Genomic DNA, 111,356 nt, shown 5'->3' with positions numbered 1-111,356 from the left:
GCAGGATGATGCCGTTGACCCGCTCCATCACATAAAACTCGGCGCCGATCACCGATTCGTCGGTGCAGTGCACGTAGGCCTTGGGGCAGTACGGGAAGCCGTCCTTGAGTTGATTAAGGATGCGAAATTCGCGGCCCATGTCGTGAGCGGACTTGGCCTTGTGGCCAAACGGCGGACGACGCAGGACGAATTCCTGCTCGGGGTATTCCAGCAAGTAGGTCAGGTTCGACGCACCGCCCGGAAACTGGCTGATCGCAGGTATGCCGCTTAAACCCGGAATATGGGCCTTGAGGTACGGATCGATCAGGCTGGCATCGAGTTCTTCGCCGGAGCGGATACGGGTGGACTGGTCAGTAAGCGCCATGCTTATCCCTTCTGCTTATTTTGGAGGCCAGACATCATTGGCTAATCTAATGGTGAGACGGGCGTGCCACAAGCACGGCTCGGTCTTATAGGTTAGCGTGTTGCTGGATAATCAGCGTTTCGAATAGGCACAAGACACCGTTCATGCAGGAGCTGCCGCAGCCTGCGATCTTTTGATTCTGCTTTTATAAGATCAAAAGATCGCAGCCTGCGGCAGCTCCTACGCGTCAGTGCACCCTCTGGCTGCTGAGTCTTGGCGGGAGGGCGATCGGGGTGAGGACCGGTCGCCCGGAGAAAAACGCCACCAGGTTTTTACCCACCAATTCCACGGTGCCTTGGGTTGCTTCCGGCGATAGCCCGGCGACATGCGGCGTCAGGACCACGTTAGTCAAGGCCTTGAGGGCATCGGGTACCTTAGGCTCGTGGTCGTAAACGTCGAGTGCCGCGCCGCCGATCCTGCGTTGTTCCAGTGCATTGATCAGGTCTGCCGTGACCACGACGCTGGCCCGGGCAATGTTGACCAGGAAACCTTTCGGCCCCAGCGCGTCCAGCACCTGTCGATTGATCAGGTGTTGGGTGCCGAGCCCGCCGGGGGTGGCGACGACCAGGAAGTCCGACGCCCGCGCCAGTTCTGTCGGCGTCGAGCAGTAGCTGTAGGGCACGTCGCTGCGGTGCTGGCGGTTGTGGTAACTCACGCTCATGTCGAAACCATTGGCGGCACGCTTGGCGATGGCCATGCCGACCGCGCCGAGCCCGAGAATGCCCAGGCGTTTATCGGCAAGGGACGGGCGCATGATTTTCGGCCATTCGCCACGGCGCACGGCGGCATCGGCTCGGGGAATATCGCGCACCAGCGACAACAGCAACGCCATGGCGTGGTCAGCCACCGAAGAGGCGTTGACCCCGGCACCGTTGGTGACGGTGAGGCCACGGTCGCTGGCGGCTTGCAGGTCGACGTGTTCGTAACCGGCGCCGATCACGCAGATGATTTTCAGGGCGGGCAGGGCGGCGATTTCTTCGGCGTACAGACCCAACGGGCCACGCGTCAGCACGGCATCGATACGGGCGCCGTGAGTGGCGATGGCTTGGGCGCGCTCGGCAGGCGTCGGCGCCAGGATCAGGTGAAAGCCCTGATGCTCGAGAATCGGCAGGTAGTCATTGATGGTTTCAACCAATACCAGAACGGTTGCGGTCATGCTGGGCTCCTGTGGGCATCGGAATGTCGGGGGCTCGAATATGGGTGCAGATTGCTGATTCCAGAGCGGTTTGGCAATGGCCGAGCGTTGCCCCGTTTCAGCCAGTGTAGGAGCTGAAACGGGGAGCGCGCGGGCGCTTCGTCAGAAGGTCACGTCGGCGCTGTTGATCAATCGGGCGAACGCGCCGCCGAGGGTCGCGTTATGGTGCTCGATGATTGCCCGGGCCGGCAGCGCAGGCGTGTCCATGCAAGTATGGGCATCGGCCACCAGCACCGGATTGAACCCCAGATCAGCTGCCGCTCGGCAGGTGCTGTCGATGCAGTACTGGGTTTTCATGCCGACGATGAACAGCTCGTCGATTCCGCCAGCCCGCAACTGCTGCGCAAGCGATGTGGCGAAAAAGGCATTGGGTTTGCCCTTGTCGAACAAGATATCAGTGCTGGCATTCAGCTCCAGATCGGGCAGCAACTGCCAAAAAGGACTGCCAGCCTCGATCGGTGAACCTTGAGGGCCGGTGTGGCGCACGGCATAGATCGGCACCTTGCGCGCCCTGGCCTGGCGAATGAGCTGCTGGATGTTGGCCAGTAAGCGCTCGCCGTCGTGGGGCTTGTCCGGGCCGTTGAACAGCCCGACCTGCATATCAATGATCAAAAGTGCCGATGACATAGGTGTTTCTCCGTGAAGTGCCGAACGGACGGGAGAAACAACAAGGCCCCGTCCATTGCTGGCGGGGCCTTGGGTTTACTGCGCTGGGATTATCTCAGCCAGCCACCCCACGACCCGCCGGAAGCGGTCGTGGTGGTACGGGTGAGGTTCAGCGCAGAAAGGTTCATGAGGCCGATCATGCTGGCGGCGTCCACGGGCTGTCAACTGGCGTACTGGGCAATCCCGTTTCCAAACGACCAGTTCTCTTTCTTCACTTCCACCAGATTAATGAAAACATCTTCCAGGCGCACCGCCAGTTCACTGTTCAGGCTCTCGGCAATGGTCTTGTAGAGCAGTTTTTTCTGCTCCAGGGTCCGGCCTTCATTCATCGTGATCTGGATCACCACCAGGTTGTCGGTGCGCTGGATGCCCAGGTATTGGGTGTCGAAGATGAAATGCTGCTCATCGTGCTCTGCCAGGATCTGGAAATTATCGTGTTCCGGCACGCCGATCGCGCTGCGCATGGCGGCGTAAATCTGCTCGCCGATGCGTTTTGCGAAGGTGGGATCGGGGTTTTTTCTGATTTCGACGCGAACGAGAGGCATGAGACGGCTCCGTGGATAGGGGACTCATTCACGCTAGATGATGTTGGCTAAATTGAAAGTATTCAGTGTTGGGCCGGAGGCTTTTGCGAGCAGGCGCGATAATTGCCACTCGTCAGATTTGCTCCTGCTCGCCGTTAATAATCGCCCGGCGGTAGATGTTTGCATGTTGGCTGTACTATACCGAATTTTGTGACCTGCCCAGCAGCGCCGACGCTGTGGATTTTTGCTTGTAAATAGGTATGCGGCCCTTGGACAGGCATCAGGAAAGCGGAACAGGACGTGCAGCCCCTGAGGCTTTTACTGATCGTATCTCGGGTAAATTGATATGAATGAGTCTTATCGGTCTGCGGTGTTATCGATTACTTCAGGTTTCATTATCGTTTGTGCTTTTGCCACGCTAAGCGGGTGCATCAGCGCTGAGCAACAAGCGGCGGAAGATCGGCAAACCTGTTCGAATTATGGCTACGCCCAAGGCTCTACTGCCTTTGCAAACTGCATGATGATCTCCGATCAGCAGCGCAAGAAAGCGGCGGCTGACTGGCAGGCTCAGCAGGATCGAAATTGGCAGCAACAAACCGCAAAACCGGCCATGCAAGAATGTAATACCACTGAAAGTGTTGATGTTCAGGGAGACCCTTCGATGGAAGGTCAAAGCAGCACCCGAACTAAATCCAGAACCGTTTGCATTGGGCAATGATTTGAAGCGTCAAGTTTAACGGCTTGAATGGGTATCAGGTCTTGCAACCAAGTGCTCGATCAATGGCTGCCAACGGAGTAGGCCTGGCTTGCGGCGGGGCGATTGGCACCGCAGCAGTCTCTACAGCGACGTTGTATGAGTCGGCCTACCTGACTCCCGGATATTGCCTACAAAACTGCCGGATTCATCCGCTATCTGGCAGGTGCTGAATACGAAACTATGGAGGGGTACAAAGTAGGCCTGGCAGTCACTGCCAACAGCCAAGGAAGGCGCATGCTTCAGAACGACCGAGAACACCTGGAACTCGAAGGCTAATGAATGAAATACGCAAACTTGTGGCGGAAAGGCAAAAGCTGCTGGCGGAGGCCAAAAAACTAACGAGGGAAACAAGTCTGTATCCGCTTGCAGTATTAGGTGGCGTGGTGACTGCAGTCACGGCAGTAGCGGGTGTTTTTTTCAAGTTTTGAGCAGGCGCCTCACAACAATCAGATCCATGACTCAAACAGGAATCAGCATGAACACATTTGACCGTAAGGCCATGATGGAGCGATCAGACCGAGAGCACGATGAATGGGCTGAAAGAGTGCGTCTCAAGAATAAGGCCGACATGTATCCAGTCTGGGGCATGCTGGCTTTCGGAATCTTTTGCATGTCACTTGGATTCATCCTGGCTCGATTGATCTGATCAAAATCTTCTTCTCTCATTCGGCATTGGCGCTTGCCAGAAAACGACACCACGCATACCTTGTGGCGACAGACATTTTCCCAAAAACGACATCCCGCTAATCTGATCCGCATAACCATTCCTCAGCTAAGTCTTTGCTTCTGCTCATTTATCCCGGAGAATCGCGCCCCTGTTTCGGCCAGGGCGCTGCCTGTCGGGTTTTTCCGACTCGTCCTGACCGGGTAGCAACTGACCGGAATGTGGAGATCCCACCGGATGAATGATCAGGCCAATAGCGTCGACGAACGCTATGTAGCGGCGGCACCAGCGACCCTTGAGAGCTGGAATCGCCATGACACCACCTGGATGCTGGGCCTGTTTGGCACGGCGATCGGGGCCGGTACGTTGTTTTTGCCGATCAACGCGGGCCTGGGCGGTTTCTGGCCGTTGATGGTCTTGGCGGTGCTGGCGTTCCCCATGACGTTTTACGCACACCGTGGCCTGACCCGCTTTGTGTTGTCCGGCCGCGAAGGCGCGGACATCACTGAAGTGGTGGAAGAACACTTCGGCATCAAGGCTGGTGCGCTGATCACTTTGCTGTACTTCTTCGCGATCTTCCCGATCCTGTTGATCTACAGTGTGGCGCTGACCAACACCGTGGGCAGCTTCCTCGAGCATCAACTGCACATCATGCCGCCGCCACGGGCGATTCTGTCGTTTGTGCTGATCCTCGGCCTGCTGGCGGTGGTGCGTTGTGGCGAGCAGGTGATCGTCAAGGCCATGAGCCTGATGGTGTATCCGTTTATCGTCGCGCTGCTGTTTTTGGCGGTGTTCCTGATTCCGCACTGGAACGGCGGCATCCTCAGCACCGCGTCCACGCTGCCTGCACCGTCTGCGCTGCTGCACACTTTGTGGCTGGCGATTCCGGTGATGGTGTTCTCGTTCAACCACTCGCCGATCATCTCGGCGTTCGCCGTGGACCAGAAGCGTCGTTACGGTGAACACGCAGAAGAGCGCAGCTCGCAGATCCTGTCCCGCGCCCACGCCTTGATGGTGGTGATGGTGCTGTTCTTCGTCTTCAGTTGCGTGCTGACCTTGTCCCCGGCGCAACTGGCCGAAGCCAAGGCGCAGAACCTGTCGATCCTGTCGTACCTGGCCAACCACTTCAGCAACCCGACCATCGCCTTCGCGGCGCCGTTGATTGCTTTCGTGGCGATTTCCAAGTCGTTCCTGGGGCACTACATCGGCGCCAGCGAAGGTCTTAAAGGCTTGATCGTCAAAAGCGGCAAGCGTCCTTCGCCTAAAGCCCTGGACCGCATGACCGCCGCGTTCATGCTGGTGGTGTGCTGGATCGTCGCGACCCTGAACCCAAGCATCCTCGGCATGATCGAAACACTCGGTGGCCCGATCATCGCGTCGATACTGTTCCTGATGCCGATGTATGCGATCCGCAAAGTGCCGGCGATGGCGCGTTATCGCGGTCAGGCGTCCAATGTCTTCGTGACGGCGGTGGGCCTGGTGGCGATTTCGGCGTTGATCTATTCGTTGACGGCTTAAGATCAAAAGATCGCAGGCTGCGATCTTTTGATTCTGAAGGCATAAAAAACGCCGCTCCTTGCAAAGGGAGCGGCGTTTTTTATGGCCTGCGCTCAGCACCTGACTCAGAGCACACATCCAACCGGATAAACGGCTACGCTAGAGCCTGAATTTACGCGTCGTAGAGCGTGTGGATCTTTCTCTGGAGACGCTGCATGGCTCGTGCTCAAGGCGCATCGGTGCAACCCCGTACCGACACCCCTAACCGTTGGCAGGATCTGTTGGCCGGGCTGTCGATTGCCGGTTTGCTGTTGCCGGAGGCGGTGGCCTATTCGAGCATCGCCGCCGTGCCGCCCCAAGCCGGGGTGATTGCGTTGTTTGCCGGTTTGCTGTGCTACGCGCTGCTGGGCACCAGCCGGTTTGCGATTGTCTCGGCGACCTCGTCTTCGGCGGCGGTACTGGCCGCCGCCACTGCGACCCTGGCCAGCGCTGATCCGGCCTTGCGCATGACCCTGGCGATCGGCCTGGTGCTGATAACGGGCGGGCTCTTCCTGCTGGCCGGGCTGCTGAAGCTGGGCAGCGTGACCTCGTTTATCGCCAAACCGGTGCTGCGCGGCTTTGCGTTTGGCCTGGCGGTGACCATCATCCTCAAGCAGGTCGCGAGCATCGTTGACGTGCACTTGAGCAACAGCAACTTGATCCGATTCGTCCCACAGCTGCTGGAACAGTGGCCGCAGTGGAATCGGGTCGGCTTATTGGTCGCAGCCGTGGCACTGCTGGTGTTGTGGGTGTGCGCGCGGTTCCGGCGAGTGCCGGGCGGTTTGCTGGTGGTGGCGCTGGGAATTGCGGCTAGCCAATGGCTGAACCTGCCGGCCTACGGGGTGAAGCTGATCGGCGTGATCGACCTGAGCCTGGAAGTGCCGCGTCTGCCGGTGTTGCCGTTTGCCGATTGGCTGCGCCTGGGGGAATTGGCGTTTGCGATGGTGATGATTCTGTACGCCGAATCCTATGGCTCGATCAGCTCGTTTGCGCTCAAGCATGGCGACCGGGTGTCGTCGAACCGCGACCTGCTGGCCCTCGGTGCGGCGAATCTGTTGTCCGGCCTGTTCCATGGCATGCCGGCGGGCGCTGGTTACTCGGCGACGTCGGCCAATGAGGCGGCAGGTGCCAGTTCACGTCTGTCCGGCGTGGTCGCAGCGGTGGTGGTGTTGCTGATCGTCTTGACGGTGCTGCCCTACATTGCCCTGACCCCCGAGCCGATTTTGGCTGCCATTGTCATTCATGCCTTGGCGCGCGGCTTGAGCCTGCAGCCATTGGGCCGCTATTTCATCTGGCGCCGCGATCGGGTGCTGGTGATCTGCGCGGTAGCGGCGGTGTTGGTGCTGGGCGTGCTGGACGGCTTGCTGGTGGCGGTGGCGATCAGTGTGGTGCTGATGCTCAAACAGATGTCGTCGGCGGATATTCAAGTGCTGGGGCAAATGGGCAGTGGTCACGATTACGTCGATGTGCAACGCCATCCTGACGCTCAGGAGATACCCGGCGTGCTGATCGTGCGGCCCAGCGAGGCACTGTTTTTCGCCAACGTGGAGCGTATTTTGGGCGGTGCGCTGCGGCTGGCGCGGCATGCGTCGCCGCCGGTGCATACGATTATTCTCAGTCTGGAAGAATCGCCGGACCTGGATGGCACCAGTATCGAAGTGCTGGAAGGGTTTTTCCTGCGGGTGCATCAGGAAGGCAAGCTGCTGATTCTGGCGCGACTCAAACATGAGGCGCTGAGCGCGTTGGCGGAACTGCCTGAAGTGCAGGCCAATGGTGTAATTCTCAGCGGGTTGAGCGTCGATGGCGCTGTGCAACGCGCTCAACTCAAGATGTAGTCGACCGGTTTCAACGCCGGCGGCAGCTCTTCACCGAGTTCCGCGAGAATATCGCGCTCGATGGTGCGTACCAGTGCATCGGTCGGCAAATCGTTTTCATCGCGGCCAAACGGATCTTCCAGCTCATCGGCAATCGCATCCAGGCCAAAAAATGTGTAGCTGACAATGGCGGTGAACAGCGGCGTCAACCAGCCCAGCGGCTCGGCCATGGCGAACGGCAGCAGGATGCAAAACAGATAAATCGTGCGGTGCAGCAACAGGGTGTAGGGGAAGGGCAGCGGCGTGGTCTTGATCCGCTCGCACACTGCTTGTGCCTGGGTGAGGCTGGTCAGGTGGTTGGCCAACAGCATGTAGCGCCATTCGCTCAGATCGCCGCGTTCATGCAAATCGGAACATTGCTGGCCAACCTGCTGCAGGATCCGTGCGCTGTAATCCGGTGTTTGCGCATCCGGTATCGGCATGACCCAGGCGCTGCTGGCCTCGGCTTCGCTTTCTCTGCGCAAGCGTGCGTTGAGCGCGTGGGCGAATCCACACAGGTTGAGCAATAACGGTTTGCGCTGAACGGACTCGCGAATGACGTGGGTTTCGCGAATCACCGAGCGAATGTGCACGATCACTTCGCCCCAGGCTTTGCGCGCTTCGTACCAACGGTCATAGCAGGCGTTGTTGCGAAAACTCATGAAGATCGACAGCGACAACCCCAGCAGCGTAAACGGCGTGGCGTTGACCTTGGTGAAATTGCTCGGGTGGAGGATTTCGATCAGCACGATGGCCGAAGCCAGCAGCGTGACCATCAGCGTGCGCAGGGCGATGCGTTTGGCAATCGAACCCTTGAGGGTGAAGAGAATGGCGAACTGATTGACCTTGGGTCTGACGATCATGCTGTGCGATCCCGGTTAAGCAGCGAAATGGCGGAAGTCGCAGCGGTCGGTCACCGACCTGTCCGGACAGTCGACGCTGCGGTCGTAACCATCGCTGATGACGCGCTTTGACATGACAGTCTCGACGCAGTGAAAGCTGCAATTAAAACGGCGGATCAGCGCAGGTTATAGGTAACTTTACAGGGCGTCCAATCACTGTTAGTGACCGGATGATTGATGCCGTTGATGATCAAATTGCTGGTTTTTGGAGTTTGCCGGTTAGTTGCTTTCAGTGTTTCTCCAGCAACACTTGTGTTGCTCTGTATACAGTCGATAAGGGCGATATAACCTAAGCGTTATTGGTTCTTTTGAGCGAACCCGCCGCTCCTCTAGCATGGGCTCATGGGGCGTTTATTGACTTTGGAGTTCATCCACTTGAGTGCTTGCCTGTCTGGCAACTAAGCACTTTTCTGCCTTCCGGATTATTAAAACTACAGCAGACATTGCCGTGCACTTGTTGCCGACTTTTTTATGGTCGGCAGGGCCGGGTATTAGCTGCGATAAAAGGAGCTGTTCCATGTATCACCGTTCTCGTTCATTACTCGCCGCTGCTGTAGTCACAGCAATCACACAACTTCCCGCGCAGGCCGAAGAAACTTCCGCCCGTGTCGACGACGACACACGGTTGGGTACCGTGCTGGTCACCGGCACCCGCGGAACTGCCCGCACGGTGCTGGATTCGCCGGTGCCGGTGGACGTGCTGACCGCCGAGGACCTCAAGTCGGCCGGTGCCAGCGGCGGCGAACTCGGTCAGGCGTTGCAGACGTTGCTGCCGTCATTCAGTTTTCCGCGTCAATCCAACTCCGGCGGCGCTGACCATGTGCGGGCGGCGCAGTTACGTGGCATGAGCCCCGATCAGGTGCTGGTGCTGGTCAACGGCAAGCGCCAGCACACCTCGGCGCTGGTCAATGACTCGTCGAAGATCGGCCGCGGCACGGCGCCGGTGGACTTCAACTCGATTCCCATCAGCGCGATCAAACGCATCGAGGTGCTGCGTGACGGTGCCGGTGCACAATACGGTTCCGATGCGATTGCCGGGGTGATCAATATCATTCTCGACGACGCCCCGGAGGGTGGCGAAATCTCCACCACTTACGGCGCCTACCACACCCATCAGGATGCCATCGGCAGGACCACCACCGACGGCCAGAACAGCATGACCACCGCCAAGGTCGGCACGCGCCTTGGCGAGGAGGGCGGGTTCATTCGCGGCGGCACTGAGTACAAGGATCGCGACCCGACCAACCGTGCCGGTTTCGATGGCTTCGCCGATACGCCGGGCCAGCGCAACTACGTCATGGGCGACGGCATCGCGCGGGACGTCAATGCCTGGTTCAACTCCGAATTGCCCCTGGCCGGTGGCAAGGCGTACTCGTTCGGCACCTACAACCAGCGCCACACCACCGGCGCCGAGTTCTACCGCTACCCATCCGAGCAGCCGCAGTTCTACCCCAACGGATTTCTGCCGCAGTCCCTCGGCGACAATCAGGACCTGTCCGCCACGGCCGGTTTCAAGGGCCTGATTGGCGATAACTGGGACTTCGACAGCAGCGTCACCCACGGCCGCAACCACTTTGATTCGGCCACTCGACGCACCCTCAACGTGAGCTTGGGCGCTGAGTCGCCAACGCGTTTTGACACGGGTGAATACGAACTGCGCCAGACCACCGCCAACCTCGATTTCACCCGCGAGCTGCGCCTGGCCGAGCGTTCGTTCGTGCTGGCCGTGGGCAGTGAATATCGCTACGAAAACTACCTGACCTACGCTGGCGACGAAGCCTCGTACATCGGCACCGGGGCCGACGGCGCCAACGGTTTGCGCCCGAGCGAAGAGGTGAATCTGGATCGCAATGTATTCGGCACGTATGCCGAGTTGTCCGGCGATCTGACTGACCGCTTTTTCGTCGACGCCGCCACGCGCTGGGAGCATTACGACGACGCCGGCAGCAAACTTACCGGCAAGCTCAGTGGCCGTTATCGCCTCACCGATCAATGGGCGCTGCGTGGTGCAGTCTCGAACAACTTCCGCGCGCCGTCCCTGGCACAGGTCGGCTTTCAGAGCACTACCAGTAACTTCGGAACGGGCGGCACACTCACGGACATTCGCGTGCTTTCCGTCAACGACCCGATTGCCCGCGCCCTCGGAGCCCAGAAGCTCGACCCGGAAACCTCGAAGAACTTCAGCCTCGGCCTGACTGCGCAACTGAGTGAACGCTTTGATGCGTCCCTCGACGTATTCCGCATCGACGTCAAGGATCGGGTGACCCTGTCCCAGCGCATCGGCAGTGATGCCCTGGAGCAGTACATCAACGACAACTTTGGTGTGGCCGGTGTGCACGACGTGAACTTCTTCACCAACGCCGCCGACACCCGCACCGACGGCGCCGAACTGGTGCTCAACTACCATCAGCCGTTGTACGAAGGGCTGCTGGGGTTGACCACGGCCTACACCTACAACCACACCAAAGTCACTAACACCAAGGGCACACCTTCGCAGCTCACCGCGCTGGGCATTGGCAGCGACGCGCTGGTGGGGGTGGAGGAGCGCAACACCCTGACCGACGCAGCACCCAAGGATCGCTTCATGATTTCCGCGAATTGGGCCAGTCAGCATTGGGGCCTGCTCGGGCGTCTGACGCGGCAGGGCGAGACCACGCGGGTCTTTGATTTCGGCGACTCCCAGCCGGAGCAAACCTATGGCGCGGTCTGGCAGCTGGATGCCGAGGTGCAATACAAATTCACGCCAAAATTCGACATTGCCGTGGGCGGCAACAACCTGACCGACAACTACCCGGAGCGCTCCAAGTCGGAAATCAACTACGGCGGCAACCTGCCGTATGACGTGCTGTCGCCGATCGGTACCAACGGCGCCTACTACTACGCTCGCGCCACCTACGGCTTCTAGCGCGGGGCCGGGGCGGCATCTGGCGGTTTTTCAGGCGCTGCTGATCACGCTTGGCATGGTGATCACCACCGACATCCTGAAAACCGCGCCGACCGTGGCGCTTAACGTCGGCCCCGAGCATTTCTACCTGGTGTGGGTGCTCGGTGGTGTGGCGTCGATGATCGGCGCGCTGTGTTTTGCCGAAATGGCCACGGCGTTTCCGCATCCTGGCGGCGACTATCACTTTCTGCGCACGGCGTATGGCGAGCGCATGGGGTTCCTGTTTGCCTGGTCGCGTTTTTCGGTGATGCACACGGGGTGGATTGCGTTGTCGGCGTTCATGTTTGCCGATTACTTCAATGCCGTGGTGCCATTGGGGCCGTACGGCTCGGGGCTGTTTGCCGGTGCGGTGATTGCGGCGCTGGTGCTGCTTAATCTCACCGGCAAACACATCGGCTTAATCACTCAGACGTTGCTGGTCGGGCTGCTCGCACTGGGCTTTTTGAGCATTGCCAGCGCCGGTGTTTTTTGGCGTGGCAAGGCATCGAGCCGCCCGCGCCGAGCAGCCCGGTTGTAGCAGAACACACCGGCATGGCCGGGTTCTCGGCGGCGATGATTTTCGTGTTTCTGGCGTTCGGCGGCTGGAGCGATGCCGCGACGTTATCGGCGGAAGTGCGCGACGGACGACGGGGCATTTTCATCGCCATGCTCGGTGCCCTGACCGTGTTGATGATCATCTACCTGGCGCTTAACTGGGCGTTCGTTCAAGGCCTGGGTTTTGCCGGGCTGGCAGCGAGCAACGCACCGGCGGTGGAGTTGTTGAACCGCGCATTCGGTGCTCCCGGCGTGGTACTGATTTTGCTGATGGTCGGCATTGCCGCCATCGCCACCATCAATTCGACGCTATTGGTCGGTGCCCGTACGACCTACGCCGCGGCCCGCGATGTGCCGCAATTGCGCAGCTTTGGTGATTGGGATGATCGTCACGGGGTGCCCCGCAAAGCATTGCTCGCCGAGGGCGCGGTGGCGTTACTGCTGGTGCTGTTCGGTAGCTTCACCCAAAGCGGCTTCAACACCATGGTCGAGTACCTGACCCCGGTGTATTGGCTGTTTCTGAGCCTGAGCAGCGTGGCATTGATCATCCTGCGCCGACGATTTCCCGACGTGCCGAGACCGGTCAAGGTGCCGTTGTATCCGCTGTTACCGTTGCTGTTTTTCGGGTTGTGCCTGTACATGCTGTATTCCAGCGTGACAGTGGTGGGCTATGGCGCGTTTTTGGGGATCGGGGTCTTGCTGGTTGGCGCTCTGGTCCTGGCTGGATTGAGTCGTTTAACGGCAAACCCTCACCCCAACCCTCTCCCAGGGGGAGAGGGGGCCGACCGAAGTGTGCTGCGTAGTCCATCGACCTGAACGAACGAGTCGATTATGGGCTCGGCAAAGCACGTTCAAGTCGGCGCAATTCCGCAATATTCCCCAATCAGTTATCTCACCCTCTCTGAGGGAGAGGGGGCTGACCGAAGTGTGCTGCGTAATCCATCGACCTGAACGAACGAGTCGATTATGGGCTCGGCAAAGCACGTTCAAATCGGCGTAACTCCGCAATAATCCCCAATCAGCCTCACTCTCACTGAGGGAGAGGGCGCCGACCGAAGTGTGCTGCGTAGTCCATCGACCTGAACGAACGAGTCGATTATGGATTCAGCAAAGCACGTTCAAGTCGGCGTAATTCCGCAATATTCCCCAATCAGTTACCTCACCCTCTTTGAGGGAGAAGGGGCTGACCGAAGTGTGCTGCGTAAAACATAGACCTGAACAAACGAGCCGATTATGGATTCGGCAAAGCACGTTCAAGTCGGCGTAACTCCGCAATAATCCCCAATCAGTTACCTCACCCTCTTTGAGGGAGAAGGGGCTCACCGAAGTGTGCAGCGTAAAACATAGACCTGAACGAACGAGCCGATTATGGATTCGGCAAAGCACGTTCTGTCGACGCTATTCCCCAATATCCCCCAATCAGTTATCTCACCCTCTCTGAGGGAGAGGGGGCTGACCGAAGTGTGCTGCGTAATCCATCGACCTGAACGAACGAGTCGATTATGGGCTCGGCAAAGCACGTTCAAATCGGCGTAACTCCGCAATAGTCCCCAATCAGTTACCTCACCCTATCTGAGGGAGAGGGGGCTGACCGAAGTGTGCTGCGTAATCCATCGACCTGAACGAACGAGCCGATTATGGATTCGGCAAAGCACGTTCTGTCGACGCTATTCCCCAATATCCCCCAATCAGTTATCTCACCCTCTCTGAGGGAGAGGGGGCTGACCGAAGTGTGCTGCGTAATCCATCGACCTGAGCGAACGAGCCGATTATGGATTCGGCAAAGCACGTTCAAGTCGGCGCAATTCCGCAATATCCCCCAATCAGTTCCTTCTCCCTCTGGGAGAGGGTTAGGGTGAGGGCTCTTAAAACGACACCTCCGCCGGTTGCGACAGACGCAGGACGGAGAGGTCGCCGGTAATACGTTTGTACGCGAGTCGAATCGCCTCGATGTTGCCCGCATTCTTGGGGCTGTTCTCATGCAGGATCACAATGACTTTGGTGCTCAAGCGCTCAGGCTCCTTCGCGCCATGATCGCTCCACTGCCCGTAAGCATCGAGCACCGTGAAACCATCGGGAAACCGCGACGTGACTTCCTTGTCGAGAAACTCGCGCCAGCGTGCCGGGCTGACCGCGCCTTCCTTGCCATCAATCGATCCCACCGAGAAGTACAGCTCGGTGCGCAGCCATTGCGCCTGCGCCGGGCGCGAGGCATCGCCTTGCAATGTTGAACTGACGGGATCATGAGTGTGAACGGACGCAGGAGGAGGGCTGGCACAACCGGCGAGGGCGAGGAACAGGGTTACCGTTAACAGACTTTTTTGCATGTAACGTCCTTATACAAAGTGATTGCAGATGCAGCCGATTGTAGAGGTAGAGGCTAATAGCAATAAAAGATTAAAAAATGGTGCATTAGTTGAATTATGGAATAAGAAACACATAAAAAATAAACAACCATTCACCGTAGGAGCAAGGCTTGCCCGCGAAGGCGTCAGTCCAGTCAAACACATGGTTGACTGAATCGGCGCCTTCGCGGGCAAGCCTTGCTCCTACGCTATTTGGCACTCGATGAGGGGCTAAGTTGTCGCCGTTGGATTGGCTAACGCAATCCCCGCCGCGCCCAGGCGTTTGAGGATCTCGAACAACAGATCACTTTTGGTCCCCCCGACAATCCGTGGGCTGCTAACGTAGCCCGTCACCGTCAAGGTAATCCCGTCCGGCGACAGCTTGCTGAAGCGCACAAACGGCGCCGGTTTGTCGAGGACGGTCTCGTTCTCGCGGTAGGTGCCCAGCAACAGTTCCTTGACCTCCTCAGGATCAATATCCAGCGGGAACATCAACTCGAGCGACGCCACCCCTTGAGCGCTGCCGCCGAGGGTGACGTTGCGCAGGTTCTGCGAGATCAGTTGCGAGTTCGGCACGATCACGATCGAGCGGTCGCTGAGCTGGATTTCCGTGGCGCGCACGTTGATCCGGCGGATGTCACCCTCGACGCCGCTGATGCTGATCAAGTCGCCGACCTTCACTGGTCGCTCAGTCAGCAGAATCAGGCCCGAGACGAAGTTCTTGACGATCTCCTGCAAACCAAAACCGATCCCCACCGACAGCGCACTGACGATCCACGCCAGGTTGGTCCACTGCACGCCCAGCGACGACAGCGTCAGCAGAATCACAACCGCGTAGCCGAGGTTGGAAAACAGCGTGCTCAGCGACGCGCACATGCCCGGGTCCATGTCGGTTTTCGGCAGGAACTCATTGTCGAGCCAGCGGCTCAGAGCGCGGATCAGCCAGATCCCGATCAACAGCGCCAGCACCGCGTTGAGCAAATGCGCCGGGACGATGTTGAATTTGCGCAACCCGGCACCACCGAGGATTGCCATGATGTTGGTCGCCAGTTGCCCGAGCGTGGTGCCGATGCCACCGACGAACAACGCGATCACCGCGAGCAACAACAGGGCGGCGCGACTGAAACCGGACAGCAGAATCGAGAACTGATCGAGCCGTCGATCTTCAACTCCCAACAACTGCTTGAGTGCTTTGCCGCTCGCATGTTTGGGCGAAAACGCATGCTCGCAGCCGTCCTTCACCACCTGGATCAGCAGATAGAATCCCGACAGCACGATGTACGCCCACACCATTTCATAGGTGATGAACCGCGCCAGCGACACGTAACCCGTGAGCAGTGCCAACGCCGCCACCAACATCGACAAACTGGCGACGGTGTAAACCACCCCGGCGAAGGTACTGCCCGCTGCCGCCGCGTCATTGGCGGCGATCATCGCCTTGCGCACCTTACCGACGCGCAACAGCATCGTCAGCACAATCGCCAGCACCACAATGGCAATGACGCCGCGTCCGGCCAGCACAATCTGACTGCTCATGCCCGTGGCATTGCTGACCTGTACCAGCGTCACCAACAACAGCAAGGTGCAGGACAGAATGCGTGGAAACGGCTTCAACGCTTGCGCCACCGGATCGGCAATGGCCGGCAACCGCCACGACGGATGTTGAGTCGACAGCAACGCACGACTCAGTCCGGTGATCAGCACGCACGCATAGACGACCTTCTCGAACTCCTCGGAAAACGTCGACAACACTGGCGTCAACGGCGCGTGACGGGTAAGGGCGTAGAACAGCACATGCAGGGCGAGGGCGGTGGTCGCGATTGTCGCCAGAGCCGAGGCAAACGCCAGCGCACTGCGGCGCAAACGGCCTTCAGGCATACGATGAATGCAAATCCACGTCAGCCCACGCTCGGCCAACCGCCGCCCGACCGTCCAGATAACCAGCGCCAGCAGCACCAGCACTACCGTGTAAAAATGCTGCCCCGGCGCCCACACCGTGGCCCAGGTTTCACCGATCTGCTCGATGAAAAACTGCAAGCGCTTGCGATCATCCGGCGAAGGGCTGACCAATGGCGACCAGAAGTCCGGGCTGAGCACACTGTCGGTGCCCAAGGTCAGTTCGCTCTCCAATAATGTGCGGCGAATACCGGCGATCTGCGTGATCAGATCCGCCGCGCTCTGCTTCAACGCCGCGAGACTCTTCAGTGTGCCATCGACCTTGTTTTTCTGCTCCGTCAGCGCCGCTCGCTGCGCGACGATATCCGCCTGCTCGGCCGCTATGTCCGTATCTGGCGCCGCGCCCAACACGCTCAATTGCACAGTCAATTGCGCCTGCTGCGGTAACAACGCTGCCGACAACTTATCGACGTCCAGAATAAATGCCTGCACCCGATCCTGCGGGCCTTCGAGCTGGTTGTAATTGTTCGCGGAGGAGATTTGCTGTTTGAGCCCGTCGAGGCGTTGTTGCAGGGCCTGCAAGTCACTTTGCGAGATCACCGGGAGCGGGGCGGCAGCGGTCGCGGCAGGCGCCGGCAGATCAGCGGCCCATAGCGATGGACTGCCGCTGGCGAGCAGCATGAATACGATAAGAAACAACGACTTCAAGGTGTTGCGCATGGGGCAGGCCGACTCTCGATTAACACACAATCTAAGAGGTTAGGTGATCAGGCCCGATGGGGCGGAAAAGTTTCACGGCAGGTACGGAATGAGCAATGGCGGCAAAAGCTGCCAAAGTGTTCTATATCAGCCAGAGCCTGGGCTCAACGGTGGTGTCGCGTTTGTAGACTAAACCGGCGTAATGGCTGTCGTTTGTCTGTGCGGCACTCGTCTGGCCAATGATTGGGAGGACCTATCAGCATGGATTACCTGATTCGCACCGCGACACCGGCAGATGCTTCGGCGATCAGCCGGACCATCATCCATACCCTTCGCGAGTCCAACGCGCTGGACTACTCATCCGACATCATTGATCAGGTGGAGCAAAGTTTCTCACCGCGAGCGGTTCTGGACTTGTTGGCCCGGCGTCAGGTCTTCGTGACTACGCTCGACGGTCATATCGTCGCAACAGCGAGCCTTGATCACGACGTTGTTCGCAGCGTGTTTGTCGATCCCCGTCATCAAGGGCTGGCTGTCGGCAGACATCTCATGGAGCAGCTTCAAACAGTCGCCCTGAGCGCAGGTATCGACCTGCTACGCGTGCCCTCGTCGATTACCGCCGAAGGCTTCTACGCAGCGCTGGGCTTCAAGAAAGTCCGGGATGAATACCATCAGGCGGAGCGCACGATCATCATGGCGAAGGCGCTGGGGCGAGAGCAGATCCATCCTGTGAGTTCGTGAAGTGATGGGGGCGGAAAGTTTCAGGGCAGAAGATGGATCAGTTGCGGTTGCAGAACATCAGCGCCCACGTCGAGCAAAGCGAGGGTGACCGGGAGTTTGAAACGACGGCGCCCAGCGCTGCCCGGGTTCAGGTAAAGCCGATCACCACGCCATTCGATCAAGGGCTTGTGGGAATGGCCGGTGATGATCAGTCGTGTGTGGCTGTCGAGGAGGGCGGGGACGTCTGCGATGTCGTGAATTAGAAGGGTTGGCCAGCCATTCAGGTTCAGAGTGAGGTGGTCGGGGATATCGGCGGCCCACGGCAGATCCAGGTCGTTATTGCCGCGAACGGCGTGGACCGGGGCGATTTGCGCCAATTGGCTGAGGATCTCGGGACTGCCGATGTCGCCGGCGTGGAGGATGAGCTCAACGCCCTGGATCGCGGTGAGCGCCTCGGGGCGGAGGAGTCCGTGGGTGTCGGAGATGATGGCGGTTTTCATCGGGGAGAGATTAGCAGGTTGGCCGGGAGGGCAGTGTTCAGCTCGCGGGCATCAACGTTGATGAGGGATATCGTCGGTATACTCCTCGATCAGAAAACCCGGGATGCCGCTTCCCTTGTTGATCTTTGGAAGGAACTTGCAATGCCTGCAGGCAAACGTGAACTGGCGCGGTTGGAGCGCCTGCTGATCACCACGCTGACCGAAGCGTGTGAAACAGCAAAAGGTGAAATCAAAGGCTTTACCTGGCTTACCCACATGGGTGACCTGAATGCAGTGGCTCAAACCCTGAAAGTAATCTGGGTGTTTGAAACGCTGGCCGACAGACAGCTCGCCCAAATTGAGGCGAAAGTGCGGATCTTTGAGCTGACGGCTATCGCGTTGAACGAGGCTGGTATCGAGTTGGAGCTTAACGATCGCAATGTCCGCTTCGACTCGGAGCAAGAGTGCCGGAGCAGCCATAGTGGCGATTGGCAGAAGCGGCTGGCGTAGGGCTAGGTGCTGGCATTCGGCGGCGAAAGCGTCGAAGTCAGTCATTCATCTCCGAACGACGCACTCACGTCAAAACGCAGCAAAAGAATTTGAACCGCTCCCGGGCACGCTCACCTAATGATTAGCCCATGGATAATTCCACAGGCGATCTGCCAATACCGGCATGCTCCGAGAGGTGGTCAACGTGGCTAAAGACGACAAGAAAAGCAAAGGTGAAGCTTCCAAAGCCAGTAAGGAACTGAAAGACAAGAAGTCATCACCGACGAAGAAGGCTGCGGCGGCTTCGGCTCTTTCGAAATCCTCCGACAAGGATAAGAAAGACAAGAAGAAAGACGCCGAACCGAAGAAGTCTGCTAAGAAAGCTGATAGCAAGCCCGAAAAGGCCAAGAAATCCGAGAAATCAGAGAAGGCCGAAAAGCCGGCGAAGAAGAAAAAGTAGTCTCTGCTGCCTGCCAGGGCTTTGCGCCCTGGCTACTTCAGGTTGTGGTTTGAGCGCGGATGTCATTCAAACGATATATCGCGTTTGCTGGGCCACTTCCAACCCATGGCGAGCGCTCTGAAGAGCGTCCGCCGAGGCCGTTAGAAGTCAATTCGGCATCAGCACCGTATCGATGACATGAATCACGCCGTTGGACTGCATGACGTCAGCGATAGTGATTGCAGCCTGCCTCCGTTGGCGTCCTCCAGCCACAACTTGGCATCGTGCAACATGACGGTCACCGATTCGCCCTGAACGGTTTTCAGCATCACTTCGCCGCTGTGCACTTTCGCGTCATCCATCAACTGCTTGGGCGGTGTGGGTGCCGGCGACAACGTGGTAGGTCAGGATCTTCGTCAGGTCTGCCTTGTGTTCCGGTTTTACCAGCGTATCGACAGTCCCGGCGGGCAGTTTGGCGAAGGCCTTATTGGTAGGGGCGAAGGGTAAATGGGCCTTTACTGTTGAGCATATCAACCAGTCCGGCAACCTTGATTGCGGCAACGAGCGTCTTGTGATCCTTAGAGTTGACGGCGTTTTCGACGATGGTTTACGTCGGATAGATGGCGGCACTACCGACCATCACTGTATCGGCGGCGAAACGAGTCCAGCGCCAAGGCTCGGCACTGTGAGGCAGGTAAGGGCAATGCGTTTGATGAACGTGTCTATGATGCACCTCCTGAACTCTTCGACCCTCGAGTGAGGGTGATGAATTTACGGAGCAGGTGCGGGGATGGATGCAGTGAAGCGGAAAAGTTTCTATAAGAGAGCTGTCTTGGAGGGGAAAAGGCGTTTGTGAATGGCCGCTATCGGCCAGAAGCGGGCGTGCGATACGCTCTATTTTTGATAGATTTGACCATAGGTAGCATCGCTAGGTGAGTTGACCCCTTGTAACCAAGGGGCCGTTTGAGTCAGCCCTTCTGACAGGGCGTTGCAATCCCGACTCTCGGAAACAAGAGCATTGTCTATCGAGCGTTGGGACCCGAGGTGATAGCCCTCAGGACTTTCCAGCTTCCGGTGCCGACACCGGCCCTGTTCGGCGAGCGGTTTGTGTAGACGTGATAACCAAGGGTCTTTCTTCCTGCGAAGTGATTACAGGTATCTAGGTATCCACCTTGAGAATTGTTGTATTCGTTCCGGAGGCTGACCGGGTCCCCGATATGGATCTGTGAGCCGACAGCACCGTATATGACGACCCAATCGAGAGTTTTTTGGCCGGTTTTTTCAACGCCGCGGTTCGCTTTTTCCGCAGTAGAGACATTGTAAAGCTCAGGTGCAGCGGCGTGATTGTTCGTGTCGAGGTAGCCGCCACCGTTTTTGTCGCTGTATCCCGGGCCGTCTCCGTACAGATTCAATAGCCTGATGGTATCCCCGGAGCGCACCCTGTCACCGTCTGGCTTACCCGTTGCGGATCCGATCAACCAGGTGTCGATGGGGCCTTCTTTTTCAGGTGATAGAACGGACACAACATTGTACTTGGCACCCACCTCTTTGGAACTGTCATACACAGAGAGATAGCCGCCGTTCCAATTGGCATAACCGTTGAGAAAGCGGACTTTGTCGCCATATTTGAGCACATCGGCTGTCGGCTCGGTGTTGATCGTTTTCTTCTCGACGCTGACGTTGAATGAGCCGCTGTTGTTCCCGTAATCGCCCGCCAGATCATTGATGAGAAAGGTGAGCTCTCCGTCGGTCGGTACTGTCCAGCGGAACACTCCGTTATTGATCGGGGTGAGATAGTCATCACCGATTTTCATCAGGAGCGCACCGACAAGTCCATCCGGATAGACCAACCCGGCAGGCTTGTACGAACCAACGAGACTCTCATCCCCTTGAGGACCGTAGGCCCTTCCTGAGCCACGTTCTACCCATCCCGAGCCGATAATCGTAATCACGTCTCCCTTCTTGACCTTGAAACCTGTCTTTGTGCCGCTCTCCAGCTTTGCATCGACTGTGCCGGACCAGATATCGGATTGAGACATTGTGAAGCTCCTTTTTCATAGTGATTTCCCTGGCGTTCGCCGGGAGAAAACAACGTTTCGCGTTGTGACCTGCGTACTCACTATAGAAAGCGGGGGAAGGCTTTCAAAAAATCAGGACGTATTTGTAATATTTAAAGTCCCTGAAAACTGGGGCGAAGCGAAGGAAATCGGTGATAGTGCACAAGCAGAGGAGAAAGGACTGTTTAGGCATAAATGGAAATTTCGAATGGCATTTGGAAATGCGGTCGCTTGCAGTTGGCATTCACTATCGGGAGAAAACGTAACCATGCTGAATGTCTGCTTCTGGCCGAAAACAGCCATTAACAAGCATTCAAAATCTAATCGTTCAGTGGCGACGGCCAAATCGCCACTGGACGGTATGGACCTACTCTGTAATTTCAACCCTGTCCAAAGCCCGATTCACCGCCAACTCCCCAAGCATCACAACCTGCGCAATACCCAGCAATGTCTTGCGAATCGGTCCATCCACCAACCCCGCGACATCCCCCAGCATAATGGAGGCCGAGGCCAGCGATTCGCAGGCGTTGACCAGCAATGACTCGGTATCTGTTTCCGGATTAACCAGAAACATCGTGCTCGCTTGATACGGCGCAGCCATGATCGTGTCAGCGGGATTGAGATAGTGATCGAGTGCGCGTTCAGCCGCGTCGTGCATTTTTCTGGAATCGAGTGATTCGTACGGAGAGGCCGGATCTGTGTCCGGAGGATTAGGTGTTGCCTTGAACATGATCTTCTTTTTCCTGAGTGATGCCGCCACTCCTTGCTACTAACAAGGGGGTGGCGGCTGTACGCAGGTTAGTAGACCGGGGAAAAGAAGAAAGCCGGCGCGCCCAAGGACGCCCTGCGCACAGCCACCATCAAGTACAGGCATGGAAATACCTGTTTGACAGTCACTTGTGCATCTTCTAATACCGCGGGCTACTAAACCCGATCACTGACCATCAGTGATGCGGACAAAGTTACCGAGCAGCCCCCAGACGCACAAGCCGGCGGATTCTGGCGTAGTTGTAGGCAAAGGCGCAAGACGATGTAGCCTTTCGGACGTAACGTCAGGTGTCCTTAAACACAACGCAAAAAATGTTAAACAATGACGGTCGTCAGCGATGCGACCGCACCGACGCTGACGTGCAACTCAAGCGCAGCCGCCGCCAGACTGCCCAAGCGTGCGGCGCTCTCGAACACTTTGAAATTAGGGAGAGATGCCATTTCATCTAAGTAAGGACAGCGCATCGAACCGCGATTTTTGATCACCGGAACGCATTACGTAGTTGGGTGATCACTTCTTCGACCGACAGCCCCGGCGTCTCTGGAGGTGTCGGGTTTTCCCCAAACTCTCTCCAGATAAACAGCGTCAGCTCGGCACCGTCAGTCGCCGCGAGGGCGTTTTCAGCGTATGCAAAATTTGCCAGTTGCCGATAGCGCTCGTCCTTCCAGAACAAGTCTTCGACCCAGTGATAGACCGGCATGAAATGGAAGTGAATGGGCCAGCCCGGTTGATGACCAAAGCGGCCAATGTAGAGATGCCTGGGGCTCAATAGCTGCTCCATGAGCTGCTGGGTCCTGGCGAGCAGGCCACCCATTTCAGCCAAGGCTTCAGTCGATAAGTCAGCCAATGAAGATGTTTCGAGCTTGGAACCAAGCATCAGATACCCGGGGAGGGCGCTCGCTTGATGGTGGTTGATAACCCAGTGGTCGGTTTCATGAACAATAAACTGCGGGGCAATTTCCATCTGCCGTTTGTCCTGATGAAGTGGATGCGGCAGAGTAGCAAAGCTTGTTTGGCAAAGCTGAGAATGACAGCGTGTGACCTCAGCCATTGACGCTGCACAGCCATGGATAATGAAAGGCGCCGTATGAACCACGAAGCGCAGCTAAAGGCTCTGCTCGCTCAAGATCGGGTGCGGATGCAGGTTCTGCAGATGGTACGTGGCCTTGATTTGCCAGACTGCTGGGTCTCGGCAGGTTTTGTGCGAAGTCTGGTCTGGGATCACCTTCATCAGCGCAAGGTTTCAACGTTGCCCGAGGATATCGATGTCATCTGGTTCGACGCGGCGCGTGTTGGCAAGGAAGCGGATTCAGCATTGGAAGGCGAGTTGTCGCGACTTTGTAGCGGAGTGAACTGGTCGGTGAAGAATCAGGCACGCATGCATCAGCGCAACGCCGATGCGGCCTATCAATCGGCTACCGATGCGATGATCTATTGGCCGGAAACCGCCACGGCGGTGGGCGTCAGGCTGGGTCGTAACGACGAAATAGAAGTGTCGGCACCGCTGGGTCTGGAGGATCTGTTCTCGTTGGTGGTACGGCCAACCGAGCGATTCAGCACTGAAAAATACGCGCTGTTCCTTGACCGGGTTCAATCCAAGAGATGGCATGAAATCTGGCCGGAGTTGATCTTCTACACGCGTTGACCGCAACGATTCAGTACCGATGTCTGCATTGGCGCAGGACGTTTTAGCCTTCATGGCGTTACGCGCTGTGTACTTCAAACACCAACCGAAAATCCTTAAACAATTACTTCAAGTCGTGTGTCGACACCCACCACCTCCGGGGGCATTTCGTTGATCAGCACAACGGCATCATCCCCACGGTTCAGATAGATCAAGTAGTCGCCGGTCTCGAACGTGATTTTGAAAGCGACCAGCCGGCTGTGCTGATCCGGCCACTTGTCGATAACGCCTTGAACCTGTGTGATGAGCTTGCCTGCCACTGCGAGGCTGGATAATTCGGCCAGCAAATTTTCCCGCCGCCACGAACACTCGCCATCTTCTTCAATGCGAAAAGATGCCGGCAATTGCAGCTCCGCTTGATCGGCACCGACGCTTTCGCCATCACTGAGCAGGTACATCGCAAGGGTTTGATCTTCGCCAAACTGCCACAGCAGTGAACCAACATCTTGCGAGTTCGGTTCACCGTTGAAGTAATACTGGTCGTGCATCAGCGCGCGAAGTGTCTGGCCGACCAGTAAACGCGCATGGCCTAAATCCACGGCCATCCTCTCGTGAAAGACGATATAGCGGTTCATCACTTAGCATTACCTCTGGATGCGGTGTCAGCAGGCTGCGGAGTTTAACCGAACAGCGCATTCCTCAGAGGAATGCAGCGCATAAAATTAATGAATTTTTCTTAACGCTATCCACGGCGTAAGTTGCTCGCATAACGAGGAGCAACGCCATGCAATCGACCTCTGCAAAAAAATTCGACACCGCCCGCGCCAACGAATACGCCCAGCAAAGTCGCATCGCCCTGGCCGGTTATGACGCTTGTCACGATCTGGCCGCGTGCATGTTGGCCGCCAGCCTCGGCCAGTCTCGATCGGCCAAGGTGCTGGTGGTTGGCGCGGGCGGTACGGCGCAGGAGATCATTGCGATGGGCGCGCTGGAGCCGGGTTGGACGTTCACCGCAGTCGATCCTTCCGCGCCCATGTTGGAGGCCGCGACGCAGCAATTACAGGCTAACGATCTGTTACACAGAACTCAGGTGCATCTGGGACAGGTCGAGGATCTGCCAGAGGATGAATCCTTTGATGCAGCGACTTTGATCGGTGTGCTCCATCACCTGCCGGGCGATGCTGCCAAGCAACAAATCCTGCGTGCGGTTCAGGCTCGGCTTAAGCCGGGCGCGCCATTGATTGTGGCGGGCAATCATTACGCCTACGCCAGCCAACCATTGTTGCTAGAGGCCTGGGCGCAGCGCTGGCGGCAGCAGGGCGCGAGTGCGCAGGAGGTGCAAGCCAAGCTGGGGAAGATTCTGCAGGGCGCCGATCCTCCGCACTCCGAGGCGGCGGTTCAGCAGTTGCTGGATGACACCGGGTTTGGTCAGGCGACACGGTTTTTCAGTAGTCTTTTCTGGGGCGCCTGGCTGACGTGTAAGGCGGTCTGAGCGCGGCCCTACGAGGTTCTACGGCTGATCTATAGTCACTCGGTCGGCCAGCGGATTCGGCCATTGCGACTCGCCAGGAGTGCACGACGTGATCACTCGATTGCAAGTTCTCAAGCTGATCCAGATCGGCCTCGCGTTGCCTGCCTACACTGTGCCCGCCAGCGCGACGATCGGCTTTATCCTCTGCTATGTACTCGGCTTGCTGACGGGGCTGCTGACTTCGCAAACGCTGGCGGGTGCCGAGTGGGGCTTGCTGCTGCTGGTTGCGTCGCTGTATTCACAATGGGCGTGCTGGAGCATTTTTGCTGACGGGCTGGAAGACATTCCTGCGGTGCGTCATCTGCCATGGACAGTGTTCGGACTGATGCTGACGCTGTTGATGGGGATGATGGCCTGGGTGATATTTCGTACGGGTCTGTTCGGGTTTTTGTGCGGTTCGCAGGGGATGGTGGCCTGCGTTCTGTTAGTGATCAATCTGCTGCGCAGGAGGGCGGCGGACAACAGGCATTTGCGCGTTTGAGGGGCGTGGGATTACAAGATCAAAAGATCGCAGCCTTCGGCAGCTCCTACAGGTATTCGCACTCCAAATTTAGGAGCTGCCGAAGGCTGCGATCTTTTAAAATTTAAACACGCTGTTCGACGACATACCGACTCGGTACTTCCCCCAGTGTTTGCTTGAACACCGTAGCAAACGCGCTAGAACTGCTATACCCCAACGCCATCGCAACTTGAGTGACCGAATGACCTTTGCCCAGCATCACCACCGCTGCGAGCAGACATGCCTGTTGTCGCCATTCGATAAAGCTGATCCCAGTGTGCAGTCGAAAATGCCGGGTAAAGGTACGTCGACTCATTCCCGCACGTTCGGCCATGTCATCGATACCCACCTCCAGCGAAGGCTGATTCAGAAACTCGCGACACACCAACGCCAGACGCGGCTCCGTCGGCAGCGGCGCATTGAGCGACAGCGCGGGCATCGCGGCGATTTCGTGCAGCAGCAAACTCATCAAATGACCGTCGCGCCCTTGAGTGGAATACCGCGCGGGAACGTCGATGGCTTTCATCAGCAGATGCTGCAGCAACGGTGACACTTCCAAGACCTGACATTGCGCCGACAGCCCAAGTTTTTTCGCCGCTTGTTTACGGATGTAGGTGTTGTGCAGGGTGACCGGCCCACGCATCTGCATGGAGTGAGGAAGTTGCGCGGGCACCCAAATACCGCGCTGGGGCGGAACGACCCAGTTGCCGTCATCGGTGAATACCGTGATGACGCCACTGGCGGCATAGGCGAACTGACCCCGCTGATGATCGTGCAGCGGGAACAACGTGCCGTCCGCGTAATCAACGGCGGTCACGACCGCATCGCGTGCTGTGTTCTGGTAAGGATGACCGGTCATTGTTCGCATGGCCCGATTCTAATGAAAAATGGCCTGTGACTGAAAGCGGGCCATCACGATTACTTGCATATTTGTCTCGATACGAGCACTTTCGCTCGGCGTCGGGAACGATTGATCATGCAAAAGAAACACCTTCTACTCGCGATCCTGGTCACCGCGGTGTGGGGATTGAATTTCCCCGTGACCAAGCTGGGCCTGGCGGACATCGATCCGTTGTTGCTCACCGCGTTGCGCTTCGCGCTGGCTGCTTTGCCCTGGGTGTTTTTCGTGGAGCGCCCACGGGTAGCGTTTCGATGGCTGGCTGCTTACGGGATAATATTTGGCGTTGCAATGTGGGCGTTGATCAATCAGGGCATCGCGTGGGGAGTGCCGCCTGGCACGGCGTCACTGCTGATCCAGTGCAGCGCATTTTTTACCTTGGGCTGGGGCGTGATTTTTTCGGCGAGCGCCTCGGGCGGCCACAATTGATCGGCGCGCTGTTGGCTGCCGCCGGGTTGCTGGGCATCGTATTGTGCAGCCCGGGTGATGCGTCGAGGGCAGGGCTGGCGTTGGTGATTGGCAGCGCAATGGCCTGGAGCGTCGGCAACGTCATCATCAAAGTGTCGAAGGTGCGCGAGATCTTCGCGTTCGTGGTGTGGGCCAGCCTGTTTCCGCCCATCCCACTGATGCTGCTGACATGGTCACTGCACGGCTCGGCGCCCTTCATTGCGCTGCCTGCGCAACTCAATGCGATGACCCTGTTTTCACTCGCGTTCCAGGTGTATGCCGCCACGCACTTCAGTTACTGGGGCTGGAACCTGCTGCTGCGCGAATACCCGATCTCGCGCGTGGCACCGCTGTCGCTGCTGATACCGGTGTTTGGCATCTTCAGTTCGATGGTTATCCTTGGCCAACATCCGAGCCCTGCGGATTGGGGATTGATCCTGTTGGTGCTGGTGGCGATCGTATTGGGTTCAGGGTATTTGCAAGGCATGTTGGCCCGTCGTCGAGCGCGAATCGCCTGATCATCATCGGCGGATCGATTTGTCAGGGGGAATATCGGATATCCTGCCGACCTCGAAACAGATGTGTATTCATGGAGGAAACGGTGCGAATTTTCATCACAGGTGCTTCGTGTGCGGGGGTGACCACGTTGGGTCAAAACCTCGCCCGTCTGCTCGACGTACGACACGTCGACGTCGACGATTTCTTCTGGATGCCCACCAATCCTCCGTTCACCACCAAACGGCCTGTCGGTGAGCGTGTGTCGATGATCCAGGAAAACCTCGGTGACAACGATTGGCTGCTGACCGGTTCTTGTATGGGCTGGGGAGAGGCGCTAATCACTGCGGTTGATCTGATTGTGTTCGTGGTGACACCCACGCCCGTACGCCTTGAACGCCTGGCTGCCCGCGAAAAGGCGCGCTTCGGTGATCGGATTGCACCCGGCGGTGACATGCATGAGATCCATGTGGCCTTCCGCGAATGGGCTTCGCAGTATGACGATCCAGACTTTTCAGGCCGCAACCGAGCGTGGCATGAGGCGTGGATTGCGCAGCAACGGGCTGCGGTATTGCGGATTGACGGGGAGGGCGCTGCTGAAAAGATTGCTGCGGATGTCATTCATGCGTTGGCGCAGATAACACGATAACTGGAGCCGTGACGGATGTAGGGCGAGGCGGTCTTACGCCTACTGGCAAAAAATGTCAGTAGGCTCGGGCTAGCCACGTTTGAAACGCTTGAATACGCGAATTGCAACGAACCCTGCCCATTGGCCGCAATCAACCAGCAGACGCTTCATAAAACGGACGCACTGGCCAGCGCGGTAGCGCACAGCCCGTAGGATAAGACGTCTGTCAACTGCGGGGCGCGCTTCAATCAGGCATAGCTTGGTGGTGGATAGGGCCACTTTTGCGCCGATCGCTAAAGCAACAGCCAGGAAATACAGCCAACGATGATTCTTGGCTTTTTCATGTTGGCTTACCAACGCCGACAACTGCTTCAAGTATGGTTTGGCGGCGGCAAGCCGGGGATGATGCACTCGCTGGCCAAGGCGACTGTGTGGCTGCCGATACCCTCGTCCACAATACCCGGCGGACCATCAGGTCTGGCCGAGCAATAGTGGTAAGGCACGTACTCACACGTGCTAGACAGCGGCGATGACCGTGAGATATCACTGGAAAAGTACTTCACAGGACACAATCGTTGATTGTATTCGGCGATCTCTTTGCGAATGGCGTAAACATCATCATCGCTCACGGTTCGGCGATTCGCGGCGTAAAAACCTCTGGAGTCATCTGGCGCGAATTCAATGAAGTAGCCGGCTTCGCCTTCCTTGATGTGAGTGAAAGTCCACTGCGAATCGCGGCTCCACTGGCACGACCTCAGGTCATCCAGGCCATTGGTCTTACAGTAATCGTCGTAGCGCCTGATTTGGCTCAACAAGTAACCGCTGGCGTCTTGGACGTTCACCGTTGCCCCCTTCAGCAATGCGGTGTCTTCGTTGGCGCCGTTGTCCGCCACGAAAAATACCGCTGCAACCAAAGCCAGAGGAAACCAGAAGTGATCGTAGATCTGGCGGAAGCGTTCAGTGAGGTTGAGGTTGTCGTACAGGAGAACCATGACGCCCCATCCAGTGATAGCGCACAGCATCAAAAGGGGAATTAGCCCGACCTCGCTGCCCAGCTTACCCACTCCATTGATTGCGTAACGAGTGGGCAGGTAATTGATGATTGGGAATAGGCCAAGGCAGTTCAATACACCCGGCAGGATCAGGAGTGCGAAGAAGCAGAACAGGCCACGTTTCTTGCCCACCGTATAGGCCGCTGCCGACAGTAAGGGAATCAGCAGCAGTGCCAGCATCACCAGAAAGCCCAGCGTGATCACCATGGCTTGATCGGGCGACCAGTAGCTTGCTATGACCTTTCCCGCTTCATCACGCTCGGTGAAGCTCGATGACACAGCGCCCAAGCCTTCCAGATTTTGGTGCAGATTGTAGGCGGCGCCATGGAGGAATTTTGAATAAGGGTGGAAGAAACTCGCGACGGAAAATGACATTAATCTGAATCCTTGATTTCCTGGGTCATTCCTTGGTTAAAAACGCTCTGAATGTGAAACACCGATCCTGCTGAAATGTGTCGATCAGCGACACCAGCCACGTTATCGACGGACCACCAAGTGCACAAGCCAGCGGATTCTGGCGGAGTTGTAGGCAAAGTCGCAAGGTGTTGTGGCTTATATGGCATGGGACGACGTGATGTTTAAACACCAGTCCAGAAACGGTTAAACATCGGGCGAATGCTTCAGCGAAGTTGCTCATCGAGAGCCAATGCTGCAAGCCTTGCCGCAACATTTGCAGGCCGTGGCTAACCTGTAGAACGGTTTGAATGGAAGCTGTTGGTGTTATCCTTCCGCCGCTGCGCGTGACAAGGATCCGACTCGTCGGCGCGGAGTTTTTTTGTCCTGCAGTTCGGCAAAGTTTCAGGACGGGATTTTCAAGGAAGAGCAAGGATGATTCATGAGCGAAAAGGCAAGCGCCCCCAACCCTGAGATACCCAAACGCACCCCGGATAATTGCGGCCGCGACGGCTCTGCCGGCAGGCGCATCAAAGTCGTCATGACGCGCTCCATGAGATCGTTGGGTCGTGTGCTGTGGGGAACTTTTACCTACCTGGTTGGAGTTTTGATTAAACTCGTGCTGGGTGTCGCGGCGATTGTGACTGTCCTCTTGGTTGTTCTCTACGCAACTGCTGATTCGACAAGCTCCGATATGGTGCCTCGGCTAAATGCGTTGGTTGCCACTGCCAATGATTATAAGGTTGTTTATTTCCAGGATCAGGACTGGTGTGAAGCGTTGCTTGTCGATACGGGTAACTATGCCAGCTCGCCTGCCTCGACCTGCGGTGATGGCGACAATGCCAAACCCTTCGATGGTCGCGGAAACGAGATTTTTGCCAAGGTCAGAGCGGCTGCAAAAAGGCTGGAATAACCCCAATCAGAATCAGTGTCCTATCTGAGAAAGGCACTGTTTCGTTCGCGCAAATCCATCTTTCGTGCTTCTACTGTTATGCCTCGTATATCTATTCGCCGCTGGCTGCATACCAGCCCGATAAGGCGGAAAAAGCCAGTGTCACGGATATGAGTGGGGGTTGGTACTATGTAGATGCAGGTATTTGATCGTTGCACGGCAAAGAGGGTGATGAGCTATAAAGGCTGTTGAGTCGCCGCGTTAGTTGTTCTGAAAATAGAGAGTAAAGAGTATGAAGCTTGCAACTGGAGTCAGGAGTTTTTTGTTATGGGTTTTTATCCTTCTGTTCATCGTTGTCACTGACACCTTGATATACCTTTCGACGCTGCTGGATTTTAAGGATGCCCCGCAACTTATATTTGTCTTCAGTTTTTATCTCCTTGCCTATCTGGCGGCTTTGATTCTGATGGTGGCAGCATGGCAGTTTTTACATAAACTTCTTGCGGCTAAACCGTTGCCCGCTCAGAAAATAAAGCTTACTTATGTTTTGACCTTTGAAGAGCATGAAAAAATCAAAGCGTTTTTGAGCGAAATCAGAAACTGAAAGCACGGCATCGGTGAGGGGCTGCTTTGCTCTTTTTCCGCTACTCAGGTCGGGTAGATATCCACTCAGACGACCGATTCCCGTGTTCTGGCGCCGCCCACTGCGCCTGCGTAACGCCATAACACCTGCACACAGCAGCCACCCCGGACAGGTTCAACTCGGCGTCATACAAGTGCACTGCACCCAACTTCATCGTGGCTTTTTGCGAACGAGTGTTCGAAGGCGCGATGTGGAAATATACGATTTCGTGGGCCTTGAATGCATGCTCCACCATCAGTCGCTTCAGCTCGCGATTAGAATTGCCCCCCCATTTCGCACGCACCAAAAAGGTAAAACCGATGGCGATGCTGTCGGGCAGATCCGGCGGCGCGTAGTAGCTTGACGTGCCGACAATCTCTCCCGACTCAATATCGATGACTGCGAGCGCCTGGCGCGTGGCCAATCGCGCGGCGAAATAAGTTTCGAATACCTGTCGTTGATAGCGATCCCGGGCAGGATGGCCGATCCATATCTCTGGATCGCCGGCCGCTGAAAACATGCCCTCGACATCACTCGCGGTCAGCGGCCTGAGTCTTAACGTGGGGCCGCACAAAACGGGTTGGCAATCAAAGTCACGCACGATGTGGAGCTTCCTTTGCAAATGAGCGGAGAGACTGAATCCAGTCTAGGGCCGCAGATGTTCAAGAAAAGGTCCAATGCGCGTGTAATCGACAGAGCCAAATCGCAGAAGTGTGGGGTTCCACTGTCATTCGCCGGTCGAGGCCGGTTCCGGTTGCAGATTCACCTGATCATTCTCACCCAGCGAGCTGTATCGGTCGCGAAGCTTTCGAAGGTCTCGGGAGCCCATTTTATCCAGGCACAACGTCGCATTCTGCGCATCGGTGGTGGCGCGTATCAACTCGTCGATCTTTAGGTGCAGGATGTCGTTGTCGCGGTTTTGCGTGTTCTGGATGAGGAACACCATCAGGAAGGTAATGATGGTCGTCGAGGTATTGATGATGAGTTGCCAGGTATCGTTGTAGTGGAAGTAGGGACCGGTAGAACCCCAAATCCCGATCAAGGCGATGGCCAGGAGAAAAGTTTTCGAGCTGCCGGCCCAGTTGGAAAGCGCTTGGCAGAAACGTGCAAAATTCATGGTTGCTGACTCTTGATGTGGGTATTGAATAGACCACACTGAGTCTCTGAAATTCTTTTTACATTTTTCGTGGACGGCTCAATGGCACAAATCATCAGCGCCCAGGACTTGCAGATCGACCTCGACGGTGCGAACGAAGCGGGCCTGTTCAAATGGCTGGTCGCCAGCTTTCTGATGGGCAAAAGAATTCAGGGTGAGATCGCCGCCAGGGCGTATCAGGTGATCGTCGAACAGCATCAGCAAGATACCCCGCAAAAACTCGCGCGCTGCACGCATCGGCAACTGGTCGCCATGCTCGGTCAGGCTCACTACGTGCGTTACGACGAGTCAACGGCATCGCGCTTGCTGGCGCTGGCCAACAAGCTCAACGATGAATACGCCGCCAAGGTAACGAACATCGTGGCGGCCAGCGCCGATCGTCAGGCGTTCGAAAAGCGCTTGTCCGAGTTCGACGGGATTGGCCCCAAGACTGTCGAGATTTTCATGAGAGAAGCTGCAGATGTGCTGTTTTGAAAGCCGGTAGCTCGATCGCTGCACGTCAGCACTGAGGATCTGCCGCGGCGACAGCCTCTCGACGCTGGTGATCGTCCGTTGCCGTTGTGATGCGCCGCGTTTCGGGTCAGCGCCGGTAGCGATTACCCGGTCGTTCCAGGCCCAAATGATCGCGCAATGTGCTGCCGCTGTATTCGTGACGGAACAGCCCGCGCTGCTGCAGTAACGGCACCACATCGTCGACGAAGTCATCCAGCCCTTCAGGCAGAAACGGCGGCATGATGTTGAAGCCGTCGGCGGCGTGTTCGACGAACCATTGTTCGAGGGTGTCGGCAACGGTTTTCGCGGTGCCGATCACCGTGTGGTGGCCGCGGGCGCCGGCGACTTTCAGGTACAGCTGGCGAATGCTCAGGTTCTCCCGTCGTGCCAGATCAATGAACAGGGCCTGACGGCTCTGCATCGAATTGCTCGGTGGCAGCTCCGGCAACGGGCCGTCCAGATCATATTCGGACAGGTCGAAACCTCCGGCCATGCCCGCGAGCATCGCCAGGCCGACCCGTGGCTCGACCAAGTCCTGCAACTGTTGGTACTTGTCCTCCGCTTCACTCTGCGTGCGGCCGATTACCGGCGAAATCCCCGGCATGACTTTCAACTGATCAGGGCGGCGCCCGTAACCGGCGAGGCGACCTTTGACGTCGGCATAAAAGGCCTGGGCATTGCTGAGTGTTTGTTGCGCGGTGAACACCACTTCGGCGGTGCGCGCGGCGAGTGTCTTGCCGGGTTCCGAGGAGCCCGCCTGAATCAGCACCGGGTAACCCTGCGGCGTACGCGGAATGTTCAGTGGCCCGCGTACTCGGTAGTTTTCGCCGTGGTGATTGAGCACATGCAGTTTGTCCGGCTGGAAGAACACGCCGCTGGTTTTGTCGCGCACGAAGGCATCGTCTTCAAAACTGTCCCACAGACCGGTCACGACATCGATGAACTCTTCGGCGCGCTGATAACGGTCGCCGTGCTCGAAATGTTTGTCCCGACCGAAGTTCAGCGCTTCCAGGTCGGTTGCCGAGGTCACCAGATTCCAGCCACTGCGCCCGCCACTCAAATGGTCGAGGGAGGCGAACTTGCGCGCCAGCAAATAAGGTTCGTTGTAGCTGGTGGATACGGTCGAAACGAGGCCGATGCGCTCGGTCACCGCCGCCAGCCCTGAAAGCAACACCAGTGGATCGAAGACATCACCGGCGGTGGTGAACTGGCCCAGTTCCGGCGAGCCCATCAAGGCCAGATTGTCGGCAAAAAAGATTGCATCGAACTTACCGCGCTCGGCGGTCGTGGCGAGCTTTTTGAAGTGTTGAAAATCCAGTCCACCGCCGGCCCATGCGCGCGGGTGGCGCCAGGCGGCGAGGTGATGGCCGCTGCTCATGAGAAACGCGCCCAGGCTCATTTGTGCTGTTTTCATAGTGTCCTCAGAAGTCATAACGCAGGGTCACGCCGGCGGTGCGCGGCTGGCCCGGCGAGGCGGTGTAAAGGCCGTTGGAGCCACTGCCAACAGCCAGGTAATACTCTCGATCGAAAGCGTTTTTGACCCACAACGAGGCGTCCAGCAAACCGTCGCCGTAGTCCACGCGTGCACCCAGCGAGAAGTTGGCGAGGCCGTAACCGTCGATCTTCGCCAGGTCAGAGTTGTCGAGCGTGCCTTCGCTGGCCGAGCGATAGGCGTAACTGCCGGTGGCGTAGGGTTCGATGCGGTCGATGCGTGGCCATTTGTATTCGCCGTTGACGTTACCGATCCAGCGCGAGGCGCCGGCCACGCGCTGGCCGCTCAGGTCACAATTGGTTTGTCCCGGATTTTCTGCGGGGCAGGGCGCGTCTTTGAATGACAGGTAGGTCACGTCGTTGAACGAGCCGTTGACGTTCAACGTCAGGCCGCGGACCGGTACGGTGGTCGCTTCGAACTCGACGCCGCGCGAGCGCACGGTGCCGGCGTTGGTCAGCAACTGGTAACCGGTCAATGAGCCGGGCGGCTGGTAGTAAGTGGTGGCTTGATAGCCGTTCACGCCGGTCCAGAACACGTTGGCATTGAGTTGCAAGCGCTGGTCGAACAGCTGACTTTTTATGCCCAGCTCTGCATCGTTCGCCCGCTCCGGGCCGACCAACAACGACTCGGCGCCAGCGCTTGGCGCCGAGCCGACCGCAAGGTTGACGCCGCCGGATTTTTCGCCGTGCGACAGCGACGTGTAACCCAGCACGTCATCGCTGAAGTGATAACTCAAACTGGCCAGAAACGACGGCGCCGCGTTATACAGGTGCAAATCACCAGTGTCATAAGCGCCGACCTGGCCTGCACGTATGGCGTTGCCGTCGACCACGCCCGGTATCACCACCGGCGCGCCACCACCCACAGGAGCAAAGCGCTTCACGTTGGCTTCTTTCTCTTCATAGGTGCCACGTATGCCGGCGCCGAAATCCAGGCGCTGCGTCAGATGCCAGGTGCCTTGGGCAAACAGCGCGAAGCTCTCGGTGTCGATCTTGCCGTTGACCTTGCTGTTGACGTTGTTGAGTGCATTGAGATTGGCGCCAATCAGGTTGAGGTCCGCCAGCGGCCCGAGATTGGTGAAGATGCGATTACCGAGGTCTTGCTTGAACGCATAGGCGCCGACCACGTAGTCGAAGAATTCGCCTTTGGGTGAGGCCAGACGCACCTCTTGGGAGAACTGACGGTCGTGGACTTCGTAGCCGAAGTCGTTGATCACCGGGACTTCCAGTTGGTCGGCGTCGTTGGCCGGGTTGAAGTGCCAGCTGCGGTAAGCGCTGATCGAGGTCAGCGTATAGCCGCCGGCTAGGTTCCAGTTGGCTTCGACGGAACTGGCGTTCTGGTGCACGCTGACGTTTTGCCGGCCGTCGATGTTGCTTTCGCCCACCTGTGGATTGGCCCCGACCAGTGCCGCGCGGCGCCAGAACAACGGCCCGGCGCCATAAATCACGCTGCTGCCGCTGCTGGAATTTTCCGTGTTGTATTCGTTGATCCAGCGCAGGCTGAAATCATCGTTGGGTTTGAACAGCAATTGTCCGCGCAGGCCTTCGCGCTCGCCGCCGAGCAGCGTGCGGTCGTCATGGCGATTGTTCAGGTAGCCGTCATCGCGGGTGCGATAGAACGACAGGCGAGCGGCGAGGGTATCGGTCAACGGCCCGGACACCGTGCCTTTGCCCTGAAAGTAGCCATCCTGACCGCCCGACACTTCGAGGCTGCGCTCGGGCGTGAACGTCGGGCCACGGGTGGTGATGTTGAGCACGCCGGCCGTGGTGTTCTTGCCGAACAAGGTGCCTTGCGGCCCGCGCAACAGCTCCAGTTGCTCGACATCAAGCATGTCGAAAGCGGCCATGCCGGGGCGGCCGAGATAGACGTTATCCAGATAAATCCCGGCACTGCCTTCCAAGCCATCACTGGCCGGGTTGTTGCCGATCCCGCGTACCGCAAAACTGGAAACGCGGGCGTGTACATAGGCGACGTTGACGCTGGGCAAGGCCTGTTGCAGATCCTGAATCTTGTAGATGCGCTGGCTTTCCAGGTTGGCGCCGCTGAGGGTGGTGATCGGCGTCGGCACGTCCTGCGACTGTTCCTCGCGACGGCGCGCGGTCACGGTGACCTGTTCGAGCCGGGGCGCCGAGTTGTCGGCCTGAGCTGACGTCGTTGCAGACGATTCACTTTCATCAGCGGCGAAGCTCTGGGTCGAACAGAGGACACCGGGCAGCGCCAGCCATAAGGAAAAGCTCAAGGGCTTGAGGCGATGGGCCGTGGTGGCCGAGTAACGTAAAAGCATGGACGCAGAGCTCCTTTTATTGCCGCGCGACGCTATCCGTCGGGCTCGGTAGGAGTGCCATGCTAGAGCGTGTGATGAAGGGAAAGGGGCCTGCGCGGACAACCTGTAGTCCGTCGCAGACAAGTGATTCAAACCGCGATTGACAGCGCTCGCTCGGCCGCTAAAACAGCGGGCCGAGGCACGTAGCGTTCAGGCTGCAACGGCACATCGTCACGGCGCCATTTGCCGGGACTTTCGCCGGTCCAGCGACGGAACGCGCGATTGAAACTGCTCGGCTCATTGAAACCCAGTCGATAGCAGATTTCGTTGATCGAACATTCGGTCTGACGCAGGTAACTGAACGCGAGTTGCCGGCGGCAATCGTCGAGCAAGGCCTTGAAGCTGGTGTCGTGTTTGAGCAAGTGCCGATGCAGGTTGCGCACGCTCATGCCGAGGTCATCGGCGACACGACTTTGCTGAACTTCGCCCAGTGGCAGGTCACGGATAATCGACCCGCGAACCCGCTCCGGCAGGTTCAAGCGTCGTTGCCGTTGCAGGTAATCGTTGAGCACGCCGTCCAGTCCCTGGGCCACGGCGTGATTGGCCGTGGTCAGCGGCGCATCCAGCCAGCGGTTGCTGTATTCGATGGCGTTTTCGCCGGCGTCGAAGCGGATCGGGCAACCGAGCAAACGCGTCCAGCGCTGTGGATCTTGCGGAGCAGGGCGCGCCAATTGCACGCCCTGCACGATGGGCAGATCCACCCAGGTTTGCCGGGTGAAGCGCACCGCGCAGGCAATCGACGCTTCGGTGGCGATCTGCTCCACCTCGGCGCCGACAGCCACGCCGTAAACCATGCGCGTGGTGTGCGGGCCACGTACCAGACTCATCGCCGCCGACGTGGTGATCACTGCGGCGTACCGGACGCCGCGCTGCAACGCTTCGATCACCGTCGCGCTACTTTGCGCGGCAAAGAACAACCCATGAAAGTCCGTCGGATAACTGTACTGCGCCACTTGCAGGCCAAAGCATTCGTCATCACTGATGCGCCGCGCCGCGCGCCAGAACGCACTCATGGCCGTGAGTGCGATGCGCTGGTCGGGATCATGCAGATGACAACGACTGATACCGGCCTCGTGCAGCAGCGGGGCGGCGTCGATGCCCTGTGCTTCCAGCGTGCGGGCGATGACCTGGGCCCAGGTGGCGATGGTATCGGTGCTTGGCATGGTGATTCTCCGGCGTGCGCGGTTATCCGTCCTCGGGGTGACTCAGGCGAGGCCTTCGGCGGCCAATGTCTGCACCACCGATTCACGGGCGCGGAAGCGACCGAGCGCAGCTTGCAGCGCAGGGAAATCGTCGAGTACACCGACGCGTGCGCTCCAGCCAAGGAACACGCCGAGGTAGGCGTCCGCCACGGTGAAACGATCGCCGACCAGATACTCGGTCTGCGCCAGTCGTGCTTCGATCGGCTTCAGTGCGTTGGTCAGTTGTTCCAGCGCTCGCTGGCGAATGCCCGGGAATGCCGCTTCGTCAGCGCTGTAACGCTCGGGCCGATTGATCGGGCGAAACGCGCCGACGTGTACTTCGGTCGCGACGTAACCGAGCCAGCCTTGAATCTGCGCGCGCTCGACCGAGCCTGCCGGTGCGAACAATTCTGTGCCGGGTTTGAGATCTGCGAGGTACGGCAGGATCGCGGTGTTCTCGGTGAGCAGCGTCTGATTATCCAGCAACAGCGCCGGCACGCGACCGGTCGGGTTGATCTGGCGATACGGCGAGTTCGGGTCGCCGAGGGTCACGCGCTCGACGTTGATCGGCAGTTGCAATTCGTGAATCACGACATGGGCCGCGAACGAGCAGGCACCGGGAAAAATGAACAGGGTGGTCATGGAGAGTCCTTGTTTAGCGGCTGGCTTGTGGGGTTTGCGAAGCGCTGTTGGTCTGCTGCAGCGCAGCCTCGATGAAGCGCGGTTCGGCCCAGCTCTTCACGTCGAACCCCTTGCGAATCAGCTTCGCGCTGAGCGCCAGATCGACGCTGCGCTGCAAGTTGTCGAGGAACGGCGCGTCGAGTTGCGGGGCGAAAATCTTCACCAGCGATTGGTCTTTGGCATCGGTGGTGAGGATGTCTGCTGGAAAGCTGGCGAGTTTGGAAACGAGGTTGATGTAGTCCTGTTTGTGGTCGTCGTTGCGCAACCAGGTGATTGCCGGTTGCTGCGCCTTGATCAGCCGCGCGACGAGTTCCGGGTGCGCATCGACGAAAGCGCCACGTCCCAACAGCACCGCTTGCATACTGCCGGCGCCATCAAGGTCGACGGTGGTCAGCGGCAGCTCCGCGAGGCCGCGCGCCTTCAGTGCAATCACCCCGGCGCCGGACCACGTGGCGTCAATCTGCTTGGCGGCCAGTGCCGCGTTGGCGGCGTTGTAATCGAGGTTGACCACTTTGTAGTCGCTCTCTTTCAAGCCCTGATGCGCCAGCGCTGAGGCAAACGAAAGCTGCGTGGCAGTCCCGCGGAAGATCGCCACGCGTTTGCCTTTCAGTGCTTCGAGTGTGGTGATGCCTGAGCCCGGTTGCACCGCGAGATAGAGTTTGACGTCACGCGCGGTCGCGCTGAGCAAACGGGTGTCGAGGCCACCGGCCTTGCCGATGATCGCCGGCAAATCGCCGAGGTAAGCGAAGTCTTCCTGATTGTTGGCCAGTGCTTCGTTGATCGCCGGGCCCGCGCCTTTGAAGAAGTCCCAGCGGATCTTGATGCCGTCTTTCTCAAACTCTTTTTCCAGTGCCTGGCGATCGCGCAGCACATCGACAATTCCGGCGCCGCTGGGCGTCGGGCCAGCGCTGATGTCCGGCACGGCGATACGGATTTCCTTGACCGGATCGGCCATGACGGCACTGCTGACCAACAGGGCAGCGAGGGAAAGCGCGGCTGTGGAGAGGGAGATTCTGCTTAACGACGTCGTTCGAATCACGCGGATGCTCCTGCAAATTCCAGCGAGGTGCCGGATCGAAGGCGCAGATATAGCGACGTGTGGTCAGGGAAATAAAATACTTAAAAATATGTGGTTTATTCGATTGCGGAATATGAGCGGTGGGGCAACGCCTGCGCGTGCAATGCTTTGCAGGCATAAAAATTATGCGGGATTGGCAGAGGCTTTAGAGGGCGCCGTGAATGGTAAAGCGCTGGAGCACTCTATGACGGCAGGGGGTGATCAGCTCTGCACAGAATCCTGCGACTCAGGCGTTTCTTCAGCAGCCAGTTTCGCCCGGTCAGCCTTGCTGATGTATTTAGTTTTTTCGGTGCCAGTTTGGCGCTGGCCTTTTTGGCCTTTTCCTTGAACAACTGCTTTAGCTTTTTTGACGATTCATGTGTTCTGCTCGGTTTGAAAATCTTGAATGAAGGCAGCGATTTGCGCCTGAAGCTTACGCGTTGAGGTAGGGCTTCACGGCATCTTCCAGTATGTCCACCAATTCCGAATCCATGAATTGGTAATCATCAGGAATATCCAGACAGTAAATCCGCTTGTATTCCAGCAACCGGGCGTATCCTGCCTGAAGACGATGCAGGTGTTTGCGCTCCATGACGAAGATTACATCGGCCCAGCGGATATCCGCCGGGCCGATGGGTTTACGTGCGCTTGGGCTAGTGCCCGCCGAGCGAGCATCGAAGCCGGGGCGGCGGCGCCAGATCGCTTCCGCAGTGGGGCTACGCCATTGGTTACGGCTGCAGACGAACAGGAGGTTAGTCACTCTTGATCCAACAGTTGGCGGGTGGTGCGGATGGGATAGCTCATGCCGAGTTGGCGTGCCCTGAGTAGCTTGGCGGCACGGATGTACATCAGCTTCCAGTTCTTTTCTGGCTTGATTTTCAGCGGACGAACCGCTCTGTCACTGCCGTGTTTATTGGCCTGTGAGCATCTCCAGGCGCGGGTTCTTTCCATGGTCATGTCCTCGTGAGTACCGGGTTCAGCAGCCGCGGTAATACGAGTTGGGCGTATGGTAAGCGTGAATCGGGGCAGTGGCTAGGCGGCGAGACCGATTATTGCCTAGCGAAGCGCATACACATAAGCGTCAATGACCGCACCGTCCGCCAATGTCACTGGGGTCAGAACCCGCTGGTACTCAGCCCCTTCAAACGCGTCGAGGTCGACCCAGTGGGCGGGGAAGTTTTCCGATGAAAATACGAAGCCCTCGATAACGTCGCCATCATCCGCAATGACCAGCCCCGGAAAACCCATTTCTGCGCCCCAGCCCGCCTGAGTCAGGCGACCCTTGAGCGAGGCCGGTTGCCACGTACCGCCAATGTTCAGCATGAGATGCTCATTCGGGCGCCCTGGGCCCAGGGTTCCATAAACGAATAGACGCTCCACGTTCGCTCCTTCCGATCAAAAGAGCGGAATCCTGACGCATGGCGCGGGACGAGGCAACGGCAAATCCTCACATCGAGATAAAGTCTCGAACGGCTTTGATCGTCGGCACCGGCGCTTCTTCCATCAGCCAATGGCCGGCCCCCGGCACCACGACTTCCGTGACCGTGTCTGCGGCATTGCGCATCACGATAGCTTCGTTGTTGCCGAAGGACTTTTCACCGCCGACGGCCAATACCGGCATCGTCAGTCGCGTCTTCATCGACGCCTCATTGTCCACGGCATCCTGACGAATGCTGCGGAACTGCGCGAACGCCGCACGCATGGCGCCGGGCCGGGCGTAGAGCTTGGCGTAATGCTGGCGGGTGGCTTCATCCACTTTGCCGGGATCACCTGCGAACTCATTCCAGAAACGATCCAGGTAAATACGCTCACGACCGGCGACCAGACGTTCGGCATCCGGCCCGCCAAAGTCGAAATGCCAAAGCATCGGTGAGCGGACAATCTCGTTCCAGGGAGGGATGCCCGGCACCGGCGCATCCATCACCACCAGACGATCGGTTCGCTGCGGGTAACGCGCGGCGTAGGCGAAGGCGACCATGGTGCCAATGTCGTGGCCGATCACCACCGAATGCTCAATACCCAATGCGGCCAACACCCCACGGATATCGCCGCCCTGGGTCTTCTTGTCGTAGCCGCTGTCCGGGATCGACGACAAGCCCATGCCGCGCAAGTCCGGCACCACGACGGTGTGGTCCTTGGCGAGGTCGGCGGCCAGTGGCGCCCACATGTCACCGGTGTCACCGAAGCCATGCAACAGCACCACGGCTGGGCTTTTGCCTCCGACGCGCACATGCATCGTGACGCCTTCTACGGAGATGTCCTGAGTTTTGAAGGCGGCGGGGAAGGGCGTCACCTCGGCCTGTGCCGGCAGACTTAGGGCGAGCAAGGTAAGAGCGGTCAGCAGCGGGCGCGTCATGTCGATGGCTCCAGGCGGGGGCGGTGGAGTGAGCGTAGACGTATCCGCAAAGTCCGACAGCGCGATCAGATTCACACGTCTTTATCGGCCGTGCGTTCTCCTCCTTCATCGCGGCCTTGTGCGCCAGGTTAATGGCTTGGTTAGGGCTGCTCGGGAGGCCTGCGCCGGAAGACCCATCTCCAAAGCCTGCGGGTCATGACAAGCGCAGGCCCATCTCGATGGCGCGGTGCTCGAAGCCGAACTCCGCGTAAATCCGTATGGCGCGTTCGTTGAACGGCCAGACGGTCAGTCGCAAATCCTGAGCGTCATGCTCGATGGCCCAGTCCTTGACGCGTTGTATCAGCCCGCGACCAAGGCCTTTGCCCCAATACGGCTCGGCGACGCACACCGAACCAATCCGCACGACATTCTGCGGCTGCATCAGCGGCCCGGAGCTGGCCGACAGGTTGGCGGTAATGAACGCAGCGGCCTGACCGTCAACGGTGGCGATAAACGCCACCTGACCCGGCTTCTCGAAAATACCGGACCAGTGCGGCAAGTCACGTGAATAGTCTTCGGTGGCGGCCGCGTAGATGTCGGGGCGGGCGTCGTGGTGTACCGAGTTGAGCAGTTGGCCCAACTCACACATGGTCAGGGCATCTTGCGCCGTGGCGATTCGGTACTTAATAGCTTCATCCATGCTGGATAAGTCTCCTTGGGTTGGGGTAGAGCCACGCCAGGCTACCATGCAGGTCGCTGACCATCAGTTCCGGAACCAGTTTGTTGCGTTCGAGCATGAGAAGACTTCCATTTCGAATTTAATCGGCCGTCGCGAGGTACGCGGTTGTTCACTCCAGCCATTCAAGTCCGAGACGGGCGGGCACCAGATGAGCTGCAGGGTTTCACCGATGTGCAGCGTGTCGCTGCGATCAAAGTACGCACAGGTCGTTTGACCTGCGCGCGGCACAATGTCCGCGAGGTGGATAGTTGGAGCACTGTAGTCAATGCCTTGATCGAGGGACCAGAACATCGGGCAGTAGATTTTCATCGTTGAGTGCTCGGTCTACTCAGGGGAGGCCGATTGAAGCGCCGTCCAATGTTTCATTTCTTCAGCAATGAAATGGTTGACCAGATCACTGTACATTTTCTCGATGGCATCCGGGTTCAGGCCCTCGGCTTCGGCCCATTCGCGACGGGTCGCCAGCATGGCCTTGAAGCGATCAGGCGCCCGCACCGACGTCGCCGAGGTCTTGAATTTCGAGGCCGCCAGCACGTACTGAAAACGCTGGCCCAGCAACTCGATTACGGCCTGATCAAGGCGATCGATTTCGCGGCGAATGTCCTGCATGTCCGCGCAGTCGGCGGGCTGTAATTGCTTGAAGACGTCCATGTGCATTCTCTTTTAGTTGTGGATGGACAGGTTTTTCAGCTGGCCAGCGGCGGCCTGACAGCGGCTTGCGGCCCCATTGAAAGGCCTTCCAGAAATGCTGAAATCTGCCGCGCCGTGCGCAGGTGAATTACCGGGATCTGCGGGCTGATGGTCTGGCGCATGGCCTCAATGCCGGGGCGGTTGACGCGATCGAAATGCCACACGTATTTCAGAAACTGCAGAAATGCTTTGTCCAGTCGCTCGGCGCAGCCTGCCGGAAGATCTGCTCGCGGCCGGTTCAGCGCGCTGCGCAGCATGACCCGTTTCATGCAGATGACGCGGGGCGTATCCAGCCAGATCACAAGCTCGGCACGGGGCAGGCGCAGGTCGAAGGTTCGCCGCGAATAATTGCCTTCGCAGACCCATGCATCCGACGCGATGGCGTGTTGGACCCGCGCACGAAAGGCTTCGTTATCCGGCTCAACCCAATCGGGCTCCCAGAACAGGGGATCGAGGTGGACCACCTTCAAATCCAGGCGTTGGCCAATGGCTCGGGCGAGGGTGGATTTTCCACTGCCCGAGTTGCCCAGAATCACGATGCGCTGCATGTGCAAGTCCCTTGCTGAAAACGTGCGCAAGTGTAAATCAAACACTTTTCGATTTTTCCAGGAATCGTTGCGGACTGCACGGCACCAGCGCCGCAGCGAGCGTCCCGCCGACAATCTCTTCGCTAACCAGATGTCCCACCGTCGCCGCCAGCGTGACGCCGGGATGCATGACGCACACGTAGACGCCACCGATGCCGGGCAGATAACCGACGATGGGCACGCCGTCTTCAGGCATGGGCCTGAGCCCGATGCACGCGGTCTCCGGTTCCATGGTGGAGACTGCGCGAAGTTCGCTCTGAATGGCTTTGGCGGTTTGCCGGGCGATGGCCATCGGCTGATGCTCGGGCGCATCGCTCAAGTAGTCTTCTGCGGCCAGCAATGTTCCATCGGCGCCTTGGCGTACTTCTATGGCAGGGCTGGAGATGATGCCGTTCACCAGGTTAGCCCGAGCCTTGTAGCGGATGAATATCGCCGGGGACTCTGCAAGCGGCAGGCTGATGTTGAGCATTGCCGCCAGAGGGCGGGTGCCGGTGCCCGCCGCGAGAATCACCGTATCGGCGGCGATGCAGCCTGCAGCGGTCTCGACACCGGTCACAGTGGAATTGTGCGTTGTGAAACCCGACACCGTTGTCTGCGTCAGTAGTTTCGCGCCAAGTGCCTGAGCGGTGCTGATCAGCACATGGGTTGTCTGTACCGCGTCCAACGCACCTTCTTCGGCTTTGTAAAAAGCTTGCTGGGGAGGGTGTTTGAGGTTCGGCTCAAGGCGTTGAATCTCGGCGCGCGACAATAGCGAAGCCGGAAGCGACTGAGCGCAGGCCTGCATAACTTCTTCGGAATAGGACAGCGCGCCCGTCCAGCGGATTTGCAGCGCCGGCAGTTCTGTCTCGAGGCGGTGGTAGGCCTCTATGGCCGTACCGCGCAACTGCGCGATCGGATCGGGCCCGGGGTGGGTGGCGTTGATCCATGCAAACGAACGCCCGGTCACGCCGCTCGCCACCTCTCCAGCCTCGATCACCGTAACCTGCGCACCTTTCGCCGCCAGGTGATACGCCAGCGAGGCGCCGACAATGCCGGCGCCAATGACCACGACGTGTTTGTTTGCTCCCTTGCCCATACCCGCTACCTCCGTGTTGTCGACCGATGACGGTACTACAACCGGAAGTAGTGGTGCTCGGCAATATCAGGCAGGCCCATGACTGACGTGCTTGGGTCCCGCCAATGCCCACGCAATAAGGCCGAACAACGGTACAAACACGATCAGCACGATCCACACGCCTTTGTTGCTGGATTTCCCCTCGCTCTTGCGCACCCGATTGATGGCCCAGAGCTCGATAAGCAGAAGAACTGCCGCCAGTACGATCCACACGGTTTCGATATGCATTGGCTACCTCCTGATGGTCTATGCGTTAGGTGGCGTGTAGTGCGGTGGGTTCATTTCTTTTTGTGCAGGGCCTTGAATGGTCTGGCCTGATCCTGCGCCACTTGACGGCTGGCGAGCGCCGACGGCAGTTGTCTGAAGGGATGCCGAATATGCGGTTTTCGCGCACGGCGCGCAGTTGTGACAGCCGCAGATCACGGGGCAACAGATAACGTTTTGAGGGGAGCTTGATCTTGCGATTTCAGATTCGCTCCAGCGCGGCAAACTGAGCACTCAACCACGCATAGAGCTGAGACACCGCTGGGGTAATCTGCTTGCGATGCGGGCACACCAGACTCAACGGCGAGGCCTCGCCGGGATAATCCTTGAGCAGCACGATCAGTCGTCCCGCATTCACGTCCGCACTGACATCCAGCCATGATTTGTTGGCGATGCCTTCGCCGTCCAGGGCCCAGCGCCGCACAACATCGGCGTCGTCGCTGAACAGCGGCCCCGAGACCTGGAACGTCGCGCCGCCAAGGCTCCACTTATCGTAAACCCGGCCGCTCTGCAGATAGAGCAGGCAAGGGTGATTGCGCAAATCGTCCGGTGTTTGCGGCTGGCCGTGACGCTGTACATAGTCCGGCGAGGCGACCAGCACGCGGCGATTCCACGGCGCTAGCGGCAACGCAACGTAGTTGGCATCCTCGTTCGCGCCGTATCGAATGGCCACGTCCACCGGGTCGCGAAACAGGTCGACCATCTGGTCCGACAGAACGAAACGCAAGGTCAGTAGCGGATGCTGGCGACGAAACTGGGTCAGCCACGGCAGCAGAATATTGCGCCCCAGATCTGACGGTGCCGTCACTTGCAACACGCCGCGCAACGTGGCGTTTTCACCGCGCAGGTTGTCCCTGCCTTGCTTCAGCGCCTCCAGCACCGAGTGGGCGGTGGGCAAGTATTGCTCGCCCTCGGCGGTCAAACGCAGGCTGCGCGTGGTGCGCGCGAACAGGCGCACGTCCAGTTCGCGCTCCAGACGCTTGATAGCGGCGGCGACCTGGCCGGGCAACAAGTCGGCCTCAAGGGCGGCTGCGGTGAAGCTACCGAGCGCGGCGCTGCGGGTGAACAAACCTAGATCATCGATGCGGATCATTTTCACTCCTGCAGTGAAAGTGTTGGCGCATTCTGCTGGTTTTTCTTTGTGCATGGGAAGTCGAAGATGGCGGCAAGTGAGCACGTCAACTCTTCAGACAGCGAGTTTCCATGAAAGCCATCACCTTTACGCAACACGCTTTGCCCATTGATGATCCGCAAGCATTGATCGACATCGATCTGCCAGTGCCCACGCCTGGCCCGAGGGATCTGCTGGTGGAAGTGCGCGCAGTTTCGGTCAATCCGGTCGACACCAAAGTCCGCGCTGGCACTTTCACCAAAGAACCAAAAATCCTCGGCTGGGATGCGGCCGGCATTGTTCGCGAGGTCGGTAGTGAAGTGACACTGTTTCAGCCGGGCGATGAAGTGTTCTATTCGGGCTCGATTGCGCGTTCCGGCAGTTACAGCGAATTCCATTTGGTGGATGAGCGAATCGTCGGGCACAAACCACGCTCGTTGAGTGCAGCCGATGCGGCGGCGTTGCCGTTGACCTCGATTACCGCTTGGGAATTGCTCTTCGAGCGCCTCGGTATCGCCGAAGGCTCGGGGCAGGGCAAGTGCCTGTTGATCACCGGCGCGGCGGGCGGCGTCGGTTCGATGCTGGTGCAACTGGCCCGCCAGTTGACCCGGCTTACCGTGATCGGTACCGCCTCGCGCAAGGAAACTGCTGACTGGGTTCGGCAGTTGGGTGCGCATCACGTCATCGATCACAGCCAGCCCATGCTCGCTCAGTTGCAAGCACTGGGCGTGACCGAGGTTGATTATGTCGCCAGCCTGACGCACACCTCGCAGCACTTTTCGCAACTGATCGATGTGCTTCGACCACAGGGGCGTCTGGGTGTGATCGACGATCCCGACAGCCTCGATGTGATGCCGCTCAAGCGCAAATCGCTGTCGCTGCATTGGGAATTGATGTTCACCCGTTCACTGTACGAAACCGAGGACATGATCAATCAGCATCACCTGCTCGATCGCGTCAGCGCTCTGATTGACCAAGGCATTTTGCACACCACCGTGGGCGAACATTTCGGCGCGATCAACGCGGCGAACATGCGCCGTGCCCATGCGTTGGTCGAAAGCGGCAAGGCCCGAGGCAAGATCGTTCTCGAAGGTTTCTGACCTAACTCATTCATTCAGACGGGCCTGCTGGCGGGCCTGTCAGGAGCTGCTCATGCGTATGAAAACCCTTCCCGCAGTCATGGCGATGGTCTTGGCCGCCACATTCACGGTGCCGTTCGCTCATGCAATCAACGCTGTTGCCTTGCCGGCTGATGCACCGGCCGACCGCTCTTTCGGCAAGCTTGAACAGGTGCATGCGTTCTACGATGCAATGCCCACCGGCGTGACGGTCACCGAGACGGGGCGGATCTTCGTCAACTTCCCGCGTTGGGGCGACAACGTGCCGTTCACCGTGGGCGAGATCCGCGCTGGCAAGGTCGTGGCCTATCCGAACGCGGCGATCAACCAGGAGAATCCAAGCGACCCGAGCGATGGCCTGATCAGCGTGCAAAGCGTGGTGGCCGATGGTCGGGGCCGTGTCTGGTTGCTCGACACGGCAGCGCCGGGCTTTGCAGATCCGAAACCCAAAGGCGCGAAACTGATGGCGGTGGATCTGGCTACCAACAAAGTCGTCAAACGCCTGGTGTTCCCGGACCACGTCATGTTGCCCAGCACCTACGTTAACGACATGCGTTTCGACTTTCGTACTGGCGCGCAAGGCACGGTCTATCTCACCGATTCTTCATTGCGCGGCCCCGGCGCGATCATCGTCATGGACATCGCCAGCGGCCATGCGATGCGCCGTTTGAGCGGAGTGCCGGCGACCTCGGTTGACCCGACATTTGTACCGGTGGTCGAAGGTTTGCCGGTCACGGTCGAGGCTGCGAACGGCCAGCGAAAACCGCTGGGTGTGGCCTCGGACGGTATCGCCCTGTCGGCGGACGGCAAGACGCTGTACTTCACGCCTTTGTCGAGTCGACATCTGTACTCGGTTTCCACCGCGCTTTTACGCGATGCCAACTTCAGCGAGCAACAACTGGCAGCGGCCGTGCAGGATCTGGGCGAAAAAGGTGCATCCGATGGTCTGGAGGCCGACGCTGACGGCGCGATCTACGCCGGTGATTACGAGCACAACGCGATCCGCAAGCGATTGCCGGATGGCCAGTGGCAAACGCTGGTGCATGACCCGCGCCTGCTGTGGCCCGACACCTTGTCCATCGGCCCGGATGGCTATCTGTATTTCATTGCCAACCAATTTCATCGGCAGGCGGCGTTCCGCTCGGGGCAGGATCAGCGGCAAAAACCTTACAGCCTGCTGCGTCTGAAAATCGACGCGGCGCCGGCGCCGACCCGCTGATTGATCAGCAGCATTGAACCTTGGCGTTTCACTTCAGATTCGCGATTCCGGGAGTATTGAGCATGAGCAAGTCCACAGAAACATTGGTGTCGATTGCGGTACTAAAGGCCAAACCAGGCCAGGAACAGGCATTGCAAGAGGGACTGCTGGCGCTGGTTGAGCCGACGCGCACAGAGCCGGGCAATCTCGACTATGTGTTGTTTGAGCTGCGCGACCAGCGTGGCACGTTCTACATGCGCGAGGCTTTCAAAGACCAAGCGGCACTCGATGCGCATTTCGCCATGCCGTACTTCCAGCACTTTGCGGCCACGGCGGATGACCTGCTGGAAACGCCGCTGCAACTGATATTCCTTGAGCAAGTCTCCAACTGATTCAGTCCTCCGTGCAACCTGTCAGGGTGATCCGGGATGCGCCGCCAAACAATGTAGGAGCTGAGCTTGCTCGCGAAGGCGTTGTGCCTGTTGAGGTAATTTTGGATGTGCTGCCTTCTTCGCGGGCAAGCCTTGCTCCTACAGATTGGGGAACGCCGCCAACAGTGTAGGAGCTGAGCTTGCTCGCGAAGGCGTTGTGCCTGCCGAGGTGATTTCGGATGTGCTGCCTTCTTCGCGGGCAAGCCTTGCTCCTACCGATTGGGGAACGCCGCCAACAGTGTAGGAGCTGAGCTTGCTCGCGAAGGCGTTGTGCCTGCCGAGGTGATGTTGGATGTGCCGCCGTTTTCGCGGGCAAGCCTTGCTCCTACCGATTGGGGAACGCTGCCAAACAGTGTAGGAGCTGAGCTTGCACGCGAAGGCGTTGTGCCTGTTGAGGTGATGTTGGATGTGCCGCCGTCTTCGCGGGCAAGCCTTGCTCCTACAGATTGGGGAACGCCGCCGAACAATGTAGGAGCTGAGCTTGCTCGCGAAGGCGTTGTGCCTGTTGAGGTGATGTTGGATGTGCCGCCGTTTTCGCGGGCAAGCCTTGCTCCTACCGATTGGGGAACGCGGAAAAACAGTGTAGGAGCTGAGCTTGCTCGCGAAGGCGTTGTGCCTGTTGAGGTGATGTTGGATGTGCTGCCATGTTCGCGGGCAAGCCTTGCTCCTACCGATTGGGGAACGCCGCCAAACAATGTAGGAGCTGAGCTTGCTCGCGAAGGCGTTGTGCCTGTTGAGGTGATGTTGGATGTGCTGCCGTTTTCGCGGGCAAGCCTTGCTCCTACCGATTGGGGAACGCTGCCAAACAATGTAGGAGCTGAGTTTGCTCGCGAAGGCGTTGTGCCTGTTGAGGTGATGTTGGATGTGCTGCCGTTTTCGCGGGCAAGCCTTGCTCCTACAGATTGGGGTGGGCGTAACACGGTGTGGGCGCTGGTTGTCGGTGCGTTTTGTAGCCGTCAGTGCTGCCAGTGGAGGGCTTGGTGTTAGTCACCGCAATCCAGAGCGGTTTTTGCCTGTGATAGCTCGCCGACGTTTAGCCCTATATCCTTCACGCCCGTGTGATCGAATTGTTAGGGAAGAATTGCATGCCGTTCAGGGTGATGGTCGTCGGTGGCTACGGAAATTTTGGCAGCATCGTGTGCAGGCATCTGGCGGTCATGCCGGGTGTGGAGCTGTTGCTCTCGGGGCGCGATCGGTTCAAGTTGCAGCGCAAGGTCGATGAGCTGAACAGCCACGCAGGTACGGTCGCCGAAGGCTGGTGTGGCGACGCCATGGGTGCCGAGTTCAAATCCGCGTTGATCTCGCTGAAGATCCAGTTGGTCGTCCATACCGGCGGCCCGTTTCAGGGGCAATCCTTTGCGGTGGCCGAGAACTGCATTGCAGCCGGCGTGAACTACTGCGATCTGGCTGACTGCCGCACGTTCGTCAATGGCATTGGCGTGCTCGATGCTCAGGCGAAACAGGCGGGCGTGGCGATCCTCAGCGGGTGCAGTTCAGTGCCGACGCTGTCGTCCGCGATCATCGATCAGCAGCGTCATCGCTTCTCGCGCATTGATTCGATCGAGCATGGCATTTCTTCATCGGCAAAAATGCCCGGCCTGTCGACGATCGAAGGCGTGCTTGCCTACGCGGGCAAACCGATCAGGCAACTGAAGAACGGCAAGGTGCATGAGGTGCTGGGTTGGCAGGATCTGACCCTGCGCAAGATGCCGCAGATGGGCACGCGCTTGCTGGCTAACGTCGATGTGCCGGACATGGATATATTCGCCGGCCGCTACGGTGCGCACACCCTGAGCTTTAAGGCTGGCGCGGGTCTGAAACTGGGCGGTGTTGCCAACTATCTGCTGGCTCAGGCTCGGCGGTTTGGCCTGGTGAGCGACCATGTTCTGTGGGCCGCACGACTGCACCGCCTGGGCACGCGCTTCGAACGTTTCGGCGATGGCAAAAGCGCGATGTACATCGACGTGCGAGGCATTGGCGTTGATGCGAAACCGTTGTCGATGACCGTGCAACTCACGGCCCTGAATGACAAGGGCCCGGAAATTCCCAGCTGCGCTGCCGTCGCCCTGGCCGCGAAAATGGCTAAAGGGTATGTGCCACAGGCTGGCGCGCGACCCTGCGTGGGCGAAATCACCGTCGATGAATACATGGCGGCCATCAACGACCCGGACAACCTCAGCCTGTCCGTGCAATTTTCTGACGGGCAACGCTGAACATGCTCTATCTGTGCCTGAAGTACTTGCACGTCATCGCGGCGATTTTTCTGTTCGGCTTTGGCATGGGCTCTTTCCTCTACCTGATCGCCGCCAGCCGCACGGCCAACCCGCAAGTGATCACGCATGTGGCGCGCATGGTTGTGCGCTTCGATACGTGGATTACCACGCCGGCAGGCTTTGCGCAGATCATCACCGGTTACCTGTTGCTGAGAGTCTCGGGACTGCCCATGAGCACCGAATGGGTGCTGATTTCGCTGATCATTTTTTCAGCGTTGGCTCACTTTGGTTGCCGGTATTGGTGCTGCAAAAGCGCCTGTACGTGATGGCGTCGAATGCGCAGGTGGCAGGGGGCGAGCTTGATGAAGACTTCCACTCCGTGTACCGGAAATGGTTCTGGATGGGTGTTGTCGGTTTTGTCGGGATGTTTGTGATTGTGCTGATGATGGTGACGAAGCTGACGCCAGCGCAATGGCTCAGCCTGCTGGGGTAACGCTGGAAGGGGCGGCCATTTTCAAGAAACGCTGCTCATGATCAGGATGCGGCAAGAGGCAGGTGTCGTATTTACCGAACAATCGATAGCGATTGCGCGCCACCCGGTCGTAAGCCCAATCACGCAGCGTGCGCGGCACGATACGCAGCCACCGGATGGGTTGCCAGCGGCCACGCAACTGGCCGATGACTTCGAAAAACGCATCCGAACGTTCCCAGTAATGCCGGTCGCGGATCACCGCCATGGTGTCGAACTGATCTACCGGCAAACCGGCCCACGCCAGCAGCGCCTGGCCCTCGGGCGACTGAACGGCCGCCAGGCGCACGCGTCGCTGGCGGTCATGCCGGATCAGAAACCGCGCCCAGCCATTGCACAGTTTGCACACGCCATCGAACAGCACGACGGTCTCGCCGGGTTTAAGCAATGGTGCGGCGGTAGGTCGGCTCTGCGAGGCGGGCATTAGTGTGGGTCCAGGTGAGGCGGGTTATTCGCGATCATAACCGACCGTCTTCAACTGTAGTCGAAGGTGAACAACACCAACCCTTCGACAGGCTCGTAAAACATCACGATCAGGTCGGCACCTGCGGAGCGGTAGTGCCAGCCGGGCACGCTGGCGACGTGGTAAAAACGGTTGCCGGCCGGGCTTAGCGGATAGACATTCGTGTCGCCCTCGTCAGCGTCGATTTCGACGATGTCCATCGGGAACTCGACCGATTCCACCCAGTTCGCCCGGCCATCCACTTCACCCCCCAACTGCTGCACAAACTCGATGGGATTGCTGCTATCCCAATCCATGCGCGCCAGTCTGCCGCTGCGTTTGAAACCCTCGGATGCGGCGGCGAACGCGCTGCGCTGTTCGGCGTAATGTTGCTGCAGATCCGCTCTGGCACCGGGATGCGGATCGGCCAGATCGGCGTTGCCTTCGTGCAGGAAGAAGTAGCGCGGATCACCGCAGAGGCGATAGCGCCCTTGCTCGATCTGAAAGCCGATCCAGTTGGTTTTCAGCAGGTCGCCGTGATAACCATCCCACTCGGTCAGTTCGCCGACAAAAGACTCGTAGGGTTCCAGCGGGCTGAGCATGTGCGCCACGCCCGACCACTGCGCATTGACCTTGCTCAGGTCAATGCTGAACAGGGCGTGCAGATGGTGCGCCAGCTCCGGTTGATCAGCGACAAACACGTCATCGACGTTGGGGAACGGCAGCAGGCCTTCGGGGATTTGGGTGTAGTCGAGGGTTTGGTTTTCGCTCATTCGATACAGTCCTTTGTGGTGTTGGCGTGGCAATGTTGAAGGTGCGCTCAGTGTGAGTCGGTTTTTTTGCGACGCAGCCTGGCGAATCGGATTCAATTCGGATCATGCCCACATAAGCGGAAGGGCCTCCGTCGTAATCCCAACTCACCGGACCACCCACATTCACCAGATCGTAGATGTTGCTTTCGCCCAATACTTTGTAAGTGCGGCGATCGTACAAACGGAAGAAAGCCGGAGATTCCCAAGAGCCAGGCCAAGTCTCAGACACCGTATCGTCGGGGTGAGTGTTGGAATGAAAAAAGCCGGGCAATACCCAGTACGGCCTGAATTGCTGGAGCCAATAGCAACCGTTGGGGCTGAACTGCGGTTCATGGGACGGCTCGGCCAAGGCTTTTTCCCACCATTGCGACGCCATCCATAACGCACCCCACGAGGTGACGCAGAACAGCAACGCCGCGAGGATGGATTTGCCTCGACCGAGATGGCGGGCACTGACAATCCGTTGCATCAAAAGACATCCTGTCGCGAAAAGTCGCCAATTGTGCAGCTTCCGGGTCGACAGGCAAAGGGGGAACAGATCATAAGCTCCCACACACGCACCTATGCAGGAGCTGCGGAACGCTGCGATCTTTTGATGTTGGGTGGCAAAAGATCGCAGCCTCGTTGCACTCGTCAGCTCCTACAGGGGGAGGGAGATCGGGGGACTACCCCTTTGGGGGTACTCACTCTGAGTGATAGGAAGTTTTGCCACGATCCGCATACTGGTCGGACACGGCGTTATTCACCTGAAGGTCTGACGATGAGATTAGAACTCGTACAAATGGCGGCGCGCGATGGCGATACCGCTTACAACCTGGAGCGCATTCTGCGGGCGATCGCCGACAGCGCACCGGGCAGCGATATCGTGATGTTCCCCGAGTCGTTCATCACCGGTTTTCTCGACCACGACAACATTGCCCAACGCGCCGAAGCGGTGGACGGCGCGAGTGTCCAGACGATTTGCGCAGCGGCGCGCGAGCGCGATGTCGCGGTGGTCGTCGGGTTGATCGAACGTGACGGAGAGCGCTTCTACAACACCACATTGTTGATCACGCCCGAGGGCGTTGCGCTCAGTTATCGCAAGACTCACTTGTGGGTTGGCGAGCCTGGCCTGGTGTTGCCCGGCGACCGTTTTACCACTGTGCAATGGCGCGGAGTGCGCATCGGTCTGTTGATCTGCTACGACATCGAGTTCCCGGAAAGCGCCTGCGCACTGGCGGCGCTCGGCGCGCAGTTGATCCTGATCACCGACGGCAACATGGAACCCTACGGCCATCTGCACCACACCGCCGTCGCCGCCCGTGCCCAGGAAAACCAGGTGTTTGCAGCCATGGTCAATCGCGTGGGCGAAGGCGTTGGCGAAGTGTTCGCGGGCGGTAGCACCGTCGTCGACCCGTTCGGCAGACGCCTGTTTGAAGCCGGCGCGCAAGAATGCCGGCACGTGCTGGACCTGGACCTCACGCAGATCGCACCGTCCCGCACGCTCTATGACTACCGCGCAGAAAAGCGCCTGAAACTGGCCGCTGCGGTCACTGAACACCCGGACGGTCGCCGCGAACTGTTGATCCCCTGAGCGCTGAAACCGGTCTCGCTTTCCAATAAAAAAATAGTGCGGCGTACTGCCAACCGATGGCCGATTCGCCAGGAGCTACCCATGAAACTCAAGCGTTTGCTGCACCTTGGCTTGTTCACTGTTTGCGGGTTGGGCGCAGCAGTCAGTTGGGCCGAAGGCCCTACGGTCAACTTCTACAACTGGTACGACTTCATCGCCCCCGAAGCTCCCAAAGACTACGAGAAGGAGACCAACACACCGGTGCTGCTCGACACTTTCGACAGCGCGGAAGTCATGCAAAGCAAATTGATGGTCGGCCGCAGCGGCTACGATGTGGTCGTCGTTACCAACAGCGCGCTGCCCAACCTGATCAAGGCTGGCGTGCTCGAAGAACTCGATAACAGCCAGTTGAGCAACCGCTCCAATCTTGACCCCGACATTCTCGCCAAAGTGGCGCAGAACGACCCCGGCAATCGCTACTCGATCCCTTACCTGTGGGGCACCACGGGGATCGGTTATGACGTCGATCAGGTGAAAAAAATCTTTGGCGACGAGACCCCGGTGGATTCCTGGGACCTGATCTTCAAGGAAGAAAACATCAGCAAGCTCAAGCAGTGCGGCGTCGCCCTGCTCGACTCGCCCGGCGAAATCATCCCGATCGCCTTGCATTATCTCGGCTTGCCGCCCGACAGCAGCAACCCGGATGACTACGCCAAAGCCGAAGCGCTGCTGCTGAAGATCCGCCCCTACATCACCTATTTCGACTCGTCGCGGTTCATCACCGATCTGGCCAACGGCAATATCTGCGCGGTGGTGGCCTGGTCCGGTGGCGTGTTCGACGCCAAGACCAACGCCGAGCGCGCCAAAAACGGTCGGCACCTGGCCTATCGCATCCCGCGCGAAGGCTCCTCGGTGTGGATGGAAACCCTGGTGCTGCTCAAGGACGCGCCGCACCCGCAGCAGGGCCTGAACTTCATCAACTACATGATGCGGCCCGAGGTCATCGCCAAAAGCTCGAATTACTTGGGCTATCCCAACGGCAACAAGAGCTCGCTGGCCTACGTCGATGAGGGTTTGAGAAATAATCCGGACGTCTATCCACCGGCCGCAACCCTGGCGACGCTGTTTCCTGCCCAACCATTGCCGCTGAAGATCGAGCGCATTCGTACGCGGGTCTGGAGCAAAGTCAAAAGCGGCACGTAAGCCACCGTGAAAAAGCTGCTTGCCTCAGGGCAAGCAGCGCGCGGAGATCCATTGACGACTGTAGGCCAACACGCTCTGCGCAATGGCCGTCGGGAAGTGGATAAAACCGTGGGGGCAGGACGGCAGCAGGTGCATCTCGACGGGTGCCGAGACTGCCCAGCGTTTGGCGATGTCGAGGGTGTCGTCCCTCAGCGGGTCGAGCTCACCAGCAAATAGCAATGCCGGCGGGAAACCGCTGAAGTCGCCATACAGCGGGGACAATGGTGGCTGACAACGCTCTTCGTCACTCAGCCCCGGCGTCAGCAGGCGCAACGCTGCGACCATGCCTGGGCCATCGAGTAGCAAAGTATCAGCGGGTGCCGAGCGCACGCTCGGTGTTCCGGTCAAGTCGTAGACGCCGTAATAGAGCAGCGCGCCGCTGATGCGTTGCAGGAGATCGGGCGATGTTTGCAGCGCCAATAACGTCGCTGCCGCCAGATGCGCCCCGGCCGATTCACCGACCACCACCACGGGCAGATCCGCGAACGCTGGATCGCTCAGCAACCAGCGCGTGGCGTGCAGGCAATCTTCCAACAGGCCTTCAATCGGTGTCGACACCGCGAGCCGGTAATCGACGGACACCACCACGACCTCGCAGGTATCGGCGATGGCAATGTTGAAGTTGTCGTTCATCTGCGCGTTGCCGATCACCCATCCGCCGCCATGAAAATCCAGCACAACGCCTTTGGCTTTGCCCTTGGGCCGGATGATCCGCACAGCGACCGGAACGGCGCCGCCCTCAATCATCTTCCGTTCAGCGCTCAGGCCATGCTTGTGCAGCAGGCTGGGGCTGACGAACTGACTGGCCCGCAACAACGCCTGGATCAACCGTGGCGTGATGCGATTACGGATGCGAAAACGCGGCAACCAGGCGAGCTTCTTGTTGAACTCGCGCACCTGCGCCAACTCGCGCTCGCCCTGTGGCCAAGGTGCCGGATTACTCCCTGTAAAGTCGGTCATCAGCGGTTCTTGAGCAGAATGGAAAAATTCAACGCGGCGGCGACACACAGCCACGCCAGATAGGGAAACAGGATCAAGCCAGTAATCACGTCAAGTTGCAACGCCATGACCACCATGGCCGCCACCACCAGCCACAACAACGCCAGAATGACCATCGCGGCCAAGACTTGGTGGGCGCCAAAAACACCGGCGTCCACAAGGTGTTCAGCGCGATCTGCGCGGCCCATAACGCCAACACCATCTGGCTTCCCGGTATCAGGGTCAAGCGATAGCCGGCCCACGCCAGCAGCAGGTAAATCACCGTCCAGGCCACCGGAAATGCCCAATTCGGCGGAGTGAATCCGGGTTTGACGAGGGACTCGTACCAGGCGCCCGGTTTGAACATGACGCCGGTGGTAGCCGCAGCGGCGCAAGCCAGAAGGAAAATGAAAAAGGTCATCGCCAGTCCTTAGCTGAGGTCAGCTGTTGGGGAAGCCAAGCCATGTCGGCCGTTAAACAGATGACGCCCCGTGGGGCAAAAAGTTTGCCTTGAGCGATGACTGTTTTGCACACAGCGTTGCAGTTGAACTAAAAACTGACTGGCTCGTCAGGATAATAACGCCATCACACACGGGTGACCCCATGCACAACTTTCTGCTCGAATACCTGTTCAACGGCGAGCCGCGCCGCCACGTGCTCGAAGTCCAAGAGGCACAACTCGCCGAACATGAGGCCGCAATGCACTTGCTGGAACTGCACGTCGGCGACGCCGAAAACGGCCTGATCATGCCCCCGGCAGACGCCACGCCGGAGCAGATTCTGCAACAGGCGGAGATCGTCGGAATCACGCAGATTCGCGTGGTCAAGCAAACGGCGTGAGGGCTGGCCGCAAGCCCTCGTTGGCTTGCCGCGCCAGGCACGAGGCGATGGTTTGTATGCGCATGAGTTGATGCTCAAGAACATCGCTCTCTACAAAAAGCTCGGGTATCAGGAAACCCATCGCGCCCCGGAAGATGGTCTTGCCCGGGTGTTCATGCGCAAGGTTCTGCCCTGTATGCCGTAAATGCTCGTGATCTGTGTCTATCTGTGCTTTTTCCAGGTTGCTACGGTCGCATTCCCTGAATTTCGATGAGGCAACCATGGATCTTACTGAAATCCCATTCGGAACCACCGATTGGTCAATCGATAGAGTCGGTGGCGAATGCCGGTCAGACAGGCACAGCCTATTGGCGTACCTGCCAGTTTGGTTCAGCGCGTGTGCGGATGGTCGAGTACAGCCTTGGATATTTGGCCGATCACTGGTGTTGGCGAGGGCACATTCTGTTGTGCCTTGAAGGGCAGTTGCTGACAGAACTGGAAGACGGCCGACAGTTCACCCTGACGGCGGGCATGAGTTACCAAGTGGGCAATGATGCCGAAGGCCATCGTTCGTCCACCGCCACCGGCGCAAAATTATTCATCGTGGATTAACCAAAACCCGACCTGTAGGAGCTGCGGGACGCTGCGATCTTTTGATCTTCATGTATTGGATCAAAAGATCGCAGCCTCGCTGCACTCGACAGCTCCTACAGGGTTTTGGGTTCGGCACGCGCCCTTTATGTTCAGGATCAACGTGCCCCGGTATCGCCGCGAGGGCGTTTATTCAATGACGGGATACCACGTTGCGTAGTTGTCATTGAAGGCGTTCAGCAAGGGGAATTCTTCGTTGCGAACACCCTCTACGACGGCGTTTTTGCGCTCGAAGGCTTCGCTCATGTGCTTTTGGCAAAGGTCTTTAGGCACATAACACAGGCCATGCCAACGATGACGCCAGGCCAGCAACTGCCGATCATTTTCAACGATGTACACCGTTTTGCTCAGCGACTTGCGCAGGCGAGGGGCCGAATCGCCTTTGAGCGACCTTGGCACACGAACTTCCTGCCCGAACACGTCCCACCCGGCCCACTGGCTGTAAAAGCGCAAACGAGTGTCGTTGTTGACCGAGAGAAATTCGTAGTAGGCAATGCCCGGCTTGGGCTGGGCGATTTCGCAATAGCGGCGCATCAGCGTCGTGGAAATATTGGCGATCATGTCTTCAGAAAGATGATTAACCACCTTCTGAAAATGATGGAGATTGTTAAAGCCGAATTCTTTGCTGAGATGGGTCAGTCGCTGGCAATACGTGTACTCGCCGATAACAGACACTTTGGCGAGCAACTTCAGATCATCCAGGCACTGCGCGGCATTCGAACGGTTCATAGCATCACTCCTTTAGCCAAATCGAAGACGTGCCTCGACCAGCATGCTGCTTGCAGTGGCTAAACAAGTGGGTAAGTTCACTTGGATTTTTCGTATTTCCCATCGCAGCAGGGAGGCTACTTGTGCCTTCGCCAGATGAAATCATAAAGCGCCCACGCAAGTAAACCGTCAGGCGAGCTGCAATGGCCAAGGCGGCCAGTCGCGGTATAAAAAAACCGCGCCTACCCAGTAGACGCGGTTTTTCGCTTCAGCCCTTCAGGCGCTCACAGCGCTCACAGCGCCCACATTCGCACCAGCGCAAAGTCCAGATCTACGTTGATGCTCTGGCGGCCAGCGACCCATTCATCGTTACGAAGGCGTTGGCCGGTACTCGTCTCGGTAACACCTTTGGCGATCACCAGAATAAACAGCCGGGTAGGGCACTCAAACGCATTCAATCGTTCGACATCGGCCCGCACCGACCAATCGCCGTCCAGGCACTTGGCGTAGGAAACATCGCCCAGACATTTGACTTCAGCGACCATCGTTGGCTTACCGTCTTCACCCAGCGCATACAGATCCGCTTTGCGTCGATCGCCGATTGGCAGATCCGTCCAGATTTCCAGTTCATCGTTGAACCAGGCATGAAGGCTGATCTGGGCTTGAATCCAGTGTTCACGGCAACTGCTGAGTTGCAGCACTTGCTCAAGACTCTTTTCCATATCGCGAAAGGCTCGTTCGAATAAGCCCAGCCATTGAGTCGTGTCCATCTCGCACTCCCTGTGTCGTCAAATTTGAGGCGCGATTATGAACGAGAACAATCCCAAACACCTCACTCTGTAGGAGCAAGGCTTGCCCGCGATGACATTGAGTCAGCCAGCATCGCCATTGCCTGACTCATCGCCTTCGCGGGCAAGCCTTGCTCCTACAGATAGCATGCGCCCCCAGCTCTTCGTAGGAGCCGGGCTGCCCGCGATGACATTTTGTCAGCCAGCATCGCCATTGCCTGATTCATCGCCTTCGCGGGCAAGCTTTGCTCCTACAGATAGCCTGCGCCCCCAGCTCTTCGTAGGAGCCGGGCTGCCCGCGATGACATTTTGTCAGCCAGCATCGCCATTGCCTGATTCATCGCCTTCGCGGGCAAGCCTTGCTCCTACAGATAGCATGCGCCCCCAGCTCTTCGTAGGAGCCGGGCTTGCCCGCGAAGGCGTCCGATTGGCCAACCCGGCTATCCCGGACGCACCACGATCACCCTCCACATGGACAGATCACGCACCCCACGGCCCAATCGCGCAGCCATTTCCTTTCAAAGCAAAACTGTCATATTCAGTATCACTTGCTTACCCATAGTGACCAGCCCAACGCTAATCCAATGAGGCTGCACTGTGTTTCAACGTCTTCTGTGTTCGCTGTCCGTACTGAGCCTGTCCGTCGCCGCCGCCCACGCTGCCGAGTCCGCGCCCCTGGACACGCCGCGCCTGAAAAGCATCGACAACTTCCGCGATATCGCCGGTATCACCACCGCGTACTCCACGGCCCACGACGGCACGATGCGCGGCGGCGTGTTCTATCGCTCCAATGCGATCACGCCATCAGCAGCGGATCTGGCCACGCTGAACAGCCTCGGCATCAAAGCGGTGTACGACCTGCGCACCCCGAGTGAAATCGCTGGCACACCGGACACCATGCTGACCGGTGCGACCTACCAGAACATCGACATCATCGGCGCCACCACCTCCGGCTCAAACATCACCAACATTTCCTTCAAAAGCGCCGCCGACGCCATCGCCATGATGGAGCAGACCAACCGTGCCTTCGTCAGCGACGCCGGCATGCGCAGCCAGTTCGGCAACCTGTTCAACGCACTCGCCAGCGTCGACGCCGCGCAACTGTTCCACTGCACCGCTGGCAAAGACCGCACCGGCTGGACCGCCGCCGTGTTGCAAAGTATCGCCGGTGTCGACAACGCGACAATCATGGCCAACTACCTCGCGACCAACGACTACACCGCTGCCCGAGTCGCCGCCACGTTGAAGGCGATGCCACCGAGCATGGCCGCCGTCTACGGCCCACTGCTCGGCGTCCAGGCCAGCTACCTGCAAGCCGGCCTCGACGAAGTCACCGCGCAATACGGCACGATGGACAATTACCTCAAACAAGGCCTCGGCCTCTCCCAGGAAACCATTTACGTGCTGCGCGGCAAACTCGTCGAATACAACAGCCTGCCGGGTCAGGCCGCGCTGATCGGCAACGCCGCCGCTGGCGCCGAATTGCTCCGCGAATTGCAGAACACCGAGCTGTCCGGCACCTACAGCGCCTACAACTACTATCTGCAATCGGCGATCGACGCCGGCACCCTCGGCGGTGTCGAATCCCAAGTCGGCGGCCAGGTACACGCGGACGCCGCCAGCTACCTGCTGCGCCAAAACGCGATGATCGAACAAGCCGCCGCACAGTTCGCCAGCGGCAGCGACCTCAAAGTCGGCCAATACCGCTTGTGGACGACTGCGCTGGCCGGCTACCTCGGCACCGACGGCTCGTCCCACGCCGACAGCAGCAACGAGCACAGCCAAGGCCTGATGGTCGGCATCACCCAACGCTTCAGCGAACAACTCAGCGCACGCGGCGGTTTCGGCTACAGCAAAGGCACGGTCGGCGGCGCAGGTGGCGAAGCCGACACCGACTTCACCTTCCTCAACGTCGGCGCCCGCTACGGCTTCACCAGCCTGGAACAAGGTCTTTTCCTCGACGCCAACGCCAGCGCCGGCTACATCGACTACGACAGCAAACGCGACCTCGGCGGCGGCCTCGGCACCGCGAAGGGCAACACCCACGGCAACCTTACCGGCGCCACGTTAGCCCTCGGCTATCGCGCCCCGGTCAACGGCATGACCTTCGAGCCGAGCCTGGGCTTTCGAGTCAGCCACCTCGACCTCAACGGCTTTAAAGAGAAGGGCAGCGAGCTGGCTCTCGACGTCGACGACAACACCGCCACCCGCCGCAGCGCCGTCGCCAACCTCAACGTCGCCTTCGCGCCCGTGGCGATGGGCAGTTGGCAATTGGTGCCGGGCGTGCAAGTGGGCTACGAACGCACACTGGGCGACAACCAAGTCGACAGCCAAAGCCACTTGCTGGGGCTCGACATCGAACAACGCGCCGCGTTTGATAATCGCGACCAATTCAGCGGCGGGGTAAACGTCATGGCCAGCCTCGGCGCGCTGAGCCTGGGCGCAGAAGTGGGCGCCAATGGCGGCGGCGACAGCCACGGCTTCAACGGCGGGCTGAAGGCAAGCTACGCGTTTTAAAAGAAGGGATAACACGACCCAAATCCAAAAACACCGCAAACCCCTGTGGCGAGGGGATTCATCCCCGTTGGGCCGCGCAGCGGCCCCAAAATTCAGGCCTGCTACGCAGCCCAACGGGGATAAATCCCCTCGCCACAATGGTGTTCCAAGCTACTAATTGATCCTCTCAAAACCATCAGCCTGACTCTGCAGCCTTGCGGTTCAACCAACAATCTGGAGAATGACCCTAACCCCTGTGCCCCAAAAATCAGGCCTGCTGCGCAGTCCAACGGGGATGAATCCCCTCGCCACAATGGTGTTCCAAGCTACTAATTGATCCCCCCAAAACCATCAGCCTGAACCTGCAGCCTTGAGGTTCAACTAACAATCTGGAGAATGACCCTAACCCCTGTGGCGAGGGGGCTTGCCCCCGTTGGGCTGCGAAGCGGCCCCAAAAAAGGAACTGCTACGCAGTCCAACGGGGATGAATCCCCTCGCCACAAGTTACCTTGTCAAGCTGATACCGCTCTAACCCCGAGCCCGAAACTCCGCCGGACTCACCCCATACGCCCCCTGAAAATACTGACAAAACCGCCCCACATTACTAAACCCAAACCGCAACGCCACCTCCGTCACCGACCCCGAATCCCGGTGCTTCAACACCTCATAAGCCCGCTCCAGCCGCACCTGCCGCTGATACCCCACAATCGACATCCCGACAAACCGCCGAAACCCCTCCTGCAACGCCCGCTGACTCACATTGCTCAACCGCGCCAGATCCACACCGCTCACCAATTGCTCCGGATGCGCCTGAATAAACTCCACCGCCAACTTCACATGTCGCGGCGCAACCATCGCCGTAGGCCGTCGCAACGCTTCGGAAAAGTTATGCGGCCACGCCTCCAGCACCGCATCAATCAACATCTCCCGCAACCGCGACGGCATCAACGTCCCGCTGTTGATCAACAAATCAAACTCCGTCCCCGTTGCCAGATCAATCAACGCCTTGATCCCCTGAAACGCCGCCGAATCCAGATTCACACTCGGTTCAAACACAATCCTTTCCAGAATCGGTTTACCCAACAGCGCCGCCAACCGCTCAGTAAGCTGATGCCGATTGATCGACATCCCGTGATGCGCGTGGCCATCAAAAAAGCGCATCGAGCGGATGTCAGCCTTATCGATTGCCAAACCAACCTGGCAAACCCCGATGGACTCGGTCGCGTGGTTGAACACAATCTTGCCGGCCGTGGGGATGACGAACGTGATCTCATCCTGTGGGTCGGGAAAAGCAACGGTGAAATCCCCGCGATAATGCATTCGCCGAAAACTCACACCCTCATGCCGCCCATAAACCCCACCAATGATGATGTTCGCCGGCAGCGGCGGATTGTCCGCATAGCGATTACCAAACAACTTCGAAAAAAGTGCACCGAAGTCGTCCGAACGGAGGTTGTCGGAGCGCAGGATGATTTGCTGGCGAACGGGAGACGGAAACACCTTGGCGGCACCTTCGGTTGGGGGCTCTAGGACAGGGGTGTGGGGCAGGGCGCCGAGAAGACTAGCAGAGGAAATATGACGCGTTTGTGACAGCCTGAAACATGCCGTAACACCGCCGCGCCACGTTTAAGCAAAGGACACTCGGCAGGCCATTGCCGACATGGCAACCTGCTCGCCACTGTACTCAGCGAGCAAACACAGGCCCCGCGCCAAGCCCCAGGCCCTGTTTGACCCGCCCTGAAAGCCCAAAAAATCATTGGAGCGGCAATGCAAGCCAACACGCAAACACTCCCCATCACCCTGACCCCGGAACTCGACTTCGACCAAAACGCCGCCAGCGCTTTCGGCGAATCGCTGACCCGCGAATACACCCAAGCCACGCCATTTCCGCACATCGTCATCGACAACTTCCTGCAAACCGACGTCATCGCCAGCATCCGCGAACACTTCCCGGTCGAACCGACCCACAACGAACAGACCTACGAGCGCGGTTACAAAGGCCAACTCAAACGCCAGATCAGCCCCAACGCCTGCAGCCCGTACCTGAAGAACGTCTTCAACACCTTCAACTCCGCACCGATGCTGGAGTTCCTCGAAAAACTCACCAGCATTCAAGGGCTGATTCCTGACCCTTATTTCGCAGGCGGCGGATTACACGAAACCAAAACCGGCGGCTTCCTGGGCGTGCACTCGGATTTCCGCCTGAACAAAAAGCTCAATGTTGAAAGGCGCTTGAACGTGATTGTTTACCTGACCGAGGATTGGCAGGAGGCGTACGGCGGCAACCTGGAGCTTTGGGATGTAGGGATGAAGAAATGCCTGAAGAAGGTGCTGCCGGTTTATAACCGCTGTGTGATTTTTAATACGGACAAGGACAGCAACCACGGGCATCCGGAGCCGTTGACTACGCCGGAAGGCATTACGCGGCGGTCGATTGCGCTTTATTACTACACGGCGAGTGGGGTGGGTGGGGAGCCGGGGCAGAGGAATAAAACGCACTATAAGCCGCGGCCGAAGGATCGGTGGAGCGTGACGTACTACGTGGAAAAACTGTTTAGGAAGAAGGGGTGAGTGGCCGCTAGTTCAAGGACGCGGCCATATTTGTTTATGCGGGGGAGTAGCTCCCGCTAGGCCTCCTTTCGGCCATTTTCGGTCAGTCGGGACAGACTAAATTTTGACTGATCTGAAGAAGGCTCCGCAGCGATTTTAGGCGAAGCTACGAATGCGTTCGAGCTAGGGCCGGGGCTCAGTCGTGACCGGATTCACCATATGTCGTTATTCGCAGCCATGCACCCCTCGCGAGCTCCCAAGTGACTTCTTCGTTCGTTCTTCGATGGCTTATGGCCATGCGGCTGGCATACTCAGGTTTTCACGATAGTAAGGACGCGCGACATGCTCGGGGCTTTATTCAAGGTTTTAAGTTCATGGCCTTTCAAAGCCACAATCAAGCTAGCCAAAGGAAAAATGCACGGTGGTCTGATCAGTGCTTTTGCAGCCATGCAGGCGCCAATTCCCCCAATATCATTGGCGAAATCGACGCAATGTGGGCCCATGCCGAGCAGTTTTTTCCTTCATTCCCCGACTGGATCATGGAGCACGATGAAAAGGCTTTGGCTGCTAACGCCTTGGTATTTTGGGCGGTAGAGTTGGTGCACACAGACAAGAAATATGCGGCTGTACTGCTCTCGGCAGCAGGTTTTTGCGTTTATGACGTTGATCAAGCCAAGTTTACCAACGATCCTCGGTTTAACCTCATGATGCGCGGTGCTGCAACGGTTGCTCAGGGTAAGGGGTTGGATTTTTACAGCAATCTCTTGGAAACGGATGAGCCGTTTTAACCAAGCGTCTATTATTCGTAGACGCAGCAACTTTTTGGCATTGCTTTGCGCACACTCACGGCTAAAAATCTGGCATTGATTTTGACTGCTCATTAAAGAAAGGAAAGGATTTCTATGTATTTTCTTATGTCGTTATTCGCGGCGATCGTTCTTGCTATCCCTACATATGGCGCATCGCTCTTAGTTTTTTTCTAGTAAAAGGCTGGTTCGATACTAAAGCGGCAAATCACATTCTCAACGTGATTTCCAGAAGCGTCAAAACCCAGGAGAGCCAAGAGCTTTACCACATCAACAAAGCTGCCATCAGGAAAGCGTTCACTATGCTTTCTGCAAAATACGAAGAAGAAACCAGCCATAGGCTCACATTTTTTTCGGGCATGGTTAAGCACCCTATGCACACCGACACCATTAGTGTCTTTGTTGTGTATTCGCCTAGGAATGGAACAAAGAACAAAATAGAAATAAGCACTAAGGTATTTCAACCTCTGACTACCGCGTCATTAGAGGACGGCTCATTCTTGGATGCTTTGTTAAAGCCCCGCTCGACCTTTTGATAGCTCCAAGAACTCTCGACTACAACAAAAGCTCTTTCCAGTAGGCTTTTTGTGCGCATATTAACGAAAATGTCGTTATGCGCAGTCTCGTTCGCCTACCTTGACTCGGCTTCGCAGCTAGATAGCGCCGGCTGCGAGATCGAATAATTGGGACATAAATCCCTTAGCTGTTCGCTGGATGAAAGTCCGCCGGCTATGACCGGCCGGTATGGGGCGATTTCGGTCTGTTGCGACAGGCAGAAATCGGCCAAAAGCGTACACTTAGCCGACCGACTTCTTTCCCTAGAACAGCATGAGTAGTAACCATAATCAGCTGACAGCTGCGCGTTGCCACCGGTGGCGATAGGCGAGCAATGTTGCCAAAGTAGTATTCCTACCACCCACCAGCTAACCTGCAAATCTAAGGAAATCAGTCATGGACGCCCCGAGATGCAGCCACCCAAGAAATACTCTGTTGTTTTGGTCGATTTAGATGGGGGGCACACGCTCTATCCGATGAAGGAATGGTGCCGTCAGAATCCTAATGAAGCACCACCTATCGATCCAAACACGAATTCTCAGCAGCTTCGTCGTGCATTCACTCGAATGGGATGGGTCACTGAAGAAACTGAAACACAGGTTCTGGTCCTGCATCCCGGCACACCTAAAACAGCTATTCAAGCCATCGAAGACGAAGACCTGACTCTTGGAGACGAAGACACGCCAGATTCAGATCGAGAGACAGTTTTTGAACTGGAATGGCAGCTACGCGACTTCATATCTCACAACATCGAATCACTGAAACTGGAAGATAAATCCCTTCGCCTCTATGTCGATCCTCTAGGTCGTGATGGAGTTGAATACCCTACCGATGTTGGGCCAATCGACATACTCGCACTTGATTCAGATGACGCGTTCGTGATTTTTGAACTGAAACGTGGACGTGTGGCAGATCGTGCCATTGGTCAGATCAGCCGCTACATGGGCTGGATCAAGAAGAACCTTGCGCACGGGAAGATGGTGAAGGGCGTCATCGTTGCGAAATCCATCAGCTCAAACCTACGTCACGCTATCGTGGCAGTTCCTAATGTCTCGCTTTTTGAGTATGAAGTAGCGTTCAGCCTGAACCAAATCTTTGAAGCAGATGAACCAATGTCACATGAAATATGAGGAGTAAATAGCTCCAACTTTTGTAGACCAGCAATTGGCCGCTACTGGACGTTAGATGCCGTGCGTGGGTTACCGCTATAGGCTCAAGACATTTTCGACGCAGCCGTACTGGCCTAATGCCAATGCTAAGATAAATGATTTACCCTGACTATCGGGTTACGTCGGGCGTGGTCGTTTTCTGCCAAGGATAAGGAGTGACAGGTATGGCAAAGCAGCTTAGTGAAGCATCCCTGCGCAAGGTTGCCCGTGAAGAGCTGGAGGTCCTTGAAGGGATTATTGATTACGCCGAGCATATGATCCGTGAAGGCGATTTGGCTTACCGGAATCTTAAGCGCAACGCCTACGGCAAGGCACTGGTGATCGAGCGTGAGAAAGAGGGGGTTGCTACATTCCGGCTGGGTATTGACTCGCTGGTGTACCCCAAAGCCAGCTCGGGCTATGCCACTCCGCACTCACCGGTGGGCCGTCTTTGCGCCGTGGCAGGAGTCGGTTTTGAGAGCTTTTCCAAAGCCTGGGGTGATTACCGGGTCACTGAGGCCCGCCAGTTTCGTCGCCATGATTTGGAAGAACTGGAGCGTCATGCACGCAACTTTCTGGCGGTGGGCGTGGAGAATGCTAACGGCCAGGGAAAGGTCATGGATCTGCGAGCCTTTTTGACAACGGCTAATTTAGCAGGCAAGCAAACCACCGTGCCGAGTAAAAAGCCTGCAAAGACCGAGAGTGTGGAGAAGCCTGTCGCCGTTTTGCTCCCCACTGGCAAGGAGCTGCTCGAACCTGCGAAGCGAACAACCAACGAAGCCGGGCTGCTAAACACACCGGTGACAGAGGTTCTTGTTGTTACACACCCACCAGAAGATGGGCAGCCGGCAGACGTGCCAGTAGAGCTGACACCGTCCGTGCCTGCCGCACTGCGGCTGCAGATTCTCGATGACGAGGAAGAAGATTCGGCACTGGCGATTGCCGATCTCGATGATGTGGACGATGAAGTTGGCGGCGAGCTAATTGAGCGGATGAGCCTGGATGAGCACTTTTTCTGAATCGAACCCCGAATCAGGACAAGATCATTTCCCGGGAGCCGGTTGGGCCGATGTGGGTCGAGGGCGTTGCGGGCTCAGGCAAGACCTCGGCGGCGCTCGGGCGGACCAAGATGCTCTGTGACTTCAACTCGAATGAAGTTACGGATCGTGAGACGTTCCGGTCCATTCTCGGCGACGACTTCGACTACTGGGAAGGGGAGTTTGCCGGCAAGTTCTCCCAGGACGGCAGCGTCGGCTTTGTGCGCACTGCCGAGCTGATCCAGTACCTCAAGCAAACCTGCAGCCGTCTAGGTATGCCCGGTTTACCGGTGCTTGAGTATCACGAGTTGCGCTCCAAGCTGCGCAGCTATCGCCATCTGGAGTCTTCGGGCGGTACTGGCAAACGCTTCAAACACAGCAGCGACGAGGGGCATTCTCTGACCACCACGCTGGCTTGGCTCAATGCCGCCCGGCTTGCGCTGGCCCGGGTGATTGCCGCCGACTTGCAGAAACTGCTGGTTGAGGTCGAAAGTGAGCAGCTGCAACGGTTTACTGCCCAGCAGCGCAGTCAGTTTGCCGCTGCCCACCAAGCGCTTGCAGCCAGCGTTAATGAACTGGTGCAAGAGCTGCTCTCGCCTTTGGCTGCGGAGCGAACCTTGTATCGGTTGGGGGCCAAATTGTTGGAGAGGATTCAGGCGCTGGCTCAGCGAATCCTGGGCCCGGCAACCCTGAGTATTCATGTAGGGGAGTACATGGCCTATGGCGAGGGCATTCCGGAGCTGGCGCAAAGGCTGGCAGAGTTACCTGTCGATTTGTTCCAGCAACCCAATCAGGTTTTGGTGCTGTACAGGGCAAGTGTTGTTGAGGGGGCCGAGGCATTGCCCTGTGTATCGAGCAGTTGTTACCAGTTCCTCTCGGCGGATAACCAGCCCTTGTCCTTCAATGATGCTGTACAGGCCTCACTCTCGGGCACGAGCGTCCGCGCTCTGCTGCCATCGTTAGTGAGTGGTGACGGGTATGAGACCAAATTCATGCCTGTCAATGAGCTGTTCATTGTGCTTGGTACGCCCAAGTCCCTGCTCTACCTGGACGGTGAGGTGCTGAAGTGGTTGAGGGTCAGCAGTGGTATCGGTAGTCAGGTGTTGCCTGGTGAGGATGAACAGGCCCGTACTTCGGTGCTTAAGATATTCCGGCAGGCGGCGTTGGACCATCTGGCCAAGCCGCTGAAGAACTTCGCGGAGCTGTATGCAAAGGCGCTGTATGAATACGCCGACAGCTTCCCTGATGCGGCCATTGCATGGCAGGTACTGGAGCGTCTTGAAGAGCAACGCCTGTGCGATTCGGATATCGACTTGCTGCTGTGCCTGGCTCACGACCTCAGTGCCGGAGTAACAGCCAAGCTCCCCGCTAGCCTGCGCGAGGCCCCTTTCTATCAGAGCGTGTTTGTCGATGAAGTGCAGGACTTCAGCGAGCAGCAGATCTACTTGATGACCTCCCAGGCTGATCCGCGTTACAGCGCAATCACTGTGGTCGGAGACCGTTCGCAGCAGTTGCTGCGCAACGAGGAAATTCACATCGCGGATTGCTTCCCTATTGGCAAGCGTCCAGAGTTTGTGGCGCTGGATGAGAATCTGCGGCAGAAAGGGCAGCCGGATCTCGCTGCGCTAAGTGCGGTACTGCGGCAGTTGTTCGAGCGCGGAGCCGATACGGATGTACAGCAGTTGGACGCTGCCCTTCTGCATGATCAGGTCAGCGAGCAAGGCGCTTACACGCTGCATGGCTTTGCTCGGCGTGAAGAAGAGTTCAGGTATCTATGCGAGACGATCGCCGCTATCCCTGAAAATCAGTCGGTTGCTGTGGTATTGCCCGACCAGGAAACCGCCCGGTCTCTGCATGCTTTATGTGCGCAGGAGCTGGAGGGCAGCTTCCGCAAGATGAGCGTATCGGAACAGATCGATCTGTCGAAAAAGTACCTTGTGCACTTCACGTCGGTGCTGCATGTGAAGGGGCTGGAGTTCGATGTCGTGCTGTTGCCAATGATCGACCTTTACGACCTTGGTCAGCCGGTATTCCGCAACCGGTTGTATGTAGGTTGTACGCGAGCGAGACAGCAGTTGCTGATGAGTCGGCTGCGCTAGTAAATAACTAAGGATTGAATGAACGATGGAAGCCAACAGCCGTCCTCTGCTGCGAATCTTCGAACCCACGGTGTGCTACCAGATTCCGCTGTTCCAGCGGCCCTATGTATGGAAGCGTGAGGATAATTGGCAGCCGCTCTGGGAGGACTTCGAGCGCCTGCTCGATGTGATGCTGGCTGGTGAGAAGCTGCGCCCGCATTTCCTCGGTGCCGTGGTGCTTGAGCAACTGCGTAATGACACGGGGTCGGTGCAGGGCCGTCAGGTCATTGATGGGCAGCAGCGCTTCACCACCTTGCAGTTGCTGCTGATCGCCGCCCGCGACCTTTGCCGCAGCCGGGGTAGCGAGCGCTTCGCCGGGCGCTTCGAGTCGATGGTCTCCAACAGTGACACGATGGTCGATGACCCGTCAGAGGTGCCCAAATTGTTGCCAACCAATGCCGATCGCCTTGCGTTTGCCTCGGTACATGGCGCGGGCAGCCCGGATGCGTTGTTGAAGCAGGCGAGCAAAAAGGGCGTGGACTTCAGCTACGATCAGGGCATCGTCGGCGCCTACCTGTACTTTTATGGGCAGTTCGAGGAGTGGTTACGGCCGGAGGCTGTAGAAGCCGAAGAGTCGCCGGAGAAACAGCTGGATGCGCTTTGGGGCGTGGTTCGCAATGGCTTGCAGTTGGTGGTGATTGATCTCGGCGAAGACGACGAATCGCAAGTGATCTTTGAGACGCTCAATGCACGTGGTACGCAGTTGCTGCCGGCGGACTTGATCAAGAACTTTCTGTTCCGGCGCGCTCAAAGCGAAGGCGGTGATATCGATACGCTGTACGAAGAGCATTGGGCGGAGTTCGATGGCGAGTTCTGGCGTGAAGAGGTGAAGCAGGGGCGGGAAAACCGTCCACGCATTGACATCTTCATCCGCCATTTCCTGACCCTGGCGATGCGCCGCGATATTCGTGTCGGCCACATCTTTAACGAATACAAGAACTACGTGCAGCACACCGCCGACTGGGGCTCTTGTTTCGTCGAACCGGCCAACTCTGCCAGTGAGCATATGGCGCTGCTCAAGACCTACGCCGAGCATTTTCGCCAGTTCTCTTCGCCCACGGCAGGATCTCGTCTGTCGCGTTTTCTGGCGCGCCTCGTGGTGATCGATACTTCGACGGTTTATCCGTTGCTGCTGCTATGTAGCCAGCGACTGCGTCCGCAGCAGAAAACCGAGTTCGAGGCGATCCTGACGGTGCTTGAGTCCTATCTGTTCCGTCGGATGATCTGTGGCCTGACCACCAAGAACTACAACCGACTATTCCTCGATCTGATTCGTCATCTCGAGCGGGAAAAGCAGATTACGGCCCAGGTGGTCGGTGCATTCCTGCTCTCCAGCGAAGGGGAAAGTGTGCGCTTCCCGAAAGACGGCGAGCTGAGCAATGCGCTACTCGACTACCCGCTGTACCAGTGGTGGCCGCAGTACCGTGTGCGGGCGGTGCTCGAGGCCCTTGAGCGGGCGCTGGCGCATGCCAAAAGCGAGGCTGTCAGCCTACCGACGGGGTTGACTATCGAGCATATTCTGCCTGTGAAGTGGCAGGAGTACTGGCCGCTGCCCGCGGAGGTGCAGAATGATCCCCAGATTAAGGTGGAATTCAGCCAGCGTCGTGATCGAATCAAGCATACGCTAGGCAATCTGACACTGGTGACCAGCAGCCTGAACCCTGCATTGTCCAACTCCGCTTGGGCAGCCAAGAAACCGGAACTCTTGAAATGGAGCAAGCTGAATCTCAGCCGTGACCTGCATGACCATGAAGAATGGTCGGAGCAGGAAATACTCGCCAGGGGAGCGGCGCTGGCGAAGTCTGCGATTCAGATCTGGCCATATCCTGACGTTGATCAGTAGCAACTAGAACGGAAACATTGTAAGCAACCTGCGTTCGGAGGCACTTTACTGAGGGACAGCTTCTGACCGAATGCAGTCGTTCGTTGTTTGGGTAGGAGGCACACCCGGCTAAACGTGAACTGAACCGTGTAGCAATTACAGCCTTAGCATGTTCGAAGCTCTATGGGAGATGAGTGTTTCGCTCTGATTAAACGCAACGCCGCAGGCACGTTTAAATTACACAAACCGTTACGTCATAAACGGCTACAACGCCTTGCGCCGTTGCCCACGCGTACGCCAGAATCCGCCGGCTTGTGCGGCTGTGGGGTGGGCTATATCGTTTGCTGGTCACTGCAAAACAGTGATCGGGTTTGGTAGCCCGTCGTGATAGTCGTATGGCAACACCTTATGCAGCCCTGTTGTTGGGACATGCTCTATATGGTGGTCATGCGTGGGGCTCCTTTGTGAGCGCCGGGTTTTCTATCGCGACCGGTCTACCAACCCATGCATGGCCGCCACCTATTCGTTTGGTAGCGAAGGTGATGGCTCCTTATTTCTTATAAGGTAGCGAGTCCTCTATGTTCAAACCAACACCAAACCCACCGGACTCCGATCCGATCCCGTACGACCCAACGCTCGAGCCTCAAAAGATACGAGAGGCGACCGACCGCGCCATCAATTTCTACCTCAACCCCGGCTCACTGAAGCTCTCAATCCCATCCCGCAAAACCAGCAAGATCTTCCTCATCGGTCCCGCCGTGGACGAAGAAACTCTCCTCCTCGAAGCCTGCGAGTCGTTGGCCGCCGCCAGTGACATGGCACGTGACATGAGCGATGTCGTCGACAACTCACAACGCCGAACCATGCTGATGCTGCATCAGGTGATCATGCTGAGTGAGTTGATGGTGAATCGAGTCCTGGATGGTCGCCGCTTGCCGAACTAAGCGCTGCGTCATTGACGGCTAGGCCGCGAACTCTGTGTAGGAGTTGCCGTAGGCTGCGATCTGTTGATTTTGTTTTCGATTGTTGAAGAGCAGATGAAGGGATCGCAGCCTGCGGCAGCTCCTACATGGTGGGGATTCATATTTCTTTTGGAGTGCCTTGATGGGTGCTTGTGGAGTTTCAGTTGATGTCCGAAACCACTAACAGTCAGCCGGTGACAGATCCGGCGTCGCCGTATGAATCATTCGATTCGAAGAAGCTTCATGAGGCGGCAGAGCGGGCGCTTGATCATTATCTTGCGCCTGAGAAGATCATGGCGACGCCGTACACCCCCAGCACTCTGTTCATGGTTAACCCGCAATCCGACACCGAAACCTTGCTGGTCAATGCCTGTGAGTCTTTGGCTTCGGCGACGGTGATGCTGGGTGATTTTGCCGGGATGCTGGAAGGGCCGAACCGCAATACGTTGTTGGGGATTGCGCAGGTGGTGATGTTGGGGGAGTTGGCGGTGAACAAGGCGTTGGATAACGTCGAGTTGAAGCAGCCGGCCTAGGGTTTGTGCTTGGCTGATTCCGGATAAACGGCTAGGGAGCGTGTTCCCTTGTTGCAAAGTCAACGCGCGCCCACCAATGTCGCCAACGGCTTCCACGCAAAAGTGACGGGTTTATTTTCTGAAATAAACCCGTCCCCATTTTAACAGGGGGCATCTTCGATGCCCCTTTCGGCTGGATATCACGCGCAACACAGATATTTGCCGTGGAGGCTCACTGGCAGTCTTGCTCAAACTCATCGAGCATGTCGGCACGCACCAGTGCATCAGGATCTTCAGCATGCACGGCGTCTACTTTCTGTTGCACGCATGCATCTACATTATTGCTAGTAGAGGCTGCCAGGACCGTTTTTTGTACGGGTTGGCTTTGGATCGGTTGTCCTGGGGCGGGAGTATCAACGATTGTTACGTAGTCGATAGCGAAGCCGCCGCCACCGTAACGACTAGGGGTTTCGAAATCCGGAATTTCTTCCACTGGATTCCCCCAACTCATGTTGGGATTAAGCATGGCCATCTTGCCTGGATATTGGCTGCGACGATCAGAAGGTAGATTTACGATCGTGTTAGTGACTTTGCCTGCGCTCCATACCACTACAGCGTCCAATTCCCCATTGCGGTCATAGAGGCGTTCTTGACCATGCTTGACCACGTCATCTTGATGGCTATCGTAGCCCGGTCGTGCAACGCCTTGGTATTGGCTTATCTGCTTGTCACCGACCCATATAGTTGCGGTCGCACTGACGAGCCTTCCTTTGTTCCATTGCAGCTCTCTAATCAGATGGCCTTCATTGTCCCAATACTGCTCCAGACCGTCATTGCTGAGATCACTGGCAATGTATTGATTGACGTCTTCCTTGATGGCCAGTCGACTGACATGGTGAAGGTGCTTGCCGTCAAAGTTCCCATACTCATCAACGGTTCGCGCCTTCAGTTTTCCGTGCTCGAACTCGCTGAGTTCAGTCACGTTACCTCGCGCATTGATACGTTTCTGAGTTCCATGAAGTTGGCCATTTTCATAGTTCTCTTCCTGCGATACGTAGAAGCGATTACCGTCAATGCCATAATCTTTTTGCGGCCCGTGATACTCACCCTGTAGATACGTGCGGTGCTGGGTTCCGCGGTTGTCGAATCCGGTCTGCTTGCCATTTTTCCAGTCGAGATCAGCAATGAGCACTTTTCCCTGTTCATCCCAGGCACGCTCTTGGCCGTCTTTTTTGCCGGCGGTGTAATGCACCTCAATCGTGCGCTCGCCGTTTTGAGGATTGAACTGTTCTAGCAGTCCGTCCTGTAGTCCTCGTTTCCAATTACCCTCAGCAATCTTGTTGCCGGTTTTTGCGTCGAATTTTTCTTCTTTACCGTCTCGCTTCCCCGCTTTGAATTCACCTACAGCCAGCAGCTTGTCCGCGTTATCCGAGCAGCGCATTTCTCCGTCAGGCAGACCTTTTTTACGTCGATTGAGCAAGTTCCAACGCTGAACAGCCCCAGTACCGACATAGGGTAATTGAGGATACGTCCAGTGAATGGGTCGTCTGCGTGGACTTTGTAAATCAAACCACGAATTTCTTGGGTTTGGCGTGAATCTATTTCCTCAGTGAAGCATCCGGTAAGACTGAGGGAAGCGAGAGTGATTGTACTCAGAGCGAAACAGCGGCGAGCGTTGAAAAACACCAGAATCTCCTTATTCACGTACCGGCCCCTGCCGGCTTAAAGCGTGAGAAGGGCGCAGTGTAGGATAAAGTTATGGTGTGATTCCATTGAGCCATGATTTGTTTGATAAGAGACTTCGCTTTCACAAGAGAAAGTAGACATAACATGGAAGACATTTCTGATTTCACCGAAGTCGAATTCATCGCCTTCATCAAAAAAATACGCGTCGTTAACAAGGGCGGCACGGATGATGAGCTGGGTGAACTGCTTGAGCAATTCAGCAAACTTGAGGGTCATGCAGAGGGTTTCGACCTCATTTTTCACCCGGAACCGGGTGCCGACAACTCTGCTGAAGGTGTCACTGAGACGGTGAAAGAATGGCGCGCGGCTAACGGCCTATCGGGGTTCAAAGAGGACTGATTCAACTCTTGGCACACGTGTGCTGCAAACTACCAGTCCCGGGACAGCAGAAGGGCACGGGAAGACCGAAGAGGTTTAATGGCCCACGAAGGACGGAAGGCGTCGAGGGAATGCGAGCATGGGACGATGCTCCAGATAGGGTGTCGATTATTCTTGGGATGGAATTCTACAAGGAGTATCCGAACGGCGGTCTCACAGCACAAATTATCATGGATAAAGTGTTGGCAGTGCCAATTGCTGACTGGGGTATAGGGGTTCAAAAATATGTCTGCCAGTGAAAAGCGACCACGACATATTGGGCGGTGGATAACGCTGCCGCTGTGGCGTGCTGGTACGTAGCTATACCGCGTGTTGTCGTTTACTACTCAAAAGACGGCACCAAGAATATTAATTACGTCCTGAACACGCAGCACACGATTGTTCGCGGTGAACTGCTGCCAGGAAAGACAACCGGTGATGTAGGACATATCTTTCCTGACGATGAGTTCTTCATGCGCCTCGACTGGTGGAATACGAAGGGCCTTAATCGCTGCGTGAGCATTACGCCCCGATGGCCGACAACTGAAATCCATATCGACCGTAACGGCAAGATTGACACCAGTGAAGGCAGTGGCACTGATGGAGAGCGGTTGAAAGCTTGTTCGTAGGGTTTAGCCAAGCCAGAGGTGACTCAACTACCACGTGTGGTCGACTTCTGGGCGATTCCCAACTGAGCGCACCACGACCTTGTAGCGGCACGCTAAAGCCTCATTGCCGGTTGGCGGTGGCGGATGGGCGTTCATAATATTGACTGTTCTGCCATGTTCATTCGCGCGATTGCGGTTGTAATCGTAGGGGCAATTTCCCATGTACAAGGGGGGATTCATTTTTTGATCGCAGAAGGGGGCAGGCGTTTTCGTCGCTTAAACATAACCCTACAAGCGCGTTTAAATTACACAAACCGTTACTCCACAAAGGCTACAACGCCTTGCGCCGTTGCCTACGCCTACTACAGAATCCGCCGGCATACACGACTATGGATCGGGCTATATCGTTTGCCTGTCACTGAAAAATAGTGATCGGGTTTGGTAGCCCGTTTCTAAGCGTGTGTTGACGCCTTATGCAGTCCCTTTTTGGGGGCGGTTTTTATGGCGGCCATGCGTGGGGCTCCTTCGGGAGCGCCGGGGTTTTACTCCGCTTAGACCGGTCTACCAACCCGCGCCTGGCCGCCACCCTCGTTTGGTAGCGAGAGTGATGGCTCTTCATTTTTGCTGAGTGGAGTACCGTCTATGTTCAAAGTCACGCCCAACCCACCGGACGCCGATCCGATCCCGTACGACCCAACGCTCGAACCTCAAAAGATAAGAGAGGCGACCGACCGCGCCATCAATTTCTACCTCAACCCCGGCTCACTGAAGCTCTCAATCCCATCCCGCAAAACCAGCAAGATCTTCCTCATCGATCCCGCCGTGGACGAAGAAACACTACTCCTCGAAGCCTGCGAGTCGTTGGCCGCCGCCAGTGACATGGCACGTGACATGAGCGATGTCGTCGACAACTCACAACGTCGAACCATGCTGATGCTGCATCAGGTGATCATGCTGAGTGAGTTGATGGTGAATCGAGTTCTGGATGGTCGCCGCTTGCCAAACTAGTCGGCAGGCTAATGGATGAGGGGGCTTGCCCCTCAATACACAAATGCCATCGCCCTGAATTCCGTGTAGGAGCTGCCGGAGGCTGCGATCTTTTGATCTGCTTTTTCAAAAGATCGTCCGAACGCGGCCCGAGCCTCCGGCAGGTCGATAATTCCGCGGTGGTCATTTTCGCGAAGTGCCCGATGGGTACTTGTTTGGAGTTCCTGATGTCTGAAACCACAACCCCTTCGGCGGTTACAGATCCGATATCGCCGTACGAATCCTTCGGTTCAAGAAAGCTCCACGAAGCTGCCGAACGTGCCCTCGATCATTACCTTTTGCCGGCAGCCACGAGTACGGCCGCGCCCTACAGTCCCAGCAGCATGTTCATGGTCAACCCGCAAACCGATACTGAGTCATTGCTGGCGAACGCTTGCGAATCCCTGGCTTCGGCGACGGTGATGCTCGGTGACTTCGCCGGGATGCTGGAGGGGCCTAACCGTCACACCTTGCAAGGCATCGCTCAAGTCGTGATGTTGGGGGAATTGGCGGTCAATAAGGCGCTGGACAACGTCGAACTGAAGCAGTCGGTTACAGAGCCTGGTACCGGCCTGAAATAGGCTGAGCGACTAACAATTTGTGGCGAGGGAGCTGGCTCCCGCTCGGGCGCGAAGTGTCCTTTCACCACGCAACGAGGGACGGCGCCCGTGCGCAGTCCCTCAGCACAACCGCTTGCGTACCGCCTTCAGCACCGCTTCGATATGCCAGGTTTCGACGCCGATGACGACGGCTTCACCGGCATCTGGCAACAACTCGATTTGCGTGGTGATGCTTTGTTCGCCAAGCAGTCGCTGTGTGTTTTTCAGAAGCATGCGTGTACCCGTGAGCCATAACCGTTGTTGGCCCGTCAGCAACGCAAGGGTTTGCGGGTAGGTGCACTGCAGTTTTTGGCGCAGATTGATCAGCGCCGGTTTATCAGCCCGGTCCAGTGCCGGGGTCAGTACATATTGTTTGCCCGCCGCCGCCTCCAGGTCGTATTTGTCCTGCAGATACTCCTCGACAGTGATGCAACTGACGACCATCTCACGCTCGCCCGTGAAGACGTTGATCAAGTGCGCATTAACACCGACATAGCAGAACTCCGTCATGCCGTGGACGACGTAATCCTCGCTGTTGCAGCGAATGACCCAGTAATCCCCGTTGGCGGACAGCTCACAGTTCTGAATGACAAAGCGCTCGGGTTTGCCATCTCTCATGGCACCGTCAAACAGCGCGAGTACGATTGCGCACGCCTGGTCTGCGGTCAGTTTGGTGTTGCGCTCGCTCATGCTTTGCCAAAACCAAACAATGAACGCAGCCAGCCTGTCGACTTTCGCTCATAGAAAGGCGCGGTTTGCTTGAGGAAATAGTCGCTCAGGCCAGTTTCGCCCTCGCTAACGCGGTACAGGTCGACGGGCTCGCCATCCGGGGCGGTGTCCCCGGCGACGTTACCGGCTTCGAGCATCACCCGTTCAATGTCGCCGTCCGCTTCGATGCCGACGATCAGGTGAGGCTTTTGATCCGTCGAGGCGTCATGCATCAATGCCAGAAACGCACGTTTTACGTTGCTATGTTTGGCGAACAGTTGCGTGAGCGAATTGATCATCTTCGTCGGATACTGCGACGGTTGGCCGAGCAGCACTTGGGTGTCTTTTTCGACGGTGCGCTGTGTTGGTATTTGGCCGATTTCATCGGAGAGCAGGTTGCGCACTTCTTCCGGGTAGAACTCTTTGCCATAGGGCGACTTTGGATTGAGAAAAAGTTGCGCGCCCAAGGTGATTTCGAACAGGGCTCTGGCCGGGATTTCTATGTAGGACTGTTCGCTGTCGATGGACTTTTGCAGGGTTTGCAATGAAGAGAAAAACGGGATGACCGCGGAGCCGTCGGGTTTTTGCCAATGCGCGATGCTGATATTGCTGCCCGCCTCAAGGTGGGCCGGGCCTTCGCCGGTGCCGGTGGTGCCGAGTACGTAGATCGTCGAGCCCAACAGGGCTTTGAGAAAATCGGGTCGGTGCGCAGGCTCATCCGCCGCCAGGCGCAGTGATTGTTCGAGGGCGTTTTCTTTCTGGGTATGGGTGATGTCCATCGTTCGTTCCATAAAAACAGACAGTAAGTGAATGGCAGAGCAGGTCAGTCGCTGCTGCACCCTAGCAGAATCCAGCGTTTGCCTTGCGCGTGTACGTCGTAGGCAAACTCCCAGAAAACCGGATAAGCCGGATGCCCCTTTACGTATCGGAAGGCACTGATGTGGTCAGCCTCATTGACGTGGGCGAGTTGCATTATTTCGCTGGCAAGTTGGTTGATTTCATCGCGCTTGACGTCAAGGTCTTCGGGGCCGCTGCCTTCATCGCCGGCATACAGCAGCATTTCGAGCACTTCCGTTTGCACTTCTGCAACTGACATGGCGGTGATGTTGGCAACCACGCTGCGCCGCGAGACGGCATGTTCGAGGGCATCGACTAATGGCTGACTCGCATCGAGCGGGCCATAAACATTTACCCATACCTCGTAGTTGTAGCCGTAGAGGAGGTGTTCCAGTCGCTGGAATGCTTCAGGCCGGTTGTCGTGACTGACTTTCATAATTCTTCCTTGCAGTGGCAGTACCGTGAGCAGTTTTTCACGCGCTTGTGAAAACAGGAAAAACGGCAGTCGAATGAAGCGCAAACGGGTTAAGCCTTTGGAGCCGGGATTGTTTTTGATTGGCGGCATGGTCAATTGGCAAACGAAATAAGCATGTCCAGGATGTTGATGAGCACGTAGAGCAGGGTAATGGTCGCAGAGGCTTTGGGCGAGCGGGTTGGCTTGAAACGGCGTGACATTGACGTTCTAAAGCGCTTGATGAAAAAGGCGCCATCGACCAATACCGTTGTGGGCATGTCTTCTTCCTGATTACAAAACACCCAAGGGTTTGGCGCGTCCTGGATGGTTAGGACGGCGTACTGCCTTGGGTGGGATGGGGGCAGATCAGGTGGGGCGATAGAGGCAGGCCATTCACTCACCGCAATCCAGATGACTGCTCACTGGTCGCGGCGAAATCCCACGCCCGCATGACTTGGGTGATCGCCGCATCAACGCGCTCAAGCGGCGTATCGTCCCGGGCGAGGATAGAAATGCCTTGGAGGAAGCTGTCGAACGCCGTCGCAAGGGCGCGGGATTCAGGTTGGTCGGGTAACTGACCGGCAGCGATACCGCGCTCGACGCACACCAGCATCCCCGCGCGCGTGCGGGCGCGGGACTGGGTGAGGGCTTCGACGACGCCGGCGTTTTCCGGGCTGGGCGCGCTCATCACGCCGAGGGTGACCATGCAGCCTTTGGGGTGGCCGTCGTCACACTGCATGCGCGCCGATTGGCGCAGGGCGGTTTCGATGGCTTGGCGTGGCGGCAGGGTTGCTTCCCACAGGCACTCGGTGACTTGGGCGTAGGTGGCCAGGTAACGCTGCACGCACTCATCGAACAGGGCTTCTTTGGAACCGAACGCGGCGTAGAAGCTCGGCGCGGAAATGCCGCCGCCCAGTTCTGCCTTCAACAGGGCGAGGGAGGTCGAGTCGTAGCCATGTTGCCAGAACAATTGCATGGCCTGATCGACGGCGTCGTCGCGATCGAATGCGCGGGGGCGACCGGTTCTCGCCATATCAAACACTCCTCGGAAAGTGATTTGGATACTAGTCGATACATAAGTCGTTGACAACGACCGGCGACTGCCGCCAGTATTTTATATCGATCGGTATTTAAGTCTGAAATTCTCTTCTCAAGGAGTACCCCGTGACACCCTCACTCACTTTATCGGCAGCGCCGAAAAGCTTGCCCATCGGCGCGTTGCTCGCGCTGGCCATGACGGGCTTCATTTGCATCGTCACCGAAACCCTGCCTGCCGGCTTGTTGCCATTGATCAGTGAAGGTCTGGCGATTTCTCCGTCGATGGCCGGGCAGATGGTGACCGCGTACGCGCTGGGTTCAGTGGTGGCGGTTATCCCTCTGACTATCGCCACTCGCGGCTGGCGCCGGCGCAATGTGTTGTTGCTGACCATCGTCGGTTTCCTGCTGTTCAATTCCATTACGGCGTTGTCGTCGCACTACGGTGTGACGCTGGTGGCGCGCTTCTTCGCCGGTGTCTCGGCAGGGCTCGCGTGGAGCCTGTTGGCCGGCTATGCCCGCCGCATGGTCGAGCCCGATCAACAGGGCAAGGCGTTGGCGCTGGCCATGGTCGGTACGCCGATTGCGCTGTCGCTCGGTGTACCCCTCGGCACATGGCTGGGTGGCCTTGTGGGCTGGCGCACCGCGTTCGGGATCATGTCTGCACTGACCTTGATTCTGATTGTCTGGGTGCTGGTGAAAGTGCCTGACTACCCACCGCAACCCGCGCATCAGCGCCTGTCGCTGCGCAGCGTTCTGGCCACGCCGGGTGTGCGTCCGGTGCTGGCGGTGGTGATCAGCTGGATGCTGGCGCACAACATTCTCTATACCTACATTGCACCGTTTGTGGCGCCGGCGGGGCTGGCGGATCGCGTGGATCTGGTGCTGTTGGTGTTTGGTATCGCGGCGCTGGTGGGGATCTGGCTGACGGCCAAACTGGTGGAGCCGCTGTTGCGCAAAACCACGTTGGCGAGCCTGGCGACGTTTGCGCTGGTGTGTGTGGCGCTGGGTTTTCTTGGCCGTCTGCCAGAGGTGATCTACCTCGGTGTGGCGGTATGGGGATTGAGCTTTGGCGGCGCGGCGACGTTGCTGCAAACGGCGTTGGCGGATGCGGCAGGTGACGGCGCAGACGTGGCGTTGTCGTTGAATGTGGTGGCGTGGAACAGCGCGATCGCCGGCAGCGGCGTGGTCGGCGGCGTGTTGCTTGACCGCTGGGGTGTCGCCTCGTTTCCATGGGCCATGGTGGTGCTGGTCGCCGTAGGGTTTGCGATTGCCTGGCGCGCGCGCGGGCATGGCTTCAAGTCCGGGCCGCGCGGGTCCGGGCGACCTGCGGTGGCGGGGCACTGACGCAGGCGAAATGGTCGCTGCCGCGAAACGATGGGGTAGGATGCTCGCACACTGAAATAGGCCCTCTCGACCAAGGACGCGATATTTATGGAAACCCTCTTTTCTCAAGTTGACGAGCGCTTGCACGACCGTCGATTCGCGGTAGCGGATAACACGCAGGGGCTGTCGGGTAGTGGGACGGTGTTTCACTACCGTGTTGATGGCGTGGGTATTTCGAGCACTTATCAGGGTGGCCGGATTCGTTTGGGCCACCAGGTGGGACGTGTGACGGGGCCTGACACGATTGAGCTGCTGTTTCATTGCCTGACGACTGAGGATGAGATTTTGTCTGGCTGGTCGCGTGGCATTGTCGGTGTGGATGAGGCGGGGCGGACTACTTTGAGCTTTGTGTGGGGCTGGTTGTCGGGCGCGAGTGGGGGCGGGCAGTCGAGTTACGTTGAGGTTGTTGATTAGTGGCTTACCGGATTTCAGACAGCAAAACGCGCAATAGGAAGATAAGGCTGAAGCAGAAGCCTGCACGCCAGCCACTTCCGCAGGATTTGTAGGCAGAAGCGCGTTCAGTTGTAGCCTTGATGTGATGATGGTTCTTCAAATTCAGAATTTTCGCGAGCCCAACGATGTCGACGGACTACTTCATTGAAATCAGCCCCGAAGGGCCGCTACCGGCTTACTACCTCGTTGCCGAGCACCTATGGGGCCCGGGTTGCAATATCGATTCTGACGGTGACAGCAAACCCCTGATGATCGCCACTGGACGGAGCTGACCCTGACACTTCGCACCACACCCGGACTGCGTGTCGACGTTGATCCTGTTTCGATCAACCCGCTGGTATTGGTCGTCCGTTCAGAGAATGAAGCGGTGTGCGTGAGCACGGCCAGTTACATCATTTCTGTTGCAGGCGGCAGCATCGGGCCGACGGTTTGCAAGGAATAGAGGAGGGATATTTGATGAGCCAATTGTCAGCACTGATCGCGCAAGCGAGTGCGGGGCTTTCCGTGCAGCAGCGTATTTCGGATGAGAAATGGGCGGCGATTGCGCACCAGTGTGGGGACGAAGAGGTGGCTGAAATACGCGATCGAATTGACGCGCTGCGGGCAGAGTTGGCGACGGTTGAGGATTGGGATGGCGATACTCAGGATGAAATTCATTTGGCGATTTCATGCTTTTCCCGGATGTTGAGGATCGCTACTGGCGGCGTCTGACGTTTCGCACCACCAGTATCCCAGGCTGCCCCTGTAGGAGCTGCGGCACGCTGCGATCTTTTGACTTTGATTGTAAAAACAACATCAAAAGATCGCAGCGTGCCGCAACTCCTACAGGGGGATGGTGGTTAAGGGGCGTTTTGCAGGAGGTGGCTAAGGGTTTGCAGTTCGCCTTTTTCTACGTCGGAGACGAGGACGTAGCGCATGTGGTTGGTTTGCCATGAGACGACGTTGAAGCCTCGGATTGACTGTGCTTGCTGCGGTTTGTCGGCGTCGGGGGTGGGCAGTATGAAGACATTGATGATGTGCTTCGCCCGGCCATAACTCAGCGCTGCCGTGGTCTGGTGTTGCAGATAGTCCAGCCGCCCACCCAGCAATGGAAACCCCTGCGCCGAGTAGTCGAGCACCGGTGGCGAGAAATCGAGTTTGCCGGTGAACCAGGGCTTCACGGTGTGGCGGTCGGAAGACACCACATCGTTCAAATGCTCACCCATCAATGACCGCACATGGCTGGAGACGGCTTCGTCCATCAACGGTTGTTCGCTGCCAGGCGTTGCCACATAAAGCACCAGCGCCAAGGCCAGCGCCGCTGCTGAAAAGGCTGGCGCGAACCAATTTCGCCAGCGTTCGACGGTGCTGGTCCGTGGCACTACAGGAGCAAACACGCTGGCGGTCAATGACGCCGGTGCCGAGTAATACGGTGCATGCCGTTTCACACTGACCGTCAACAACCTCGCCTGATCATGCAACCGCGTGCACTCGGCACACTCGGCCAAATGCCCGGCTACTTTCGCAGTCGTTGTCGGATCCAGTTCCTTGTCCAGGTAGCCATGGATCAGCACCTGGCAAGCCGTGCAGTTGAGGTCAGTCATGGCTATGCAACTTCAATAGTTCAAGTTTGAGCATGGCGCGGGCGCGAGCCAGTCTCGACATGACAGTGCCGATGGGGATGTCGACCACCAGGGCGATGTCCTTGTAGGGCATGTCTTCGAGCTCCTTCAGAACAATGACCTCGCGAAAAATCGCTGGCAAAGCGCACAGGGCTTGCTGGACCAGTGCCGCGTTCTCCATATGAATGGCCAGCAGCTCCGGGGTCTGGCTGTGGCTCAACGCCGCGTCGTCTTCGGGGAGCTCATCGCCGATGGCGACCCAACGGTGGCCGGCGGAGGCTTTGAGCCAGGTGTAGCTTTCGTTACGCACGATGGTCAGGAACCAGGCCTTGGAATTGCCGTCGGCGAAGCGATGCAAGAACCTGAAAGCGCGCAGGGCACTTTCCTGCACGACATCGCGCGCGGCGCTGTCGTTGCCGGTGAGCCAGCGCGCGAGGTTGTAGGCGGCGTCCATGTGGGGCGCAAACAGTTCCTCAAATCGCTTCATAGTGGTTTCCGAACCGTCCTCCCCCCTTAACTGTATTGCGTGGCGATTTATTCCCGGAAAAAAACTTATTTTCCGACACGGAATAAAGACTCGCCTTGCTCGGTTGTATCTCCTGTCAGCTACATCACTGTAGTCCGCCAGCGAGGGCATACCGATGGACATTCACTCAAAATACGAACGGCGCACCGACGGTCCGCTCAACCCCGACCGCAGGACGCTGCTCAAGTGCTCCGCGTGGGCCGGCGCCGGCGTGATCTGGGCCTTGAGCGGCGGCATTCCGCGGGCCTTTGCGCTGGACGAGGCCGGCAACGCCTCCGACCCCAAAGCGCTGGCCGCGAGCACGTTCCACTTTGTGCAGATCAGCGACTCGCACATCGGCTTCAACAAAGAGGCGAACCCGGAACCGCTGAAAACCCTGCAGGTGGCCATAGACAAGGTCATTGCGCTGCCGAAACGGCCGTCGCTGATCCTGCACACCGGCGACATCACCCACCTGTCGAAACCGGAAGAGTTCGACACCGCCGCGCAACTGCTCAAGGGCTTGCCGTCCACGATTCACTACGTGCCGGGCGAGCACGACACCCTCGACGAGGGCGGCGGCAAGCTCTACCTCGAGCGCTACGGCAAGGGCACCAAGGGCAATGGCTGGTACAGCTTCGATGACCACGGCGTGCATTTCATCGCGCTGGTGAATGTCTTCAACTTCCAGGCCGGCCACGAAGCGACCCTCGGCGCCGATCAACTGGCGTGGCTGGCCGATGATTTGCGCGCCGTGTCCACCAGCACGCCCGTGGTGGTGTTTACCCATATTCCGTTGTGGACGATTTATCAGCCCTGGGGCTGGGGCACCGAGGACGGCGATCAGGCGATTGCCATGCTGCGCAAGTACGGTTCGGTGACGGTATTGAACGGGCATATTCATCAGGTTATCCAGAAGGTCGAGGGCAACATCACCTTCCACACCGCCCGCGGCACGGCTTATCCGCAGCCCGCACCAGGCACGGCGCCGGCACCTGGGCCGATGACGGTGGCGGCTGATCAATTGCGCAACTATCTGGGGATCACCGATGTGCGAGCGACACAGGGCGAGCACCCGCTGGCGCTGATCGATTCGACACTGGTTTAGGGGAGGGTTTTGAGATGAAAACGCGACTGTTGGCTGTGGTTTGCCTGATGCTGTCGATGCCGGTGTGGGCGGCGGAAGTGAAGGTCGATATCAAGGAATTCATGTTCGGCCCCAAGGATTTGATCGTGGCGGTGGGCACCAAAGTGACGTGGGTTAACGACGACCAGATCCCGCATACCGTGGCAGAAACCCACAAAGTGTTCCGCTCGGGAGCGCTGGACACCAATGACAGCTTTTCCTACGTGTTCAACACGCCGGGGGAGTTTGAGTATTTCTGTGTGCTGCACCCGCAGATGATCGGGAAGATTGTGGTGACGCAGTAGCGTGCGCAAAGGGTGGTCAGATGAAGCGCATCTTTTTGCCACGCTTTCGCTGGGCTGCCTAATGGAATGGGTGTGGTTTTGCGTTGATTACTTTGCACTAAACACAAAGCTTTAAAAAAGCGCACGTGCAGTCTCAGGACTTGCGTGCGCTTTTTAATGGGCGCGGTTTAAGGGATTCCCTGATCGCTTAGTGGTTTGTAACATGGCAAACTTTTGCCCGTTGCACGGTCGTGTGCTATTGGGCAAGTCGCGCAATACGGGATATTAGCCATGGAACTCCGGTGATCTTTACATCGGGTTCAACTCAACAAGGAAGTCGTCATGAAAGTCGCTTTGGGTCTTTTCACTCTCGCTGGGTGTCTGTTCAGTTTTTCCGCTGCGGCCGCGCCGAGTCACGGCGAAATGTTCCAGGCGTTGGCCGAGTGCAAAGGCAATGCGCAGCAGGTCGGCGAGTTCAATGCGCTGGTGGATGCCAAGCAGCTGACGTTGGCCAAAGATGCCGCGCACACCCCGTGGGGCGGCGGTGCCTGGCAGGTCACGCCCGCGCTGTCGGTCAACGGTGTGTCGTCGTCCACGGCGGTGATGATTGACCGCTTCGGCTTCTTCCTCCAGACCAAAAGCAGCAGCCCGGCGGCAGACGCAGAGAAGCTCGCCAGTACGCTGAAACTGAAAAAAGTCCTGGATAGCGGCGGCTACTTCGACTATCAGCGCAGCCTCGACAATGGCGCAACGCTGCGTGTGCTTTCTACCGAAGACAAAGATGTCGATCTGTATGTAGGCTGCAGCTATCCGCAAACGGCATCCTGAGATCAGGTGTTAGTGGGGCGGATTCCGTCTGTCATAACAGACGGAGTCCGCCCGCGCGAGCTACTGGGTTTCAGCCCTGCGCTTCGTCCTTCAAATCATCCAGTGCATCGATGATCGCTTCATCGCTGTCGGTCAACGCTTCTTGCATGTCTTTGGCAATGGTCGTCTGGATCGTCATGATCTTTTGCGCCAGATCGCGACCGCTCTTGGAGGTGATGATCATCGCCATGGCCTGATCAGGATGCTGATTGGCGCGAATCATCAGGTCGAGTTCATCGTTGTCGAAGTGGTCGGCGTAGATCTCGACGACCATGTCTTTCAAGTCATCAGCATCGAGGTTTTCGCGCACGACGTTGCGAATCTGCTCGTGTTCCAGCATTGGGTAGCGGGTCGCGTAGCCCCTGGCTGCGATCTCGACAATGTTGCCGTATTGCTTGGTCAAACCACTGGCCTCAACCAACTCTTGCGCTTTGTCCTTGCTGCCGCCGCAACCTGCCAGTGCCGCTGCCAACAATACAGCGAGCGTTAGCTTTTTCATGCTCATGAGCATTTGTCCTTGAATGATTTGGATGTGCACAAGGCTTAGCGGCGATTCAGAGCAAATGCGCACGCGATGATGACCAGCAAGATGCCGCCGATAAATGCGCCGAAGGCTGGAAACATCGCCGCTGGCCACATCAGGCCCCGGCCGAGGTTGTAGAAAAAGCCTGCGTGGGAGTAGTAGGTGCTGAACAGCCAGGAATAGAGCGCGTAGATCAGGCCGATGACGAGATAACCAGAGATTATCTTCCCTTTGAGCGACATGAAGTCTTCCTTGTGGGGGGTAAAGCGGGGGGATGGATTTTGAGTAACATACTATTTCGGTGATGGCACTTCAATGGCATTGCTTCGCCCATCCCCACACACTCACCCACATAAGCGCTTGATAAACGGCTTCTTCTGCCGTTCTCTCAACGGTTTACCAAACCGTCTTGCTGTCGCCACGACTGCTGCAGAAACTCGCTGATCAGCGATGTCGCTTGCTGCTGGATCACCTCCCGTGGACGCGCCGCGACGCCATCTGCGCAAATGATGCCGTCGCCGGGAACGTCTTCTTCGAGCAGGTCTACTGCACCCGTTTTGCATCTCTGCAAAAAGCTGAAGTGGCTGGCGTCGATGATCTCGACATAACGGCTCGACGCCGAGGGCAAGCGTTGGGCCAGGTTGGCGGACTCCAATTGCGCAGGCAGATCCATCGACGGTGCGCCGGCAGCGATCACCAGTACTGGCACCGGCAGTGTTGCCAGGCTCTCGTCGGTCATCCCGCGTGACAGTCCCAAGTCCAATGACACCACTGCGGTGACGCGCTTATCGCGCAAGTCGCTGGCCAGATGCGCCTTCAATGCCGGTGTGCTCGCAGGGTTGATCTTTCGATAGTTGGTGCAACTGCTCAGTTGCGGGTGAGTTTCGCAGTCACGGTCAAAAAGATCCGGGTCGAAGCGCGCGCCGGCGATCTCCAGGGCAGTCCAGCCGCCGAGTGAGTGGCCCACCACGGCGATCTGGCGCTGCGCGACCGCACCAAATTTTGCAGGTTGCGAGGTGACGGCCTCAATGGCCCGGCCCACATCAACAGGGCGCTGCCATAGCTGCGCGGCTGCTTGCGGGCTGCGGTCATGGGTTGTGGTGCCTGGGTGGTTGACCGCGGCAACGATGTAACCCTTTTCGGCCAATGCATTTGCCAGCCAGATCTGATTACCCCAATTGCCTCGGTAACCGTGGGAGAGCACCACCAAGGGATGCTCACCCGCCACCGGCGGCGCGTCGCGCACGGCCGCTGCACCGACAAACACCACGTCATCGGCGATCATCTGAGCCGGGGTTTTGGCGGCCGTGGGGTACCAGACGATCAAGTCCAGCGGCCGCTGATTTTGCGTGTCCGCGAGTTTCAGGGATTGAATGCCGACCGCGTTGACGTCAGCAAGAGCGTGGCTCGCCAGGCAGGTTAACAGCAGGGCACCGAGAGCAATTTTCAATGGGGTTATCTTCCTTGGTTGAGGTGGGATTTCAGCGCCTGGACCTTGCCGATGACTCGCATTCCATGAGCCCTGAGTCTTCGGCATAGCTGAGATTGAAATCACATGAATGGCTGTGCAATCACGCTTAAGGATCTTCTGTCGCGAGCGACACCTGGAGGTAGAAGTACTTTATCTGCGGCCACGTCTCCCGCGTGTTGACGGAGGTTTCCTCGGAACCCATGCCCAGCAGATACCAGTGCTGGGTTTTTTTATCCCGATAGGAATAGAACGTCGAATCCCAGCCGCAGCAGATGTACCGCAGCATTGGCAATCCGAAGCGGCGGTTCAGGTAGCGCTCGGCCTCAAGGGCATCGGTGCCTTTGACGCGGTAGCGCGCGATGAAAGGTTTTCCCTGTGCGTCGATGTCTTGGGTGCACGCCACAAACTCGACGAATTGAGTTTTGTCGCTGAGTTTCGCGAGGAAGTCTGTGCATCGCGGTTCAGCCATGGCGCAGCCGGCAAACAGGCACGCACCGGTCAAGAGGAGTCTGCTAATCCGTCGGCTCATTCATTCTTCCGTGAAGTTCTGCCCATGCGTCATTTTCGGCGCCGGTCAGCTTGTTTACACGCAACCTTGGAATTTGCCAATACGCCCTCATAACATCAGCTATACCCACGTCCCCGAGAGGAAGGACACACCATGACGACGCAAACCGAAACCGCCATTTTGGCCGGTGGCTGCTTCTGGGGCATGCAGGATCTGCTGCGACGTTTCCCCGGCGTGCTCTCCACGCGGGTGGGTTATTCAGGCGGCGATGTGCCGAATGCGACCTATCGCAACCACGGTAACCACGCGGAAGCGATCGAGATCGTGTTCGACCCGCAGCAGATCAGCTACCGCCAGATCCTTGAGTTTTTCTTCCAGATCCACGACCCAACGACCAAGAATCGCCAGGGCAACGATATGGGCGCCAGCTACCGCTCTGCCCTCTTCTACCTCAGCGAGGCGCAGAAACAGATCGCCGAAGACACCGTGGCCGATGTCGACGCTTCTGGACTTTGGCCCGGCGAGGTGGTCACCGAAATCACCCCGGCCGGCCCGTTCTGGGAAGCCGAACCGGAACACCAGGACTACCTCGAACGCTTGCCCAACGGCTACACCTGTCACTTCATCCGGCCAGGCTGGAAACTGCCCAAACGCGCCTAAAAATCAAATTGCCCCCTCGACGTCCGTGTGAGACGTTGAGGGCGCTGTTTATTTTTCAGGGACGAACATGACCATTCGACTCACGCAAACCCAGGATTGGACGCTGCTCAAACACGTCCGGCTGGCCGCGCTGCGGGACGCGCCCACGGCCTTCGGTGTGAGCTATCAAACCGCCGCCGGCTACACGGATCAACAGTGGCAAGCCCGCGCTTCGTCAGCCACCAGCGCGTTCTGGCTGGCGTTTGAGCAAGACCGCCCTGTGGGCATGATCGGCGCGGCGGTCAATAGCGCCAACCGCTTCAACTTGATCGGAATGTGGATTGAACCCGCTGCACGCGGTTCCGGCGTGGCTACGAAACTGGTCGAAGCGGTGAAGGCTCGCGCGTTGGAAAAGGGCTTCGATCGGGTTTATCTCGACGTCTCGCCGGACAATGCCAGGGCCGCGAATTTCTATCTGAAGCAAGGTTTTGCTTTTGTGGATGAGTGGGAGCCGTTGGAGAGTCATCCGCATATTACGGTTCAGAGCATGTTGTGGATTGGCGGCTGATCACAAGAAGGCGTTCAGGGCATCATTCGCTGAACCACCGATGATTGAGCTCAATACAGACCATTCAAACCCCACCCCGCAATGCCTGTTCCGACCACAACCAACCACACTGGCAGCTTTGCGAACATCAACGCGATCAGGGCAACCAGCGCGAGACAAAAATCTTGTGGTTTGATAATGGCGCTGGTCCAGACAGGTTGGTAAAGCGCGGCCAACAGCAGGCCAACCACCGCGGCGTTCACCCCAGCCAGAGCGGCTTGCGCAAGCAGGCTGCGTCGTAACCGCTCCCAGAAAGGCAAGGAACCGATGATCAACAGAAACGAGGGGGCAAAAATCGCCATCAAGCAGATCGCGCCACCTGCCCAGCCTGAAGGCGCGACGTTCATCGAAGCACCGAGAAACGCGGCGAACGTAAACAAAGGGCCGGGCATCGCCTGCGTGGCGCCATAGCCGGCCAGAAACGCTTCATTGCTAACCCAGCCAGTGGGCACAACTTCCGCTTGCAGCAGAGGCAGAACGACGTGGCCACCTCCGAATACCAAAGCGCCGGCGCGGTAAAACGCATCCACCATTGCCACGCGTTGATCGGGATGCAGTTCGGCCAGCAACGGCAGGCCCACTAGCAATACCAGGAACAGTGATAAACAGATCGCACCGGTTCGCCGGCTGATGGTGATCGGCAGAGCGTCGTGCTCGGCACGCTCCACTGGTTTGAACAGCAGCAGGCCCGCCAGACCTGCGGCGAAAATCACAGCCACCTGTGCCCACGCCGACGGCGCAAGCAATGCAACACACGCGGCAATCGCCATCAGGGCAATGCGCGGCACGTCCGTGCAAAGATTGCGCGCCATGCCCCACACGGCTTGAGCAACCACCGCGACCGCGACCACTTTGAGCCCATGCAGGGCACCAGGCGAAAGAGCGGTGCCGTAGTGGGCGATGCCCAGGGCAAACACAATCAACGCAGTCGCCGAGGGCAGGGTAAACCCCACCCACGCCGCCAACGCACCACGGTATCCCGCCCGCAACATGCCCAAGGCGATGCCGACCTGGCTGCTCGCCGGGCCGGGCAGGAATTGGCAGAGCGCTACCAGATCCGCATAACTGCGTTCACTTAACCAATGGCGCCTGAGAACGAATTCATTATGGAAGTACCCCAGGTGCGCCACCGGACCACCGAAAGAGGTCAGTCCGAGGCGCAGAAAGATCAGAAACACCGACCATGCACTGCTTTGCTCAACGGTCTGAGGTTCGGTCATGTATCGGCGTTCCTGCTTTTATAAAGTCGTGGCGATAGTGTATTTCGATTTTCTGAAGTGCTCACGGGAAGGTCGTTTTACTTCAAGCGCTCGCTCTGCGTAAGGCCTGCATCAATCTTCCAACGACATATGCTTCGACCACACCTTCACTGGCGCCCGCATCAAAACTTGCGCAACAAACCGATGCGTCGCCGTCGCTGATGCGGTAAACGGCAATCACACTGCCAGGCCCGCAACCCGTGTGCCCGCTGAGGGTGTAACCACCTTCGATCAATCCCTGCATCAAACCCAGACCATACCCCGGCGTAACCCATGGACGTCCCGGAATCGGTCCGCCCAATGTTTTTGCTGTCTGCATTTCTTCGAGTAAATCCGGCGGGAGGAGGTGGCCGGCGAGTAGTCGATCAAGTAATAAAGCAGCCTGCGAAAGCGGGCCAATCAATAGACCGTGGTAGACCCAGCCAGGGTCGTAATTCGAGCTGCTTCCTGAATGGGTCTCTTGCAAATCTTTTCGCGTTTTAGCGAAGCGAACGTTCGACAGGCCTAAAGCGTTGAATACACGTTGACTCACGGCGTCTTCAAGCGACAGATCCGTCACTCGTTCAATCAGTCTGCCGATGAGCAGGTAGCCGACATTCGAGTAACGCCATCCGCCTCCGGGGCTGTATCGAAGCCGCTCGCCGTCGAGGCGTTGCATCATTTCGTCGGCGGGCCAGGCGGCCTGATTGTTAGCGACTGCGGCGTGATAGTCGACCAGTTCGCTGTAGTCGGCGAGACCTGCTTCATGGCGCAATAGTTGGCGCAATGTGAAAGGTTGATCAGGGATCGGGTCGTCCAATCTGATCAGGCCGTCACGCACCAACGTCAGGGCAGTCGCCGCCAGAACCGTTTTCGTAAAACTCCACCACGGCACCATCAGGTCTGAGCGGTCAGATGCTGGAGACTGGCCATTCAATACAAGTGAACTCAGCATGGCTTCCCTAAGATGGCGAGCGGGTTGGTGGATCAACAAGATATCTTATTTGGCCTCGTTCTAAGACTGTTGGGTTGGATGTGCGCTTTGAGCGGCTGCTTTCGGCCAGAAGCGGGCATTGGGTGGCACATGGCGATATATTCCGGGCATAGCAATCTATCTTCATTCACGATACTCGCTAAAGACAATGGTCAGAAAAGACATGAACTTCACCGACGAATTAGTAGCCGCTTTCTCGGCAAGCAATCCGGTACCTCCAGTATTACGACAGACCATGGAATTCCTGGAAGCACTAGGCTGCGTCCGTCACTATCGGAGCGGGGGCCGCTACATGACTTTGCATCCCGAACCGGAATACAACAACAGCGCTATCACCGCCTTTCACGTTCCGGACTCCGCCGATACTGCTCGATGGACGGCCTGCGAAGATCCCAGAGTAAACGAGCGGCTATCAATATTCCTCAGGACTGGTGGCGATGGATCGTGGGCAGGGTTATGGCTGGACGACCACGATCAGCAGCGAATCGTTCATCTTGGCTCGGGCTCGGGATCAGACATGCTCTGCGTCTTGACTAATAGTACGCAAGACCTGATTCGCTTACTGGCCATCGGTTACAACGAGCACTGCTGGCCAGAGGAGTTTACGAGAACACCGGCCGAACTGCGGGAGCAGCAATACGTAGATGATGACTACCCAGCACCACCTAGGGCATTGCGCGCGTACGTGGAACGCACGCTTGGCCTCAGCGTCCCGGCGCGCGCATCAGATCTCATCTCAAGCACAACAAGCATGGACGCGCATGAATCCAGTGATCCTTTCTGGAACTGGCTCAAACAGGTAAGAAATGATTGAAAGATCCCGTCACGATCTCGACCACCAGAAGGTCAGAGAATCGCAGGATTTTTCATCAAGCCTTGGATTAATTGGCCACTCGCAACGGGCGTAGATCAGCAAAAAATCGACGTTAGACACGTAATCGCGAGCTGCTTAATCCAAGCTTCGAAGCTAGGATAGGGGAAAGATATGGCAGGAGGGAACATCATCTGCGGCACCTTCCAAAGTGCCGACAAATCCGGATCAGCCTTGGAAGCTGTGTTAGAAGCACTCCCGTTGCAGGCTCACGAACTGGTCGAAAATGTTAAACAGCAACTCGATACAGCAGAATTTGTCCTCATAGAGATTGAACAAGCGAAAAGCTTGCTTCCATTCTTACAGGTCTACCAGGCTCAATTGATCGCTGAGATCGGGCACAATGATTGGGCTCGCGCAACGCAGGAGGAAGAGTCTTCGCTTGAATCTGTCGCGGCAAAGTGGGGATCAGGCAAGGGATGGAGGCTTTACTGTGTGCGAGATCTCGTAAGGGCCTGTGAAAATTCGTTGGTAGAGATGGAACCAGTCTGCATCACGTTTAGTTAACTGCTTCCAGCTCGTTTTCACACAACCTGGGTCGATAGCAGCCCTTTGCCAAAGGCAGCCATCGACCAACAGCACTCTCTGGGCTCCTTCCGCGTTGCGGGTTCAACAAAGGTGAAACCGCAACGCGAAGACACCCTAGGGTAAAGCATGGCCCTTCGGCCGATGCTTACAGACCGACCGCTATCGGCCAATAGCAGCCGTTCACCGTAGACACCTCGATTCAAAGCGGTCAGGGTCGCTGAAAGCTAAGGAGACTAAGGCTTTCAGCCATGGAGCACCAACGAAAAAACACAGGAACACTGAACCGCCAGAACACCAATGGTGTTCCAAGATGAGCTGGCGGAGGGGTAAGCTTGGGGTCGCACTGACGCCCCTTTTATCTGGAATGGATTATGCGAATCACAGCCTCCCACATCGTCAATTGGGCCAATACGCATGCCAAGGAAGCGCAAACCGATTTGCCGCGCTGGGTCAGGCGCCTTTGCTTTGAACCCGGAGCAACGCGCCAGCTTTCATTTCCAGCGGGTGATTCAACCTATGTACCAGGCTGGGACGGCGTTCTGTTCAGTGACCTTGGTAATGCCTGGGTTCCAGCTGGTGCGTCATGCTGGGAAGTTGGCTGTGATCAAGATGTGCCCGGCAAAGCTAACCGCGATTATCGGAAGCGCACAGAAACGACAAGCAAGGAAGAGCGATCGAACTGCACGTATGTATTTGTTACCCCTCGCCGCTGGACAAAAAAGTCTGAATGGATCGAGGAGCAGACCCGCCAGGGGGAATGGGCTGATGTGCGGGTCTACGATGCGGACGATCTGGAGCAATGGTTGGAGCAAAGTCCGGCAGTCGCTTTGCAGTTCGCCGAAGCGTTGGGTTTGAGTGGCGGGGGTGTAGTCAGCCTTTCCCGCTACTGGGATACGTGGGCGCGACAATGTAGCCCGGCCATCACTCCCGAAGCACTATTCCAGGATCGGGCATCGATGTTCGACGCTTTGGGTGAAAAGCTTCAGGCGAGCATTACACCTACACAGCCTCTTGTGATACGTGCCGACAGTGTGGAAGAAGCCGTAGCATTCACAGTTGCGGTGGTAATGGCATCGGGCGACCTGCAACATCATGCCCTTGTTGTGACAGAACCTCATGGTTGGCGGTATGTGGAAGCAAACCCTCAATTGCGGGTTGCAATCGCGGCTCGCACTGAAACCGCAAGCAATCTAGTTTTACGTGAAGACTTGCGAGTGATCATCCCTCACGCCACAGGCGATTTGGCCGGAAGGCCAAATGGTAATGAGCTGATCTTGGAGCGGCCGAATATATACGAGTTCGAGAAAGCTCTGATTGCTACAGGAATGGAAGAATCTGATGCCAAGCGCTATGCATTATCCACTGGCCGCTCATGGACTGTATTTCGCCGACAAAGAGCGACTAACCCGGCAATTCAATGCCCTGTCTGGCTAGAAGCACCGCAAGCAGCAAGTCTCCCGCTGCTTTGCCTACTTGGAGCTTGGCATTCAGACAAAGCAGCGGATCGACAAGCAGTTGAAGAACTGTCGGGCCGTTCCTATGAAACGGTTGAGCAAGATTTGCGGCAACTTGTACGACTTGACGATGCTCCACTGCTGAAGATAGGCGCAGTCTGGAAAGCCAAATCGCCTTTGGATCTGCTCAGTCAATGTGCAGACCGAATTACTAGTAACCAACTGGACCGTTTCTTTGCCCTTGCTCAGAAAATGTTATCGGCACCTGACCCCCAGTTGGAACTGCCGGATAACGAGCGCTGGATGGCCCAGCTTCATGGAAAAGTTCATCCGTATTCAGACTTACTATTTGAATCGATTTGCGATTCGCTCATAAAGCTGACAGTGCGTGCCCCAGATCAAGTTGGCCTACAGGCACTGGACATCGAAGAGAGGGTGGCGGGGTTAGTGGGCGAGCTGCTTGACGGGGCCGATGGAGGACGCTGGCTGTCTTTATCCTCCTATCTACCAAACTTGGCAGAAGCAGCGCCGGATAGATTTCTTCGTGCTATTCAGAACAGCTTACGCATGGCGGATGCTCCAATAACGAGGCTTTTTACCGAAACTAGTGACTCTATACTTGGAGGCCGCTGCTGGCACGCAGGTTTGCTTTGGGCATTGGAAACTCTTGGCTGGGCTCCGCGTCGCTTGGCCCCAGTGGCGCTAATTCTTGCCCAGTTAAGCCATGTACCTATGAAGGGAAATTGGGGCAACAAACCGAGTCGGAGCCTTCTAAACTTTTTCCGCTCGTGGTTTCCGCAGACTGCTGCCAGCTTACCGGAGCGAATCAAAGTACTCAGTCTGTTAATCGAAAGGGATCCCGAGGCTTCCTTTCGTCTTTTGGTGGGGATCGCGGGGCGTGGTCACCAAACTGCCGACCATATTCACAGGCCCAAATGGCGTGAAGACGATGCAGGTGCAGGCCGTGGTGTTACCCATGCTGAAATGTATGAAATGCTTGATTTCGTCCATGAAAAGCTACTTCAACTCAGCGATGGGAATGCACCTAGAATTGTCTCGTTACTGCAAAAGACCGGCTTCAGGGATCGAGAGGATTTGCCCAGATTATTGGAACTGATTGAACCCTTCATCCAAGCGACAGATAGGGATGTGGATCGGGAAATTATACGTTCAGCTCTGAGGGCAATTATTAATTGGCACCGTAATTACGATGAGGCATCCGCCACGGAGCTTAACGAGTGGCTCCAGTCGGTGGAGACATGCTATGAACGATTGGCCCCCTCAACTTGGTCATGCGAGACCATTGGTTGTTCGATAGCCATTGGCTGGAGCTTCCTACGGAGGATGAAAAAAGATCTCCATGACAAAGCCAAAATTGTTTCCGAGCTCAGAGCCTCCTCGTTATCGGCGATATATCAGGCTGAAAGAATCACAGGAATAGAATGCCTTATTGAAGTATGCACCGAACCCAGCATCGTCGGAGCCACATTGGCAGGGGTTCCCTGGGGTGAGGGCTACTGGATGGAATGGATTCAGGAAAAGCTTGAGAGCTTTGATAACGGCACGCACATGAGTGCGTGTATAGCAGGATTTCTACGTACGGCTGCGTCACCAGCACCTGATGCGCTACTTAAAAAAGTAGTTGAGTTAGGCAAACAACGTGGATGGCCATCGGTGAGGCTCGCCAGTTTCTTAACTCTGGCTATCCCAAACCGAGAGACCTGGCAGTTGGTTGAGTCCTGTGATCATGAGGTCAATACCGAGTATTGGCACATGGTTCAACCATACCATCAAACAAATGATGAGGATTTAGACTTTGTGTTAGAGCAGCTCTTGAAGGCTAAGCGCCCAATGAGTGCTCTTTATTGCTGCCAATTCAAACTTCAAGAAACTGCTCCTGGTAAGATTTATTTAGCTCTTCAACAGTTACTCAGCTGTAGAGAGATAGATGGGCCTAAAATTCAGTCTTGGCATCTAGAGAAAATGCTGGAGCGGCTAGAGAGTTCTGGTGAATTTGAGCGGTTAGCTCTGGCTCAACTTGAATTTGGGCTATTTCCATTTCTTCAGCATGGGCGAGGAGACAATGCTAGTGCGCTGTATGAAGCTATCACATCAGAGCCAGAACTCTTCAAGGAGTTAATTTGTGCGATCTACAAGCCGGAACATGGGGAAAGACAGGAGGTGACTGAGGCCAGTCGGGCAACTGCCGGGAGGGCTTGGGATGTCTTACATCACTGCAAGCGACTACCTGGCACTCAATCAGATGGGGGTATTGATGCAGATAAATTTATTCACTTTATTCAGGAAACACGTGAGTTATGTAGTGATGCAGATCGGCCAACAATGTGTGATCAGACTTTAGGACAAATTCTCTCCCATTCCCCAGCAGATGAGGATGGTACATGGCCATTCACGCCGGCCAGGGAGATTTTAGAGTCTCCTGAATTAGAACATATGCGTACCGGCTTCATCACTGGAACCATTAATAAGCGTGGGGTCACTAGCCGGTCTCCTTGGGATGGCGGCGACCAAGAGCGTGATCTGGCAGCACATTACAGAAACCAGGCAGAGCGGGTGCAGCACTCCCATCCAAATGTTGCAGCCATGCTGGATCAACTTGCTCAAGGCTACGAGCGCCATGGAAAACGCGAAGACGTTGAGGCCAATCTAAGAAAAGAAGGCTTCTAATACAATAATAATTTAAGAATGCATAAAGTGTCGCCCGCATAGAGGAGGCAAGCTGGTGACACTGTGGAATTCATGCAGCAGCGGCAAAAATCTTGGGTTTATCCTCAATTAATGCTCGTCCGCTAACGACTGTGCGTTGTGCCCGGCCGCTGGCGTTTGCAAGAAACACACGGCTAGCTGACCGTAATCGGTCCGCAACTTAATAGAGCTATTTTGCTACTAGGCTGTCCGGCAAATGTGGGCACTGACGAATGACTGCTTTTGGCCGTTAGCGTCCGCCTGCGAACGTCCGCATCCGGCCGGTTGCCATCCGTCGCGAAGGCAGCCACCGACCCATTTAAGCAGTTCGAGGCGTCGACGAAGCGCGGGGCGATTCAGATGTCATGTCATTGTCAGGTATCGCTTTCCGTTGATCAAAGTTGGCTATGCTAATCAGCGCGGCACAGGTAGCACCTCATAATTCATCGTTAGATAAGCATCCATATTTTGCATCCGATGCCAATCTTTGTTCGATTTAAGCATCACTTGCAGAGCAAAATGAGTTCCCACGTGGTGTGATGCCATTTTCAAATTAAAGCTTGTTCCCTCGCCCTTTTCAGCGAGGCTGTGCGAAATATTACAAACCATCCAAGTGACTTTGTATTCGTCAGGGGGGAATGTTGAATCAACCTCTACTTCGAATCTTATCTCATCACCGAGATACAGTGTGTGAGTTATAAAACGATGATCGCTGGGTGGGTTTGGATGCCAGACTGTACCAAGTGAGTCTGAAAATCGGGTGAATACGGGGGCTGGAAACTTATCTTGAATACTCATCTTAGAATAAAAGCTCTTGATAGGGGCAATGATATCACTACAGTAGCAAAGGGCTCGCTCTGCATCATGCAGGGAGAGCGTTCCGCCATTCGCATGTGACAATGCATTACGAATTTGAACCAGAGTTTTCACCACATCTCTAATTTGCTGCGCGCCCATCTGGAAGTCTTCTTCCATCACCTCTTTGAAAAATTTTTTATAAACATCATTTTTTCCTAGCGTCGATCCCAAGTCATCAAAAAGTAAAGTGTCAATTGGGCGTGAATATTGGCCGGGGTTTGCACTAAGATAGTTCTGCACTCGCTGTCTTGTATTATTTGAAAATATCAGTTGGCCATTGATTTCGCCTAGATTGATGTAGTCCCCTCCAAACTCAGCCAAAAATTTGTCATGAATAATTCGACGCAACCAAAGTTCGCATGCTTCTATCCGTTGCCGGCAAGACAAATGAATTTCATCTGATTTTATTAGGTGAAGAGCCATTACTTAAAATTCCGTTTAATGTGTTATTGAGATCCGCTAGCGTAATGGGCTGTACCTTAGAATGCCGTGGGAGCTTCATCTAAGGCTATCTCTATCAATTTAGAAATTTTTACAAAATGCTCTTAGATACATGTACACATTACCACGTTGCCCAGCACCCAAAGCGGGAGCTCATAAACATTTTTTTATTGTCAGGACACGTAGGCTCTGATATGTCGTGGCGTTCATTAGGCGGTGCGATCAATCGAAAAGGGTGATTTTTGAACGCCCACTTTTGGCCGATCAGTGCCATTCGTAGAGAGCAGAAACGGCCAAAAGCGGACGTTTGAACGCGGCACCTTCCGGCCAAAAACGGTCACTAATGATTAAGCTAAGGGGCCGGCTTTAGCCGGCCCCGATTGAACGAAACGAACTATTTCAACCAGTTGTCAGGGAGTGTCATCGGGAGCTGGCTCTTTTAGACTACCGCGCACCGAGTGAATATTATTTCGGGTAATGATGCTGAGTTTGAAAACTCTCAGATATACCCAGCGCAAAGTTCTTGGGAGCATGGAGCGGAGCAGGCGGCGAGCGGGGGCGATCGGCAAAAGTATGAGCCAGAAGATGCTGATAATAATAGCTATGATGAGACCGATAGGTATCAAAATAACTTGCGCAAGATCTTGGATAAACTGAAATATAGAAAAGGGTCGCTCATAAGTATGATGTTTCAGTAGCGCATCGGAAATAACGTTGGTGCCAATTGCTCCTGATATGAATGGAAGCATGTAGGCGAATACTAGGTGGTAACGCTCAAACCGAGAAAGTACATCCTGTGACACATTGCCTGACGCTTCCAGTTCCCTACACCGCTCCAACATATCAAGGAAAGTAATGTGTCCAAAGACGCCGACACCAATGAAACAAAGCCCAAGCGCAAATACTGTAGGGCGCGTCAGGCTAAAGCTAATCAGAAAGTTGAACAGGCAGAATAAAAACATTGCCAGGCATGCTGTAAGAGCAAGCAAAATGGGTGGGGAGAACAAAAAGTCAAGATTCATGGGTATGCGCCTAACAGTGTTTAGATGGTCTTCTTGGTTGATGCGTCAGTGGATGCTGGCGGTATAACGCTGTACTTTAGGTAGCCACATTTTTTAGCAAGCGCATAAAAATCAATATTTATACAGCTGACTTCAAGAGTCAGCGTATTCGCTTGACTTCGACATTTACGCATTCATTAAAACTGGGCAGTTATACACAAAAGCGCTGCGGCCATGCAAGGCGAGCGTGAGTGGGTGTCGAAATCACACAAGGAATAGCGGAAAAAGCATAGCCATCGAGCAGGACGTTTAGTAAAACCGGGCTTTGCGAGTTACAGCAAGGCAGTTAGAAGGGTTCACGCCCCGCATCGCTAGAGAGGCAGGTGGTGCGGTGGATGGTGGATAGTCCTAAGTCAACGCCCCGCTACTGGCCGATTGGTGCCTGTCGAGATGAGCAGTTATCGACCCATGACAGACATGAATTCACAGGCCACTGGTATAGATGAGCAAGGTTATAAACGCTGCGAATGGAGATAGCAGAATCAGCCCGCCGACGACGACTGCCCAGCCCCAGGCAAAACCACTCTCACCCTTGAAACGGCCGCCACTCAGCAAGCCCAGAACAAACACGCCAATGCGATGCGCTAACAAATCAATAATGAAGTCCATTAACCCTTCCTCGTTGTCGGTTTTCCTAGGAGCGTCAGAACGTCCGCTTCTGGCCGAAAGCACTCACTCAACTGTTCAACGACATCGGCTTATCGCCCCCCGGAGGCAAGCCAAATAGCTTCCGTACCCCGTTAAGAAACGCCCCATAAGGTCGTCCCAGAACCAGCATCATCAACGACGCGCCGAGAGTGCCGCGCACCAGGCCGTCTCCCGAGGCACCACTGAAAGCGATGATTGCTGCATAGATAGGCACCTGGAAACTGACCAGGGCGATACTGTCCCAGAGTAGCCTCGAAGCCAGACGCTGACTGGCTCGCCTCATCACCCAGTCCCGCCATAAACCGTAAGGTCTCGCGACCGGAATCATCAGGGCGGCGCCCAGCAGGCGCGCGTGAAGAACCTGATCCCAAGTCATGCCGGCGATGAAACGTTCATTGATGATGCCGGTGGTGGTGAAAAACAGGATCAGCGCAGTGGTGTCTGCCACAAACGCAGTCCGATGCATGGGGTGCGGGAATAGAGGCACATCACATCTCCTGTAGTCGCTAGAGCAACAAACGGGTTCAGCCATTTTGTGTGTTCATCTGACAACCTTTGGCCATTTGACCCACGGTCGATGCTTTACGGGTAGCACGGATTTCAACAATAGAGCCTGCTCTGTAAAACTAGCGGTCGGGAGGCTGTAGCGGTCATCACCGCGGATTGTTTGCCGTTTTATCAATGCAAATTCCGCAATCGTATAGTGCTTGCCCCATTGTGTGATTCCCCATAAACCCCGAGTGAGTCGAAGTACAAGTCAATGACGCCGGTCAGTAGCCGGCACAAGGAGAGACTGTGGACACCACCGCGATTCCCGAGGGTTTCACTCCGGTTACCCGCAGTAGCCCGTTGCTTGATTTGCTCGGCCCGATTTACGCCAGAGGCAGTGGGCTGCAACTGGAGTTGGGGTTGTTGACGGACTCACGCCATGCCAATGGACGTGGCACTTTGCATGGAGGGGTGTTGGCGACGTTGGCCGATGTTGGAATGGGCTATGCCATGGCGTTTGCCAGCGACCCTCCGCAGCCGTTGATCACGGCGAGCATGACCCTGGATTACCTCGGCGCAGTTCAAATCAATGAATGGCTGGAAGTGCGCCTTGAACACTCGAAAAAGGGTCGTCAACTAGCGTTTGCCGCCGTCAGCCTGCATGTCGGTGAGCGAACAGTTGCACGCGCGAGCGCGGTGTTCGCGGTACCCATGAGTTGAAAGTGCGCCTATCAGATAGATTGCTGGTCGATCAATCGCAGGATGGTGTGATTGGGTTCGAATCACCTTGAATGACTGCTTATGGCCGACAGCGATCCAGGCAACGAACTGTTTAAGGCCATAGCCACTGGCAAATACATCGCACGCAGCTGTTACGCTAAGTCCTCACAAGAGGGGAGCTGACATCCCTCATAAGCATGTCAGTAGTCAGGTACAGTCACCATGCGTCACGTAGTCGGCCTATATACCCGGAAAAAACGGAGCAATCATGGCTGCTAGACCCACAAGATTGGCGCCCGGCGTCGTGTAATCCTGAGTGCCGAATCAATAGCCCCCGCGTGCTGAGCACAGGCGGCCAATGATGCGTCGGCCGGAAGGCAGATGTTTAGTTCCGTATCGTTGAAAACCTTAATTTTTACTAAAAGAAATGCACATGAAGAAGCTGAGTAATGACTTCAGTGGTGCGCTCCGAACCTTTGCCTATTTCATGGCAAGTGGAAGCCACTACATGCTTAAAAACGTGGACTATCTGAAAATCTATGGCTCGGAGCCCAGCGCTATCGAAATGGTCTTTGCGATATTCGCCAACGTCATAGAAATGGACGGTGAAGGCAATGTGCTTAATTTCACCCACGCTCAGAAGAGAGCGACTGACTACCTGAGGTCATATTGCGATCCGACTTTCAAAGTCACGCCGCCGTTTGAAGACTGGGAAATCGAACTCTATGGGCCTCCCGCCCAAGGACGCTAGATTCATATTGTTCTCAGACATTTCAGGGGCGGGACGATTGCTGTCGGTCGGGGGGCTGTAACTTGCGAGAGGCTCTCCCGCACTAGCCAGCCAGAATCTGATAACCCATTGAATTCGAGCACCAAGTGCCCGTTGGCTGCCGTGTGCAGCGTCGGCTTTATCAATGGTGCCCCTGTTGAAAACAGACGCTTACTTTATCTGAATCACTTCGCCAATCACCTTCAGCGCTTTCTTGCCGTCCGCTTCATACAGTCCCTGCAACGGTGTTTGATCGGACAGCCGATGCAAGCGGAAATGGTTATAGAAGGCCTGTCCCAAACGCTGCCCCTCAAACTTGCCCAGTTCCCATAGGCTGAGAAAGTGCTCATAAGCGGCGCTGTCGATTTCCAGGCTCGAATGGCTGTCCATCTCAACCTCGGTCAGTTGCTTAGTAAGGATCGGTTTAGCACCGGGCTCACAACAAACTCCACGATACCCCGACATACACGCCCATGCCTTCACCCGGCGTTGACCGCGCCGCGTCGAGGCCCTTGTCGTCATACCCCGGCGTGACCGTCGCCGCATAGTGTTTGTTGGTCAGGTTGCGCATGTCCAACCACGTTTGCCAGTCGCCCTTTGGCGCGTTATAGCCCAGCGTTGCGCCGAACAGTGCGTAGGGATCGGCGTAGTAGCTGTCGGCGTAGTCCACGGCAACTTTGGACACCAGTTGCGTATTGACTGCCGCAAAGAATCCCTGCGGCCAGTCGTAGCGCAATTCGCCCTGGTAGTAATGCATCGGCAGGCCGGGGAGGCGGTTGTCGCCGAAGCGCTCGTCGTCGCGGTAGTGGAAATCGCTGAAGGTGTAGGCTTGGCGCAGGCTCAGTTGGCGGCCGTCGGCGGCGGACCAGAGTTTGCTGTTGAGGCTGGCCTCGACGCCTTGGTGCACGGTCGGGCTGGCGTTCAGCTCGTAGGGCGTGGTGGCGTTGGCGTCCGGCAGTACCGAGAGCAGTTCATGGCGCACTTGCGCGTAGTACCAGGCCAGGCTCCATTCGCCGATGGCGCTGTCGCCACGGCCACCGAGTTCGAGGGTGGTCGCGGTCTGGTTTTGCAGTTTGATCGGGTCTTTCTGGGTGCCGCTCGCCGGGCCACTGGCGGCCGGGAAGCGCACGTTGGAGCTGTAGATCAGCGACCACGGATGCGGTGCTTCGACCGATCGGCTGAGGTTGCCGAAAACCTGTAGATCCGGGTTGATCTGGTAGCGCAGACCGAGTCGCGGCGCGTAGTCCCAGTCGTTCATGCTGGTTTTGCCGCCGCTTTGCGGGTAGGTGACGTCGCTCTCGCGGCGGGTGTAGATAGCGGCGAGGCCGGTGGTCAGCCACAGATCATTGGCGATTTCCAGGTCGTTGCCAAAGTGCAGAACGGTGTCCGAACCTTGATAGGTGAAGTTGCGCATGTGCGTGCCGGGCGCGTAACCCGCGGTGTTGCCGGTGGGGATGCGCACCAATTCGCTGGCGCCATCGTTGGGCAGGTGTTTGGTCACGCGCAGACCGACGTTGCTGCGGCTTTCCATGCCGAAAACAGTGTCGCGGCGTTTGTAGTCGAAGGTGCCGCTGACGTCGGTGTAAGCGACCTTCAAACGGTTCGGGCCTTCACGCAAATCCATCGGGTAGTCGTGGTAAACGAGGCCAGTCTGGATGCTCGAATCGTCGTCGATGTAGAAGGTGGTTTTGTTGCCGATGAAGGTGCTGCCCGGTTGCTTGCGGCTGTCGTCGCGCGAAACGTAGGACGGATTGGCTGCCCGTGGGTCGTGTTCGATGGAGTGCTTGGTCACGCGGCCGGCGAGGTCGTTGTCGGTCTCGCGGTAGCGGATATAAAAGCGGGTTTCCAGGTTCGGGTTGAAGCGATAACCGAAGTTGGCGATCAGGCCTTTGCTCTCGCTGGCAGTGTGATCCTGATAACCGTCGGCGTTGGAATCGGTCAGCGATACGTAGTAGTCGAAGTCACCGAGCACTTGCCCGGAACTGACCTGACGTTGCTGATAACCGTGGCTGCCGGTGGCGTAGCGTACTTGCAGTTTCGGCGCGTTGTAGCCGGTGTGGCTGACGTAATCGATGGCGCCGCCCAGCGCCAGCGAACCACGGTCGAAGCCGTTGGCACCACGCAGCACTTCAACGTGATCGACCCACAACGGTTCGAGCAATTCGTACGGCGTGCCGCCGGGGCCGGTCAGGGGCAAGCCGTCGAGCATCGCGTACAGCCCCGACGCGTGGGCGCCGGGCGCGCGGTTGATGCCCGAGCCACGGATGGAAATCTTCACGCCTTCGTTGCCCGCCGACTGCGCATAGACGCCCGCCTGATAGGCCAATACGTCCTGGTTACTGGCGACACGGCCCTGCAAGGGTTTGCGCATGTCGACCAGGTTGGTGCCGCCGGGCACCTGTTCGAGCCGGGCCTTGGCTTCTTCAATGCTTGCATCGGAACCACTGCGGTCATCGGCCGAAATCAATACTTGCCCAAGCTCCAGACCTTGAGTCTCGGCCATCGCCGGGCAGGCGAGGGCCAGGCCCAGCAGGGCGGTAGGCAGGGATTTGGGCGACGGCATGGGGAAACTCCAGCAAACAAGGGGCGGGCAATGAACAGTGCGACGTAACAAAGAACGAAGGAAACACATGGCAATTTTGCTTTTGCCCGCAACGGTGGCTGTGTAGGCGCAAAGCTAGCTCGCGAAGGGGGCGGCAGATCCAGCATCAGTATTGGCTGGGCCTATGCTTTCGCGAGCAAGCTTTGCTCCTACAGGCTGGAGTGTTTTCGGTTATACGACGCTGGTGCGGTTGAAGGTGTTGATGTGTCCGACGCCTGCTGCCTGCAAGCGAACGATGAGATCTTCGCGCGCCTTTTGCCCGCCTGCGCGGACGTACTCCAGTTCGGCGGCGGTCATCAGTACCACCGACACCAGCTTCACCGGCGACAGCGGCATGTCATTCAGCACCGAAGGGAAGTCCGCTTCGGGCGCGCCGAGCAGGACGCCGACCATGTCATCCTCGGTGACGAAATGGGGAGGCATTTGATCGCTCATGTAATGCGATTGACTGAACCCCGGAAGCTCCAGGGACAGTGCACCGTACTTTTGCAACTGGCCGGTGATTCCGCCGGCGTTCGCCACCGTCGCGGCGATGTGCTTGAGCAATTCAAAGGCCCAGCTTTGCTGGAGCGGAGCAACATCGCCCAGCGCGCCGCGCGCGTGCTCGGGAATGTCGGCGGTTTCGATGAACAGCTCCATCTCGAAACCATTGCCCAGGCCTTCAGCGTCATCGAACGGATCCGACAGGCCTTCGCTGGCGAGAATGATCGAATCGCCACGGCGCACGATGCGATACGCCTGACGGGTCGAAGGCCAGTCCGGGCCCCCATGAAGCTCGGGCTGATCATGTAGCCAAGTACATCGCGCTCACTCACGCCGACCGCATTCCAGTGTCGATCAAGGCAAGCCTGGCTGGCTTCACGCGCCGCCAGGTTGGCTTTCTCCGCCTCGCTGAGGTCGATCTCCGAGAGTGACTCGTCGAGGGGTTGCGCAGACGGCAACTCGGGTTTTTTCTTCGAGGCAAACAGCTTTTTAAAGAATTCCACGGGCGTTCCTTGCAAGATCAAAATCATCGGCGAAGTGTGCCATAAGGCCTCATCACTTTGCCTGCAACGTCTGTTCGATCACCTCGACAAACGCCTTCACCAGCGGACTGCGCTCGCGCTTGCGCGTCAGCACCAGCAAAGGCGCCGTCGCACCCGGTTCGGCCAGTGGGCGATAAGTCACGCCGCGTTTGACCAGGGTCTGCGTGCATTGCGGCACCACCGCCACGCCGCGGCCGGCAGCGACCAGCGCAATGATCGAGGTGATCTGTTTACCGGTCGGCGCCGGCAGCGGTGTCAGGCCGTTGCGGTGGTACAGCGCCGCGATGATGTCGTTCAGGCCCGAGCCGTAATCGCTGGGGAAGGCGATCAACGGGTACGCGCTCAACTCGGCCAGGGTCACCTGATCCTGTTGGGCCAGCGGGCTGTCGCTGGCAATGGCGGCCACCAGCGGTTCGTTGTCCAGACAAATCGCCTGCACCTCGGAATCATCGCCGGGCGGTTGCATGCGGCTCATGCCGATGTCGAGGCGGCCCTCGATGATCTGCGCCCATTGCGTGCTGGACGCGCCTTCTTCAACGGTCAGTTGCACGTCCGGGTACGACGAACAGAAGGTCTGGATGGTCTGGCTGAAGATGTCCGACAGCGCAATCGAGCTCGCATAGCCCACCGCCAGATGGCCGGCTGAACCGGCCGCCAGTTTGCTGGTAATGGTCGCGGTCAGGTCGACCTGCTCCAGCACCGCCCGGGCATAGGGCAGAAAATGCCGGCCCTCGGACGTCAGCGTGACGTTGCGCGTGCTGCGATCGAACAAGCGAAAACCCAATTCGGTTTCCAGTGCCGAGATCTGCCGTGTCAGCGGCGGCTGGGCGATGTGCAAGCGCGCGGCGGCACGGCCAAAGTGCAGTTCGTCGCTGACGACCAGGAAGTAACGCAAACGGCGCAGATCGATCATGTTCATCCTTGGGTATCAATCGGTCGGAAATAGGTATTGGATCGTTACGACAGCCCATCTTATAAAAGTGTTTGAAATCATTACGAACTTTTCTCATGAATCTTCGCGTGTTGTGTCCTCGGGTCGCCTTGTTTCTGTCGGGATGCGCGGCTTTCATCAACCTTTATGCCACACAAGGCCTGCTTAACGAGCTGGCCGCTGATTTTGACGTGTCAGCCCGGCAAGCCAGCTGGAGCATTACCGTCACCACCCTGGCCGTCGCCCTGACAGCGTTGTTTGTCGGTCGATTGAGTGCACGCGCCGAGCAGCACCGGGTCATCGCCCTGGCCGCTATTCTCCTGGCGCTGCCGGCGTTATTGGCCGCATGGGCAAGTAGTTTCAGTGAGTTTCTTCTCTGGCGATCCGTGCAGGGCATGCTCATTCCCGTGGTGTTCGCCACCAGCATTGCCTACATCGGCGTGCGCTGGAAGGACGGCGCGGTCACGGAAGTGACCAGCGTGTACGTCGCCGGCACCGTGCTGGGCGGCTTTTGCGGACGCTTTCTCACCGGCTGGACCACCGAGCTTGCCGATTGGCGTATGGCGCTGGCATTGCTCGCCGGGCTGAGCCTGGTCCTCGGACTGGCGATTGCCTGGTTGTTGCCGCGTAACCCACCCGCGCCTGTGCCAACCCCCGCTGACCGTAAGGCCATAACGGGCGAGCGATTCAGCAAGCCGTTGCTGGCCGCTTATGCCGTGGGCTTTTGCGTGCTGTTTGCGCAAATCGCGATGTTTACCTACGTCGGCTTGCACCTCAGCCATGCGCCGTTTTCGTTGAGCACGGGTGAGCTTGGGGCGATTTATTCAGTCTTTCTGCTGGCGCTGGTGGTGGTGCCGGTTGCCGGACGCCTCGGCAAGGCGCGGCCGCGCAGCGATTTGATCAAAGTGGCGGCGTGCCTTGGGGTGACCGGCTCGCTGCTGACGCTGACGTCGTCCTTGTGGCTGATCGTCCTGGGGCTGGCGCTCAGCTCGACCGGGGTGTTCCTCGCACAAGCCGCCGCCAATGCCTTTATCACCGCCCACGCCCGGCAAGACAAAGCCGGCGCCGTCGGCTTGTACCTCACCAGTTATTACCTGGGCGGCAGCTTCGGCGCCTTCGTGCCGGGCACGCTGTGGGAACTGGGTGGCTGGCCCGCCTGTATTGCGCTGATCGTGATGTTCCAGGTGCTGCCCCTGCTGGTGATCCGCAGCGGCTGGAAAGTCTCTGCATTGCCGGTGATCGCCGGCCCACACGCGCTGAACGCGCTCGATTCAACATCCAACAAGGAAAAAGTGAGATGACCGTGAGTAACCTGCAGACGCTGCAAAGCCAGTTGTTGAACGTGATCGAGCCGGTGCTCGAGGACATGCCTGACGGTGTTTTGAAGCAGGCGCTGGTGGCGACATTCCGCAGCGAAGAGGCGGCCCTGCTGGACATCGAAGCGTCGTTCCAGTTGCTCACTGCACGCCGCCATGACGCCGTGCCGTTGCGCACCTTCTTCGGCAGTTGGTCGAAAACCAACAACTCGGCCGCCAGCGTTTCGGGGCTGGCCAACCGGATCACCTTGCTGGCGCGATCGGAGCAGGGCGGGGAGTCGGCACAACGTCTGCATCAGGTGTGCAGCAGCCTGCAAAGGATTACCGACGAAGACCTTGGTGCGTTGGGCAATATTCTGCACTCCGAGCTGTTCTACAACATGGCCACGCCGATCTGCGGCGACGATCAATGGTTGCTCAAGGAAAACTGCCTGCCGTCGGCGCAGGCCTTCAAAGACTGGGCGGACAGCCGACGACTGCGCGATCGCGATCTGCTGGAAGGCCTGCTGACCACGCTGGTGCATGAGGTCTACACCCACGGCGAAGTGGAATTCATCCATCCGCTGTTCAAGCAATGGTTCGAACGCGACATGGGCGTGCCGGCCGCGAAGGTGCGTTCGACGGTCGCCTGGGTGACCGTGCACACCGGGGGCACCGAGAGCAATCACTTCGCCCACGCGGTGGCAGCGGTCGAGGAATTTGTCGATGTCATGGGCATCGCCGTGGTTCAGGCGGCGGCGCAGGAAATCTTCAGCGAGTACCTGCAACGCAAGGCCGCAGTGATGCGAGATTGTGCGGAACATCTGGCTTAAGTAACCGAAAATCGTTGAAACGTCGTGCAAAGTATCAATAACGACGGAATCGGTATTGGCCTGCGCAGCAAGTTTTTATCAAGATGTTGTGGCTTTGGACCGGCCTCGCACGGCCGGCCCGAAGCTCGACAAATCCCGCAAGATTGCAAGGAAGGCCGTATGCAGCTCATTGTTTTTTGCCCGCCGAAAATTGTTCTCCAGCACAGCGCCGAAAGCTGGTCTGCCGCGCTGGGTCGTGAGGGCGTCCTGTTGAGCTGTGCATCGCGAATGGCGGAAATCGCCGCGCATTTGGGCGAGAGCGTGCACTTCCAGCTCTTCGACAATTTCAATGACAGTGCGCTGGTCGAGATCGATGTCTACGAAATCGCGCGCGAACTGCATGCGCCGCTGTGCGTCGCATTGGCCGAGATCGACGTGTTGCGGGTAGCGCGCATCAATGATCGCCTCGGCATCACCCAGGGCGCCGAAGAACGCGCGATGTTTTACCGGGACAAATTCCTGATGAAACAGCGGACCCGTCAGTGTGGCTTTGCGATTGCCGAAATGGCCCAAATCCACAATGCCACTGAAGCGGTGCGCTTCAGCGAACGCCACGGTTTTCCGGTGGTGGTCAAACCGCGCGATGGCCGTGGTTCCAACGGTGTCGAAGTGCTCAAGGACCTCGGACAACTGACACAGTGGCTGGCCGCGCGTCCGTCCACCACCTTCCACAACCTGATGATCGAAAGCTTCGTGCGCGGCAGCCATTACATCGTTAATGGTTTGTACATCGAGGGTCAGCCGATCCTCGTGTCACCGGTGCGCGTGATGACCTCGGCGCTGGATTTTTTGGGCGGCAAGTCCCACGACCTGCACATGCTCGATGCGAGCAA

General features: G+C 57.3%; 116 protein-coding genes and 7 pseudogenes (2 of these 123 running past the window's edge). 60 read left to right on the top strand and 63 right to left on the bottom strand.

Annotation, left to right across the window (positions count from 1 at the left end):
• The 4 genes from JFT87_RS21515 to JFT87_RS21500 all read right to left on the bottom strand — a co-directional run.
• Positions 1-364, bottom strand: the beginning of a protein-coding gene (locus tag JFT87_RS21515; RefSeq protein ID WP_201204397.1) for a phosphotransferase family protein. It extends 704 nt beyond the left edge of the window; the window shows 364 of its 1,068 coding nt (coding positions 1-364); it begins with the start codon at positions 362-364; its stop codon lies beyond the left edge, outside the window.
• Positions 365-590: 226 nt separating this feature from the next.
• Complete coding sequence (locus JFT87_RS21510; RefSeq protein WP_201204396.1) at positions 591-1,559, bottom strand: 2-hydroxyacid dehydrogenase; 969 nt, start codon at positions 1,557-1,559, stop codon at positions 591-593.
• 141 nt (positions 1,560-1,700) lie between these two features.
• Positions 1,701-2,225, bottom strand: a complete 525-nt coding sequence (locus tag JFT87_RS21505; protein ID WP_201204395.1) for a cysteine hydrolase family protein — start codon at positions 2,223-2,225, stop codon at positions 1,701-1,703.
• Positions 2,226-2,425: 200 nt separating this feature from the next.
• Entirely contained in the window at positions 2,426-2,809 is a 384-nt protein-coding gene (locus JFT87_RS21500) for a tautomerase family protein (protein WP_201204394.1), read from the bottom strand.
• Between the two features lie 325 nt (positions 2,810-3,134).
• Between JFT87_RS21500 and JFT87_RS21495 the strand changes: the two genes are divergently transcribed.
• The 5 genes from JFT87_RS21495 (at position 3,135) to JFT87_RS21475 (ending at position 7,580) form a co-directional block, all read left to right on the top strand.
• The gene (locus JFT87_RS21495) at positions 3,135-3,506 is read left to right on the top strand and encodes a hypothetical protein (protein ID WP_201204393.1); all 372 of its coding nucleotides are present in this window, start codon (positions 3,135-3,137) and stop codon (positions 3,504-3,506) included.
• 314 nt (positions 3,507-3,820) lie between these two features.
• Entirely contained in the window at positions 3,821-3,973 is a 153-nt protein-coding gene (locus JFT87_RS21490) for a hypothetical protein (RefSeq protein ID WP_201204392.1), read from the top strand.
• 47 nt (positions 3,974-4,020) lie between these two features.
• A complete protein-coding gene (locus JFT87_RS21485) occupies positions 4,021-4,191 on the top strand; it encodes a hypothetical protein (RefSeq protein ID WP_201204391.1) in 171 nt (56 codons plus the stop codon).
• 255 nt (positions 4,192-4,446) lie between these two features.
• On the top strand, positions 4,447-5,727 hold the full coding sequence (locus tag JFT87_RS21480) for an HAAAP family serine/threonine permease (RefSeq protein ID WP_201204389.1): 1,281 nt from the start codon (positions 4,447-4,449) through the stop codon (positions 5,725-5,727).
• A gap of 194 nt (positions 5,728-5,921) precedes the next feature.
• Entirely contained in the window at positions 5,922-7,580 is a 1,659-nt protein-coding gene (locus JFT87_RS21475) for a SulP family inorganic anion transporter (protein ID WP_201204386.1), read from the top strand.
• On the opposite strand, the gene JFT87_RS21470 is transcribed toward JFT87_RS21475, so the two are convergent.
• Positions 7,565-8,461, bottom strand: a complete 897-nt coding sequence (locus tag JFT87_RS21470) for a bestrophin family protein (RefSeq protein ID WP_201204384.1) — start codon at positions 8,459-8,461, stop codon at positions 7,565-7,567. The genes JFT87_RS21475 and JFT87_RS21470 overlap by 16 nt on opposite strands.
• A 556-nt stretch (positions 8,462-9,017) precedes the next feature.
• On the opposite strand from JFT87_RS21470, the gene JFT87_RS21465 reads away from it, so the two are divergent.
• The 3 genes from JFT87_RS21465 to JFT87_RS21460 are packed head-to-tail and all read left to right on the top strand — an operon-like array spanning position 9,018 to position 12,794.
• Positions 9,018-11,405 (top strand): TonB-dependent receptor plug domain-containing protein, encoded by a 2,388-nt coding sequence (locus JFT87_RS21465; protein ID WP_201204382.1) that lies wholly within the window; start codon positions 9,018-9,020, stop codon positions 11,403-11,405.
• Between the two features lie 55 nt (positions 11,406-11,460).
• Positions 11,461-11,961 carry an amino acid permease gene (locus JFT87_RS28620; RefSeq protein WP_274610087.1) on the top strand — a complete coding sequence of 167 codons (501 nt, stop codon included), beginning with the start codon at positions 11,461-11,463 and terminating at the stop codon, positions 11,959-11,961.
• Entirely contained in the window at positions 11,913-12,794 is an 882-nt protein-coding gene (locus JFT87_RS21460) for an APC family permease (protein ID WP_274610086.1), read from the top strand. Before JFT87_RS28620 ends, JFT87_RS21460 begins: the two co-directional genes overlap by 49 nt.
• A gap of 1,049 nt (positions 12,795-13,843) precedes the next feature.
• On the opposite strand, the gene JFT87_RS21455 is transcribed toward JFT87_RS21460, so the two are convergent.
• On the bottom strand, positions 13,844-14,305 hold the full coding sequence (locus JFT87_RS21455) for a DUF3574 domain-containing protein (RefSeq protein WP_201204380.1): 462 nt from the start codon (positions 14,303-14,305) through the stop codon (positions 13,844-13,846).
• Positions 14,306-14,333: 28 nt separating this feature from the next.
• Between JFT87_RS21455 and JFT87_RS21450 the strand changes: the two genes are divergently transcribed.
• Positions 14,334-14,498, top strand: coding sequence for a hypothetical protein (locus JFT87_RS21450; protein ID WP_201204378.1), 165 nt, complete (start codon positions 14,334-14,336; stop codon positions 14,496-14,498).
• Positions 14,499-14,554: 56 nt separating this feature from the next.
• Here JFT87_RS21450 and JFT87_RS21445 read toward each other — a convergent pair whose 3' ends face one another.
• Positions 14,555-16,939, bottom strand: coding sequence for a DUF3772 domain-containing protein (locus JFT87_RS21445; RefSeq protein WP_201204376.1), 2,385 nt, complete (start codon positions 16,937-16,939; stop codon positions 14,555-14,557).
• A gap of 240 nt (positions 16,940-17,179) precedes the next feature.
• On the opposite strand from JFT87_RS21445, the gene JFT87_RS21440 reads away from it, so the two are divergent.
• Positions 17,180-17,659 (top strand): GNAT family N-acetyltransferase, encoded by a 480-nt coding sequence (locus tag JFT87_RS21440; protein WP_201204374.1) that lies wholly within the window; start codon positions 17,180-17,182, stop codon positions 17,657-17,659.
• 20 nt (positions 17,660-17,679) lie between these two features.
• Here the strand turns inward: JFT87_RS21440 and JFT87_RS21435 are convergent, their stop codons facing one another.
• A complete protein-coding gene (locus tag JFT87_RS21435) occupies positions 17,680-18,138 on the bottom strand; it encodes a metallophosphoesterase family protein (RefSeq protein WP_201204373.1) in 459 nt (152 codons plus the stop codon).
• A gap of 141 nt (positions 18,139-18,279) precedes the next feature.
• Here JFT87_RS21435 and JFT87_RS21430 point away from each other — a divergent pair, with 141 nt between their 5' ends.
• Both JFT87_RS21430 and JFT87_RS21425 read left to right on the top strand, forming a co-directional pair.
• On the top strand, positions 18,280-18,627 hold the full coding sequence (locus JFT87_RS21430; RefSeq protein ID WP_201205308.1) for a hypothetical protein: 348 nt from the start codon (positions 18,280-18,282) through the stop codon (positions 18,625-18,627).
• Between the two features lie 175 nt (positions 18,628-18,802).
• A complete protein-coding gene (locus JFT87_RS21425) occupies positions 18,803-19,066 on the top strand; it encodes a hypothetical protein (RefSeq protein ID WP_178117018.1) in 264 nt (87 codons plus the stop codon).
• 147 nt (positions 19,067-19,213) lie between these two features.
• Here the strand turns inward: JFT87_RS21425 and JFT87_RS28895 are convergent.
• The 4 genes and pseudogenes from JFT87_RS28895 to JFT87_RS21405 all read right to left on the bottom strand — a co-directional run bounded on the left by JFT87_RS28895 (position 19,214) and on the right by JFT87_RS21405 (position 22,835).
• Positions 19,214-19,675 (bottom strand): annotated as a pseudogene (locus JFT87_RS28895) (fasciclin domain-containing protein).
• 392 nt (positions 19,676-20,067) lie between these two features.
• The gene (locus JFT87_RS21415) at positions 20,068-21,084 is read right to left on the bottom strand and encodes a LecA/PA-IL family lectin (protein ID WP_201204371.1); all 1,017 of its coding nucleotides are present in this window, start codon (positions 21,082-21,084) and stop codon (positions 20,068-20,070) included.
• A 385-nt stretch (positions 21,085-21,469) separates the two neighbouring features.
• Positions 21,470-21,832 (bottom strand): DUF6124 family protein, encoded by a 363-nt coding sequence (locus JFT87_RS21410; RefSeq protein ID WP_201204369.1) that lies wholly within the window; start codon positions 21,830-21,832, stop codon positions 21,470-21,472.
• A 520-nt stretch (positions 21,833-22,352) separates the two neighbouring features.
• Positions 22,353-22,835 (bottom strand): HIT family protein, encoded by a 483-nt coding sequence (locus tag JFT87_RS21405; RefSeq protein ID WP_201204367.1) that lies wholly within the window; start codon positions 22,833-22,835, stop codon positions 22,353-22,355.
• A 123-nt stretch (positions 22,836-22,958) separates the two neighbouring features.
• Between JFT87_RS21405 and JFT87_RS21400 the strand changes: the two genes are divergently transcribed.
• Positions 22,959-23,516: a nucleotidyltransferase family protein gene (locus JFT87_RS21400; protein WP_201204366.1), complete on the top strand. Its 558-nt coding sequence runs from the start codon at positions 22,959-22,961 to the stop codon at positions 23,514-23,516.
• A 95-nt stretch (positions 23,517-23,611) separates the two neighbouring features.
• Here the strand turns inward: JFT87_RS21400 and JFT87_RS21395 are convergent, their stop codons facing one another.
• Positions 23,612-24,130, bottom strand: a complete 519-nt coding sequence (locus tag JFT87_RS21395) for a hypothetical protein (protein WP_242487289.1) — start codon at positions 24,128-24,130, stop codon at positions 23,612-23,614.
• A gap of 149 nt (positions 24,131-24,279) precedes the next feature.
• Here JFT87_RS21395 and JFT87_RS21390 point away from each other — a divergent pair, with 149 nt between their 5' ends.
• Positions 24,280-24,987, top strand: a complete 708-nt coding sequence (locus JFT87_RS21390; RefSeq protein ID WP_201204364.1) for a class I SAM-dependent methyltransferase — start codon at positions 24,280-24,282, stop codon at positions 24,985-24,987.
• Between the two features lie 79 nt (positions 24,988-25,066).
• Positions 25,067-25,507: a hypothetical protein gene (locus tag JFT87_RS21385; protein WP_342367190.1), complete on the top strand. Its 441-nt coding sequence runs from the start codon at positions 25,067-25,069 to the stop codon at positions 25,505-25,507.
• Between the two features lie 103 nt (positions 25,508-25,610).
• Here the strand turns inward: JFT87_RS21385 and JFT87_RS21380 are convergent, their stop codons facing one another.
• Complete coding sequence (locus JFT87_RS21380; protein ID WP_201204363.1) at positions 25,611-26,393, bottom strand: AraC family transcriptional regulator; 783 nt, start codon at positions 26,391-26,393, stop codon at positions 25,611-25,613.
• Between the two features lie 108 nt (positions 26,394-26,501).
• Between JFT87_RS21380 and JFT87_RS21375 the strand changes: the two are divergent.
• Both JFT87_RS21375 and JFT87_RS21370 read left to right on the top strand, forming a co-directional pair.
• Positions 26,502-27,388: pseudogene (locus tag JFT87_RS21375) on the top strand (EamA family transporter).
• Between the two features lie 83 nt (positions 27,389-27,471).
• On the top strand, positions 27,472-28,014 hold the full coding sequence (locus JFT87_RS21370; protein ID WP_201204362.1) for an adenylate kinase: 543 nt from the start codon (positions 27,472-27,474) through the stop codon (positions 28,012-28,014).
• A 350-nt stretch (positions 28,015-28,364) separates the two neighbouring features.
• On the opposite strand, the gene JFT87_RS21365 is transcribed toward JFT87_RS21370, so the two are convergent.
• The gene (locus JFT87_RS21365; RefSeq protein ID WP_201204361.1) at positions 28,365-29,420 is read right to left on the bottom strand and encodes a hypothetical protein; all 1,056 of its coding nucleotides are present in this window, start codon (positions 29,418-29,420) and stop codon (positions 28,365-28,367) included.
• A 460-nt stretch (positions 29,421-29,880) separates the two neighbouring features.
• On the opposite strand from JFT87_RS21365, the gene JFT87_RS21360 reads away from it, so the two are divergent.
• Both JFT87_RS21360 and JFT87_RS21355 read left to right on the top strand, forming a co-directional pair.
• Entirely contained in the window at positions 29,881-30,351 is a 471-nt protein-coding gene (locus JFT87_RS21360) for a hypothetical protein (protein ID WP_201204360.1), read from the top strand.
• 271 nt (positions 30,352-30,622) lie between these two features.
• Positions 30,623-30,934: a hypothetical protein gene (locus tag JFT87_RS21355; RefSeq protein ID WP_201204359.1), complete on the top strand. Its 312-nt coding sequence runs from the start codon at positions 30,623-30,625 to the stop codon at positions 30,932-30,934.
• Positions 30,935-30,974: 40 nt separating this feature from the next.
• Here JFT87_RS21355 and JFT87_RS21350 read toward each other — a convergent pair whose 3' ends face one another.
• Complete coding sequence (locus JFT87_RS21350) at positions 30,975-31,553, bottom strand: GNAT family N-acetyltransferase (RefSeq protein ID WP_342367189.1); 579 nt, start codon at positions 31,551-31,553, stop codon at positions 30,975-30,977.
• 126 nt (positions 31,554-31,679) lie between these two features.
• The gene (locus tag JFT87_RS21345; RefSeq protein WP_201204357.1) at positions 31,680-32,069 is read right to left on the bottom strand and encodes a low affinity iron permease family protein; all 390 of its coding nucleotides are present in this window, start codon (positions 32,067-32,069) and stop codon (positions 31,680-31,682) included.
• 81 nt (positions 32,070-32,150) lie between these two features.
• On the opposite strand from JFT87_RS21345, the gene JFT87_RS21340 reads away from it, so the two are divergent.
• The gene (locus JFT87_RS21340) at positions 32,151-32,582 is read left to right on the top strand and encodes a DNA methylase (RefSeq protein WP_201204355.1); all 432 of its coding nucleotides are present in this window, start codon (positions 32,151-32,153) and stop codon (positions 32,580-32,582) included.
• A 106-nt stretch (positions 32,583-32,688) separates the two neighbouring features.
• Here the strand turns inward: JFT87_RS21340 and JFT87_RS21335 are convergent, their stop codons facing one another.
• The 16 genes and pseudogenes from JFT87_RS21335 to JFT87_RS21260 all read right to left on the bottom strand — a co-directional run bounded on the left by JFT87_RS21335 (position 32,689) and on the right by JFT87_RS21260 (position 46,156).
• The gene (locus JFT87_RS21335; protein WP_201204354.1) at positions 32,689-34,014 is read right to left on the bottom strand and encodes an LLM class flavin-dependent oxidoreductase; all 1,326 of its coding nucleotides are present in this window, start codon (positions 34,012-34,014) and stop codon (positions 32,689-32,691) included.
• Between the two features lie 7 nt (positions 34,015-34,021).
• Entirely contained in the window at positions 34,022-36,376 is a 2,355-nt protein-coding gene (locus JFT87_RS21330) for a TonB-dependent receptor (protein WP_201204353.1), read from the bottom strand.
• A 128-nt stretch (positions 36,377-36,504) separates the two neighbouring features.
• A complete protein-coding gene (locus JFT87_RS21325) occupies positions 36,505-37,578 on the bottom strand; it encodes an AraC family transcriptional regulator (protein ID WP_201204352.1) in 1,074 nt (357 codons plus the stop codon).
• Between the two features lie 42 nt (positions 37,579-37,620).
• Positions 37,621-38,238 carry a glutathione S-transferase C-terminal domain-containing protein gene (locus tag JFT87_RS21320; RefSeq protein ID WP_201204351.1) on the bottom strand — a complete coding sequence of 206 codons (618 nt, stop codon included), beginning with the start codon at positions 38,236-38,238 and terminating at the stop codon, positions 37,621-37,623.
• 13 nt (positions 38,239-38,251) lie between these two features.
• Positions 38,252-39,232, bottom strand: a complete 981-nt coding sequence (locus JFT87_RS21315) for an ABC transporter substrate-binding protein (RefSeq protein WP_242487288.1) — start codon at positions 39,230-39,232, stop codon at positions 38,252-38,254.
• A gap of 324 nt (positions 39,233-39,556) precedes the next feature.
• Positions 39,557-39,735: pseudogene (locus tag JFT87_RS21310) on the bottom strand (DUF2986 domain-containing protein).
• A gap of 32 nt (positions 39,736-39,767) precedes the next feature.
• Positions 39,768-40,094 carry a phosphotyrosine protein phosphatase gene (locus tag JFT87_RS21305; RefSeq protein ID WP_201204349.1) on the bottom strand — a complete coding sequence of 109 codons (327 nt, stop codon included), beginning with the start codon at positions 40,092-40,094 and terminating at the stop codon, positions 39,768-39,770.
• The gene (locus JFT87_RS21300; RefSeq protein ID WP_201204347.1) at positions 40,091-40,285 is read right to left on the bottom strand and encodes a hypothetical protein; all 195 of its coding nucleotides are present in this window, start codon (positions 40,283-40,285) and stop codon (positions 40,091-40,093) included. The genes JFT87_RS21305 and JFT87_RS21300 overlap by 4 nt, the downstream gene beginning before the upstream one ends.
• 105 nt (positions 40,286-40,390) lie before the next feature.
• Positions 40,391-40,714 carry a gamma-glutamylcyclotransferase gene (locus JFT87_RS21295; RefSeq protein WP_201204344.1) on the bottom strand — a complete coding sequence of 108 codons (324 nt, stop codon included), beginning with the start codon at positions 40,712-40,714 and terminating at the stop codon, positions 40,391-40,393.
• A gap of 67 nt (positions 40,715-40,781) precedes the next feature.
• Positions 40,782-41,690, bottom strand: a complete 909-nt coding sequence (locus JFT87_RS21290) for an alpha/beta fold hydrolase (protein ID WP_201204337.1) — start codon at positions 41,688-41,690, stop codon at positions 40,782-40,784.
• Between the two features lie 193 nt (positions 41,691-41,883).
• On the bottom strand, positions 41,884-42,369 hold the full coding sequence (locus JFT87_RS21285) for a GNAT family N-acetyltransferase (protein ID WP_201204336.1): 486 nt from the start codon (positions 42,367-42,369) through the stop codon (positions 41,884-41,886).
• A 363-nt stretch (positions 42,370-42,732) separates the two neighbouring features.
• A complete protein-coding gene (locus JFT87_RS21280; protein WP_201204335.1) occupies positions 42,733-43,059 on the bottom strand; it encodes an isochorismate lyase in 327 nt (108 codons plus the stop codon).
• A gap of 35 nt (positions 43,060-43,094) precedes the next feature.
• The gene (locus JFT87_RS21275; protein ID WP_201204334.1) at positions 43,095-43,646 is read right to left on the bottom strand and encodes an AAA family ATPase; all 552 of its coding nucleotides are present in this window, start codon (positions 43,644-43,646) and stop codon (positions 43,095-43,097) included.
• Positions 43,647-43,683: 37 nt separating this feature from the next.
• On the bottom strand, positions 43,684-44,760 hold the full coding sequence (locus JFT87_RS21270; protein WP_201204333.1) for an NAD(P)/FAD-dependent oxidoreductase: 1,077 nt from the start codon (positions 44,758-44,760) through the stop codon (positions 43,684-43,686).
• A gap of 66 nt (positions 44,761-44,826) precedes the next feature.
• Positions 44,827-45,027, bottom strand: a complete 201-nt coding sequence (locus tag JFT87_RS21265) for a PLD nuclease N-terminal domain-containing protein (RefSeq protein ID WP_201204332.1) — start codon at positions 45,025-45,027, stop codon at positions 44,827-44,829.
• Between the two features lie 238 nt (positions 45,028-45,265).
• Positions 45,266-46,156: a LysR family transcriptional regulator gene (locus JFT87_RS21260; RefSeq protein WP_201204330.1), complete on the bottom strand. Its 891-nt coding sequence runs from the start codon at positions 46,154-46,156 to the stop codon at positions 45,266-45,268.
• Between the two features lie 110 nt (positions 46,157-46,266).
• Here JFT87_RS21260 and JFT87_RS21255 point away from each other — a divergent pair, with 110 nt between their 5' ends.
• The 6 genes and pseudogenes from JFT87_RS21255 (at position 46,267) to JFT87_RS21230 (ending at position 51,627) form a co-directional block, all read left to right on the top strand.
• The gene (locus tag JFT87_RS21255) at positions 46,267-47,274 is read left to right on the top strand and encodes a zinc-binding alcohol dehydrogenase family protein (protein ID WP_201204329.1); all 1,008 of its coding nucleotides are present in this window, start codon (positions 46,267-46,269) and stop codon (positions 47,272-47,274) included.
• Positions 47,275-47,326: 52 nt separating this feature from the next.
• Complete coding sequence (locus JFT87_RS21250) at positions 47,327-48,511, top strand: L-dopachrome tautomerase-related protein (protein ID WP_201204328.1); 1,185 nt, start codon at positions 47,327-47,329, stop codon at positions 48,509-48,511.
• A 62-nt stretch (positions 48,512-48,573) separates the two neighbouring features.
• Positions 48,574-48,882: a putative quinol monooxygenase gene (locus tag JFT87_RS21245; protein WP_201204327.1), complete on the top strand. Its 309-nt coding sequence runs from the start codon at positions 48,574-48,576 to the stop codon at positions 48,880-48,882.
• A gap of 327 nt (positions 48,883-49,209) precedes the next feature.
• Positions 49,210-49,908: a hypothetical protein gene (locus tag JFT87_RS21240; RefSeq protein ID WP_201204326.1), complete on the top strand. Its 699-nt coding sequence runs from the start codon at positions 49,210-49,212 to the stop codon at positions 49,906-49,908.
• 98 nt (positions 49,909-50,006) lie between these two features.
• A complete protein-coding gene (locus JFT87_RS21235) occupies positions 50,007-51,134 on the top strand; it encodes a saccharopine dehydrogenase family protein (protein WP_201204325.1) in 1,128 nt (375 codons plus the stop codon).
• Positions 51,135-51,136: 2 nt separating this feature from the next.
• Positions 51,137-51,627: pseudogene (locus JFT87_RS21230) on the top strand (DUF2269 family protein).
• Here JFT87_RS21230 and JFT87_RS21225 read toward each other — a convergent pair.
• From JFT87_RS21225 to JFT87_RS21215, 3 genes are read right to left on the bottom strand one after another with little or no spacing between them, the layout of a single operon-like run.
• Entirely contained in the window at positions 51,611-52,087 is a 477-nt protein-coding gene (locus JFT87_RS21225) for a thiol-disulfide oxidoreductase DCC family protein (protein WP_201204324.1), read from the bottom strand. The pseudogene JFT87_RS21230 and the gene JFT87_RS21225 overlap by 17 nt on opposite strands.
• A gap of 50 nt (positions 52,088-52,137) precedes the next feature.
• On the bottom strand, positions 52,138-52,878 hold the full coding sequence (locus tag JFT87_RS21220) for a hypothetical protein (protein ID WP_201204323.1): 741 nt from the start codon (positions 52,876-52,878) through the stop codon (positions 52,138-52,140).
• Positions 52,808-53,386: a hypothetical protein gene (locus JFT87_RS21215; RefSeq protein ID WP_242487286.1), complete on the bottom strand. Its 579-nt coding sequence runs from the start codon at positions 53,384-53,386 to the stop codon at positions 52,808-52,810. The genes JFT87_RS21220 and JFT87_RS21215 overlap by 71 nt, the downstream gene beginning before the upstream one ends.
• A gap of 291 nt (positions 53,387-53,677) precedes the next feature.
• Between JFT87_RS21215 and JFT87_RS21210 the strand changes: the two genes are divergently transcribed.
• Positions 53,678-54,490 carry a carbon-nitrogen hydrolase family protein gene (locus tag JFT87_RS21210; RefSeq protein WP_201204321.1) on the top strand — a complete coding sequence of 271 codons (813 nt, stop codon included), beginning with the start codon at positions 53,678-53,680 and terminating at the stop codon, positions 54,488-54,490.
• An 81-nt stretch (positions 54,491-54,571) separates the two neighbouring features.
• Positions 54,572-55,672: a polyamine ABC transporter substrate-binding protein gene (locus tag JFT87_RS21205; RefSeq protein WP_201204319.1), complete on the top strand. Its 1,101-nt coding sequence runs from the start codon at positions 54,572-54,574 to the stop codon at positions 55,670-55,672.
• 24 nt (positions 55,673-55,696) lie between these two features.
• Here the strand turns inward: JFT87_RS21205 and JFT87_RS21200 are convergent, their stop codons facing one another.
• Both JFT87_RS21200 and tspO read right to left on the bottom strand, forming a co-directional pair.
• Complete coding sequence (locus tag JFT87_RS21200) at positions 55,697-56,671, bottom strand: alpha/beta hydrolase fold domain-containing protein (RefSeq protein WP_201204317.1); 975 nt, start codon at positions 56,669-56,671, stop codon at positions 55,697-55,699.
• Positions 56,671-57,110, bottom strand: a pseudogene (gene tspO / locus JFT87_RS21195) (tryptophan-rich sensory protein TspO). The gene JFT87_RS21200 and the pseudogene tspO overlap by 1 nt, the downstream one beginning before the upstream one ends.
• A 182-nt stretch (positions 57,111-57,292) precedes the next feature.
• Between tspO and JFT87_RS21190 the strand changes: the two are divergent.
• From JFT87_RS21190 to JFT87_RS21180, 3 genes and pseudogenes are all read left to right on the top strand, one after another.
• Positions 57,293-57,529, top strand: coding sequence for a hypothetical protein (locus tag JFT87_RS21190; RefSeq protein WP_201204315.1), 237 nt, complete (start codon positions 57,293-57,295; stop codon positions 57,527-57,529).
• A 52-nt stretch (positions 57,530-57,581) separates the two neighbouring features.
• On the top strand, positions 57,582-57,713 hold the full coding sequence (locus JFT87_RS21185; protein WP_446739722.1) for a hypothetical protein: 132 nt from the start codon (positions 57,582-57,584) through the stop codon (positions 57,711-57,713).
• A gap of 76 nt (positions 57,714-57,789) precedes the next feature.
• A pseudogene (locus JFT87_RS21180) lies at positions 57,790-58,120 on the top strand (DHCW motif cupin fold protein).
• 168 nt (positions 58,121-58,288) lie between these two features.
• Here JFT87_RS21180 and JFT87_RS21175 read toward each other — a convergent pair.
• The gene (locus JFT87_RS21175; RefSeq protein WP_201204314.1) at positions 58,289-58,888 is read right to left on the bottom strand and encodes a hypothetical protein; all 600 of its coding nucleotides are present in this window, start codon (positions 58,886-58,888) and stop codon (positions 58,289-58,291) included.
• Positions 58,889-59,160: 272 nt separating this feature from the next.
• Positions 59,161-59,637 carry a hypothetical protein gene (locus tag JFT87_RS21170; RefSeq protein ID WP_201204313.1) on the bottom strand — a complete coding sequence of 159 codons (477 nt, stop codon included), beginning with the start codon at positions 59,635-59,637 and terminating at the stop codon, positions 59,161-59,163.
• Between the two features lie 615 nt (positions 59,638-60,252).
• Here JFT87_RS21170 and JFT87_RS21165 point away from each other — a divergent pair.
• Positions 60,253-62,172: a tyrosine-protein phosphatase gene (locus tag JFT87_RS21165; protein WP_201204312.1), complete on the top strand. Its 1,920-nt coding sequence runs from the start codon at positions 60,253-60,255 to the stop codon at positions 62,170-62,172.
• A gap of 507 nt (positions 62,173-62,679) precedes the next feature.
• On the opposite strand, the gene JFT87_RS21160 is transcribed toward JFT87_RS21165, so the two are convergent.
• Positions 62,680-63,651, bottom strand: a complete 972-nt coding sequence (locus JFT87_RS21160) for a helix-turn-helix domain-containing protein (protein WP_201204311.1) — start codon at positions 63,649-63,651, stop codon at positions 62,680-62,682.
• Positions 63,652-63,918: 267 nt separating this feature from the next.
• Between JFT87_RS21160 and JFT87_RS21155 the strand changes: the two genes are divergently transcribed.
• The 8 genes from JFT87_RS21155 (at position 63,919) to JFT87_RS21125 (ending at position 73,702) form a co-directional block, all read left to right on the top strand.
• Positions 63,919-64,722, top strand: coding sequence for a 2OG-Fe(II) oxygenase (locus tag JFT87_RS21155; RefSeq protein ID WP_201204310.1), 804 nt, complete (start codon positions 63,919-63,921; stop codon positions 64,720-64,722).
• Positions 64,723-64,997: 275 nt separating this feature from the next.
• Positions 64,998-65,489, top strand: a complete 492-nt coding sequence (locus JFT87_RS21150; RefSeq protein WP_201204308.1) for a hypothetical protein — start codon at positions 64,998-65,000, stop codon at positions 65,487-65,489.
• A 983-nt stretch (positions 65,490-66,472) separates the two neighbouring features.
• Positions 66,473-67,192 (top strand): endonuclease NucS domain-containing protein, encoded by a 720-nt coding sequence (locus JFT87_RS21145; protein WP_178117025.1) that lies wholly within the window; start codon positions 66,473-66,475, stop codon positions 67,190-67,192.
• 203 nt (positions 67,193-67,395) lie between these two features.
• A complete protein-coding gene (locus JFT87_RS28515) occupies positions 67,396-68,229 on the top strand; it encodes a hypothetical protein (protein WP_242487285.1) in 834 nt (277 codons plus the stop codon).
• A gap of 50 nt (positions 68,230-68,279) precedes the next feature.
• The gene (locus JFT87_RS21140) at positions 68,280-70,346 is read left to right on the top strand and encodes an ATP-binding domain-containing protein (RefSeq protein ID WP_242487284.1); all 2,067 of its coding nucleotides are present in this window, start codon (positions 68,280-68,282) and stop codon (positions 70,344-70,346) included.
• Positions 70,347-70,371: 25 nt separating this feature from the next.
• Entirely contained in the window at positions 70,372-72,228 is a 1,857-nt protein-coding gene (locus JFT87_RS21135) for a DUF262 domain-containing protein (RefSeq protein WP_201204307.1), read from the top strand.
• Between the two features lie 557 nt (positions 72,229-72,785).
• Complete coding sequence (locus JFT87_RS21130) at positions 72,786-73,151, top strand: DUF6124 family protein (protein WP_201204306.1); 366 nt, start codon at positions 72,786-72,788, stop codon at positions 73,149-73,151.
• 185 nt (positions 73,152-73,336) lie between these two features.
• Positions 73,337-73,702, top strand: a complete 366-nt coding sequence (locus JFT87_RS21125) for a DUF6124 family protein (RefSeq protein ID WP_201204305.1) — start codon at positions 73,337-73,339, stop codon at positions 73,700-73,702.
• Positions 73,703-73,913: 211 nt separating this feature from the next.
• On the opposite strand, the gene JFT87_RS21120 is transcribed toward JFT87_RS21125, so the two are convergent.
• Positions 73,914-75,161 (bottom strand): toxin-antitoxin system YwqK family antitoxin, encoded by a 1,248-nt coding sequence (locus JFT87_RS21120; RefSeq protein ID WP_201204304.1) that lies wholly within the window; start codon positions 75,159-75,161, stop codon positions 73,914-73,916.
• 350 nt (positions 75,162-75,511) lie between these two features.
• Between JFT87_RS21120 and JFT87_RS21115 the strand changes: the two genes are divergently transcribed.
• The 4 genes from JFT87_RS21115 to JFT87_RS21100 all read left to right on the top strand — a co-directional run bounded on the left by JFT87_RS21115 (position 75,512) and on the right by JFT87_RS21100 (position 77,999).
• The gene (locus JFT87_RS21115) at positions 75,512-75,766 is read left to right on the top strand and encodes a bacteriocin immunity protein (RefSeq protein WP_201204303.1); all 255 of its coding nucleotides are present in this window, start codon (positions 75,512-75,514) and stop codon (positions 75,764-75,766) included.
• Between the two features lie 302 nt (positions 75,767-76,068).
• Positions 76,069-76,413 (top strand): hypothetical protein, encoded by a 345-nt coding sequence (locus JFT87_RS21110; protein WP_201204302.1) that lies wholly within the window; start codon positions 76,069-76,071, stop codon positions 76,411-76,413.
• 621 nt (positions 76,414-77,034) lie between these two features.
• A complete protein-coding gene (locus JFT87_RS21105; protein ID WP_008080779.1) occupies positions 77,035-77,400 on the top strand; it encodes a DUF6124 family protein in 366 nt (121 codons plus the stop codon).
• A 206-nt stretch (positions 77,401-77,606) separates the two neighbouring features.
• On the top strand, positions 77,607-77,999 hold the full coding sequence (locus JFT87_RS21100; RefSeq protein WP_201204301.1) for a DUF6124 family protein: 393 nt from the start codon (positions 77,607-77,609) through the stop codon (positions 77,997-77,999).
• Between the two features lie 99 nt (positions 78,000-78,098).
• Here JFT87_RS21100 and JFT87_RS21095 read toward each other — a convergent pair whose 3' ends face one another.
• From JFT87_RS21095 to JFT87_RS21075, 5 genes are all read right to left on the bottom strand, one after another.
• Complete coding sequence (locus JFT87_RS21095) at positions 78,099-78,707, bottom strand: hypothetical protein (RefSeq protein ID WP_201204300.1); 609 nt, start codon at positions 78,705-78,707, stop codon at positions 78,099-78,101.
• Positions 78,704-79,504 carry an enhanced serine sensitivity protein SseB gene (sseB, locus tag JFT87_RS21090; RefSeq protein ID WP_201204299.1) on the bottom strand — a complete coding sequence of 267 codons (801 nt, stop codon included), beginning with the start codon at positions 79,502-79,504 and terminating at the stop codon, positions 78,704-78,706. The genes JFT87_RS21095 and sseB overlap by 4 nt, the downstream gene beginning before the upstream one ends.
• Positions 79,505-79,548: 44 nt before the next feature.
• Positions 79,549-80,127 (bottom strand): hypothetical protein, encoded by a 579-nt coding sequence (locus tag JFT87_RS21085; RefSeq protein WP_201204298.1) that lies wholly within the window; start codon positions 80,125-80,127, stop codon positions 79,549-79,551.
• Positions 80,128-80,129: 2 nt separating this feature from the next.
• On the bottom strand, positions 80,130-80,294 hold the full coding sequence (locus JFT87_RS21080; RefSeq protein ID WP_201204297.1) for a hypothetical protein: 165 nt from the start codon (positions 80,292-80,294) through the stop codon (positions 80,130-80,132).
• Positions 80,295-80,413: 119 nt separating this feature from the next.
• Positions 80,414-81,049 (bottom strand): TetR/AcrR family transcriptional regulator, encoded by a 636-nt coding sequence (locus JFT87_RS21075; protein ID WP_201204295.1) that lies wholly within the window; start codon positions 81,047-81,049, stop codon positions 80,414-80,416.
• Positions 81,050-81,180: 131 nt separating this feature from the next.
• Between JFT87_RS21075 and JFT87_RS21070 the strand changes: the two genes are divergently transcribed.
• The 3 genes from JFT87_RS21070 (at position 81,181) to JFT87_RS21060 (ending at position 83,601) form a co-directional block, all read left to right on the top strand.
• Complete coding sequence (locus JFT87_RS21070) at positions 81,181-82,398, top strand: MFS transporter (RefSeq protein ID WP_201204294.1); 1,218 nt, start codon at positions 81,181-81,183, stop codon at positions 82,396-82,398.
• A gap of 87 nt (positions 82,399-82,485) precedes the next feature.
• The gene (locus JFT87_RS21065) at positions 82,486-82,851 is read left to right on the top strand and encodes a hypothetical protein (protein ID WP_201204293.1); all 366 of its coding nucleotides are present in this window, start codon (positions 82,486-82,488) and stop codon (positions 82,849-82,851) included.
• 495 nt (positions 82,852-83,346) lie between these two features.
• Positions 83,347-83,601: a hypothetical protein gene (locus tag JFT87_RS21060; protein ID WP_201204292.1), complete on the top strand. Its 255-nt coding sequence runs from the start codon at positions 83,347-83,349 to the stop codon at positions 83,599-83,601.
• Positions 83,602-83,729: 128 nt separating this feature from the next.
• Here the strand turns inward: JFT87_RS21060 and JFT87_RS21055 are convergent, their stop codons facing one another.
• Together JFT87_RS21055 and JFT87_RS21050 are read right to left on the bottom strand one after the other, a co-directional pair.
• On the bottom strand, positions 83,730-84,473 hold the full coding sequence (locus JFT87_RS21055; RefSeq protein ID WP_201204291.1) for an anti-sigma factor family protein: 744 nt from the start codon (positions 84,471-84,473) through the stop codon (positions 83,730-83,732).
• Positions 84,466-84,978, bottom strand: coding sequence for a sigma-70 family RNA polymerase sigma factor (locus JFT87_RS21050; RefSeq protein WP_201204290.1), 513 nt, complete (start codon positions 84,976-84,978; stop codon positions 84,466-84,468). The genes JFT87_RS21055 and JFT87_RS21050 overlap by 8 nt, the downstream gene beginning before the upstream one ends.
• Before the next feature lie 154 nt (positions 84,979-85,132).
• Between JFT87_RS21050 and JFT87_RS21045 the strand changes: the two genes are divergently transcribed.
• The 3 genes from JFT87_RS21045 (at position 85,133) to JFT87_RS21035 (ending at position 87,234) form a co-directional block, all read left to right on the top strand.
• Positions 85,133-86,104 carry a metallophosphoesterase family protein gene (locus JFT87_RS21045; protein ID WP_201204289.1) on the top strand — a complete coding sequence of 324 codons (972 nt, stop codon included), beginning with the start codon at positions 85,133-85,135 and terminating at the stop codon, positions 86,102-86,104.
• A 14-nt stretch (positions 86,105-86,118) separates the two neighbouring features.
• A complete protein-coding gene (locus JFT87_RS21040; protein ID WP_201204288.1) occupies positions 86,119-86,427 on the top strand; it encodes a cupredoxin domain-containing protein in 309 nt (102 codons plus the stop codon).
• Between the two features lie 321 nt (positions 86,428-86,748).
• Positions 86,749-87,234, top strand: coding sequence for a hypothetical protein (locus JFT87_RS21035; protein ID WP_201204287.1), 486 nt, complete (start codon positions 86,749-86,751; stop codon positions 87,232-87,234).
• A gap of 70 nt (positions 87,235-87,304) precedes the next feature.
• On the opposite strand, the gene JFT87_RS21030 is transcribed toward JFT87_RS21035, so the two are convergent.
• The 4 genes from JFT87_RS21030 to JFT87_RS21015 all read right to left on the bottom strand — a co-directional run bounded on the left by JFT87_RS21030 (position 87,305) and on the right by JFT87_RS21015 (position 89,796).
• A complete protein-coding gene (locus JFT87_RS21030) occupies positions 87,305-87,778 on the bottom strand; it encodes a hypothetical protein (protein ID WP_201204286.1) in 474 nt (157 codons plus the stop codon).
• A 38-nt stretch (positions 87,779-87,816) separates the two neighbouring features.
• The gene (locus JFT87_RS21025) at positions 87,817-88,038 is read right to left on the bottom strand and encodes a hypothetical protein (RefSeq protein ID WP_201204285.1); all 222 of its coding nucleotides are present in this window, start codon (positions 88,036-88,038) and stop codon (positions 87,817-87,819) included.
• A 146-nt stretch (positions 88,039-88,184) separates the two neighbouring features.
• Positions 88,185-89,246: an alpha/beta hydrolase family protein gene (locus JFT87_RS21020; RefSeq protein WP_201204284.1), complete on the bottom strand. Its 1,062-nt coding sequence runs from the start codon at positions 89,244-89,246 to the stop codon at positions 88,185-88,187.
• 127 nt (positions 89,247-89,373) lie between these two features.
• Positions 89,374-89,796: a DUF4952 domain-containing protein gene (locus JFT87_RS21015; RefSeq protein WP_201204282.1), complete on the bottom strand. Its 423-nt coding sequence runs from the start codon at positions 89,794-89,796 to the stop codon at positions 89,374-89,376.
• 132 nt (positions 89,797-89,928) lie between these two features.
• Between JFT87_RS21015 and msrA the strand changes: the two genes are divergently transcribed.
• Both msrA and JFT87_RS21005 read left to right on the top strand, forming a co-directional pair.
• A complete protein-coding gene (gene msrA, locus JFT87_RS21010) occupies positions 89,929-90,435 on the top strand; it encodes a peptide-methionine (S)-S-oxide reductase MsrA (protein ID WP_201204280.1) in 507 nt (168 codons plus the stop codon).
• A gap of 67 nt (positions 90,436-90,502) precedes the next feature.
• Positions 90,503-90,982, top strand: a complete 480-nt coding sequence (locus JFT87_RS21005; RefSeq protein WP_201204278.1) for a GNAT family N-acetyltransferase — start codon at positions 90,503-90,505, stop codon at positions 90,980-90,982.
• A 50-nt stretch (positions 90,983-91,032) separates the two neighbouring features.
• On the opposite strand, the gene chrA is transcribed toward JFT87_RS21005, so the two are convergent.
• Positions 91,033-92,241 carry a chromate efflux transporter gene (gene chrA / locus JFT87_RS21000; RefSeq protein WP_201204276.1) on the bottom strand — a complete coding sequence of 403 codons (1,209 nt, stop codon included), beginning with the start codon at positions 92,239-92,241 and terminating at the stop codon, positions 91,033-91,035.
• 82 nt (positions 92,242-92,323) lie between these two features.
• A complete protein-coding gene (locus tag JFT87_RS20995; RefSeq protein ID WP_201204274.1) occupies positions 92,324-93,214 on the bottom strand; it encodes a serine hydrolase domain-containing protein in 891 nt (296 codons plus the stop codon).
• A 202-nt stretch (positions 93,215-93,416) separates the two neighbouring features.
• On the opposite strand from JFT87_RS20995, the gene JFT87_RS20990 reads away from it, so the two are divergent.
• The 3 genes from JFT87_RS20990 (at position 93,417) to JFT87_RS20980 (ending at position 98,794) form a co-directional block, all read left to right on the top strand.
• Entirely contained in the window at positions 93,417-94,067 is a 651-nt protein-coding gene (locus JFT87_RS20990; RefSeq protein ID WP_201204273.1) for a hypothetical protein, read from the top strand.
• 171 nt (positions 94,068-94,238) lie between these two features.
• Positions 94,239-94,631 carry a hypothetical protein gene (locus JFT87_RS20985; RefSeq protein ID WP_201204272.1) on the top strand — a complete coding sequence of 131 codons (393 nt, stop codon included), beginning with the start codon at positions 94,239-94,241 and terminating at the stop codon, positions 94,629-94,631.
• 392 nt (positions 94,632-95,023) lie between these two features.
• Positions 95,024-98,794, top strand: a complete 3,771-nt coding sequence (locus tag JFT87_RS20980) for a hypothetical protein (RefSeq protein ID WP_201204271.1) — start codon at positions 95,024-95,026, stop codon at positions 98,792-98,794.
• A gap of 432 nt (positions 98,795-99,226) precedes the next feature.
• Here JFT87_RS20980 and JFT87_RS20975 read toward each other — a convergent pair whose 3' ends face one another.
• The 4 genes from JFT87_RS20975 to alaE form a co-directional block, all read right to left on the bottom strand.
• Positions 99,227-100,093 (bottom strand): hypothetical protein, encoded by an 867-nt coding sequence (locus JFT87_RS20975; protein ID WP_201204270.1) that lies wholly within the window; start codon positions 100,091-100,093, stop codon positions 99,227-99,229.
• A gap of 428 nt (positions 100,094-100,521) precedes the next feature.
• On the bottom strand, positions 100,522-101,133 hold the full coding sequence (locus tag JFT87_RS20970) for a hypothetical protein (RefSeq protein ID WP_201204269.1): 612 nt from the start codon (positions 101,131-101,133) through the stop codon (positions 100,522-100,524).
• 462 nt (positions 101,134-101,595) lie between these two features.
• Complete coding sequence (locus JFT87_RS20965) at positions 101,596-101,781, bottom strand: hypothetical protein (RefSeq protein WP_201204268.1); 186 nt, start codon at positions 101,779-101,781, stop codon at positions 101,596-101,598.
• A gap of 67 nt (positions 101,782-101,848) precedes the next feature.
• Entirely contained in the window at positions 101,849-102,268 is a 420-nt protein-coding gene (gene alaE, locus JFT87_RS20960) for an L-alanine exporter AlaE (RefSeq protein ID WP_342367188.1), read from the bottom strand.
• Positions 102,269-102,615: 347 nt separating this feature from the next.
• Here alaE and JFT87_RS20955 point away from each other — a divergent pair, with 347 nt between their 5' ends.
• Positions 102,616-103,029, top strand: a complete 414-nt coding sequence (locus JFT87_RS20955; protein WP_201204267.1) for a hotdog domain-containing protein — start codon at positions 102,616-102,618, stop codon at positions 103,027-103,029.
• A gap of 433 nt (positions 103,030-103,462) precedes the next feature.
• Positions 103,463-103,780 carry a DUF7677 family protein gene (locus JFT87_RS20950; protein ID WP_201204265.1) on the top strand — a complete coding sequence of 106 codons (318 nt, stop codon included), beginning with the start codon at positions 103,463-103,465 and terminating at the stop codon, positions 103,778-103,780.
• Between the two features lie 189 nt (positions 103,781-103,969).
• Here the strand turns inward: JFT87_RS20950 and JFT87_RS20945 are convergent, their stop codons facing one another.
• From JFT87_RS20945 to JFT87_RS20930, 4 genes and pseudogenes are all read right to left on the bottom strand, one after another.
• Positions 103,970-104,188: a hypothetical protein gene (locus tag JFT87_RS20945; protein WP_201204264.1), complete on the bottom strand. Its 219-nt coding sequence runs from the start codon at positions 104,186-104,188 to the stop codon at positions 103,970-103,972.
• Between the two features lie 46 nt (positions 104,189-104,234).
• On the bottom strand, positions 104,235-106,361 hold the full coding sequence (locus tag JFT87_RS20940) for a TonB-dependent receptor family protein (RefSeq protein WP_201204263.1): 2,127 nt from the start codon (positions 106,359-106,361) through the stop codon (positions 104,235-104,237).
• A gap of 210 nt (positions 106,362-106,571) precedes the next feature.
• Positions 106,572-107,386, bottom strand: a pseudogene (locus JFT87_RS20935) (suppressor of fused domain protein).
• A 52-nt stretch (positions 107,387-107,438) separates the two neighbouring features.
• Positions 107,439-108,338 (bottom strand): LysR family transcriptional regulator, encoded by a 900-nt coding sequence (locus JFT87_RS20930; protein WP_201204262.1) that lies wholly within the window; start codon positions 108,336-108,338, stop codon positions 107,439-107,441.
• Between the two features lie 95 nt (positions 108,339-108,433).
• Here JFT87_RS20930 and JFT87_RS20925 point away from each other — a divergent pair, with 95 nt between their 5' ends.
• The 3 genes from JFT87_RS20925 to JFT87_RS20915 form a co-directional block, all read left to right on the top strand.
• Positions 108,434-109,657: an MFS transporter gene (locus JFT87_RS20925; protein ID WP_201204261.1), complete on the top strand. Its 1,224-nt coding sequence runs from the start codon at positions 108,434-108,436 to the stop codon at positions 109,655-109,657.
• Positions 109,654-110,484 carry a hypothetical protein gene (locus JFT87_RS20920; protein ID WP_201204260.1) on the top strand — a complete coding sequence of 277 codons (831 nt, stop codon included), beginning with the start codon at positions 109,654-109,656 and terminating at the stop codon, positions 110,482-110,484. The genes JFT87_RS20925 and JFT87_RS20920 overlap by 4 nt, the downstream gene beginning before the upstream one ends.
• A 159-nt stretch (positions 110,485-110,643) precedes the next feature.
• Positions 110,644-111,356: the 5' portion of an ATP-grasp domain-containing protein gene (locus JFT87_RS20915; protein WP_201204259.1), read on the top strand. 529 nt of this gene lie beyond the right edge of the window; the window shows 713 of its 1,242 coding nt (coding positions 1-713); it begins with the start codon at positions 110,644-110,646; the stop codon falls past the right edge of the window.

Source organism: Pseudomonas sp. TH15 (assembly GCF_016651105.1).
Lineage (GTDB): Bacteria > Pseudomonadota > Gammaproteobacteria > Pseudomonadales > Pseudomonadaceae > Aquipseudomonas.
The sequence above is the reverse complement of the archived record's forward strand: the minus strand, read 5'-3'. Positions and strand labels throughout refer to the sequence as shown.

What these genes read in the sequence shown, in the direction of transcription:
- JFT87_RS21510 (WP_201204396.1), bottom strand. Translation starts at nt 1,559, where the DNA reads ATGACCGCAACCGTTCTGGTATTGGTTGAAACCATCAATGACTACCTG.
- JFT87_RS21505 (WP_201204395.1), bottom strand. Translation starts at nt 2,225, where the DNA reads ATGTCATCGGCACTTTTGATCATTGATATGCAGGTCGGGCTGTTCAAC.
- JFT87_RS21500 (WP_201204394.1), bottom strand. Translation starts at nt 2,809, where the DNA reads ATGCCTCTCGTTCGCGTCGAAATCAGAAAAAACCCCGATCCCACCTTC.
- JFT87_RS21495 (WP_201204393.1), top strand. Translation starts at nt 3,135, where the DNA reads ATGAATGAGTCTTATCGGTCTGCGGTGTTATCGATTACTTCAGGTTTC.
- JFT87_RS21490 (WP_201204392.1), top strand. Translation starts at nt 3,821, where the DNA reads ATGAATGAAATACGCAAACTTGTGGCGGAAAGGCAAAAGCTGCTGGCG.
- JFT87_RS21485 (WP_201204391.1), top strand. Translation starts at nt 4,021, where the DNA reads ATGAACACATTTGACCGTAAGGCCATGATGGAGCGATCAGACCGAGAG.
- JFT87_RS21480 (WP_201204389.1), top strand. Translation starts at nt 4,447, where the DNA reads ATGAATGATCAGGCCAATAGCGTCGACGAACGCTATGTAGCGGCGGCA.
- JFT87_RS21475 (WP_201204386.1), top strand. Translation starts at nt 5,922, where the DNA reads ATGGCTCGTGCTCAAGGCGCATCGGTGCAACCCCGTACCGACACCCCT.
- JFT87_RS21470 (WP_201204384.1), bottom strand. Translation starts at nt 8,461, where the DNA reads ATGATCGTCAGACCCAAGGTCAATCAGTTCGCCATTCTCTTCACCCTC.
- JFT87_RS21465 (WP_201204382.1), top strand. Translation starts at nt 9,018, where the DNA reads ATGTATCACCGTTCTCGTTCATTACTCGCCGCTGCTGTAGTCACAGCA.
- JFT87_RS28620 (WP_274610087.1), top strand. Translation starts at nt 11,461, where the DNA reads ATGGTGATCACCACCGACATCCTGAAAACCGCGCCGACCGTGGCGCTT.
- JFT87_RS21455 (WP_201204380.1), bottom strand. Translation starts at nt 14,305, where the DNA reads ATGCAAAAAAGTCTGTTAACGGTAACCCTGTTCCTCGCCCTCGCCGGT.
- JFT87_RS21450 (WP_201204378.1), top strand. Translation starts at nt 14,334, where the DNA reads ATGCAGCCGATTGTAGAGGTAGAGGCTAATAGCAATAAAAGATTAAAA.
- JFT87_RS21445 (WP_201204376.1), bottom strand. Translation starts at nt 16,939, where the DNA reads ATGCGCAACACCTTGAAGTCGTTGTTTCTTATCGTATTCATGCTGCTC.
- JFT87_RS21440 (WP_201204374.1), top strand. Translation starts at nt 17,180, where the DNA reads ATGGATTACCTGATTCGCACCGCGACACCGGCAGATGCTTCGGCGATC.
- JFT87_RS21435 (WP_201204373.1), bottom strand. Translation starts at nt 18,138, where the DNA reads ATGAAAACCGCCATCATCTCCGACACCCACGGACTCCTCCGCCCCGAG.
- JFT87_RS21430 (WP_201205308.1), top strand. Translation starts at nt 18,280, where the DNA reads ATGCCTGCAGGCAAACGTGAACTGGCGCGGTTGGAGCGCCTGCTGATC.
- JFT87_RS21415 (WP_201204371.1), bottom strand. Translation starts at nt 21,084, where the DNA reads ATGTCTCAATCCGATATCTGGTCCGGCACAGTCGATGCAAAGCTGGAG.
- JFT87_RS21410 (WP_201204369.1), bottom strand. Translation starts at nt 21,832, where the DNA reads ATGTTCAAGGCAACACCTAATCCTCCGGACACAGATCCGGCCTCTCCG.
- JFT87_RS21405 (WP_201204367.1), bottom strand. Translation starts at nt 22,835, where the DNA reads ATGGAAATTGCCCCGCAGTTTATTGTTCATGAAACCGACCACTGGGTT.
- JFT87_RS21400 (WP_201204366.1), top strand. Translation starts at nt 22,959, where the DNA reads ATGAACCACGAAGCGCAGCTAAAGGCTCTGCTCGCTCAAGATCGGGTG.
- JFT87_RS21395 (WP_242487289.1), bottom strand. Translation starts at nt 24,130, where the DNA reads ATGAACCGCTATATCGTCTTTCACGAGAGGATGGCCGTGGATTTAGGC.
- JFT87_RS21390 (WP_201204364.1), top strand. Translation starts at nt 24,280, where the DNA reads ATGCAATCGACCTCTGCAAAAAAATTCGACACCGCCCGCGCCAACGAA.
- JFT87_RS21380 (WP_201204363.1), bottom strand. Translation starts at nt 26,393, where the DNA reads ATGCGAACAATGACCGGTCATCCTTACCAGAACACAGCACGCGATGCG.
- JFT87_RS21365 (WP_201204361.1), bottom strand. Translation starts at nt 29,420, where the DNA reads ATGTCATTTTCCGTCGCGAGTTTCTTCCACCCTTATTCAAAATTCCTC.
- JFT87_RS21360 (WP_201204360.1), top strand. Translation starts at nt 29,881, where the DNA reads ATGAGCGAAAAGGCAAGCGCCCCCAACCCTGAGATACCCAAACGCACC.
- JFT87_RS21355 (WP_201204359.1), top strand. Translation starts at nt 30,623, where the DNA reads ATGAAGCTTGCAACTGGAGTCAGGAGTTTTTTGTTATGGGTTTTTATC.
- JFT87_RS21345 (WP_201204357.1), bottom strand. Translation starts at nt 32,069, where the DNA reads ATGAATTTTGCACGTTTCTGCCAAGCGCTTTCCAACTGGGCCGGCAGC.
- JFT87_RS21340 (WP_201204355.1), top strand. Translation starts at nt 32,151, where the DNA reads ATGGCACAAATCATCAGCGCCCAGGACTTGCAGATCGACCTCGACGGT.
- JFT87_RS21335 (WP_201204354.1), bottom strand. Translation starts at nt 34,014, where the DNA reads ATGAAAACAGCACAAATGAGCCTGGGCGCGTTTCTCATGAGCAGCGGC.
- JFT87_RS21330 (WP_201204353.1), bottom strand. Translation starts at nt 36,376, where the DNA reads ATGCTTTTACGTTACTCGGCCACCACGGCCCATCGCCTCAAGCCCTTG.
- JFT87_RS21325 (WP_201204352.1), bottom strand. Translation starts at nt 37,578, where the DNA reads ATGCCAAGCACCGATACCATCGCCACCTGGGCCCAGGTCATCGCCCGC.
- JFT87_RS21320 (WP_201204351.1), bottom strand. Translation starts at nt 38,238, where the DNA reads ATGACCACCCTGTTCATTTTTCCCGGTGCCTGCTCGTTCGCGGCCCAT.
- JFT87_RS21315 (WP_242487288.1), bottom strand. Translation starts at nt 39,232, where the DNA reads ATGGCCGATCCGGTCAAGGAAATCCGTATCGCCGTGCCGGACATCAGC.
- JFT87_RS21300 (WP_201204347.1), bottom strand. Translation starts at nt 40,285, where the DNA reads ATGGAAAGAACCCGCGCCTGGAGATGCTCACAGGCCAATAAACACGGC.
- JFT87_RS21290 (WP_201204337.1), bottom strand. Translation starts at nt 41,690, where the DNA reads ATGACGCGCCCGCTGCTGACCGCTCTTACCTTGCTCGCCCTAAGTCTG.
- JFT87_RS21285 (WP_201204336.1), bottom strand. Translation starts at nt 42,369, where the DNA reads ATGGATGAAGCTATTAAGTACCGAATCGCCACGGCGCAAGATGCCCTG.
- JFT87_RS21280 (WP_201204335.1), bottom strand. Translation starts at nt 43,059, where the DNA reads ATGGACGTCTTCAAGCAATTACAGCCCGCCGACTGCGCGGACATGCAG.
- JFT87_RS21275 (WP_201204334.1), bottom strand. Translation starts at nt 43,646, where the DNA reads ATGCAGCGCATCGTGATTCTGGGCAACTCGGGCAGTGGAAAATCCACC.
- JFT87_RS21270 (WP_201204333.1), bottom strand. Translation starts at nt 44,760, where the DNA reads ATGGGCAAGGGAGCAAACAAACACGTCGTGGTCATTGGCGCCGGCATT.
- JFT87_RS21265 (WP_201204332.1), bottom strand. Translation starts at nt 45,027, where the DNA reads ATGCATATCGAAACCGTGTGGATCGTACTGGCGGCAGTTCTTCTGCTT.
- JFT87_RS21260 (WP_201204330.1), bottom strand. Translation starts at nt 46,156, where the DNA reads ATGATCCGCATCGATGATCTAGGTTTGTTCACCCGCAGCGCCGCGCTC.
- JFT87_RS21255 (WP_201204329.1), top strand. Translation starts at nt 46,267, where the DNA reads ATGAAAGCCATCACCTTTACGCAACACGCTTTGCCCATTGATGATCCG.
- JFT87_RS21250 (WP_201204328.1), top strand. Translation starts at nt 47,327, where the DNA reads ATGCGTATGAAAACCCTTCCCGCAGTCATGGCGATGGTCTTGGCCGCC.
- JFT87_RS21245 (WP_201204327.1), top strand. Translation starts at nt 48,574, where the DNA reads ATGAGCAAGTCCACAGAAACATTGGTGTCGATTGCGGTACTAAAGGCC.
- JFT87_RS21235 (WP_201204325.1), top strand. Translation starts at nt 50,007, where the DNA reads ATGCCGTTCAGGGTGATGGTCGTCGGTGGCTACGGAAATTTTGGCAGC.
- JFT87_RS21225 (WP_201204324.1), bottom strand. Translation starts at nt 52,087, where the DNA reads ATGCCCGCCTCGCAGAGCCGACCTACCGCCGCACCATTGCTTAAACCC.
- JFT87_RS21220 (WP_201204323.1), bottom strand. Translation starts at nt 52,878, where the DNA reads ATGAGCGAAAACCAAACCCTCGACTACACCCAAATCCCCGAAGGCCTG.
- JFT87_RS21215 (WP_242487286.1), bottom strand. Translation starts at nt 53,386, where the DNA reads ATGCAACGGATTGTCAGTGCCCGCCATCTCGGTCGAGGCAAATCCATC.
- JFT87_RS21210 (WP_201204321.1), top strand. Translation starts at nt 53,678, where the DNA reads ATGAGATTAGAACTCGTACAAATGGCGGCGCGCGATGGCGATACCGCT.
- JFT87_RS21205 (WP_201204319.1), top strand. Translation starts at nt 54,572, where the DNA reads ATGAAACTCAAGCGTTTGCTGCACCTTGGCTTGTTCACTGTTTGCGGG.
- JFT87_RS21200 (WP_201204317.1), bottom strand. Translation starts at nt 56,671, where the DNA reads ATGACCGACTTTACAGGGAGTAATCCGGCACCTTGGCCACAGGGCGAG.
- JFT87_RS21190 (WP_201204315.1), top strand. Translation starts at nt 57,293, where the DNA reads ATGCACAACTTTCTGCTCGAATACCTGTTCAACGGCGAGCCGCGCCGC.
- JFT87_RS21175 (WP_201204314.1), bottom strand. Translation starts at nt 58,888, where the DNA reads ATGAACCGTTCGAATGCCGCGCAGTGCCTGGATGATCTGAAGTTGCTC.
- JFT87_RS21170 (WP_201204313.1), bottom strand. Translation starts at nt 59,637, where the DNA reads ATGGACACGACTCAATGGCTGGGCTTATTCGAACGAGCCTTTCGCGAT.
- JFT87_RS21155 (WP_201204310.1), top strand. Translation starts at nt 63,919, where the DNA reads ATGCAAGCCAACACGCAAACACTCCCCATCACCCTGACCCCGGAACTC.
- JFT87_RS21150 (WP_201204308.1), top strand. Translation starts at nt 64,998, where the DNA reads ATGCGGCTGGCATACTCAGGTTTTCACGATAGTAAGGACGCGCGACAT.
- JFT87_RS21145 (WP_178117025.1), top strand. Translation starts at nt 66,473, where the DNA reads ATGCAGCCACCCAAGAAATACTCTGTTGTTTTGGTCGATTTAGATGGG.
- JFT87_RS28515 (WP_242487285.1), top strand. Translation starts at nt 67,396, where the DNA reads ATGGCAAAGCAGCTTAGTGAAGCATCCCTGCGCAAGGTTGCCCGTGAA.
- JFT87_RS21140 (WP_242487284.1), top strand. Translation starts at nt 68,280, where the DNA reads ATGTGGGTCGAGGGCGTTGCGGGCTCAGGCAAGACCTCGGCGGCGCTC.
- JFT87_RS21135 (WP_201204307.1), top strand. Translation starts at nt 70,372, where the DNA reads ATGGAAGCCAACAGCCGTCCTCTGCTGCGAATCTTCGAACCCACGGTG.
- JFT87_RS21130 (WP_201204306.1), top strand. Translation starts at nt 72,786, where the DNA reads ATGTTCAAACCAACACCAAACCCACCGGACTCCGATCCGATCCCGTAC.
- JFT87_RS21125 (WP_201204305.1), top strand. Translation starts at nt 73,337, where the DNA reads ATGTCCGAAACCACTAACAGTCAGCCGGTGACAGATCCGGCGTCGCCG.
- JFT87_RS21115 (WP_201204303.1), top strand. Translation starts at nt 75,512, where the DNA reads ATGGAAGACATTTCTGATTTCACCGAAGTCGAATTCATCGCCTTCATC.
- JFT87_RS21105 (WP_008080779.1), top strand. Translation starts at nt 77,035, where the DNA reads ATGTTCAAAGTCACGCCCAACCCACCGGACGCCGATCCGATCCCGTAC.
- JFT87_RS21100 (WP_201204301.1), top strand. Translation starts at nt 77,607, where the DNA reads ATGTCTGAAACCACAACCCCTTCGGCGGTTACAGATCCGATATCGCCG.
- JFT87_RS21095 (WP_201204300.1), bottom strand. Translation starts at nt 78,707, where the DNA reads ATGAGCGAGCGCAACACCAAACTGACCGCAGACCAGGCGTGCGCAATC.
- sseB (WP_201204299.1), bottom strand. Translation starts at nt 79,504, where the DNA reads ATGGACATCACCCATACCCAGAAAGAAAACGCCCTCGAACAATCACTG.
- JFT87_RS21085 (WP_201204298.1), bottom strand. Translation starts at nt 80,127, where the DNA reads ATGCCGCCAATCAAAAACAATCCCGGCTCCAAAGGCTTAACCCGTTTG.
- JFT87_RS21080 (WP_201204297.1), bottom strand. Translation starts at nt 80,294, where the DNA reads ATGCCCACAACGGTATTGGTCGATGGCGCCTTTTTCATCAAGCGCTTT.
- JFT87_RS21075 (WP_201204295.1), bottom strand. Translation starts at nt 81,049, where the DNA reads ATGGCGAGAACCGGTCGCCCCCGCGCATTCGATCGCGACGACGCCGTC.
- JFT87_RS21065 (WP_201204293.1), top strand. Translation starts at nt 82,486, where the DNA reads ATGGAAACCCTCTTTTCTCAAGTTGACGAGCGCTTGCACGACCGTCGA.
- JFT87_RS21060 (WP_201204292.1), top strand. Translation starts at nt 83,347, where the DNA reads ATGAGCCAATTGTCAGCACTGATCGCGCAAGCGAGTGCGGGGCTTTCC.
- JFT87_RS21055 (WP_201204291.1), bottom strand. Translation starts at nt 84,473, where the DNA reads ATGACTGACCTCAACTGCACGGCTTGCCAGGTGCTGATCCATGGCTAC.
- JFT87_RS21050 (WP_201204290.1), bottom strand. Translation starts at nt 84,978, where the DNA reads ATGAAGCGATTTGAGGAACTGTTTGCGCCCCACATGGACGCCGCCTAC.
- JFT87_RS21045 (WP_201204289.1), top strand. Translation starts at nt 85,133, where the DNA reads ATGGACATTCACTCAAAATACGAACGGCGCACCGACGGTCCGCTCAAC.
- JFT87_RS21040 (WP_201204288.1), top strand. Translation starts at nt 86,119, where the DNA reads ATGAAAACGCGACTGTTGGCTGTGGTTTGCCTGATGCTGTCGATGCCG.
- JFT87_RS21035 (WP_201204287.1), top strand. Translation starts at nt 86,749, where the DNA reads ATGAAAGTCGCTTTGGGTCTTTTCACTCTCGCTGGGTGTCTGTTCAGT.
- JFT87_RS21030 (WP_201204286.1), bottom strand. Translation starts at nt 87,778, where the DNA reads ATGAGCATGAAAAAGCTAACGCTCGCTGTATTGTTGGCAGCGGCACTG.
- JFT87_RS21025 (WP_201204285.1), bottom strand. Translation starts at nt 88,038, where the DNA reads ATGTCGCTCAAAGGGAAGATAATCTCTGGTTATCTCGTCATCGGCCTG.
- JFT87_RS21015 (WP_201204282.1), bottom strand. Translation starts at nt 89,796, where the DNA reads ATGAGCCGACGGATTAGCAGACTCCTCTTGACCGGTGCGTGCCTGTTT.
- msrA (WP_201204280.1), top strand. Translation starts at nt 89,929, where the DNA reads ATGACGACGCAAACCGAAACCGCCATTTTGGCCGGTGGCTGCTTCTGG.
- JFT87_RS21005 (WP_201204278.1), top strand. Translation starts at nt 90,503, where the DNA reads ATGACCATTCGACTCACGCAAACCCAGGATTGGACGCTGCTCAAACAC.
- chrA (WP_201204276.1), bottom strand. Translation starts at nt 92,241, where the DNA reads ATGACCGAACCTCAGACCGTTGAGCAAAGCAGTGCATGGTCGGTGTTT.
- JFT87_RS20995 (WP_201204274.1), bottom strand. Translation starts at nt 93,214, where the DNA reads ATGCTGAGTTCACTTGTATTGAATGGCCAGTCTCCAGCATCTGACCGC.
- JFT87_RS20990 (WP_201204273.1), top strand. Translation starts at nt 93,417, where the DNA reads ATGAACTTCACCGACGAATTAGTAGCCGCTTTCTCGGCAAGCAATCCG.
- JFT87_RS20985 (WP_201204272.1), top strand. Translation starts at nt 94,239, where the DNA reads ATGGCAGGAGGGAACATCATCTGCGGCACCTTCCAAAGTGCCGACAAA.
- JFT87_RS20980 (WP_201204271.1), top strand. Translation starts at nt 95,024, where the DNA reads ATGCGAATCACAGCCTCCCACATCGTCAATTGGGCCAATACGCATGCC.
- JFT87_RS20975 (WP_201204270.1), bottom strand. Translation starts at nt 100,093, where the DNA reads ATGGCTCTTCACCTAATAAAATCAGATGAAATTCATTTGTCTTGCCGG.
- JFT87_RS20970 (WP_201204269.1), bottom strand. Translation starts at nt 101,133, where the DNA reads ATGAATCTTGACTTTTTGTTCTCCCCACCCATTTTGCTTGCTCTTACA.
- JFT87_RS20965 (WP_201204268.1), bottom strand. Translation starts at nt 101,781, where the DNA reads ATGGACTTCATTATTGATTTGTTAGCGCATCGCATTGGCGTGTTTGTT.
- JFT87_RS20950 (WP_201204265.1), top strand. Translation starts at nt 103,463, where the DNA reads ATGAAGAAGCTGAGTAATGACTTCAGTGGTGCGCTCCGAACCTTTGCC.
- JFT87_RS20945 (WP_201204264.1), bottom strand. Translation starts at nt 104,188, where the DNA reads ATGGACAGCCATTCGAGCCTGGAAATCGACAGCGCCGCTTATGAGCAC.
- JFT87_RS20940 (WP_201204263.1), bottom strand. Translation starts at nt 106,361, where the DNA reads ATGCCGTCGCCCAAATCCCTGCCTACCGCCCTGCTGGGCCTGGCCCTC.
- JFT87_RS20930 (WP_201204262.1), bottom strand. Translation starts at nt 108,338, where the DNA reads ATGATCGATCTGCGCCGTTTGCGTTACTTCCTGGTCGTCAGCGACGAA.
- JFT87_RS20925 (WP_201204261.1), top strand. Translation starts at nt 108,434, where the DNA reads ATGAATCTTCGCGTGTTGTGTCCTCGGGTCGCCTTGTTTCTGTCGGGA.
- JFT87_RS20920 (WP_201204260.1), top strand. Translation starts at nt 109,654, where the DNA reads ATGACCGTGAGTAACCTGCAGACGCTGCAAAGCCAGTTGTTGAACGTG.